The organism is Microbacterium sp. SORGH_AS_0969 (assembly GCF_030818255.1).
GTDB lineage: Bacteria > Actinomycetota > Actinomycetes > Actinomycetales > Microbacteriaceae > Microbacterium.
Window position 1 is genome coordinate 3,081,343 of record NZ_JAUTAG010000001.1, and the last position, 114,766, is coordinate 3,196,108.

Genomic DNA, 114,766 nt, shown 5'->3' on the forward strand with positions numbered 1-114,766 from the left:
TGCTGGTGCTGAGCGAGTTCGCCGGTGCCGCCGACGAGATGGGCAGCGCCCTGCTCATCAATCCGCACGACATCGACGGATTGAAGGATGCCATCGTCCGGGCGATCGACATGCCCGCTGCCGAGCAGGGTCGCCGCATGCGGGCGCTGCGCAAACGCGTGCGCGAGCATGACGTCGAGGACTGGTCGCGCGAGTTCCTCGAGGCTCTCGCGACGTTCCACGACACGGCCTCGAGCGCGGCGGCCGCCGCCGAGGTCGAGGGCGATTCCGAGGGCGAGGACGCGGAATGACTGCCGCCGACGCCACGATCGAGGCCGTCGCCACGACCGACCGCCTGCTGATCGCCGTCGACTTCGACGGCACCCTCTCTCCTCTCGTCGATGAGCCGATGTCGGCGCGCATGACCCCGGGCGCCCGGGCGGTCCTCGACGACCTGGTCACGCTTCCCCGCACGGTCGTCGCTCTCGTCTCCGGACGCTCGCTCGGCCACCTCCGCGAGATCGCGGAGCACACGGACGACTCGCTCATCTGGCTCGCGGGCTCCCACGGCGTGCAGTTCTGGGTACCCGGGGTGGGCGTCGAGGCGGCGACGGACGACGACGCGGACCTGGCCCTCCGGGACCGCCTGCAGGACGAGGTCAGTCGTCGCGCCGCCGGGACGACGGGCGTCTGGATCGAGCCGAAGGAGTACGGCTTCGGCGTGCACACCCGGACCGCGGATGCCGAGACCGCCCGCGCCGTCCGGGAGATCGCCGATGAGCTCGTCGCCGCCGAGGCGCCCGAATGGAGGCGTCGAACGGGCCACGACATCCTCGAGTTCTCGTTCCGCCACGAGGGGAAGGACTCCGCCGTCGCGCACCTGCGCGAGCGGGTCGAAGCGACCGCTGTGCTGTTCGCGGGCGACGACGTCACCGATGAGGACGCGCTGCGCTCCCTCGGCCCCGGAGACCTCGGCATCCGTGTCGGCGGGGGAGAGACCGCGGCCACACTGCGCGTCGACGACATCGACGCATTCGTGACCGTCCTGGAGGACGTCGCGCGTCTTCGCCGCGCGCACACGGATTGATCAGCGATTCGACACTCGTGGCGCATCGGCGCGCTACGCGCGCGCAATAGACTGCGAGGATGCCCGCACCGCAGAATCCGAACACCGGCGAGTTCGACATCAAGCCCCGCAGTCGCGTCGTCACCGACGGCATCGAAGCCACGACCTCCCGCGGAATGCTCCGCGCGGTCGGCATGGGCGACGAGGACTGGGACAAGCCCCAGATCGGCATCGCGTCGAGCTGGAACGAGATCACCCCCTGCAACCTGAGCCTCGACCGCCTCGCGCAGGGCGCCAAAGAGGGCGTCCATGCCGGCGGCGGGTACCCGCTGCAGTTCGGCACCATTTCCGTCTCCGACGGCATCTCGATGGGCCACGAGGGAATGCACTTCTCGCTCGTCTCGCGCGAGGTCATCGCCGACAGCGTCGAGACCGTGATGATGGCCGAGCGCCTCGACGGGTCCGTCCTGCTCGCGGGTTGCGACAAGTCGATCCCGGGCATGCTCATGGCATCCGCTCGTCTCGACCTGTCGAGCGTCTTCCTCTACGCGGGCTCGATCGCCCCCGGCTGGGTCAAGCTCAGCGACGGCACCGAGAAGGACGTCACGATCATCGACTCGTTCGAGGCCGTGGGCGCGTGCCTCGCGGGCAAGATGAGCGAGGCCGACCTCAAGCGCATCGAGTGCGCGATCGCCCCGGGTGAGGGTGCGTGCGGCGGTATGTACACCGCCAACACGATGGCCTCGGTCGCCGAAGCCCTCGGTCTGAGCCTTCCCGGCTCCGCCGCCCCGCCGTCGGCCGACCGTCGTCGCGACTACTTCGCCCACCGTTCGGGCGAGGCCGTGGTCAACCTGCTGCGCCAGGGCATCACCACGCGCGACATCCTCACCAAAGAGGCGTTCGAGAACGCCATCGCCCTCGCCATGGCGCTCGGCGGCTCGACCAACGTCGTGCTCCACCTCCTCGCGATCGCCAACGAGGCCGAGGTCGAGCTGAACCTGCACGACTTCAACCGCATCGGCGACCGCACCCCGCACGTCGCCGACATGAAGCCGTTCGGTCAGTACGTCATGAACGACGTCGACCGTCACGGTGGCATCCCCGTCATCATGAAGGCGATGCTCGACGAGGGTCTGCTGCACGGCGACGCGCTGACCGTCACCGGAAAGACGCTCGCCGAGAACCTCGCCGACCTGAACCCCGACCCCGTCGACGGAAAGGTGATCCACCGCTTCGACGACCCGATCCACGCCACGGGCGGCATCACGATCCTCCACGGCTCGATGGCTCCCGAGGGTGCCGTCGTGAAGTCGGCCGGCTTCGACGGCAACGTCTTCGAGGGCCCCGCCCGCGTGTTCGAGCGCGAGCGCGCCGCCATGGACGCGCTCGAGGCGGGCGACATCGCCGCGGGCGATGTCGTGGTCATCCGCTACGAGGGCCCCAAGGGCGGCCCCGGCATGCGCGAGATGCTGGCGATCACCGCAGCCATCAAGGGCGCGGGGCTCGGAAAAGATGTACTACTCTTGACGGACGGTCGATTCTCAGGCGGCACAACCGGCCTCTGCATCGGCCACATAGCTCCCGAAGCGGTGGACGCAGGTCCGATCGCCTTCGTGCGCGATGGTGATCTGATACGGGTCGATATCGCCGCTCGCACTCTCGACTTGATCGTCGATGAGGCCGAGCTGAGTTCCCGCCGCGAAGGCTGGGAACCGCTTCCCCCGCGCTATACCCGTGGCGTTCTGGCCAAGTACTCCAAGCTCGTGCACTCCGCCGCGGAGGGCGCGGTCACGGGCTGACGGCCGTCCCCCTTTTCTCACCTTCTTCCGGTTCTCGAGGTACTCCCATGTCCATCGATTCCCCTACGGCGGCCGTGCCCCGGCCTCCCGCTCGCACCGCCCCGGCGCCCGTGATGACGGGTGCGCAGGCGGTCGTCCGCTCGCTCGACCTGCTCGGTGTCACCGACGTCTTCGGCCTGCCGGGCGGGGCGATCATGCCCGTTTACGACCCGCTGATGGACGACGAGCACGTCCGCCACATCCTCGTGCGCCACGAGCAGGGCGCCGGCCACGCGGCAGAGGGCTACGCCGCGGCTTCCGGCAAGGTCGGCGTCGCGATCGCGACGTCGGGTCCGGGTGCCACCAACCTCGTCACCGCGATCGCCGACGCCTACATGGACTCGGTGCCTCTCGTGTGCATCACCGGACAGGTGTTCTCGACCCTCATGGGGACGGACGCGTTCCAGGAGGCCGACATCGTCGGCATCACGATGCCCATCACCAAGCACTCGTTCCTGGTGAAGACCGCCGAGGAGATCCCCGGCGCCCTCGCCGCGGCCTTCGAGATCGCCTCGACGGGTCGTCCCGGTCCCGTGCTGGTGGACATCACGAAGGATGCGCAGCAGGCCGAGGTGCCCTTCGTCTGGCCGCCCAAGATCGACCTGCCCGGCTATCGTCCGGTGACGAAGGCTCACGGCAAGCAGATCCAGGCCGCGGCGCAGCTGCTCGCCACCGCGCAGAAGCCCGTCCTGTACGTGGGCGGCGGAACGATCCGCGCGAACGCCGCTGCCGAGCTGAAGGTCCTGGCCGAGGCGACCGGTGCGCCCGTCGTGACCACGCTCATGGCGCGGGGCGCATTCCCCGACTCGCACGAGCAGCACCTGGGGATGCCCGGCATGCACGGCACCGTTCCCGCGGTGCTCGCCCTTCAGGAGAGCGACCTCATCGTCTCCCTCGGCGCGCGCTTCGATGACCGCGTGACGGGCAAGGCGTCGCTGTTCGCACCGCACGCGCAGGTGGTGCACGTCGACATCGACCCCGCCGAGATCTCCAAGATCCGCACCGCTGACGTGCCGATCGTGGGCGACCTCAAAGAGGTGCTCGTCGACCTGGATGCCGCCTTCCGCGCCGCCGACGCCGAGCACCCGCACGATTACTCGGAGTGGTGGACGTACCTGAACGGCCTCCGCGAGGAGTTCCCGCTCGGCTACACGCCCACCAGTGACGGTCTGCTCTCGCCGCAGCACGTGATCCAGCGCATCGGCGAGTTGACCGGTCCCGAGGGCGTCTACGCCTCCGGTGTGGGTCAGCACCAGATGTGGGCGGCGCAGTTCATCAAGTACGAGCGCCCCAACGCCTGGCTGAACTCCGGCGGCGCCGGCACCATGGGCTACGCGGTTCCGGCCGCGATGGGCGCCAAGGTCGCTCAGCCCGAGCGTGCCGTGTGGGCGATCGACGGCGACGGCTGCTTCCAGATGACCAATCAGGAGCTCGCGACCTGCGTCATCAACGACATCCCCATCAAGGTCGCGATCATCAACAACTCCTCACTCGGCATGGTGCGCCAGTGGCAGACGCTGTTCTTCGACGGACGCCACTCCAACACCGACCTGAACACGGGACACGGCACGCGCCGCATCCCCGACTTCGTCAAGCTCGCCGAAGCGTACGGGTGCCTCGCGATCCGCGTCGAGAAGGAAGACGAGATCGACGCCGCCATCCAGCTCGCGCTGGACACGAACGACCGTCCGGTCGTGATCGACTTCGTCGTGAGCGCCGACGCGATGGTGTGGCCGATGGTGCCGCAGGGCGTCAGCAACAGCTACGTCCAGTACGCGCGCGACCACTCGCCCGCCTTCAACGAACAGGAGGACTGAGATGTCTCGTCACGTTCTGAGCCTCCTCGTCGAGGACAAGCCCGGTCTGCTCACGCGCGTCGCCGGCCTCTTCGCCCGCCGCGGGTTCAACATCGAGTCCCTCGCCGTGGGCGTCACCGAGGTGCCGGGTCTCTCCCGCATCACGGTCGTCGTCGACGTCGAAGGTCTGCCGCTGGAGCAGGTCACGAAGCAGCTCAACAAGCTGATCAACGTGATCAAGATCGTCGAGCTCGACCCCGCGGCATCCGTCCAGCGCGAGCACGTGCTGGTCAAGGTGCGGGCCGACAACGCGACCCGCTCGAACGTGCTCGAGGTCGTCAACCTCTTCCGCGCGTCGGTGGTCGACTACGCACCCGATGCGATCGTGATCGAGATCACGGGCGACTCGGGCAAGGTCGGTGCGTTCCTGAAGGCCATCGAGCCGTTCGGAGTGAAAGAGCTCGCGCAGTCGGGCCTTCTCGCCGTCGGTCGCGGAGGCAAGAGCATCACCGAGCGCGTCCTCCGCAGCTGAACCCCGTCGGTCCCTGAGCGCGTCGACGGGCCCGACACCCCGAACCCGTCGGTCCCTGAGCCTGTCGAAGGGTCCGACTGCCCAACTTCACACGTCCCACAACCCGGTCCCTTCGACAAGCTCAGGGACCTGAAACCAAGGAGAAAATTCCATGGCAGAGATCTTCTACGACGACGACGCCGACCTCTCGATCATCCAGGGCAAGAAGGTCGCGATCGTCGGCTACGGCTCGCAGGGCCACGCGCACGCGCAGAACCTGCGCGACTCGGGTGTCGAGGTCGTCATCGCGCTCAAGGACGGCTCCAAGTCGGCCCCCAAGGCGCAGGAAGACGGCTTCGAGGTCAAGAACGTCTCGGATGCCGCCGAGTGGGCCGACCTCATCATGATCCTCGCGCCCGACCAGCACCAGCGCTCGATCTACGCCGACTCGATCAAGGACAAGCTGACCGAGGGCAAGACGCTCGCCTTCGCGCACGGCTTCAACATCCGCTTCGGCTACATCGACGCTCCCGAGGGCGTCGACGTGATCCTCGTCGCGCCCAAGGCTCCCGGTCACACCGTGCGTCGCGAGTACGTCGCGGGCCGCGGTATCCCCGACATCATCGCCGTCGAGCGCGACGCCTCGGGTTCGGCCTGGGACACCGCTCTCTCGTACGCGAAGGCCATCGGCGGCACCCGCGCCGGCGTCATCAAGACGACCTTCACCGAAGAGACCGAGACCGACTTGTTCGGCGAGCAGTCCGTGCTCTGCGGCGGCATGAGCCACCTCGTCCAGTACGGCTTCGAGACGCTGACCGAGGCTGGCTACCAGCCCGAGATCGCGTACTTCGAGGTGCTGCACGAGCTCAAGCTCATCGTCGACCTCATGTGGGAGGGCGGCATCGCCAAGCAGCGCTGGTCGATCTCCGACACGGCCGAGTACGGCGACTACGTCTCCGGCCCCCGCGTCATCGACCCGTCGGTGAAGGAGAACATGAAGGCCGTCCTCGCCGACATCCAGTCCGGCGCGTTCGCGAAGCGCTTCATCGACGACCAGGACAACGGCGCGACCGAGTTCCTCGCCCTCCGTGAGAAGGAGCAGGGTCACCCGATCGAGGCGACCGGCAAGGAGCTCCGCGGTCTGTTCGCGTGGAAGCAGCAGGACAGCGACTACGTCGAGGGCTCGGCCGCCCGCTGATCCGTCCGTCGAACGCCCCGGGGCCTTGGCGGTTTCTAGAGGTCGTCGCAACACCAACTGAACTAAACGAGTTCTAGCAGACGCTGGGCTGGGGTGTCCCAGCCCAGCGTTTTGCGTGGGCGGCCGTTGAGTTTCTGGGCGACGTGCTCGAGGTCTTCCGGACCGTAGACGGACAGGTCGGTGCCTTTCGGGAAGTACTGCCGGAGCAGGCCGTTGGTGTTCTCGTTCGATCCGCGCTGCCAGGGGCTGGCGGGGTCGCAGAAGTAGACGGGGACGTCGGTGGCGACCGTGAACGCCTTGTGCGCGGCCATCTCCGTCCCTTGGTCCCAGGTGAGCGACCCCCGCAGGTGCGCCGGGAGGCTGCCGATCAGGCCCACCAGGACGTCGCGGACGGTTTCGGCGGTGTGATCACGGGCGGGCAGATGCCCGAGCATGACGTAGCGGGTGGCGCGTTCGACGAGGGTGACGATCGCGGACTGATTACCAGCTCCCATGATCAGATCCCCCTCCCAATGCCCGGGGACGGCGCGATCTGCGACCTCCGGCGGTCGCTCACTGATCATCACCATCGGATCAACGAAACGGCTCGTGCGATGCTCGGGCGTGCGGTGCGGTTTGCGGCGGGCGCGCCCGGTGCGCAGCGCATCGGCGACCTCGCGTTTCAAACCGCCGCGAGCCTGGACGTAAATCGCCTGGTAAATCGTCTCCGCGCTCACCTGCATACTCTCGTCGCCCGCGTGATCTCGCGACAGGACGCCGCTGATCTGTCCCGGAGACCATTGTTCCTTCAGCCGGTCCGAGACGTACTCCCGCAACCGTCCGGGCTGGGCCAGCTTCGCGGGCTTCGGCCGGACCCTCTTCGCCGCGGCATCGCGGTGAGCGGCGTGCGGCAGGTAACGCCCGTTCGCATCCCTGCGCGCGTCGAGTTCGCGCTTGATCGTCGACGCTGCCCGGTCCAGCTCCCGGCCAATCGACCGCAACGTCCACCCGAGCCGCCGTAAATCGGCGATCTTCTCCCGCTCCTGCAGAGACAGCAGCCGAGAACCGATCTGCGCCGGAACCCGGGGCGGTGGGGTCGTCATGGACTCCATCGTGGTGCGCCCAGTCGAGTAGTCAACGCGTCGCCCGTCCGGGTAGAACCGCGAGTTCCGCGAATGCCGGACCCCGTGATCCCAATCCCGTGCGGTGCGCTCGTGGATGCCGACCTGCGCTGCGGCGTCCCGCCGCGACACACCTTCCCCGCGCAGCCGGGCATACTCGCCCCGACGCGGATGCGGCCGCGCCGGGAACTTCCCCTCGGAACGGAACCCCGCCTTCCTGGCCCAGGTGAAACCCGTATTCCGATTCATCCCGAGCTCTCGCGCAGCCAACGTCACACTGCCGAGTTCCTTCAACAGCGTCAGGAACTCATCCCGACGACGATCCTTCTCCTCCGAAAACGACACGGTGGTCGCAACCTCCCAAAATCTGGGGTGTTGCGACCACCGTTAGAACCCGCGCTTACGGTTCCGGGGCGTTCGCCGTTGCATCGGGTGTTCTGGCCCCGGATGCCATGGACGCGGCGCCCGGCGGGGCGTGGCCCGGTCGCGGGGGAGCGCCGCTACCGTGGGATCGTGAGCACACCGCGCGATGACGACGCCCTCTCGTGGGGCGGTGACGACGATCCGACTCTCGACGTCGGCGACAAGCGCACGCCCGACCCGGTGGGGGAGCCGGTCGCGGGACCGGAACCGCTCGTGCCTCAGCCCCCTGTTTCGGATGCGCCGCCGACACGCGAGGCGCCGCGCGCGCCCGAGGCCGCGGCATCCGTCGATTCCCCTTCGGACGCGACTCCGGATGCCGCGCATTCCGCGCCGCTCGGAAACGTCGGCCTCGTGGGCATCGGCATGGTGGCGGCGACGTTCCTGCTCTTCGCGCTCGGCTGGCTGCTTTCGGGACGCCAGCTCCAGAGCCTCGGCATCCCCATCCCGGATGTGACCGTCGTCGCGATGACGATCGGGGCCACCCTCGCCCCGATCGTGTGGTTCGTGACGGTCCTCGTGCTCACGCGGTCGTGGCGCACGTGGCAGCGATTCCCGCTGCTGATCCTGGGCATCGTCCTGCTCGTGCCGTGGCCGTTCCTGTCGATGGGATCTCTCGCATGAGCGCCGTCGCCCGCACCCGTCACCTGCCGACGTGGCTCGTCGTCACGATCGCGGGAATCTTCGGACTGTTCTACGCGTACGTCGTGTGGAGTTCGGTGGCCCTGCTCATCCTGCAGGTCAACGGGCCGCTGGGTCTCAACGGCCTCGGCTGGTTCGTCTACTGCCTGCCGATCGTCTTCCCGCTCATCGCGTTCGGCGTCGCTTTCGCGATCGGCGCGCGGCGGAAGGCGGGGGAGTTCGCCCTCGTGCTGCTGGCCGGCCTGACGCTGTCGGCGGCCTTCTGGCTCGCGATCGTGGGGTACGGGACGACGTCGTACGGGTTGTACGGGTCGTAAGCGCGGCTCCGCGCACGTCGTCGTAGGCGACCCTCCGGCGTCACACGGTCCGGCATCCGTGCGCCTCCGCGCTAGGCTGGCAGACGGCCCGCACGGGTCGCGCGCCCGGTTCGCGCCGGCGGTGCGCGACGGTGCGCGTCAGACCCCCAGCACCGTTTCGAAGGACGCATCCGTGACGAAGCCCGTCGTGCTCATCGCCGAAGAACTCTCTCCCGCCACGATCGACGCGCTCGGCCCCGACTTCGACGTGCGCAACGTCGACGGGACCGACCGCCCCGCGCTGCTCTCGGCCCTCGCCGACGCGCACGCGGTGCTCGTGCGCTCGGCCACCCAGATCGACGCCGAGGCTCTCGCCGCAGCGCCGTCGCTCAAGGTCGTCGCCCGTGCCGGTGTCGGCCTCGACAACGTCGACATCAAGTCGGCCACCGCGGCCGGAGTCATGGTCGTCAATGCGCCGACCTCCAACATCATCTCGGCCGCCGAGCTCACCGTCGGGCACGTGCTGTCTCTCGCCCGCCGCATCCCGGCTGCCCACTCCTCGCTCGCGCAGGGCCTGTGGAAGCGCAGCTTGTTCACCGGTACCGAGCTGTTCGAGAAGACGATCGGCATCATCGGTCTCGGACGCATCGGTGCGCTGATCGCCGCCCGGTTGCAGGCGTTCGACATGCGCGTGATCGCGTACGACCCCTACGTCACCGCGGCTCGTGCTCAGCAGCTCGGTGTGCAGCTCGTTTCGCTCGACGAGCTCCTCGAGCAGAGCGACTTCGTCACCATCCACATGCCCAAGACGCCCGAGACGACGGGAATGATCGGCGCCGAGCAGCTGCGCCGCATGAAGAAGACGGCGTACGTCATCAACGTCGCGCGAGGTGGCCTCATCGACGAGGAGGCGCTGTTCGACGCCCTCACCGCCGGCGAGATCGCCGGTGCCGGCCTCGACGTGTTCTCGACCGAGCCTCCCGCCGAGGGCGGCCCGGCGCGCAAGCTCCTCGACCTGCCGAACGTCGTGGTCACCCCGCACCTCGGCGCCAGCACCGAGGAAGCGCAGGAGAAGGCGGGTGTCTCCGTCGCCCGCTCCGTGAAGCTCGCCCTCGAGGGCGACCTCGTTCCGGATGCCGTGAACGTCGCCGGCGGCGCGATCGACCCGTTCGTGCGTCCCGGTATCGCGCTCGTCGAGATGCTCGGCCAGTTCTTCAGCGGCCTCGCCGACAGCGCCCTCACCAGCCTCGACATCGAGGTGCGCGGCGAGCTCGCCGCCTACGACGTGAGCGTCTACCGCCTCGCCGCGCTGAAGGGATACTTCAGCCGGATCGTCAGCGAGAGCGTGTCGTACGTCAACGCGCCGCTCTTCGCCGAACAGCGCGGGGTCGAGGCGCGGCTCGTCGTCGAAGCCGAGAGCCCGCTGTACCGCAACATCACGATCCTGCGCGGCACGCTCGCCGACGGCTCGACCCTGACGGTTGCGGGTACGCTCGCCGGAACCCGCATGGTGCCGAAGGTCGTCGCCATCAACGGCTACGACATCGAGGTGCCGATCGAGAAGCACCACCTCGTGATGCGCTACGCCGACCGCCCCGGCATCGTCGCGATCTACGGCCAGAAGCTGGGCGAGGCGGGCATCAACATCGCCGGTCTCCAGGTGGCGGCTCCGGATGCTACGGGCCGTGCGCTCTCGGTCCTCACCGTCGATTCGCCCGTGCCCGACGAGATCCTCGGCGCCATGCGCGAGGCCGTCGGCGCCGACCTGTTCCGGCAGATCGACATCGTCCGAAGACTGACGCGACAGCGTTCGGGGGAGGGGGTCGCGGGAGCGGCCCCCTTCGTCGTTTCCGGGATGGTTCTGTACGGGGTGTTCATGGCGTGACGGCCTGGGCGACGATGCGAGCAGCCCGCGAGGGGTCAGGACGGTGGCCTCTTCGGCGCGCGGCTCGCTGGCCGCATCCTGGATGGATGCGCCGGTCACCCGTCGTTCAGGTGGTCGCCGCGACGACCGCGGCGATGAGCTTGTCGAGGTCAGCACCCTCGACCCGCGGGCTCGGGACGGCGTTGAGGTCGAGAACGGCGTTGAAGTAGAGGCCGTCGCTGACGAGCAGCACGATCTGCAGTGCGGTCTCGTCGCGGGTGTGGCCCCGCAGGCTATCTTCCCAGAGCTCGCGCACGCGTCGGAGTGATGCGGTGGCGGCGTCGTTGCCGTTCTGCGCGAGGCGGGATACCGCGAGGATCGTCACGTCGAGCGCGGAGCCGGTGTTCTGCGATGAGCGGATGTGCGCGGCGACGGCGCCCTCCGTGGACCTCTCGATCTCTTCCACGTCTTCGCGCGCGAGCTTCTCGAGGCGCTCCACGAGCGCCGCTTCGAGGGCGCTCTTGGAGCTGAAGTGGTAGAGGAGACCGCCCTTGGAGACACCGGCCGATCGCGCGGTGGCATCGACGGTCGCCGCGCGCTCTCCCTCGTCGACGAGGATGCGCGTGAACGCGTCGAGGACGGCTTCGCGGGCGAGTGGGGGGCGGCTCATGACTCCTCGATCGTACTGGCGGCGGATGCTTCTCGTCTGTTACTATACCGGCTGGACGGTTTAGAAACGGATTTGAAGAATGCTCACCTCGTCGTTGCCCACGCAAGACATCGCCGTGACCCGCGCCGGGTGGCGTGGCTGGTTCGCGCTGGCGGTGCTCATGCTGCCCGTGCTCCTGGTCTCGGTCGACAACACGGTGTTGAGCTTCGCTCTCCCCGAGATCGCACTCGACCTGCAGCCGTCGAGCATCGAGCAGCTCTGGATCATCGACGTCTACCCGTTGGTTCTGGCTGGTCTCCTCGTCACGATGGGCACCCTCGGCGACCGCTTCGGCCGCAAGCGCATGCTGCTGATCGGCGCGACGGGTTTCGCAGCCGTGTCGGCGCTGTCCGCCTTCGCCCCGACGGCGGCTGCTCTCATCGCGGGCCGCGCGTTGATGGGCGTGTTCGGCGCGATGCTCATGCCCTCCACGCTGTCCCTGCTGCGGAGCATCTTCCGCGACCGTGATCAGCGTCGCTTCGCGATCGCGATCTGGGCCTCGGGCTTCTCGGCCGGCGCTGCGCTCGGTCCGATCGTCGGCGGCTTCCTGCTCGAGCACTTCTCGTGGGGCTCGGTATTCCTCATGGCGGTACCGGTGCTCGTGCCTCTGCTCATCCTCGCCCCGATCTTCGTGCCCGAGAGTCGCGACCCCGCGCCTGGCCGCTTCGACCCGATCAGCGTCCTCCTGTCGCTCGCGACCATGGTGCCGATCGTCTATGGCATCAAGAAGCTCGCCGTCGACGGCCCGGTGTCACTCGCGCCCCTGCTCTTCGTCATCGGCGTCGTCTTCGGCTGGTTGTTCGTGCGGCGTCAGCGGCGCCTGTCCGCGCCGATGCTCGACATGACGCTGTTCCAGCGCGGCACGTTCTCGGGCGCGATCCTCGTGAACCTGCTGAGCGTGGTCGGTCTCGTCGGGTTCCTGTACTTCGTCGCCCAGCATCTGCAGCTCGTCGTCGGGCTGACGCCGATGGTCGCGGGCTTCGCCCTGCTCCCGGGGCTCGCCCTCATGATCGTGTCCGGCCTCGCGGTCGTGCCCATCGCGGCGCGTTTCGCACCGCGCGTCGTCGTGCCGATCGCGCTCGGCTTCTCGGCGGTCGCCTACGTGATGGTCGCGCTCTCGACCGCCGACCTCGTTCAGCTCGTCGTGGCATTCGGTCTGCTGGGCGTCGGTATCGGTGCGGCTGAAACGGTGTCGAACGAGCTGATCCTGTCGAGCGCGCCCTCCGCGAAGGCGGGTGCCGCGAGCGCCGTCTCCGAGACGGCGTACGAGGTGGGCGCGGTGCTCGGAACGGCTGTGCTCGGCGGCATCCTGGCGGCGTTCTACCGCGCTCAGCTGGTCCTGCCAGCGGGGCTGCCCGATGCCGCGGCCTCAGCCGCCCGAGAAACCCTCGCCGGGGCTGTCGCCGTCTCGCACATCCTCGACGACGCCACCCTGGCCGAGGCTCTGCGGACCGCCGCGGCACACGCGTTCGACTCGGGTGTGGTCATCACGGCTCTGATCGGGGCGGGCCTCATCGTCGTCGCGGGTGTGATCGCTGCCACTACCCTGGGAGGAACCCGCGGCACGTCGACGAAGTGACGTGCCCCGAGCTCTGAGGAGAGCGATGTCGCGTGTCGTGAAGCTGGCCGTCATCCCCGGTGACGGCATCGGTCCCGAGGTCGTTGCGGAGGCCGTGAAGGTCCTCGACGCGGTCACCGCCGAATCCGAAGTCGTCTTCGAGAAGACGCACTTCTCCCTCGGGGCGGGTCGCTACCTCGAGACGGGCGACACGCTCACCGATGACGACCTCGCGGCCATCGCAGCGCAGGATGCGATCCTGCTCGGCGCCGTCGGGGGAGTCCCCGGCGACCCGCGCCTGAAAGACGCGAACATCGAGCGGGGCCTTCTGCTGAAGCTTCGGTTCGAGCTCGACCACTACGTGAACCTGCGTCCGTCGAAGCTGTACCCCGGTGCGGGCGGTCCGCTCGCCGACCCGGGAGACATCGACTTCGTGGTCGTGCGCGAGGGCACCGAGGGCCCGTACGTCGGCAACGGCGGTGCGATCCGTCGCGGCACTCCGCACGAGGTCGCCAACGAGACGTCGGTGAACACCGCTTTCGGTGTCGAGCGAGTCGTCCGATACGCGTTCGCCCTCGCGGAACGTCGTCGCCATAAGCTCACGCTCGTGCACAAGACGAACGTGCTCGTGCACGCCGGCGGCATGTGGAAGCGGATCGTGGATGCCGTGGCATCCGAGTACCCCGGGGTCGACGTAGACTACCTGCACGTCGACGCGGCAACGATCTTCCTGGTCACGAACCCGGGCCGCTTCGACGTGATCGTCACCGACAACCTTTTCGGCGACATCCTGACCGACTTGGCCGGCGCCGTCACCGGAGGCATCGGCCTCGCCGCTTCGGGCAACATCAACCCCGACGGCGCGTTCCCCTCGATGTTCGAGCCCGTCCACGGATCGGCGCCCGACATCGCGGGCACCCAGAAGGCCGACCCCACGGCCGCGATCCTCTCCGTCGCCCTCCTGCTCGATCACCTCGGGCTCACCGACGAAGCCGCCCGCGTCACCCGCGCGGTCGAGGACGACATCGCGAGCCGCGACGGCGCCCGCAGCACCGCTCAGATCGGCGACGCCATCGTCGAACGCGTCCAGGCGTAACCTGGACCGATCGGCCCGCATCGCCCCCGCGCATCGAACAGTTTTGGATCACGAATGACCACCATCGACACTGACCCCGACACCGGACTCGACCCGCTCGAGTTCGCCGTCACCCGCAACCTCGCGGCGAAGAGCGCGGCGGATCGCGACGCGATCCTCGCCAACCCCGGGTTCGGGCAGAGCTTCACCGACCACATGGTCGACATCTGCTGGTCGGTCCGCGGCGGCTGGCACCGCCCGCGCGTCTCGCCCTACGGGCCGATCTCGCTCGACCCGGCCGCAGCTGTCCTGCACTACGGACAGGAGATCTTCGAGGGCATCAAGGCCTACCGTCACGCCGACGGATCCGTGCACACCTTCCGCCCCGACCAGAACGGTCGTCGTCTGCAGCGCTCGGCCCGCCGCCTGGCGCTGCCCGAGCTGCCCGTGCCGTACTTCCTGCAGTCGCTGCGCGAGCTGATCGCCGTCGACGGCGCGTGGGTGCCGTCGGGCGAGGATCAGAGCCTCTACCTGCGGCCGTTCATGTTCGCGAAGGAGGCGTTCCTCGGCGTGCGCCCCGCGCACAAGGTCGCGTACTACCTCATCGCCAGCCCCGCGGGTGCGTACTTCAAGGGCGGCGTGAAGCCGGTCTCGATCTGGCTCAGCGAGGACTACTCGCGCGCCGGCAAGGGCGGTACCGGTGCGGCGAAGACCGGTGGCAACTACGCCGCCAGCCTCCTGCCCCAGTCCGAGGCGTACGAGAACGAGTGCGACCAGGTCGTCTTCCTCGACCAGGACCGCAACGTCGAAGAGCTCGGCGGCATGAACGTCGTGTTCGTCTACAAGGACGGCACGATCGTCACCCCGCAGTCCGACTCGATCCTCGAGGGCATCACGCGCGACTCGCTGCTGCAGCTCGCTCGCGACCGTGGACACCACGTCGAGGGACGCAACGTCTCGCTCGACGAGTGGCGCCAGGGTGTGGCATCCGGAGACATCGTCGAGGTGTTCGCGTGCGGCACGGCCGCGGTCGTCACCCCGATCGGCATGCTCAAGGGCCGCGACTTCATCGACGAGCAGCCCACGGGCACCCTGGCTCTCGAACTGCGCGAAGAGCTGACGAACATCCAGTACGGCCGCGCCGCAGACAAGCACGGCTGGCTGTACCGCCTCGACGCGTAATCGCTGAGTCCATCGGAGGGGTTCCCGGATGCCGGGGGCCCCTCCGTCGTCTCCGCCGGGCATCGTCCGCCATAAACGCGATCCGCTCACGCAAACGCGGTGTGCACGTGTTTCTGCGCGTGGATCGCGTTTATGGGTGCGATGGGTGCGGCTTTCGGTTGGGTCGGAAGCGGGTTCGTCGGTGTCGGCATCGGTGATGCGGCGCAGCCCGCCCCCGTCCATAAACGCGATCCGCTCACGGAAACGCGGTGTGCACGTGTTTCTGCGCGTGGATCGCGTTTATGGGTGCGGAATCCTGGGCGCGCTGATGCGGTTTCGCTCGACCCGGTCTCGCGCGCTCCGCGCGGGTCGGGAGACGGATGCCATGTCCGACCCCGCGGATAGGCTGAAGCGGTGAAGATCGCTCGATTCAGCCACCAGGATGCCATTCGCTACGGGATCGTCGACGACGGCGAGCTCGTGGTCCTCGCCGGAGACCCGATGTTCGCGGGATTCGACACGACGGGGGAGCGCGTGCCCCTGTCCGATGTCGCGCTTCTCGCGCCGGTCATCCCGCGGTCGAAGGTGGTCTGCATCGGCAAGAACTACCACGACCACGCCGCCGAGATGGGCGGCGAGGCGCCGGCCGAGCCCCTGATGTTCCTCAAGCCCAACACCTCGGTGATCGGCCCGGGGGACGTGATCGTTCGGCCTACGAGTCTGAGCTCGCACACCGACTACGAGGGCGAGCTCGCCGTCGTCATCGGCCGTATCGCCAAGAACGTCCCCGCCGAAAAGGCGAGCGACTACATCTTCGGTTACACCGTGGCCAACGACGTCACCGCTCGAGACCTTCAGCGCAGTGACGGGCAGTGGTCGCGCGCGAAGGGGTTCGACACGTTCTGCCCCGTCGGACCCGTCATCGAGACCGAGCTCGACCTCGAGACCGCCGCGATCACCACGCGCGTCAACGGAGAGGTCCGTCAGCAGGGCCCGGTGTCCGACATGATCCACGGCGTCGGCGCCCTGGTCGCGTACGCATCCGCGGTCTTCACGCTCCTGCCCGGCGACCTGATCCTCACCGGCACCCCCGCCGGCGTCGGTCCCTTCGTCGCCGGTGATGCCGTCGAGGTCGAGGTCAGCGGTATCGGGGTTCTGCGCAACACCGCGCGCGATGCCTGACGCGACCGCGCCGGTGGGCATCGACCTCGCCGCCACCCAGCGCCGTACGGTGCGGGTCCTGGCGGCGGGGCAGGTGCTCACCGGAGTGGCTTTCGGGGCCACCCTGTCGCTCGGAGCTCTCCTCGCGGCCGATCTGTCGGGCCAGGAGGCGCTGTCGGGCTTCGCGACCGCCGCGGTCACCCTCGGCGCTGCCTTGACCGCCATTCCGCTCGCCCGACTGGCTGCCCGTCGCGGCCGGCGATTCGCGCTGACGACGGGGAACCTCGCGGCACTCAGCGGGATCATCGTCGTCATCGCGGCGGCCGCCACCCGCACCTTCCCCCTGCTGCTGGTGGGCATCGCGCTCATCGGGGCGGGGAACGCCGGCACGCTCCAATCGCGTTTCGCCGCGACCGACCTCGCGACGACCGCTCGTCGCGGTCGCGACCTCGCGACGGTGGTCTGGGCGACCACCGTCGGAGGCGTGGTGGGTCCTCTGCTCCTCGCACCCGGTGAGCTCGTCGGGGCGAGCATCGGGATGCCGCGGCTGACGGGCGCCTATCTCTTCTCGTTCGCCGCGCAGGTGTGCGCTTTCGCTCTGTACCTGCTCGTTCTGCGGCCCGACCCCCTTTTGCTCGCGCAGCGCCTCGACCGTGAGAAGGCGGCTTCCGTGGTCGCGGCCGCCGAGGTCGATCGTCCCGGTCTCGCTCGCTTCGCAATGCTTGCGGTCGCCGCCTCGCACGTCACCATGGCGTCGGTGATGGCGATGACTCCTGTGCACCTGTCGCACATCGTCGCTCCGGATGCCGTCACGCTCGCCGTCGGCGTCACGATCGCGCTGCATGTGTTCGGCATGTACGGCCTGTCCCCGGTGTTCGGCGTCCTCGCCGACCGCGTCGGCCGTCTCGCCGTGATTCTGCTCGGTCAGGCGCTGCTCGCGGCGTCGCTGGTCATCGCATCGCTCTTCGCGGCCTCTCAGGGCGGGGTGCTGATTTCTCTCGTTCTGCTCGGCCTCGGCTGGAGTGCGGCGACGGTGGCGGGGTCCGCGTTGCTGACCGAGGCGACCCCGCTCTCTCTGCGCCCGCGACGACAAGGGCGCAGCGACACCCTCATGACCGCCTGCGCCGCCGTCGGATCGGTCCTCGCGGGCGTGATCCTCGGGCTCGTCGGATACGGGGGTCTCGCCCTGTGGGCCTTCGTGCCGGTCGCGCTCGTGTGCGTGGGTGCGTTGGTCGTCCGAGCGCGCGTGTCGTGAGCGTCGGGGCGACGTGCCCCCGGCGCGCACGAGAGCCCGCTCACCTACCGGCGTGCGCGTACGAAACTCCTGAGAAATCGGGGCCGTGCACCGCGCGGCCGTCGAGAACCACGCGGCGAGCCCAGAAAGTCAGGAGTTCCGCACGCACCCGGGCCGCGGCCGCGCGCGCGTCGGCCGATCAGATCGAGTAGCTGAGAGCTACCGGCCGGGCGGCGGGCACGGCGGTGGTCCCCAGCGCGCGGAGCGCGCGGTCCACGTCGCCGTCGTCGTTGAAGACGTGGAACGCGACGCGCGCGCGGCCCGCGCGTCCCGACGCCGTGATGCCGCGAGCTGACAGCCGCGAGAGGGCTTCGCCGTCGGCATCCGGCCACGTGACGATCGCCGAGGGGCGTGCAGGCTGGGGGAGTCGGAGTCCTTCGCGGAATCGCGCCGCCAACCCCGTCGTGTGGGCGTAGACCTCCGTGATGTCGGCGTCGGCGAACATCTCGATCGCGGGAGCGGCCCCGACGAAGGCCTGCCAGGCGGGCGAGACGTCGAACCGGCGCGCGTCCGGCGCGAGGGTGCCGCCGGTTCCGTAGCACGACGCCCACGGATCGTCTCCCGAGTACCAGCCCGCCTGCACAGGCCGGAGCGACCGTGCAAAGTCGGGCCGCACGGTGAGGAAGCCCACGCCACGCGGGCAGCAGAGCCACTTGTACGCGTGACAGACTGTCGCGTCGAAGAGGGTGGCGTCGACCGGATGCCAGCCCGCGGCCTGCGTGAGATCGCACAGCGTGCGCGCCCCGACGCGGGCGGCCGCAGCGACGATCCCGGCGGCATCCGCGACTTCTCCCGTCGCCGACTGCACGAGGGAGAACGCCACCAGGGCGGTCTCGGCTCGCACGGCGTCGGCGAGATCGTCGAGCGGCACCGTGCGCAGACGAATACCTCGGCCCGCGTGCGCGAAGGGGGCGACGAGCGAGGCGAAGTCGCCCTCGGGGCACAGGACCTCGGCGCCGGCCGGCAGCGACGCGGCGATGAGGGACACCATCACCGAGGTCTGCGAGGCGATCGCGATGTCGCTCACGGGGGCGCGCACGAGGCGCGCGTACGCGGCGCGCGCATCCTCGACCGCGCGCGATGCGGCGGCGACATCGGGGCGACCGGATGCCGCGGCGTCGAGGTCCGCGCGCACGGCGCGCACGGTGGCGCGCGACGGGAGACCGACGGTGCAGGCGGCGAGATAGTCGCGGCCGCCGGCGAAGCGGGAGGCGAGGCTGCTCATGGATCCAGGTTCCCGCGGGGCGCGACATTGCACTAGAGCAGGTATTGCATGAGAAACATGCATTCTGCTTATGTGTGATGATGACCGACCAGGACGACGACCTCGACGCGCACTCGCTCCGCGTGGTGAAGGCCATCGCCGATACGGGCTCGATCACCGCGGCCGCCCATGCGCTGGGCTACAGCCAGCCGGCGGTGAGCCAACAACTGCGACGGCTCGAGCGGCGCGCGGGCACGCCCATCGTCGAGCGCGTCGGGCGCGGTGTGCGCCTGACGGAGGCCGGCCGTGTCCTCGCCCGGCACGCCGCCGTGGTGACGACGGCGCTCGAGGCCGCCGCCGGCGATCTCGCCGAGCTGCGTGGCCTGCGGGCCGGGCGCGTGCGCATCGCCGCGTTCCCGTCCGCCTCATCGACCGTCGTTCCCCGCGTCATCGCGTCGGTGACCGCGCGTCGCCCCGGCGTGTCGATCAGCTTCGTCGAAGCCGAGCCGCCCGAAGCGATCGTCGCTGTGCGCGAGGATCGCGCCGACATCGCCCTCACCTACAGCTATCCGGGGGATCGTCGAGAGCTCGACCTCGCCGCCAACGGCCTCTCGGTGCGCGCAGTCGGCGGAGACGACACGGTGCTCGTCCTGCCCGTCGACCACCCGGCTGCCGCCGGCCCCATCGACCTCTCGCGTCTCTCGGGCGAGCGGTGGATCGCGGGGTGCCCCCAGTGTCGCGGGCACCTGCTCGAAGCCTGTGCGCGAGCGGGCTTTGTCCCCGACATCGCCTTCGAGACCGACAACTACATCGCGGTCGAGAACCTCGTCGCACAGGGCGTGGGGGTCGCGATTCTGCCGCGCATGGCCGTGGCATCCTTCCCTCTGCTCGCAGGAATCGCCGCTCCCCGGCTACCGGATGCCGAGGCCCGCACGCTGCACGTGGTGACCGCCCGTGGGGCGGAACGCGTGCCGGCGGTCGGCGTGGCGCTCGACGTCATCGCCGAGGTGCTCGCCGAGTATCCCTTGCCCTCGGGGCCGTGAGCCACGCCGCCGGTAGGATCGAGGGGATGTCTGCCTCTCCCGATCCCCGCACCACGACCGCCTCCGGCGCCGACGTCCGCGTCCGGTTCTGCCCGTCTCCGACGGGTCTGCCGCACGTCGGTCTGATCCGCACCGTGCTGTTCAACTGGGCCTACGCCCGGCACAACGGTGGAAAGCTCGTCTTCCGTATCGAAGACACCGATGCCGCGCGCGACAGCGAGGAGAGCTACCAGCAGCTCCTCGATGCCCTGCGGTGGATGAACATCGATTGGGACGAGGGCGTCGAGGTCGGCGGTCCTCACGCCCCCTACCGGCAGTCCCAGCGTCACGAGATCTACCGCGAGGTGCTCGACAAGCTCGTCGCGGCGGGCGCGGTGTACGAGAGCTACTCGACGGCGGAGGAGATCGACGCCCGCAACGAGGCCAACGGCCGCGCGAAGCAGCTCGGGTACGACAACTTCGACCGTGACCTCACCGAGGAGCAGAAGGCGGCGTTCCGCGCCGAGGGACGCCAGCCCGCGTGGCGTCTGCGCGTGCCCGACCATGACCTCACCTACGTCGACCTGATCCGCGGCGAGGTGACGTTCCCGGCGGGCTCGTTCCCCGACTTCGTGCTCGTGCGCGCCGGGGGAGTGCCGCTCTATCCGTTCGTGAACCCGGTCGACGACGCCCTCATGGGGATCACCCACGTCATCCGCGGCGAAGACCTCATGCCCTCCACCGCCCGTCAGCTCGCGCTGTACTCGGCGCTGGTGGATGCCGGCGTCACGACGTTCATCCCGCGCTTCGGCCACATGCCGCTGGTGCTGGGCGAGACCGGCAACAAGAAGCTGTCGAAGCGCGACCCGCAGGCCGACCTCTTCCTGCAACGTGAGAAGGGCTTCATCCACGAGGGCCTGCTCAACTACCTGTCGCTGCTCGGCTGGTCGCTCTCGCACGACCGCGACGTGTTCTCGCTCGACGAGATGATCGCGGCTTTCGACATCGCCGACGTCAACCCGAACCCCGCGCGCTTCGACCAGAAGAAGGCCGAGGCGATCAACGGCGACCACATCCGGATGCTGGATGCCGACGACTTCGCCGCGCGGATCGTGCCCTACCTCGCGGGGGCCGGGTTCATCGCCGAGGATCCGTCGCCGGAGCACCGGGCGATCATCGCCGCCGCCGCGCCCCTCGTTCAAGAGCGTGTGCAGCTGCTCGGCGAGGTGCCGGGCATGCTCGGCTTCCTCTTCGTCTCCGAAGTGGAGTACGCCGAGGATGCGCTGAAGGTGCTGCCGGCCAACGCGGCCGAGGTGCTCGTGGCATCGGTCGGAGCCCTCGAGCTCGTGCCGGAAACGGAGTTCACCGCCGCGGCCGTGCAGGAGGCGCTGTCGACGGCGCTCGTCGAGGAGCTCGGGCTGAAGCCGCGCGTCGCGTATGGGCCTCCCCGCGTGGCGCTGACCGGTCGCCGCGTCTCGCCGCCTCTCTTCGAGTCGATGGAACTGCTCGGCAAGGCGGAGACTCTGCGCCGCCTCGACGCGCTCGTCCGTCACCTCGGCTGAGCGTCCGCCGCTTCTCGCCCCGCCCGCGAGACTTTCAGAACCTCGCAGAATCCCCGTGGGATTCTGCGAGGTTCTCGCATTCTGCGCGCACTCCGCGCCGGCGGGATTGCGGAGTGCGACGCGCGCGGGCCGACGCCGGTTTGGCGCTGGGCCGCGCGTCACGTAAGCTTGATCCTCGGCACGAGTTCCGGCTCAGCGCCTTGGGGTATGGTGTAATTGGCAACACGGCGGTTTCTGGTTCCGTTGTTCTTGGTTCGAGTCCAGGTACCCCAGCAAGACGAAAAGCCCCGGTCAACGCGAAATGCGCGGAGATCCGGGGCTTTTGCTTTTTTCCGAGGGCCTCGCGTGCTCGCGGTCATCGTGATAGGCAGGATGTATGACCACGACCGCCTCTCCACCGCGACGCCCGTCGCCGACGGAGCGTCGCGCCCGTCGGGAGCGACTGTCGACGTGGATCACGATCGGTGTCGTGCTCGTCGTCTGCGCCGTCGCGGCGTTCGGGGCGTACGGCATGGCGAACTCGTGGTGGGTCGAAGACGCTCCGACCGCCTCCGCCGATCAGCAACTCCCGGATGGGCAGTCGCGGTTCGATCAGGCCGGCCTCGACTTCCTGAACCGGCGGGGACTCGCCACCGTCGATGTCGTCGACGGTGCCTCCGCGAGTGAACTCGGTCTCCCCGCGAACGGCGACACACCGGTCGAGACGCTCGTTCCGCTGACCCTCGATGTCCGCGGGAGCGGGGGAGCGGTCTCGTTCCCCGGGGTCTCCTGGTTCGCCCTCGCGACGGAACGAGACAGGCTGACCACTCTGACGGTCACTCCCGCCTCGAGCACCACCTGGCTCGCAATCCGCTCGGATCTGGAGCAGCGCGCGGTTCAGTGGGGATGGTCGGAGAGTGATCTGCGGGATCTGCAGCAGAAGGTCGGCGACGCGGGCCGCGAGGAGGGTGTCGCTCAGACGTTCCGTCTGCCGGCGACGCCCGTCGACCGGATGACCGTCACTGCCGAGGTCTCGGTGGATGAGGGCGGGCGCATCTCTCTGCGGTACGTCTTCGCACGCTGATCCCGCCGATCCCCTCGCGATGCGTCGCGAGCACAATGGGGTCATGGGAATTTTCGCGCAGCGTCCGGAGGAACCGACCGAGTGGGCGGGGCTGCCCGGTGAGCCACGGCGCCCTCGAAGTCGTGCGGAGATGCTTCCGGAGGACGAGGTGATGAGCGCCTCGCCAGCGGACCTGCTCGGGGTGGGGGAGGCGCATCTCTCGTCGATCTCGATCCCCCTCGAAGTCGAGGGACCCTCTACTGATGACGGGGGAGAGACCGCGTCCACGTGATCGCTACGAGCGCCGCAACATGACGATCATGTGACGGTCTGTGGCGCTAGCAAAAAATATCTGAAAAATTCCTTCACATCGTGCTTCACTGTACGCACATCATCCGTACACCCCCTGAGGCACCTATGAAGAAACCCTGGATCGCCGCCGGTGCGGCCCTCGTCGCCGTCCTCGTCGTCGGTGGCACCGCCGGCACCGTCGCCGTCGCGCAGAGCGGCATCCCCGCCACGTCCACCCTGTCCGACTCGAGCGTCGGGGCCGTGGCATCCGCCATCGATCTCGACCGGGCCGGGTCATTCGTCCTCGCCGAATCGGAGGACACGGCGTCGATCGAGGGGAGCCGCCTGGTCGCTTCGGCACCCGAGACGAGCACGGTGCTCCCCGTCAGCCTCGACGTGACGAGCATCGAGCAGTACTGGCTCTGGGCGAGCGGGGTGGAAGTCACCGCGCACGGTCTCACCCCCGGTGCCGATGTCGAGATCGGCATCGTCTTCTCATCCGGCGTCACGAAGCACTGGGCTCCCGTGCGCGCCGACGAGAACGGAACGCTCGTCACGCGGGTCCGGACGCTCGATGTCGACCCCGAGAACACGCGGCCCGAAGCCGGCCTCGCTCAGATCACAGTCCGCTCCTCGGCCGGGGAGGCCGGTTCGGCGCTGCTCGACGTCACGGCGACGACAGACGTCATCACGGTCTCGAGCGACCCGGCGACGATCAGCCAGGACGAGTTCCTCGACAAACCTGTCACGATCCACGCCAGCGGATTCGCACCGATGACGAAGATGTTCTTCAACCTCGGCATGCCGGACACCACGATGTTCGCGGTGGGTGAGAACGAAGGCCTGCACTCGGACGAGAACGGGGATTTCTCCTACCAGCTGCAGATGAACTCGGTCAACTCACAGGTGGGGACCTGGCTCATGAGCTTCGTCTCCGACGACCGCAGCGGTTCCGCCACCTTCCAGGTGACGGCGGGAGCCGCGCGCACCCCCGACAAGAAGGTGACGCCCGCACGCAGCGAGATCTCTGTCGCCGACTTCGTCGCCGAGCCCGGCATGCGCTTCGCCCTCGAGGGGTTCCTCCCCTTCGACACGTACGAGCTGCTGTTGACCACCTCGCGGGGGTACACCGCATCGCTCGGCATCTCGCGCACCAATGGTGAAGGTCGACACAGCAATGCGATCACCAGTCCCAAGGGAATACCAGAGGGGGAGTACACCGTGACCGCCCGGTCGACCACGACGGGCGACTACGCGATCGGCACTTTCCGCGTCACCGGAAATCCGGATGCTCCTGCGTCCGAGGTCTCGCTGTCGGCGGGTTCCGTGACCGCCGGTTCGCTCGCGGATTCGACGAAGGGCGTCTTCCTCTCCGGGCGTGACGTCACGCCGGGGACGAGCTTCCGTGTCTCGCTTCGCAACGGCGCCTGGGAGCGGCAACCGCTGCTCGTCGGCGCGGACGCGTACGCCACGGTCGGCGACGATGGAAGACTCGCACTCCAACTCGTCACTCTGCAGCGTCTCGCGCCCGGAACGTACACGGTGTGGGCGGAGGGCGGCGGCGGGGCCGCGGCCTACAACGTGCAGCTGCCGCTCGAGGTGACCGCCGACGCCACGTCGACGACCCCGTCGGTCGCTCCGGAGACGCGTCTTGCTCCCGTCGAGGAAGCGCCCGCTCTGCCGCAGCCCACTCCCGACACGTCGGAGAGCCCTGCTCCCGCACCGGCACCAAGTGTGTCGCCGACCCCGATCCCCGATGCGATCGAGAACCACGTGCCGAATCCGGCGCTTCCCGTTCCGACCGTTCCCGCCCGCTGACTTCAGGAAACTTCATGATTACTCCCCGTTCGGCGCGTTCGCGCGCCTGCGCTCTGGTCGGGGCCGGCCTGCTCGCGACCACACTGTCGCTCGGTGCCGCCCTGCCCGCCGGTGCCGCCCCCGGCACTCTCGATGAGATCGCTCTCGCCCCCGCAGGCCCGGGCACGGGCACGCCCCTGCCCGATTCCGTGGTCTCCGCGGACGGACCGGTCGACGTGTTCGTCCAGACGCGCGGCGACAGCGCCCTCGGCGTGCACAGCGCCTGGCAGGCGCGAGGAGCGTCGGAGGACGCGGCGTCGGCCGCCGCCGCCGATACGGCCACCGACAACGCCGCGGTCGCCGATCGCGTGTCGGAGGCGCTCGAGCAGATCGATCCGGATGCCAAAGTGCTCTACACCTCGACGTACTCCGTCCCGGGCATCGCGGTCAACGCGGATGCGGACACGCTGCGCAAGCTGGCCGAGCGGTCGGACGTCGAGAAGGTGTCCCGCATCGTCACGCAGTCGATCGAGCTGCCCGCCGCCACCGATGCGTCGCCGTCGAACTCCGCGTCGGACGCTTTGACGCGTGCGGTCAACGCCTGGCAGCAAGCGGGACGCACCGGCAAGGACGTGACCGTCGCCGTGGTGGACACCGGCGTTGACTACACCCACGCCGACTTCGGCGGTCCGGGAACGAAAGAGGCGTACAAGCAGGCGCTCGCCTCGACCGACGCGCCTGCCGCCGGCTGGTTCGACCCGGCCAAGTACCTCGGTGGGTGGGACTTCGCCGGCCCGACGTACAACGGGGCCAACGGTACGCCCTCGTACGACCCGATCCCGCGTCCCGACGCCAACCCGATCGACGGGCCTGGAGGCAACCATGGCACGCACGTCGCGGGAACCGCCGTCGGCCTGGGCGTCGACAAGGACCAGAAGACGTTCCGCGGCGATTACGAGGCACTCTCGGCGGAGAGTGTGCGGTCGACGTTCTCGATCGGCCCGGGCTCCGCTCCGGAGGCAGGACTCATCGCTCTGAAGGTGTTCGGCGACAACGGTGGCAGCACAGCTCTCACCGGAGCCGCTCTGGAGTGGATCGCTCAGAAGGTGGCATCCGGAACCTCGATCGACGTCGTCAACCTCTCGCTGGGCACGAACTACGGCGCGATCGACGACCCCGACAACGCCAAGCTCCAGGTGCTGGTCGACGCCGGCATCCTTCCCGTGGTGGCCGCGGGCAACTCGGGCGACGTCACCGACGTCGGAGGGAGCCCCGGCACCACGATGGGTGCTCTCACGGTTGCCGCGTCATCGAGCGGGCACGGCCTCGCCGATGCGGCCAAGGCCACCGTCGGCGACCCGGCGCAGAACGCTCCCGAGAAGATCAAGGTGCAGTACTCGCAGGAGTTCGGCTGGGACTTCGAGGTCGCGGCGAACGTCGTCGCCCTGTCGGAGAAAGCCAATGCGGATGGATGCAAGCCTTTCGACGCCGCCGACCGCCCTCGAGTACCGGGCAAGATCGTGTGGCTCGAGTGGGACGACGCGGATGTGGCGTGCGGTTCCGCCAAGCGATTCGACAACGCGCATGAAGCGGGAGCGGTCGGCGTCGTGCTCACCGGCCAGGCGGACTCGTTCGAGAACGGGATCGCGGGAAACGCCGCCATTCCCGGCGCACAGCTCACGGGCGACTCGACCAACGCTCTTCGCCCGGCGATGGAAGAGGGGCGGCTCATGATCGAGCTGCGCTCGGATCTCCGCCGCACGATCGAGGTGTTCGACTCGTCGCGCGTCGACACCGCGGCATCCTTCACCTCGCGTGGCACCCACGGCTCGATCGACGACGTGCTCAAGCCCGACGTGTCGGCCCCCGGCGTCTCGGTGATCTCGGCCGGTAACGGCTCGGGAACGGGTCTCGAGGTGCTCAGCGGCACGTCGATGGCCGCACCGCACGCCGCGGGCGTCGCCGCACTGGTCGTCGAAGCCCACCCCGAGTGGTCAGCGGAACAGGTCAAGCAGAAGGTGATGAACACCGCGGCGCACGACATCGTGACCGCCGGTGCCGATCCTCGCGCCTATGGCCCCGCTCGCGTCGGCGTGGGGCGAATCGACGCCTTGGCCGCTGTCGAGGGAGACATCACCCTCCGCTCGGTCGAGAACGGCGACCTGCTCAGCGCCTCGTTCGGCGTGATCGACGCCGGCACCGAGCCGATCGTGCAGACGAGAACCATCGCTGTCGGCAACGACGGGACGGATGCCACCACCCTCGACCTGCGATACTCCCCGCGTACCGAGACCCCGGGCGTGGCCTATGATGTGAGCCCGTCCACGGTCACGGTTCCGGCGGGAGGCCGTGTCGATGTGACGCTGACCCTGCGCATCGACGACCCCGCCGCTCTGCGCCGCACCCTCGACCCGACGATGCAGGCCGAGACCGGGGGAGCGCCCCGCCAGTACCTCGCGGACGCCTCGGGCGTCATCGAGGCGACCGGACCCACGGGAACCTACCCCGTGCGCCTCGCGGTGTACGCCGCGCCGCGTCCCTATTCGGAGACGCACACGGAGGGGATCGCATTCGACGGCACGTCGGGCACCCTGACGGTCGCGGGTCGAGGGCTCGACCAGGGTGAGGGCCGCGAACGCTACCGTTCGATGATGGTGCCCCTGATCCTCGGCACCACCGACCCGGACGACACGTTCCCCGACACATCAGCCCAGCGCACGCTGGAGAGCGCTGACATCCTCGCCGTGGGAGCGTCGTCGACAGCGCCGCTGCTCGCGGATCCGACGCAGGGCGTGCTCACCTTCGGTCTGCAGATGGACGGCGAATGGGCGCGGATGTCGCCCCTGACCTGGCCGTCGGTGCAGCTCGACGTGAACGGTGACACCCGTGCGGACTTCATCGTGCAGGTGCAGCCCGGCGACGCCGGTGATGTGCCGGTGGCGATGACGATCGATGCCGTGACGGGCGACACGATCGAGGAACGTCCGGTCAACGGTGTGTTCGGTGATCAGGGGACGAATGTCTTCGACAACACCGTTCTCACGATGTCGACCTCGCTGAAGGCGCTCGGATACACGCCGGGCACCACGCAGACGACGATCCGCTACCTCGCGCAGACGCGGTCGTACTACAACCCCGCTTTCGACGGTGGCTATCAGAGCGCGCTGGTCGATCAGACGGCTGCGGCCACGATCGACGCCTACACGCCCGCCCTGGCGTTCGGGGACTCCGGGTCGACGTTGTTCGCTGACGCTGCGGGATCGGTTGCGGTGAACCGGGCGGGGAAGGAGACGCCTCAGGTGCTCGTCCTCCACCTGCACGGCGATGGCGATGCGCGCGCGGAGATCGTCACCCCGACGGTCGTCCCTGAGCCCACGCCCACGCCGACGGACCCGGTCCCGAGCCCGACCGCATCCACCCCCGACGGTGGGGCGACGACTCCGCCCTCGCGCGGCGGCCTCGCCTCGACCGGTGTCGATGGCGTCGCGCTCATGTGGCTCGGTGCCGGTGCGGGTGCCGCGCTGGTCGCCGGATCGGCGATCGCGTGGCGACGCCGCCGACGCTCCTGAGTCCTGCCTCGGCGGGCGTCGCGCATCTCTCGGGATGCGCGGCGCCCACCGAGGCGGCACACTGGGGGGACATGTCCGATCAGACGCTCGTCATCTCCGACCCTCGCGCGGTCCGCGCCATGGCGAATCCTCTGCGCATGGTCGTGGTCGACGAGCTGTATCGACGTCAGGGTCCGGCGACCGCCACCGAACTCGCCGAGCTCGTCGGGCTCAGCCCGAGCGCGATGAGCTACCACCTCCGGGCGGCCGAATCCACAGGACTCATCCGGCGCGGTGAGTCGACGGACGGACGCGAACGGCCCTGGCTCCCCGCGGCGCCGAGCTACTCGCTCGTGGCGAGTGCGGAGTCGGATGCCGTTCAGCGGATGGTCCTAATCGATTCACGCCTGACCCCCATGCGTCAGCGCATGGAGGAACTGCTGGCGGTGCGGTCTGTCCGCCCTCCGGATGCCGACATCACCTACATGGTCCTGCGGACGGGGCAGCTGCTGTTGAGCGCCGACGAGGTGGGCCGGCTCCAGGACCGCGTCATGGAGGTCTTCGACGAGTTCGAGGCCCTGAGCGCCGGTCGCTCCGAGGAGGGCGAACTGCGGCGCGCGCGGTATATGTGGTCGATCGTCCCGGAGCAGATTCAGCCCGAGGATTGAATCCGAGAGCCGAGGCCGCGCACGGGTCGCCTGCGGTGATTCCGACGGGGCCGGGGTAGCATCCGGGAGCGCAGTGTGGAGAATCGCCCCGACGGAAGAGGTCTGATGTGAAGCGTTCGTCGTTCTTGGTCGCGGGAGCTGTGATCACCGGAGCCCTCTTGGCGGGATGTGCGCCCGCGGCTGATCCGACGCCGAATTCGGACGTGAGTGCGTCCGTGGCACCGGCGGACCCCCAACCGTCCGCGAGCTCGCAGGCTCTGCCGCCGACGGTCGTGTCGCCCGGTGACCTCGACGGACGGGACGTGTCGGTCATCGTCGGCACGGCCCTGGTCATCGCCGCGCCGGACGGCACGGACGCGGAGTGGACCGGGACGACCGCGGATCGCACCATCGCGGAGTTCTCGGCCGGCGGGGCCTCCGAAGGCGCGACGTTCCATCCTGGCTTCATCGCGCGGGGGACGGGAACGACCGACGCGACGCTCAGCGGACCGGACGGAAAAGAGATCGCCTTCCGCATCTCGGTGGTCGCCCCCTGACACTCGGCGGGCTCGTCCGACAGCAGACCCGAGTGCCATTGTCGGGCCGCCGGGGGCGAAACCTCCTGTCCGTACCGTGCTCTGCGTTCCCCTGTCAGATGTGTTGATACGTGTGGCTTCGTGTTGTATCGTGTGGGAATCCTCGAAGGAGATCCCGTGTACGCAATGGAGCGCCAGCAGCTCATCGAGCGCGAACTGCGCGAGGTCGGACGTGTCAGCGTCGTCGACCTGGCCCGTCGCTTCGATGTGACCACGGAGACCGTCCGTCGCGATCTCGACCGCCTCGAGACCACCGGGTCTCTCCGCCGCGTCCACGGCGGGGCCGTGAGCATCGATCGCGCCAGCACCGCCGAGTCGACGCTGACCGAACGTCGTGAGCGTCACGGTGACGCGAAGCGCGCGATCGCCGCGAGCGCGGCCGCTTTGCTGGGTTCCGACTTCCGAGGCTCGATCTTCGTCGACGCGGGCACGACGGCCGCCGCCGTCGCTGCGTCGCTGCCCGCCACGCTCACCGTCTCCGCCGGAGTCGAAGTCGTCACGCACTCGCTCGAAGCCGCGCACCTCCTCGCCGGTGAGGAGCGTCTGTCGCTCACCACCATCGGCGGTCGCGTGCGCGGCGTGACCGCCGCCGCCGTCGGTGCCCACACCGTCCGCGCGATCGGGCAGTTGCGGCCCGACATCGCCTTCATCGGCACCAACGGTCTGAGTGCGACGTTCGGTCTCAGCACCCCGGATCCCGAAGAAGCCGCCGTGAAGACGGCCATCATCCAGTCCGCGCGTCGGATCGTGCTCCTTGCCGACGCGGCCAAATTCGGAGAGGAACTACTCGTGAGCTTCGCTCGTCTCGACGAGATCGACGTCCTCGTCACCGACACCCCGCCGACCGGTGCCCTCTCCGAGGCCCTGGCGGACGCCGATGTGGAGGTACGCGTCGCATGATCGTCACCCTGACCGCCAACCCCTCGGCCGATCGGGCCGTCGTCCTCGCGGAGCCGCTCGCGCCGGGCGAGGTGCAGCGCGCACTGTCGTCGCGCGAGGACGCCGGGGGCAAGGGCGTCAACGTCGCCCGCGTCGTCACCGCGGCGGGCGCACCGGCGCGGGCCGTCGTTCCGGTGAACGGCCACGACCCCTACCGCCTTCTGCTCGAAGACGCCGGCATCGCGCTCGACCTCGTCGAGGTCGCGGGCCGCGCACGAGCGAACCTCACCATCACCGACCCGGCGGGCGAGACCACCAAGCTCAACCTCCCCGGGGCCGAGCTCTCCGCCGCGGAAGCCCGCGCGCTCGTGGCGGGCGTCGTCGCCGCGGCAGAGGGCGCGAGCTGGCTCGTCCTGGCCGGATCGCTGCCGCCGGGCGTGCCGCCGACGTTCTACGCCGATCTCATTGCGGCTGTCCGAGAGCGGTGGGGGAGCGCTGCTCCACGGATCGCCGTCGACGCCTCCGGCGCCGCCCTGGCCGCCGTCGTCGAGACCGCCCAGCCGGATCTCATCAAGCCCAACCACGAAGAACTCGCCGAGCTCGTCGGTGAGGATGCCGCGGACGACGCCGACGTCCTCGCCGAGGCGGCGCGTCGCGCACGCGCTCTCGTCCCCGGGCGCGTGGCATCCGCTCTGGTCACCCTCGGCGCCGACGGCGCTCTGCTCTTCTCGTCCGAGGGTGCCTGGCGCGGACGAGCCCCCAGAATCCAGGTCGCGAGCACGGTCGGCGCGGGCGACAGCTCACTCGCGGGCTATCTGCTCGCCGATCTCGAGGGAGCCGCCGCTCCCGAACGTCTCGCGCGCAGCATCGCCTACGGTGCCGCCGCCGCGACCCTGCCGGGAACGCAGGCCCCCACCCCGGCCGATCTGCCCTCCGGGGCGATCACCGTTTCCGATTTCCCCACCCCCATCGCAACATCCTGACCACGGAGGTCACTGCCCATGTCCGACATCATCACTCCGGAGCTCGTCAGCCTCGACGTGCCCCTGGGCACCGACAAGCAGTCGGTGATCCGAGCCCTCGCCGAGCGCGTCGTCGCGCAGGGTCGCGCGACCAGCGCGCAAGAGCTGTTCGACGACGCCTGGGCGCGTGAGCAGAAGGACGAGACCGGCCTGCCCGGCGGTATCGGTATTCCGCACGCGCGCAGCGCCTCGGTCACCGAGCCCACTCTCGCGTTCGCCCGCCTGACCCCCGGTGTCGACTTCGGCGCCCCCGACGGGCCCGCCGACATCGTCTTCCTCATCGCCGCGCCAGCTGGGGCCGACGAGGCGCACCTCGCGGTGCTGTCGCAGCTGGCCCGCAGCCTCATGAACGACCAGTTCATGTCGGGCCTGCGTTCGGCCTCGAGCCCCGCGGACGCGGTGCGGATCATCACGGATGCCGTGAACCCGGCCCCCGCGCCGGCGTCGGCCGAGGCCCCCGCCGCGACCCGCGCGGAAGCACGCACCGCCACGGCGACCAAGACCAAGAAGATCGTCGCCGTCACCGCGTGCGCGACCGGCATCGCCCACACCTTCATGGCCGCCGACGCGCTCACCGCTGCCGGCGCCGAGACCGAGGGCGTGGAGCTCATCGTCGAGCCGCAGGGCTCGAGTGGCTACAAGGCCCTCCCGCAGAGCGTGATCGACGACGCCGACGCCGTGATCTTCGCGGTCGACGTCGACGTGCGCGAGCCCCAGCGCTTCGCGGGCAAGCCCGTCGTCCGCGCGGGTGTCAAGCGCGGCATCGAGCAGCCGAAGCAGCTCATCGCCGAGGCCCTCGCCGCGAGCGACAACCCGAACGCCGCACGCGTGCAGGGCGGTGCCGCCTCGGCATCCGCTCCCGACGCCCCGGTCGCGCAACAGTCGGTGGGCCGTCGCATCCAGCGGTGGCTGCTCACCGGCGTCAGCTACATGATTCCGTTCGTCGCCGGTGGCGGTCTGCTCATCGCGCTCGGCTTCCTGCTCGGTGGCTACGAGGTCACCAAGGACGCCAAGGACATCATCATCCAGAACTCGCTCTGGGATCTGCCGACCGAGGGGATCACGTCGTCGTTCGGCCCGATCGGCCAGTACCTCGGCTCGGTCGCCTTCATGATCGGTGCCACCTCGATGGGCTTCATCGTCGCCGTGCTCGCGGGCTTCATTGCCTACGCGATCGCCGACCGTCCCGGTATCGCTCCGGGCTTCGTCGCCGGTGCCGTAGCGGTGCTGATGAACGCCGGCTTCATCGGCGGCATCATCGGCGGTCTGCTGGCCGGATTCATCGCCTGGTGGCTCGGGCGCTTCGACGCCCCGCGCTGGTTGCGCGGTCTCATGCCGGTCGTGATCGTTCCGTTTCTCGGCTCGATCTTCGCCTCGGGTCTGATGATCCTCTTCCTCGGTCGCCCGATCGCCTCGCTCATGGCCGCGCTCACCGATGGACTCACGTCGCTCGCGGCCAGCAGCGCGGGCGCGATCGTGCTCGGCGTGATCCTCGGCCTCATGATGTGCTTCGACCTCGGTGGCCCGGTCAACAAGGTCGCGTACGTCTTCGCCACGACCGGCCTCGCCGCCGCATCGCAGACCAACACCGCGCCCTACCTGATCATGGCCGCGGTCATGGCGGCGGGCATGGTTCCCCCGCTCGCGATGGCGCTCGCCTCGACCCTGCTCGCCCGGGGCAAGTTCACCCCCGTCGAACGTGAGAACGGTGCCGCCGCCTGGCTGCTCGGAGCCTCGTTCATCTCCGAGGGGGCGATCCCGTTCGCCGCGGCCGACCCCCTGCGCGTCATCCCCGCCTCGATGGTGGGTGGGGCGATCACGGGTGGCCTGAGCATGCTGCTGAGCGTGCAGTCGTTCGCCCCGCACGGTGGCATCTTCGTCTTCTTCGCGATCACCCCGTTCTGGGGTTTTGCCCTCGCGATCGTGGCGGGTACCGTCGTGACGGCGCTGATCGTCGTGGCCCTCAAGGGTCTCGGCCACAGCACCAAGGACGCCGCCGTCGCCGAGGCTGCGCCCGCAGCCACGGTCGCCGCCTAACACCCCGTCGAATCGAAAGGATTCACCATGGCAGAACGTCAGGCCACCATCGCCAGCGCCTCGGGCCTCCACGCCCGTCCCGCGAAGCTCTTCGTGCAGGCCGTGCAGGAGAAGAAGATCCCCGTCACGATCGCAGCGAACGGCGGCGCCGACCTCAACGCTGGCAGCATCCTCTCACTCATGGGCCTCGGCGCCGGTCACGGCACGGTAGTGACGCTCAAGGCCGAGGGTGAGGGTGCCGAGCAGGCCCTCGACGAGCTCGTCGCTCTCCTCGAGACCGACCTCGACGCGCAGTAAACACTTCACGCAGAACACCGGATGCCACGGGCCTGACGGCTCGTGGCATCCGGTGTTCTGGCGTTTCGGGGCGGCCGTGGTGTGCCGGACTCCGGACCAGCCCGGGGTCAGCGCCGCACCCGAGACGCGTTACCCGCCGAGGGCCTCACCCGTTCCGGAGTCCGGGACGACGCCGCGTCACACGTCGGTCGAGTCGCCCGGCTTCAGATCGACGAATGACCCGCCATTCTGCTCGGCGGCCCAGGTCAATCGCCCATCGCCCATCTGCTTCCCGGCGGCAGAGAGGGTCATGTCGTGCGTGGCGAAGACGCGCTCGGGCTTGACGTCGAGGACGAAGTCGATCGCGTCGCCGATCTTCAACCAGGGGGCGCCCACGGGGGCCGCGAGCAGAGCGACCTTCTTGTGCTTCGGGACGGTGTACGAATCGCCGGGGTAGTAGAGCGCATCGTTCACCAGGACGCCGACATTGTCGATGACCGGGATGGACTCGTGGATGACGGCGTGCTTCCCGCCGAAGAACTCCAGGTGGAAGGGCGCGAGGTCGAGGGTGTCGCCCGGATGCACGGCCGTGATCTCGAAGCCCACGGCGGCCTGCTTCACTCCCTCGGGGCCGTAGATCGGTGTGCCGGGGTGCGCTTCCAACAGACGCGTCAGATGCTCAGGCGTCCAGTGATCCGGGTGTTCGTGGGTGAGGACGATGCCCACGAGTCCGTCGAGGCCCTCGAGCGGCGAGGTGAAGCTCCCCGGATCGATGACGAGCGTGTGTCCCGACTCGGTGAGGACGAGGGCGGCGTGTTCGTGCTTGGTTACTCGCATGGCCGCAAGTCAACTCTTCGCACGACGGTGCGGCAACCGCTGGCGCGCACGACCGTGGCGGAGTAGATATGCCCGCCGGGGGATACTCGACGAGCTCTTCCCCCTGTCGTGCGATGGCGGTACGGTGGCCGGACACGCCCGAGATCCGTGGCGATCCCGCCCCGATTTTGCTTGCGTGTTTTTGTGGTGCATACTTGAACGGTTGCGACGCGGCCCCATCGTATAGCGGCCTAGTACGCCGCCCTCTCACGGCGGTAACGCGGGTTCGAATCCCGCTGGGGTCACCAACGACAAAAAGGCTCCGACCGAATGGTCGGGGCCTTTTTGTTGTTCGGGTGCCGCGGCTGGACGAGGAGCCGCATGAGCGGGTTGGGCCCCACCGCCCGGAGGCTCCGCGCGCCGCGTAGCGGCGGGTGGAGGGGGCGGAGGGAGAATCCCGCTGGGGTCACCAACGACAAAAAGGCTCCGACCGAATGGTCGGGGCCTTTTTGTTGTTCGGGTGCCGCGGCTGGACGAGGGCTTATAGGCAAGAACGTGTGGATGGCTCGGGCGTGTCAGCTCCGTCCTGCCCATCCGGTTCGGATCCAGAGGCCTTCCTCGGCGGTGACGGCGGTGTCGTAGAGAGCTGGCTGTCCGTCGTCGTCGGGCTCGTCGGGTGTGGCCGGCGGGGTGGGCGTGATGGCGTGCCGGTGCGCGCGCTCGAGGGGAACCTCGTGCAGCAGCAGGAACCACTCGACGGCTTTGCGGCGGTGCTCGGTGGGCATGCCCCGGTGATGGCGCAGAAGGTGGCGGATCTGACTGTTCAAACCCTCCAGGCGTGAAGTGGTGCGGGGGTTTCCGTGCTGGAGAGTGGTGAACACGTGCCCTGATTCTGCGGCGCGATGAAGGACATTCCAGGCTCGGCGGAGTTTGAAGTGGGTGAACCCGAAGTGCCCGTTCGCGTAGAGGGTGCGTTCTTTGGTGAGATGCCCGTGGGTCTGCCACCACGCTTGCAACGTGAGCCGCCAGGAGATGGCGTCATCGATGGTGTGGACCGCGGTCAACGCGAGGGAGATCTGGCGCAGGTCGCGGCCGGCGCGGGTGCGGGGATTGCGCGTCAGCTCGCGGGTGACGTTCAGTTGCAGGTGGAAGATGCAGCGTTGCACGGCGGTGTCGGGCCAGGTCGTGGCTAGGGCGGAGCGGATGCCGGAACCGCCGTCGGTGACGACGACGACCGGGGGCGGGACCTGTTCGAACAGGGCCGTCCACGCGGCGGTGGATTCTCGGGCGCACCACTGCCAGGCGAGGACGCGTCCGGTGTCGGATTGGGCGATGAGAAGGCACCAGGAGCCGATCCAGACACCGTCGACGAGGACGACATCGTGAACTTCGCCGGTGACCGGCATCACGGGCTGCAGACCCCAGCACCAGGCGGTGTCGTGACGAAATGAGCGCCCGGTTCCGCCGCCGATTTCCGCTTGCGTTGTTTTGCCCGTCAACCAGCGCAGGAACCGGCGCAGCTGCTCCCGCTCGCTCACGTCGCGTCGGGAGCGGACAGATGATGCGCCGCAGTCGGGGCAGCGCCATCGCTGTGTTCCGGCGGCGGTCTTACCGTTCTTCACCAGCCGAGCACCGCATATCACGCAGAGCGCCTGATTCGAGGGATGGTCCACGCCTAAGCGTCGCGGACCATGCACAACCCCGTTTCACCGCGTGATCGCGCGGCTAGATCACCATCCCATCCACACGTTCTTGCCTATAACCCTGGACGAGGAGCCGCATGAGCGGGTTGGGCCCCACCGCCCGGAGGCTCCGCGCGCTCGGCGGTGCGCGCCCGCCATGCGCAGAATCGGAGATGTGCATCGGATTCGGATGCCGCGAGCACTGGCATCCGAATCCGTTGGCGGCGTCCGACTCCGGCGTCACACGTCCGCGTCGGTCGACCGGCGACGCCGGGCCCGCCGGACTCCCCACACCACCGCGCCGATCACCGCGGCCACGGCGAGCCAGGGGAGAAGGAAGCCCAGCCCGATCACGACGCCGTTCAGCGCGGCGACGAGACCGTTCCACCCCGCGACGAGGCCGTCGCCGAAGCCGGCGGGATCGGCCGAGACGGTCGAGGCCTGAGGGAGCACCTGCACCGACAGGGACGACATCGCCACCTGGGACTCCAGGAGCGTCAGCTGCTGCCGGTCCGCATCCAGCTGCGCCTGGCGCTCGGCGAGAGCCGACTCGGCCGCGATGAGATCGCTCACCGAGGCGGCCTGTGCCATCAGCTCCGTCAGTCGAGCGACGGATGCCTCGGCGGCGGCGACGCGTGCCCGCAGGTCGACCGCCTGATCGGTGACATCGCTTCGGTTCACGCTCGACGCGGTCACGGTCCCGATGTCGGACAGGCCGTCCATGACGCCCGTGAGCTTGTCGGCGGGGACGCGGACGGTGACCCACGCGGTCGAGGGATCACCGCTCGCGCCCTGCGGCATATCCTGCCCCTCGAACGGCACCGCGCCGGACGCGCCGCCGACCTGCGACGATTCGACGTAGCCTCCGACGGAGGTCGCGGCATCCGAGATCCCGGTGACAGCGGCGCCGACGTCGCTCGCCTCGACCGTGGCCGATCCGTTCGCGACGATCTCGCGCGTGGGAGCGCCGGGCGCGGCCTCGGTGACCGATCCATCGAGCGAGGGGGCATCGGCGGCACTACCCGCGGCCCCGGAGTACTGCTCCGTGAGGGCGTCCCCACCCGCGGCGGACTGCTCGAACAGAGCGCGACTGCCGCCGTTCATGACGGCGGGGCCGACGATGGCCGCGATCAGGACCACGCTGGCGGCCGCGGCGGTCCACCCGCCGATCCGGGCGCGACGCCGCCGGCGATCGGTACGGACGGAGTCGCTGATGCGCGCGAAGATCACCCTCTCCATTGATTCGATCCGGTCGTCGTCGAGAGGGGGGAGCGTGGGGGTGTTCATGGGGTCTCCGTCTCCATTGCGGTGGCGCGCATCCGGGACCGGATGCGGGAGAGGCGATTGCGCACCGTGCCGTGCGTGACGCCGAGATGCTCTGCCGCAGCCTGGTAGCCGTAGCCCTCGGCGGCGCACAGACGGAAGATCTCGCGATCCACCTCGCCGAGGCCGTCGACCTCGGCGAGGATCGCACGCACCGTTTCCGCGTCGACGACCTCCTGCTCGACGTCGACGCGCGCAGGCATCTCCGGGTCGAGGGCGGCGTGCGCTCCGTGACGCGCCCGGGCACGGAGGCGGTTCGCCGCCTGGAGGCGACAGACCGTCGCAAGCCACGGCAGGAGCGACGTCCCCTCCAGCGTCATACCGGGCAGCTTCTTCCACGCGACGACGAACGTGTCCTGCACGACGTCGTCCGCATCGCTGGGATTGCCGACCAGGCCCAGTGCCGTCCAGTACACGGGGCGGACGTACGCGCGGTACAGCGATCGGAAGGCCATCTCCGACCCGCCCGCTGCGCGCGCGACGAGCGCCCTGTCGTCGATCACGTCGTCGGTCATCGGCATCCACTTCTCGTCGGGAGCGGCTCTGCGAGCACTCTCTCACTGAGAGGTGTTCGGGCGCGCGCGATCGTCTCACGGAGATACGCACGCAATGAGCACTACGTGCACAAGCCGCCCGCTGCGCAGGGGACGGCCGATAAACTAGAGCGTTTCCCCCCGAGAAAGGCCCGCGATGGAGCTGCAGCTGGACCCGCTCTTCCAGACGATCACCCTCGTGGTGCTCGTGCTGATCCTGGTCGCGGATCTGCTGATCATCCTCAAGCGCCCTCACATCCCCGCGGCGAAGGAATCGACCCTGTGGGTCGTGTTCTACGTCACGCTCGCGCTCATCTTCGCCGGAGTGCTGTGGATCGTCGCCGGGGGAGAGGTCGCGGGGCAGTTCGTCGCCGGCTGGCTGACCGAGTACAGCCTCTCGATCGACAACCTGTTCGTCTTCGTGCTGATCATGGGGCAGTTCGCGGTGCCCCGGCGCTATCAGCAGGAGGTGCTGATGGTGGGCATCATCATCGCGCTCATCCTGCGTGGGGCGTTCATCCTGGTCGGCGCGACCATCATCGAGAACTTCAGCCCGATCTTCTACCTGTTCGGCGCGTTCCTCGTGTACACCGCGATCCGCCAGGCCTTCCCGGGCGACGACCACGACGACGACACGCAGAAAGAGAATCTGATCGTGCGGACGCTCCGGCGCGTCCTGCCGATGAGCGACTCCTACGACGGCAAGAAGGTCATCACGCGCGTGAACGGCAAGAAGCTGTTCACGCCCATGATCATCGTGTTCGTCGCGATCGGCGTGACCGACCTGCTGTTCGCGATCGACTCGATCCCCGCGATCTTCGGCATCACGCAGAGCCCGTTCATCGTCTTCACCGCCAACCTCTTCGCCCTCATGGGGCTGCGTCAGCTGTACTTCCTGCTCGGCGACCTGCTCGACCGCCTCAAGTACCTCCACTACGGCATCGCGTTCATCCTGGCGTTCATCGGCGTGAAGCTCGTCTTCCACGCGATGCACGTCAACGAGCTGTCGTTCCTCAACGGCGGCGAGCCCATCGAGTGGGCTCCCGAGATCTCGACCTGGGTGTCCCTCGCCGTCATCGTCCTGTCGATGGCGGTGGCGACGATCGCGAGCCTCGTCGCCGCGCGGGGTGAGTCGTCGTCCGCCGGGGCTCAGGATGCCGCTGCGGAAGTGGCGGGTGAGAAAGGGACGCCGGCGACGGTGGAGCAGCCCGAGCGCGACGGACGGTGACCGAGGAGCCTGAGCCTGTCGAAGGGTCCGGGGGTCTGCGAGGGCCGGGGTGCAGCGCCGCGGCGTGAGGGCCCTGAGCCTGTCGAGGGGTCCGGGGCTCCGCGGGGGCCGGGGTGCAGCGCCGCGGCGTGAGGGCCCTGAGCCTGTCGAAGGGTCCGGGGGTCCGCGGGGGCCGGTGGCTTCGACAGGCTCAGCCACCTGAGGCCGCGACGGGGTGAACACCGAACTCCCGGCATCCGCCCGCTAGAACGCCCGCAGGTTCGCCTGCAGCCCGCCGTCGACGTACTCCTCGCGCAGGATTCCTCGACGGCGCAGGATCGGCACGAGATCGTCGAGAAGACGGTGGACGGTGACCGGATGAAGGTCCCCCCACAGCAGGACGCCGTCGTTGCCCCACGTGCCCAGCTCCTCGATGCGGTCGGCGAACTCCTCGGCCGTCCCCACGAACCCGGAACCGTCGTTCAGCCGGCCGAGGCGCGCGTGCGCAGCCAGGATCGTCCGCAGCGGCGCGTCGGCGTCGTGCTTCCCGACGAGTCGTTTGATGCTGCCCTCCGACACGTGCTCGCCGAAGATCGAGCGATCGAGAGGACTGTCGAGGTCGAGACCGGTGAGATCCGTCTCGAGGTCGCTGGACTGCTTGCGCGCGATCGCGATCAACGCCTCCTCGGACGGATTCGCGGATGCCGCGACCAGACGGTCGGCCTCCTCCGGCGACGACACCAGCACCGGCTGGATCGCGAAGAGGATCTTGATGTCGGCGGCGTCGCGCCCCGCTGCCTCCGCCGCGGCGTGGATGCGTCCGCGGTAGGAGCGGATGCTCGCCTCGTCCAGCGGGGCGAGCGCCAACTGCACGTCCGAGTTGTGTCCTGCGAACGCCAGCCCGCGCCCCGAGCCGCCCGGTGAGACGATCGCCGGTTCGCCATCGGTGAAGGGGATCGCGTTGAGCGGACCGTCGAAGCCGAAGTGCTGACCGCGGTGGCGCGTGGCATCCAGTTTCGTCCCGTCGGCGTAGACGCCCGACTCCTCATCGACGACGAGCGCGCCCTCGCCCCAGCTCCGCCACAGTTGACGGATGCCGTCGAGCCACTCCTCGGCCCGGTCGTAGGCCGCGTCGTGTCCGAGCTGCGGGGCCGTGGAGAAGTGGCGCGCACTGCCGGTGTCGGTGACGACGTTGAGTCCGAGACGGTGCCCGCTCAAGTGCTGGAGGGTCGCGAACTGTCGTGCCGCCGTATAGGGCAGGTATGCGGCCGGGTTGACCGTCGGCACGACCCCGAGATGCCGGGTCGCGGCGAAGAGGTACGGTGCGAGCAGCAGCGGATCGTGCTTGGGTCCACCGAAGGCGTGGCGCACCCGAAGATCGATCGTGTCGGCGCTTCCGAGCGAGGGGGCGTCCTCGATGATGAGGAGGTCGAAGCCCGCCTGCTCGAGAGTCCGCGCCGAGTCCTGGTACAGACCCGGTTCCGTCCAGCGGTGATTCCACCGGAGGTAGGGATGGCCCCAGCCGTGAGGGCCGAAGCCGCGCGCCAGGAACCACCCGAAGTGCTGCAAACGGCTCACAGGACGACCGTTTCGCGCTCGGCGACGGGCACTCCCACGAGCGCCTGCTCGAGGTCGGCGAGGATGTCGGCGATGTCCTCGATCCCGATCGACAGGCGGATCGTGCCGGGGAACACCCCCGCGCGCTCGCGCTCCTCGAGCGTGCGAGCCGAGTGCGAGGTGCTCTGCGGGTGCAGCACGAGCGAGCGCACGTCGCCGAGGTGGGTCATGTGCGTGATGAGCTTCACGGACTGCACGAGATGGCGGGCGGCTTCGAGTCCGCCGCGCAGGGTCACGGTGAAGACCGAGCCGGTGCCGCGCGTGAGGTACCGCGCACCGAGATCGTGATGCGGGTGGGAGGCGAGACCGACGTGATCGACGCGCTCGACCTCGGGGCGGTTCTCGAGCCACTGTGCGACCGCCAGAGCGTTCTGCGACTGCCTCTCGACGCGCAGGCTCAGCGTCTCGATGCCCTGCCCGATCAGGAAGGCGTTCAGTGGCGACGGCGCGGGCCCGAAGCGCGGGGCCACGCTCTCGCGGATGTACGCGCCGCGTGCACGGGCGCCGTACTTCTCGGCATAGCTCGCCCCGCCGAGGCGGTCGGCGTGGACGAGGTGCGGGAAGAGATGACCGGATGCCGCGGCGTCGAAGCGTCCGTCGTCGACGATCACGCCCCCGAGCACGGCTCCCTGTCCGGCGAGGAACTTGCTCGCGGAGTGCACGACGATCGCCGCGCCGTGCTCGATCGGACGCAGGAGGTACGGGGTCGTGAAGGTGCTGTCGACGACGAGCGGGATGCCGCGTTCCCGCCCGATCGCGGAGACCGCGGCGATGTCGAGCACGTCGTTGCGGGCGTTGGAGAGGGTCTCGGCGAAGAGTGCCTTCGTTCGCGGTGTGATGGCATCCCGCCACGCGTCGAGATCGGAGGTGTCGACGAACGTCGTCTCGATGCCGAGGCGCGCGAGGTTGTCGAGGAGCAGACCGCGAGTGCCTTCGTAGATGTGCTCGGAGACCACGATGTGATCGCCCGCCCCGGCCAGGGCGAGCAGGGCGACGGTGACGGCGGCTTGTCCGCTCGAGACGAGGACCGCCTGATCGCCGCCCTCGAGGGAGGCGAGGCGGTTCTCCACGGCCTGCACGGTGGGGTTGCCCGTGCGCGTGTACCCGAATCCCGCGCCGGTGCCGAAGTGCTCGGCGGACTCGTCGAGGTCGGTGAACGTGAAGCCGGCGGTGAGGTAGATCGGCAGAGCGCGCGGCGAGGCGGGTACGGTCGTGGCACCCACGTGCACCTGTCGGGTTGAGAATCCGGGCTCTGCGTTCGCGGCCATGCGGCACGCTCCTTCCTGCGGCGTTCCGCCAGGCTCGCACGAGGTGTTCCGCGACACCGAAATGTGCGGCGTCGTGTTACGCCCGTCCTCACGTGCGCGGCACGCCCTGAGCGGCGAGACGGGTGAAGGCCGGTGGTATCGTGACGAGGTGCGGATCGTCGGCCTCCTCCTTAGCGGCCGCGACGAGACCTTGTTCTAGGCCTTTCTCGTCGCGGAGTTCGTCGCGGGCCTCACACCCCTCCCGAGGAGAAACGCAAACCATGAGCACGATTCCCGAGAACCCTCGCACCCTGGCCGAGAAGGTCTGGGACGACCACCTCGTCGTGAAGGGCGAGAACGGTCAGCCCGACCTCATCTACATCGACCTGCACCTGGTGCACGAGGTCACGAGCCCCCAGGCGTTCGACGGCCTGCGCGCCGAGGGGCGCCCCGTCCGCCGTCTCGACCTCACGATCGCGACGGAAGACCACAACACTCCGACGCTCGACATCGACAAGCCGATCGCCGACCTCACCAGCCGCACCCAGATCGAGACGCTGCGCCGCAACGCCGACGAGTTCGGCGTCCGCATCCACTCGCTCGGCGACAAGGAGCAGGGCATCGTCCACGTCGTGGGGCCGCAGCTGGGCCTGACGATGCCGGGCATCACGGTCGTCTGCGGAGACTCGCACACCTCGACCCACGGTGCGTTCGGCGCGATGGCGTTCGGCATCGGCACCAGCGAGGTCGAGCACGTGCTCGCGACGCAGACCCTGCCGCTGAAGCCCTTCAAGACGATGGCGATCACGGTCGAGGGCGAACTGAAGCCCGGCGTGACGGCGAAGGACATCATCCTGGCGATCATCGCCAAGATCGGTGCCAACGGCGGCCAGGGCTACGTCCTCGAGTTCCGCGGCAGCGCGATCCGCTCCCTCTCGATGGAGGGGCGCATGACGATGTGCAACATGTCGATCGAAGCCGGCGCCCGCGCCGGCATGATCGCCCCCGACGAGACGACCTTCGCCTACGTGAAAGACAAGCCGCACGCCCCGCAGGGGCAGGACTGGGACGACGCCGTCGCCTACTGGCGCACGCTCCCGAGCGACGAGGGTGCCGTCTACGACGCCGAGGTCTTCCTCGACGCGAACGAGCTCGAGCCCTTCGTCACCTGGGGCACCAACCCCGGCCAGGGCGTCTCGCTGTCCGACGTCGTGCCCACTCCTGCCGACATCATCGACCCCAATGAGCGCGCCGCCGCCGAGCGGGCGCTCGAGTACATGGACCTCGAGGCCGGCACCCCGATGAAGGACATCCCCGTGGATGCCGTCTTCATGGGCTCGTGCACCAACAGCCGCATCGAAGACCTCCGTGCCTTCGCCTCCGTCATCCAGGGGCGCACCAAGGCCGAGAACGTCCGCGTCATGGTCGTCCCGGGCTCGGCGCGCGTGCGCCTGGAGGCCGAGGCCGAGGGCCTCGACAAGGTGTTCACCGACTTCGGCGCCGAGTGGCGTTTCGCCGGCTGCTCGATGTGCCTGGGCATGAACCCTGATCAGCTGGCGCCGGGGGAGCGCTGCGCTTCCACCTCGAACCGCAACTTCGAGGGGCGGCAGGGCAAGGGCGGGCGTACGCACCTCGTGTCGCCGCTGGTCGCCGCGGCCACGGCGGTGCGCGGCACGCTGTCGAGCCCCGCCGACCTGGAGCCGCTCCCCGCGGACATCGTTTCGACCGGGGCGGAGGCCTGACATGGAGAAGTTCACGACGCACACCGGTGTCGCCGCGCCTTTGAAGCGGTCCGCGGTCGACACGGATCAGATCATCCCCGCCGTCTTCCTCAAGCGGGTCACCAAGACGGGCTTCGACGACGCACTGTTCGCGAACTGGCGCCAGGATCCGGAGTTCATCCTGAATCAGGATGCCTACCGCTCGGCATCCATTCTCGTCGCAGGTCCGGACTTCGGTACCGGGTCCAGCCGCGAACACGCGGTGTGGGCGCTGCGCGACTACGGCTTCCAGGTGGTCCTGAGCCCGAAGTTCGCCGACATCTTCCGCGGCAATTCGGGCAAGCAGGGCCTGGTCACGGGCGTGATCACGGAGGACGAGGTCGAGCAGATCTGGGCCGTCCTCGAGGCGAACCCCGGCATCGAGATGACCGTCGATCTGCAGGCCAAGACCGCCACGGTCGGTGACCTCCAGGTCTCGTTCGACATCGACGATTACACTAGGTGGCGGCTTCTCGAAGGGCTCGACGACATCGGGCTCACGCTGCGTGACGAAGACAAGATCACGCAGTTCGAGGCGCGCCGCGAGGCATGGCGGCCGCGGACCCTTCCGGTCCGCTGAGCCCGATCGACCCGATCGGGTCGATTCGCCGCCCCTCGTCCACGAAGTGAGGTCCACCCCCCCTATGAGCACACTCGTCAGCGACACCGGAGAGCACCCCATCGGGCAGCCGGATTGGGAGGCGGCAGAGACCCTCACGATCCGAGGCGGTCGTCCGCTGCGGGGAACCGTCGAGGTCAAGGGGGCGAAGAACCTCGTCACCAAGGCGATGGTGGCCGCCCTCCTCGGCGACACCACCAGCACGCTCCGCGACGTCCCCATGATCAGCGATGTGAAGGTCGTGCGTTCGCTCCTCGAGGTGCACGGCGTCACCGTGACCGAGGGTGAGGAAGAGGGAACCCTCCACCTCGACCCCTCGGGCGCGGTCGCCGCGCACTTCGAGGAGATCGACGCGCATGCCGGCGCTTCGCGCATCCCGATTCTGTTCTGCGGGCCACTGCTGCACCTTCTGGGCGAGGCGCTCATCCCTGACCTGGGCGGATGCCGCATCGGCGACCGTCCGATCAACTTCCACATGGACGCGCTCCGTGCTTTCGGCGCCGTGGTCGACAAGAGCTACGAGGGCATCCGCATCACGGCCCCCAACGGCCTGCACGGCGCGAACATCACGCTCCCGTACCCGAGCGTCGGCGCGACGGAGCAGGTGCTCCTGACCGCGGTCCGCGCGAAGGGCGTGACCGAGCTGCGCAACGCCGCCATCGAGCCCGAGATCATGGATCTCATCGCGGTGCTGCAGAAGATGGGCGCGATCATCTCTTACGAGCCCAACCGCGTCATCTTCATCGAGGGCGTCGACAAGCTCGTCGGTTACGACCACCGTGCGATCTTCGACCGCAACGAAGCGGCATCGTGGGCCTGTGCGGCCCTCGCCACCGACGGCGAGATCTTCGCCAAGGGCGCTCGCCAGCAGGACATGCTCACGTTCCTCAACGTCTTCCGCAAGGCCGGCGGCTGGTTCGACGTGCGCGAAGACGGCATCCTGTTCCGTCGCGGCGAGGCGCTCAAGCCCGTCATGGTCGAGACCGACGTCCACCCCGGCTTCATGACCGACTGGCAGCAGCCCCTCATCGTGGCGCTCACCCAGGCGCCGGGCACCTCGACGGTCCACGAGACCGTGTACGAGAACCGTCTCGGCTTCACCGCGGCGCTGAACAAGATGGGTGCCGACATCGTCGTGCACCCGAAGGGCATCGCGAGCCCCGACCGTCGTGTTCCGCGCCGCGACCTCGAGCAGGCCGCCGTCATCAACGGACCGACGCCGCTGCACGGTGCCGACGTCGAGGTTCCCGATCTGCGTGGCGGCTACAGCTACGTCATCGCCGCGCTGGCGGCCGAGGGGGAGTCGACGGTGCGCAACATCGGCATCATCCGCCGCGGGTACGAGAAGTTCCTCGAGAAGCTGACCGCTCTCGACGCCGACTTCTCCGTCGTGGGCTGAGGCCGTGGCCGCCACCCCCGAGAAGAGTCGGCCGAGCGCCTTCTGGCCGCTCGCCGCGATCGTGGTCCCCGCGGTGGGGCTGTTCGCCCGTATCGAGATCCGCGGCGGCGAGAACCTCCCGCGGGAGGGAGCGTACGTCCTCGCCCCGAACCACAACTCGGAGTTCGATCCGCTCATCGTGGCGGTGGCGGTCTGGCGGCTCGGCCGCGCGCCCCGGTTCATGGCGAAGGAAAGCCTCTTCAAGGTCCCTGTTCTCGGCGCTGCGCTGCGCGCGACGGGCATGGTTCCCGTCCCGCGCGCCTCGGCGAGCGCGAACCAGTCCATGAAGGCCGCGCAGCAGATCGCGGAAGACGGGCGCGGCGTCATCGTCTACGCCGAGGGGACGCTCACGCGCGATCCCGACCTGTGGCCGATGCGCGGCAAGACGGGCGCCGTCCGGCTCGCCCTCGCCGGCGACCTTCCGCTCATCCCCATGGCGCAGTGGGGTGTTCAGCAGATCCTTCCGCGCTACGGCAAGCTCAAATTCCCTCGCCGCTCGCACGTGATCGTGGAACTCGGTCCCGCGATGGATCTGTCGGAGTACGCGGGCTCCACCTCGCCCGCCGTGCTCACGAGCGCGACCGACGCGCTCATGGGACGCATTTCGCAGATGCTCTCCGGCATCCGAGGTGTTCCGGCTCCTGCGGAGCGGTGGAACCCGTCGCAGCACGGACAGAATGAGACGGGGCGCCTTGAGTCGTAAGAACGTCTCGCCCGTCGCCGGTCCCAAGGTCGCCGTCATCGGCGCCGGAAGCTGGGGCACGACGTTCGGGAAGATCCTCGCCGACGGCGGGGCGTCCGTCGTCATGTGGGCGCGCCGTCCCGAGCTGGCGGCGGAGATCACCGAATCCAAGCGCAATAGTCGTTATCTCTCCGGCATCAACCTGCCGCGCACGATGACGGCGACCACCGACCTGGCCGAGGCGATCCGCGGTGCCGAGCAGATCTACCTCTCGGTGCCGAGCCAGTCGCTGCGCGAGAACCTCGCCGCGATCAAGCCATTCGTCGAGCACACCGACGTGCCGATCGTCTCGCTCATGAAGGGCGTCGAGAAGTCGTCCGGCCTGCGGATGAGCCAGGTCATTGAGCAGGTGCTCGGGTGCGACCCGGCGCGCATCGCCGTGGCATCCGGACCCAATCTCGCGCTCGAGATCGCGCGGGAGCAGCCGACCGCGGCCGTCATCAGCTCGCTGAGCCCCGAAACGGCCGAGGCGGTCGCTCGACGCGCACGCAACCGCTACTTCCGGTCGTTCGTGAACACCGACGTCATCGGCACCGAGTTCGGCGGTGTCCTGAAGAACCTCATCGCGGTGGCGATCGGCATCGTCGACGGCGTCGGGTACGGCGAGAACACGAAGGCCTCGATCATCACGCGCGGGCTCGTCGAGATGACCGACTTCGCGGTCGCTCAGGGCGCCCAGCCCGAGACGCTGCAAGGCCTCGCGGGCCTCGGCGACCTCATCGCGACGTGCCAGTCGCCGCTCAGCCGCAACAACACGGCGGGGCGTCTGCTCGGCCAGGGCTACGGATACAAAGAAGTGGTCGCTCAGATGCAGCAGACCGCCGAGGGTCTGGCATCCGTCGCTCCCGTTCTTCAGCTCGCGAAGCAGGTCGGTGTCGACATGCCCATCGTGCAGCAGGTGAAGATGGTGCTCGACGGCACCATGGACCCGCGGGACATCGCGCCCCACCTGACGACCGACGACGACCAGCCGCAGGGCGAGAGGACGCGAAATGACCAAACCGGTGGTGGTGGTGCTCTTCGGCGGGCGCTCCAGCGAGCATTCGATCAGTTCCGCCACGGCGGGCGGGGTGCTTCGCGCGATTGATCGTAACCGCTTCCGGGTGATCCCGGTCGGTATCACCCGCGACGGGGCCTTCGTGCTCGAAGACGACGACCCGGCGAAGTTCGCCCTCATTCCCGAGGCGCTGCCCGAGGTCATCGACAACGGCACGCGGGTGCGGCTGCCCGACTCGACGCTGTCGAGGGAGTGGACGGTGACGGATGCCGATGGCACCCGATCGCTCGGGAACGTCGACGTCGTGCTGCCGATCCTGCACGGTCGCTTCGGCGAAGACGGAACGGTGCAGGGCCTTCTCGAACTGCTCGACATCCCGTACGCGGGCGGCGGCGTGCTCATGTCGGCGATCGGCATGAACAAGCACGTGACCAAGCAGGTGCTGCGGGCCGCGCACGTGCCGGTCGTGCCCTGGGTGGCTGTGACGCGCGCCGACCTCGCTCGCGACCGGCAGATGTGGGAGCGCCGCATGCGCGCCCTCGACCTGCCCGTCTTCGTGAAGCCCAACGAGGCGGGCTCCAGCGTCGGTGTGACCAAGGTGTCGCGGTGGGAAGACCTGGATGCCGCCCTCGACACCGCCTTCGCCGAGGACGGCCTGGTGCTCGTGGAGCAGGCGATCGTCGGGCGCGAACTCGAGTGCGGCGTCCTGCCCGGGCGTGACGGGGGACCCGTGCGGGTGTCGGTGGCGGGGGAAATCGTGGTCACGGGCCGGGAGTTCTACGACTTCGAGGCGAAGTACCTCGACGCGCCGGGCGTCGATCTGGTCTGCCCCGCGGACCTGCGGGACGGCGAGCTCGCCGAGATGCAGCGCATCGCCGCACAGGCGTTCGAGGCCATCGGCGGCCAGGGCCTGGCGCGCGTCGACTTCTTCTACACCGGCACGGAGTTCTTCGTGAACGAGGTGAACACCATGCCCGGGTTCACCCCGATCTCGATGTTCCCGACGTGCTGGATCGCTTCCGGCTTGAGCTACCCCGACCTGATCAGCGACCTGCTGGACGCGGCGCTCGAGAAGGCCTGACGTCCGCGGGCGGGCGCGGGTGGCTACGGGGTCGGGGTGGGGGCGGGCGTCGCGTCGGAGAGCGACGTGCACTTCGCCCCGGTCGCGGGGAGATTGTCGCGGATGAGCGGGCCGAGGGCCTGGGCCACGTCGCCGCTGCTCGCGACGTCCTGATCCAGGAACACCTGCACCGCGGGCTCGCGGCCATACGTGGTGAGCGTGTACTTGTTCTCGGACGCCCGGGACTCGTCGACGATCCAGTCCACTCCGTCCGACGTCCGGCACGGCAGCGTCGTCGGCGCGGGGGCCTCGAGACCGCAGGTCATGAGAATGGATGCCGGATTCCCCCACGCCGCGGTCGACTGCGCGTCGGTCCATCGCCGCTCCTGTCCCGAGATCGTCTTGGGCAGACGCGCTTCGACGTTGGCACAGGCCGGGTCGTTCGCGAGCTTCGCGGGCTCCATCGCGACGTTCGTGCTGCAGGCCGCGAGCCCCGGCAGGAGCGTGAGGGCGGCGAGCAACGCGAGGGTCCGTGAAGAGCGGGGCACCCCTCCAGGCTAATAGCGTGGGGGAGTGACCGACGCCGAGACCAGCCGTAAGATCACCGTGGGAGAGCTGTCCGAGGGGCAGATCCTCCGCGGCATCCTGGATCGCCTTCCCCCGTCGACGGCACCGGTCGGGCCGGGCGATGACGCGGCGGTGCTGGCCGTCCCGGACGGTCGTGTGGTCGCGACGACCGACACGCTGGTGCACGGCCCCGACTTCCGGCTCGCGTGGTCGTCGGCGCACGATCTCGGCTTCAAAGCGGCCGCCGTGAACCTCGCCGACGTCGCCGCGATGGGTGCGCGGCCGATCGCTCTTCTCGTGGCCCTCGCGATGCCCGACGCGACTCCGGTGTCGTTCGTCCATGGCTTCGCCGAGGGGCTCGCCGACGCCTGCGCCGAGCTCGCGCCCGATTGCGCTGTCGAGGGCGGCGACCTCACGGTCTCGGACACCCTGACGATCGCGGTCACGGCACTCGGCTCGCTCGACGGACGCGTTCCCGTGCGCCGCTCGGGCGCGCGGGTCGGCGACGGCGTCTACGTCATCGGCGAACTCGGACCGGCTGCGAAGGGCATCGAACTGCTCTTCCGCCGGTTCACGGATGCCGATGGCACCCCCGTGGTCGTCACGCCCGAGGCGCGCGCGAGCCTCACGGCGGCGGACGCGCACGCGCTGTCACGCCAGCTCGCCCCCCGACCGCCGATCGCGGACGCGCTGCGCGCCGCGGACGCGGGCGCCACCGCCATGATGGACATCTCCGACGGTCTCGCCCTCGACGCGACTCGGCTGGCGGACGCGTCGGATGTGACCATCGCGTTCGACTCCGCAGCCCTGGGCGACGACCCCGCACTCGCTCTCGGCGGGGGAGAGGACCACGGGTTCCTCGTGACGTTCCCCGCGGAGACCGCTCCGCTCGGGCGCCGAGTGGGAACGGTCGAGGCACGCGGAGAACGCTCGATCACGGTGGACGGGTCGCCGTGGACAGGGCGCACGGGCTGGGACCCCTACCGCGATTGGGATGCCGGCCGCGGGTGACGGCCCGCGTCTTCAGGCGGTCGGTCGACCCCACCACATCGTCGTGTCGCCGTAGGTGCGCTCCCGCTCGGGCTCGAGCCCGGCGGCGGCCCAGTCCGGCGCGGGGGAGCGCTTCGCGCGCTCGACGATGACGGCCGCGTCCGGGCTCAGCCGTGGCGCGAGGGCGAGCAGCACGCGGGTGAGCTCCTCGTCGCTCACGTCGTACGGCGGGTCGATGAACACGAGGTCCCACTCGGCGCCGGATGCCGAGAGGTAGGTCGTGACGTTCGCGCGGTGCACCCGCACGGGGGCCTCCACGCCCGCAGTTCGCAGCCGATCCGCGTTCTTGCGGATCACGGCGGCGGCGGGAGCGGACAGCTCGACGAGATCGGCTGAGGCGGCCCCGCGGCTGAGGCTCTCGAGCCCGAGCGCTCCGGAGCCGGCGTACAGGTCGGCGACGCGTGCTTCACGGAGGAGGTCGGCGGATTCGAGGGCCGCGAAGAGCGACTCGCGCACGCGGTCGCTCGTGGGGCGCGTACCCTTCGCGGGGACCTCGAGCACGGTTCCGCCGGCACGGCCGGAGATGATGCGCGTCACCCTCCCAGCCTACGGTCGCGCGCCCGAGCCAACCGGGAGCCGCCGACGATGATGCTCCTATGGGTTGTCAAGTGGTGAGGAGCCATTGGCGGTAGGTGTGGGTGAAGTCGTCGTCGCGGCGTTTGCCGCGTTCGATGGTGGAGATTTTCATGGGCCATACGCCGAAGTGGTGTGCGGCGGTTTCGATGCTGATGCCGCGGGCTTGTCGGAGGGGGCGGAGGTCGTCGATTCGGGGGACATCGACGTTGCTGGTGAGGAGGGTGAAGATCTCACGGGCGATGGCGCGTTTGAGGCATCGGAGGGCTTCCTTGGTGGTCTTGCCGTCGCCGCGTTTCTTGGCGACGTAATCGCGGGTGCGAGGTTCGTAAGACATCCGGGACAGGGCGATGTGGTGCAGGGCGGCGTTCGCGTGTCGGTCGCCGCCGCGGTTGAGGCGGTGACGGGTGGTTTTGCCGCTGGATGCAGGGATGGGGCTGACGCCGCAGAGGGCGGCGAACGCGGCTTCACTGCGCAGACGCTCGGGATTGTCGCCCGCGGTGACGAGCAATTGACCGGCGGTGACCGGGCCGATGCCTTTGGTGGCGGCCAGGGCGGGGTTGGTGGCGGTAACGAGCTGTTCCAGCGTCTGGTCGAGGTCCGCGATCTCTCCGGTGAGGTACTGGTGGCGGCGGGCGAGGGACCGCAACGCGCGCAGGGTCGCGTCGGTGGTGGTGTCCTCGCTGCTGCGGGTGCGGGACAGGGCGCTGATCAAGGCTGTGTCTGTCAGGGTGCGGTATTTCGCGCGGACAGGGGTGGGGGCGGTGACCAGGAGTGTTTTGATCTGGACCTGCGCGGCGGTGCGGGCCTTGACCGCGCTGCGACGGGCGACCAGCAACTGCCGGATCGCTTCGACCTGCCCGTCCGCGACCTTCGGAACCGGGAGATCGGGTTCGGCCAACGCTGCCCTGGCTGCGGCGTAGGCGTCGATCGGGTCAGACTTGCCTCTGATCCGACGCAGCTGCCGGTTCGGGCGGATCACCTCCGCGACATGGATGTGGTGGGCTCGCAGAGCACGGGCAAGCCCCGCCCCGTAGGACCCGGTGCCTTCCACCCCCACGCGCAGGAGCGTCCCGAACGAGACGAGGAAACCGATCAGCGCGACGTATCCGGCCTCGGTGGTCGGGAACTGCCGGTCCGCGAGTTGCCGACCGGCCGTGTCAACGACGGCCGCGTGGTGGGTGTCCGCGTGCGTGTCGACACCCCCAACGACTTCGAGGGTCACGTTTGTCATGATGGTCTTGCCTTCCTTAGCGGGATCGCGAAGACCGGTCAGGCGGGCAGACAAGACGTTGAGGGGGCCTCTGGCCAGGCTCCTATGAGGTCATGCCTGCCTGGCCAGTCCTCTGAAGAACACCTCGCCCGAGCCGACCGATCATTACAAAGACACAAAGTCAGTCGGTGGCTGAGTCAGACCCGAACGAAGCACTATCAGTCTCAACGTCGGTGGTCATCCCTAGACTCGACGTATGCCCGGTCTGTCGCTCGCCTCCCGTCTCGACGGAGCGATCGGCGGCAAGACGGCAGCGGCGTTCGACCGCGCCTTCGGCGTGAAGACCGTCGGCGAGCTCCTCGAGCACTACCCTCGGCGGTACGCGCGGCGCGGTGAGCTGACCCCCATCTCGACCCTGCCCCTGGGCGAACCGGTCACGATCGTGGCCGAGGTGGTGAGCGCGAGCGAGCGGCGCATGCAGAATCGCCGGGGGTCGCTCCTCGAAGTGGTGATCAGCGACGGCGACGGCCGCCTGTCGCTGACGTTCTTCAACCAGCCGTGGCGGCTCAAAGACCTCACGCCGGGCCGCCGGGGGATCTTCTCGGGCAAGGTCGGCGAGTATCGTCGGCAGACGCAGTTGACGAATCCCGACTACGAGCTGTTCGACGACATCGCCGAGGCACGGGCCGAGGCCGAGGTCAGCGCGAAGCGTCCGATCCCGATCTACCCGGCCACGGCGACCGTTCCGAGTCCCCTCGTGCAGAAGACGATCTCGCTCGTCCTCGACTCGCTCGGCGACATCGACGATCCCCTCCCCGCCGACCTTCGCGCGCGGCGCGGTCTGCTCCCGGCTCGCGCCGCCCTCGAGCAGATCCACCGTCCCGAAAACGACGACGACATCCCGCCCGCCGTGGCGACGCTGCGGATGCAGGAGGCGTTCGTGCTGCAGACGGCGTTGCTGCAGCAGCGCCAGTTCGTTCGCGCGCTCTCGGCGACGAAGCGCCCCGCGCATCCCGGCGGGCTCCTCGAACGTTTCGACCGCATCCTGCCGTTCGAGCTCACCCCCGATCAGCAGAGCGTGGGTGCCCAGATCCAGTCCGACATGGTGGGCGACTGGCCCATGAACCGTCTCGTGCAGGGCGAGGTCGGCTCGGGCAAGACCCTCGTGGCCCTGCGCGCCATGTTGCAGGTCGCCGAGTCGGGCGGGCAGTCGGCCCTGATCGCCCCGACCGAAGTGCTCGCGGCACAGCACCTGCGCTCGATCGCGCGGATGCTCGGCCCCGAACTCGCCCCCGAACTCATGCCGACCCTGCTCACCGGTCAGCTTCCCGCTGCGGAGCGGCGCAAGGCCGCGCTGCGCGTCGCATCCGGTCAGGCACAGATCGTCGTCGGTACCCACGCCCTCCTGAGCTCCACGACGACGTTCGCCGACCTCGGGTTCGTCGTGGTCGACGAGCAGCACCGCTTCGGCGTCGACCAGCGAGAGGCCCTTCGCGCGAAGGGCGATTCTCCGCACACCCTGGTGCTGACGGCGACGCCGATTCCGCGCACCGTGGCGATGACGGTGTTCGGCGATCTCGACGTCTCGACGATCCGGACGATGCCGGCCGGGCGTGCCGGCATCCAATCGTTCGTCGCGCCCCTCGCTGAGAAGCCGAGCTGGTTCGCGCGCGTGTGGGATCGCGTGGCCGAGGAGGTCGCGCAGGGACGCCAGGCCTTCGTCGTCTGTGCCGCGATCGACGCCGAGCAGCTCACGGCCGACGAGAAGACCGACGAGCCGGCCGATGCGCCCGACGGTGCGCCCGACGGTGCCGCGACCGCCGCTCCGAACGAGACCAATCGAACGCGGTGGGGCGTCGTCCAGGTCGAGGCCCTGCTGTCGCGCCTGCCGGCTTTCGCCGACATCCGGGTCGAGATCCTGCACGGCAAGATGCCGTCCGATGAGAAGGATGCCGTGATGCAGGCGTTCGCGCGCGGCGACATCGACGTGCTCGTCGCCACCACGGTCATCGAGGTCGGTGTCGACGTGCCCAACGCGTCGACGATGGTCATCCTCGAGGCCGACCGTTTCGGCGTCTCGCAGCTTCACCAGCTGCGCGGTCGTGTCGGTCGTGGCGGCCTCCCGGGCCTCTGCCTGCTCGTCACCGAGGCGGCGCCGGGCACCTCGTCGCGCGCGCGGGTCGACGCGGTGGCGGCGACGCTCGACGGCTTCGCGCTGGCCGAGGTCGACCTCGAACTGCGCGGCGAGGGCGACGTGCTCGGCGGTGCCCAGTCGGGCGTGCGTTCGTCCCTCCGCCTGCTGCGTGTCGTCACCGACGCCGACCTCATCACCGAGGCGCGCGCCGAGGGCGAGCAGCTTCTCGCCGACGATCCGGCGCTGCAACGGCATCCGGGGCTGGCGGCTGCGCTCGAGCGTCGTCTCGGTGTCGAAGAACGTGCGGCGCTCGCGAAGTCCTGAACGAGCAGCCGTCGGTAGGCTGGCGGCATGGACCCCCGGATCGCCGTTGTTCCCGGCTCGTTCGACCCGCCCACGCTGGGACATCTCGACGTGATCCGCCGAGCGGCCGGTCTCTTCGACCAGCTGCACGTCCTCGTGGTGCACAATCCCGGCAAAGAAGCGATGCTGCCGATCGCCCAGCGCCAGTCGCTGCTCGAGCAGTCGATCGCCGAGGCGGGTGTCGACGGCGACGTGGTCGTTGCGGCGTGGAGCATGGGGCTCCTCGTCGACTACGCGACCGAGGTCGGCGCGAAGGTGCTGGTCAAAGGCATCCGATCGCAGGTCGACGTGGCCTACGAGACGCCGATGGCGATCGTGAACCGGGATCTCGCGCACGTCGAGACGGTCTTCCTGCTGCCCGATCCCTCGCACGCGCTCGTGTCGAGTTCTCTGGTGCGCCAGGTCGCCGGTCTTGGAGGCGACGTGTCGCCGTACGTGCCTCCCGCGGTCGCGCGGTTCCTCGACACCGGCGCTCGCGGGATCTGACCGCCGCGATTCTCGGCGGGGCGGTTTCGCGGCGCGTTCTGCCAAGCGCGTGCTCGGCGCTCGCGCATAAACGCGATTCGCTCACGGAAACACGTGCAGCACGCGTTTCTGTGAGCGGATCGCGTTTATGGGTATGCCCGCGGGCGTTTCTGCGGCTCCGCCCGCACAACCGCGGCACCGACCGCGCGGACGCGGCTCCGACCGCATGGCCGTGGCTCCGACCGCATGGCCGTGGCTCCGACCGCGCGGACGCGGCTCCGACCGCACGGCCGTTGCGCCGACCGCGTGCGCGCGGCCGCGTCGTCCGGCCCCTCCCCGGGGGCGCCCGGGTAGCATGGACCCCCGTGAGAACCCACCGCCCCGGACCTTTCCAGCTCCCCGTGCGCGACATCGAGCACAAGCCGGGCGAGATGCGCGAGCACAGCCTCGAGATCCCCGCGCCCGAGAAATGGGGCGAGGGTCTCGTCTCCGTTCCCGAGGCGGAGCCGCTCGAGCTCGAGGTGCGTCTCGAGTCGGTCCACGAGGGAATCCTCGTGTCGGGAACCGTCGACACCACCGCCACCGGGGTCTGCGGACGCTGCCTGATCGACATCGAGGAGCCTGTCGAAGTCGAGTTCCAGGAACTTTTCGCGTATCCTGGGGATGAAGCGAGTGACTTCGACGTTCAAGACGACCACGTGGATCTTGAAAATCTGGTCCGGGATGCCATTGTCCTGTCGCTTCCGTTCCAGCCGGTGTGTCAGCCGGATTGCCTCGGGCTCGACCCGGTCACGGGCGAGAAGCTGACGGAAAGCCCCGGCGACACGGAGCAGTCGTCCGTTGATCCTCGATGGGCTGCGCTCCAGCAGTACACCCCAGACGACGGCGATGCGCTCCGCGCCGCCCCCAAGACAGAGAAGAGCTAGACATGGCAGGTAACCCCCCGAAGCGGAAGGTCTCCCGCTCCAACACCCGTTCGCGTCGCGCGCAGTGGAAGGCCGAAGCCCCCGCGCTCGTCAAGACCATCGAGAACGGCAAGGTCGTCTACAGCCGCCCCCACCAGGCGAAGGTCGTCACCGACTCGCAGGGCACCGAGCTCTTCCTCGAGTACAAGGGCCGCAAGGTCGCCGACGTCTGATCGGCGATTCGTGACGCGTAACAACGTCGAGCGCTCCGCGCTCACCGAGAAGCTCGGGGTCGACATCGACCCCGAGCTTCTTTCGCTCGCGCTGACACATCGCTCGTTCGCCTACGAGAACGGCGGCATCCCGCACAACGAGCGCCTCGAGTTCCTCGGCGACTCCGTGCTCGGTCAGGCCGTGACCGTGCGCCTTTTCACACGGCATCCGGATCTCGACGAGGGTCAGCTCGCCAAGCGGCGCGCCGGCGTCGTCTCGACGATCGCCCTCGCCGAGGTCGCTCGCGGTATCGGGCTCGGGCAGCACGTCCGGCTCGGCCGGGGCGAGATCCTCACCGGCGGCAACGACAAGGACTCGATCCTCGCCGACACGATGGAAGCGCTCATCGGCGCCACGTATCTGTCGGCCGGTCCGGATGCCGCGACGGCGATGGTGCTGCGACTCGTCGAGCCCCTGATGGCCGACCCGGCCCGTTACGGCGCGGCGATGGACCCCAAGACCAGCCTGCAAGAGATCGCGGCTCGCCTCTCACTGCCCGCACCCACCTACGCCGTCGAAGCGTCCGGCCCCGATCACGATCGGCGCTTCACGGCGACCGTCACGGTCGGCGACGTGGTGACCACGGGAACCGGGTCGAGCAAGAAGCAGGCCGAGATGGCCGCGGCGCTCACGGCCTGGCGCGAGCTCGACGCGCGTGCCTGAGCTTCCCGAGGTCGAGGTCGTCCGCGCCGGTCTCGAACCCGCCGTCACCGGCGCGCTCATCGCGTCGGTCGACGTTCGCGACGAACGAGCGCTCACCCGTCACACCGGCGGAGCGGCGCACTTCGAGGCGGCGCTCACCGGGCAGCGGATCAGCGCCGCCGTCCGGCGGGGCAAGTTCCTCTGGATGCCGTTCTCCGGCGACGAGGCGATCGTCACCCACCTGGGCATGAGCGGGCAGATGCTGCTCCGGGTCCCGGGTGCCCCCGAGGAGCGCCATGAGCGTATCCGCATCGAGCTCGAGCACCCCGTCCACGGCCCGCTCTCGGTCGTGTTCGCCGATCAGCGGACGTTCGGTTCGCTGGCCGTGGACCAGCTCGTCGACACTCCCGACGGCGCGGCGGCTGGACGGGGGTCGGATCTCGCTCGCGTGCCCACGCAGGTCGCGCACATCGCGCGCGATCCGCTCGACCCCGCTTTCGACGTCGCGCGCTTCCGGGCGCGACTCGCGCGCACGTCCTCGGGGATCAAGCGCGTGCTGCTCGACCAGACCGTCGCGAGCGGCATCGGCAACATCTACGCGGACGAGTCGCTGTGGGCGGCACGCATCCACCCCGAGACCTCGGCATCCGTTCTTCCGACCCGGGCCGTGAATCGTCTGCTCGGGGAGGTCCGCGCGGTGCTCGACAAGGCACTGGCGGAGGGCGGAACGAGCTTCGACGCCCAGTACGTGAACGTGAACGGTCAGGCCGGCTACTTCGCGCACTCGCTCAACGCGTACGGGCGCACCGGTCAGCCGTGTCCCCGGTGCGCCCGTCCCATCGTCCGCGTGTCTTTCATGAACCGTTCGAGTCACTTCTGCCCGCACTGTCAGCGCGTGCGCTGATCGACCATCGTCAGTCGAGCACCTTCTTCCACGCCCCCTCGTAAGCCACGGGCACGAAGCCGATCGCCTCGTTGATTGAGAGCATGGGGCGGTTCTCTTCGGCGTTGTAGGTGAGCACGCGCGGCGAGGCGGGCGCGATGTCGCGCCACGCGAGCAGTCCTGCGCATTTCACGAGCATGCCCAGGCGGTGCCCGCGGTGCGCGCTCACGACGAGGGTGTCGTGCTGAGAGGTGGCGGCCGTGCGGTCCTTACCGATCGCGAGCTCGTTGAAGGCCACGAGGTCCCCGCTGTCGATGTGTTGCGCGGCCGTAATCAGCAGCAGACGCCCCGCATCGAGGTAGGTGCGCTCGTAGCGGCGGACGCGCTCGGCATCCCACTTCTCCTCGTCGAACTCGAGGCCCGCCGCAGGCGCGTCGGTCACCATTCGTTCTTTCATGAGGGCCATTCCGTCGACGAATTCGTCGGGGGTCGGCAGGACCCACTGCACGATCCGGTATCCGGCGGAGGCCGACTCGGCTTCGGCGAGGAGCGCGCGAAGGCGGGGCTCCGCGGTCGTCAGGTCGAGAGCGCTGTTGCGTTCGACCTGTTCCAGAGCGTGCCCGGATGCCAGGAAGTACCGCGCGATGTGATCGTGCGGCACCGAACCGAAGCCGGTGGGAGCCTCGAGGTGAGGCCCGTCGGCGGCGGGGTGTTCCGCCCAGGACTGGAGCACGGTTCGACCGTGCTCTCGAGCGGTCTGTTCCACGAGCGCGTAGCCGGCGCGACCGATGCCGCGTCCCCAGACCGATCGAAGAAGCTCGACGAGCCAGTAGCCCGAACGGGCCCCGTCTTCCTGGGGGAGGTCGAGACCGATACGACCCACCGCCTCGCCGTCGAGAAGCACGAGCCACGAGAGACGCACCTGCGCGGGGTCAGGCTGGAAGTTCGGCAGAAGCTCGTCCGCCGGCATGGAGTGATCGTCGTGACCCGAGATCTCGGCGTACACGAGGTTGCGCACGCGGGTCATTTCGCGGAAGTCCGCGGCGTCATCGTCGTCGATGGAGGCGGGGATGTGCAGGCGTCGGAACTCGACGCCGTCGGGGAGCGAAGTCATCAGGTGTCTTTCGTGAGGGGATGGGACGGTGTGCGCCGCCCGCGCGGGGCGGCGCACACCATTCAGATGGTCGGACGCATCAGTGACGCCGTCCGGTACCAGTCGCGTTCACGCTGGCTCCGTTCGGCGTACTGCACCCGAGCGCGGTGCGCGCTCGTCGTGCGCAGCTCGATGACGTGCACGCGAGCCGCGTGGCGCGTCAACAGCCACAGGCCGAGGCGCAGGGTGAGACGGTCGAGGAGACCGACAGGTCGGTCGACGATCGTGGGAAGAGAGACGGTGGGCGTGGCCGCGGTGTGCTGCGGCGCGCGCGTGGGCAGAGTGCTCATGCGGAGGCTCCGGTGAAAAGAGGTGAAGAAAGGAGACGGCGAGCGGTGCTCGCGAGGGATCGAACGATCCTTGACGCTCGGCATCCGACGGATGCGGCGCGAGAAGCGGAGACGGCAGGCGTCTCGACGCGACGGGTCAGCCCAGGAAGACGGGCATTCCGACGAAGGTGGTCACTCCGGCAAAGGATGCGGACAGCACGGGAGCGGCGGTGAAGCCGGTGGCGGTGAAGCCGGTGGTGTTGCGAATCATGGGAGGACCTCCTTTCGTCGTCGGTTGCGACCCCCGACGCTAGCGAAGGCTGTCAGCGAATGTCAAGCTCGCGCTCAGATTCCGTGGGATCCCGGGCGCGTCCTCGGGGAGCGAGCGGCTCGCCGCCCCGGAATTCCGCGGGTTCTCCGGTAGCGTGAGGCGTCGACGATCAGACGGGAGGCGCGGCGACATGCACTTGAAAAGCGTGACGCTCAAGGGCTTCAAGTCGTTCGCGCAGTCGACGACGTTCGCGCTCGAGCCCGGTGTCACCTGCATCGTCGGTCCGAACGGATCCGGCAAGTCCAATGTCGTCGACGCTCTCGCCTGGGTCATGGGGGAGCAGGGGGCGAAGACGCTCCGCGGCGGAAAGATGGAGGACGTCATCTTCGCCGGCACCTCGACACGGGGCCCGCTGGGGCGCGCCGAGGTGCAGCTGACGATCGACAACTCCGACGGCGCCCTCCCGATCGACTACAGCGAGGTGACGATCAGCCGGACGCTGTTCCGCACCGGCGCCAGCGAGTACGCGATCAACGGTCAGACGAGTCGCCTCCTCGACGTCCAGGAGCTGCTGAGCGACTCGGGTCTCGGCCGCGAGATGCACGTGATCATCGGTCAGGGGCGCCTCGACACGGTTCTGCAAGCCACTGCCGAGGATCGTCGGGGCTTCATCGAGGAGGCGGCGGGGATCCTCAAGCATCGCCGCCGCAAAGAGAAGACCGTCCGCAAGCTCGAGGCGATGGAGACGAACCTCACGCGTCTCAGCGATCTCGCCGGGGAGCTCCGCCGGCAGTTGAAGCCGCTCGGGAAACAGGCCGAGATCGCCCGAGAGGCGGCCACGATCGCCGCCGTCGTGCGAGACGCGAAGGCCCGCCTGTTCGCGGACGACCTGGTGCGCCTTCGCAGTCAGCTCGCGGATGCCGCGCGGGCCGAGACCGAACGGCACACCGAGCGTCTGGTCCTGCAGGAGCAGGCGGAGGGCTTGCGTCATCGCGTCGAACGGCTGGAAGAAGAGCAGCGTTCCGAGGCGGTCGACCAGGCCCGTCGCGTGGCGTTCGCGCTCGAGCAGGTGCAGGAGCGTCTCCGTGGGTTGTACACGCTCGCGGGCCAACGCCTCGCCCTGCTCTCCGACGACGACCGCGACGCGGGTGCGTTCTCGCCCACCGTGTCGCAGTCGACGATCGATGACGTCCGGAGCGAGATCGACGACATCTCCGCCGGCCTGGGGGACGCGCAAGATGCTGCCGCGGATGCCGCCCGAGCGGTGGCGCGGGCCCGAGCTGATCTCGACGCCCTCGACGTCGACATCGCCGCACAGAGCGCGCTCGTCTCGGAGCACGACATGAGGCTCACGGCGCTGCGGGGGGCGGCAGCCTCCGCCGCATCGACGAGGGACGCCGTGCTTGCGGGCGTCGAGCGCCAACAGCGTGCCCTGGACGCCGCGCTGGTCCGCCGGGCGGAGGCCGAGGAGGCCCTCGCCGCTCTGGATCCGACGATCGCGCCCGAAGCGGATTCCGCGGAGCACGCGGCGGCCTACGAGCGTGCTCAGCGCGATGCGAACGACGCGGAGGCGGCAGTGGCGCAGTTGCGCGAGCGCCTACACGCCGCGGAACGCGAGCGTGACGCCCTGTCCGCGCAGACCACCGCGCTGGGTCGCGCGCTGGACGTGCGCAATGCCGCCGCCGACCTCGTCGCCTCGGGTCAGCCGGGGGTACGTGGACTGGTGGGCGACAGCGTCAAGGTGACGTCGGGTTACGAGGCGGCCGTGGCGGCCGCCTTGGGCTCGCTCGCCGAGGGTGTGCTCGTCGACGATTCCGCCGCGGCGTTCGCGACGGCCCGCGTCGCCGCCGAGGACGACCTCGGCGTGGTCGAGATCGCCCTCGCCGACGCATCGGTCGACACCCCCGCGGTGAGCGTTCCGGCGGGGGGCGTTCGAGCGGTGGACGTGGTGACCGCACCGCCGGGGATCCTCGGCATCCTGGCCCGGGTCGTCGTCATCGACGACCTGGATGCCGCGCGGGCGGCCCTTGCGTCCCTCGACGACCGCACGACCCTCGTCACGCGTGCCGGCGAGGTCCTGACCGTTCACACGCTGCGAGCGGGCTCGGGCGCCGGACGTTCGCGGCTGGAACTCGCCGCGGAGCGCGATGCCGCTGCCGAACGACTCGCCGAGATCGTCGTCGTCGCGGATTCGCTGCGCGAAGCGCTGAGCGACGCTCAACGGGCGCTCTCCGACGCGCGACAGCGAACGAAAGACTCGCTCGCCACGCTCCGCGCGCACGACGCCGCGCTGGCGGCGCAGGCCGAGAAGGTGAATCGCGTCACCGTGCGGCACGAGGCGGCGGTCGCGGAGTGCGAGCGCCTGGAGGCGGGCCTCGCGCAGGCCTCCGCCGCGGTCGCGGAGGCCGAGGATGCGGCCGCCGCAGCCGAAGCCGCTCTGGCCCGAGCCCTCGAGGCCCCGCGACCGATCCTGGACGCATCCGCGCGAGACGGAATGGTCGCCGAGCTCGAGGCGGCGCGAGAGACGGAGATGCGCGCGCGCCTCGACATCGAGACGCTGAAGGAGCGGGTGCGTGCGGGTGAGGCGCGCATCGTCCAGCTCGAGAACCAGCGGGAGCGCGAGCGCGCGGCCGCCGAGGAGGCCGCGCGCCGCGCGGTGATCCGTCGCGCGCAGCGCGAGATCGCGGCCGAGGTCGCGGCTCAGCTCCCCGCGCTCCTCGACTCGGTCGACCGTTCCGTGAGCCACGCCCGTGTGGAACTCGCCGCGGCAGAGGCGACCCGCACCGCGGTCTCGGCGGATCTGGCCCGCGCGCGCGCCGAAGAGGCGGACGTGCGCGAGCGGCTCGCGCGTCTCACGGAGAGCGTTCACGGGCTCGAACTCCAGATGCACGAGAAGCGACTGCACGTCACGAGTCTGCTGGAGCGCGTCCAGTCCGAGCTCGCCCTCGACGAAGACATTCTCGTTTCGGAATATGGTCCCGACCAGCTGGTTCCGGGGGACTCTGACGGCGAGGGCGTTGCTTTCGACCGGGCCGGGCAGAAGCGCCGGCTGCAGGAGGCGGAGCGGAAGCTCGGCCAACTCGGCCGCGTCAATCCGCTCGCCCTCGAGGAGTTCGCCGCTCTCGAGCAACGCCACGCATTCCTCACCGAGCAGCTCGCCGATCTGCAGCAGACGCGCGCGGACCTTCAGACGATCATCGCCGAGCTCGACGAGCGGATGCAGACGATCTTCGTCGCCGCGTTCGAAGACACCCGCGCCGCGTTCACCGAGATCTTCCCCATCCTGTTCCCGGGCGGATCGGGGAGCATCTCGCTCACCGATCCGGAGCACCCGCTGACGACGGGGATCGAGGTCTCCGTCCGCCCGGTGGGGAAGAAGATCGAACGGCTCTCGCTCCTGTCGGGCGGGGAGCGCTCGCTCGCGGCCGTCGCCTTCCTGACGTCGATCTTCACAGCCCGGCCGAGCCCGTTCTACATCCTGGACGAGGTCGAGGCAGCCCTCGACGACGCCAACCTCGGACGGCTCCTCGGGGTCTTCGAGAAGCTGCGCTCGAGCAGTCAGTTGATCGTCATCACACATCAGAAGCGCACGATGGAGATCGCTGACGCGCTCTACGGCGTGTCGATGCGACAGGACGGGGTCTCGGCGGTCGTCGGTCAGCGCATCGGCGATCGGGCAGCGGCCGCACGCGAAGCCGCCCCCGTAAGCTGAAGCAATGGCTGAGAACTCCTGGTCGCTCGGGCGCGCGCTGCGCGGCCTGTTCGTCAAACCCACGATCGACGAGACGACGTGGGAAGACCTCGAGACGGCCCTCCTGACGGCCGACTTCGGACCCGACGTGACCGAGCGCCTCGTCGACGAGCTGCGCGAGAAGGTCGAGCGCTTCCGCACGACCGACCCGCGCGACCTGCAGCGCATGCTGAAGGAGACGCTGGAGGAGCATTTCGCGAAGTTCGACACGACCCTGCGGCTCACCGAGCGTCCGGCCGTCGTCCTCGTCGTCGGCGTGAACGGTGTGGGCAAGACGACGACCATCGGTAAGTTCGCGAAGTTCCTGCAGCGGTACGGTCGCAGCGTCGTCGTCGGAGCGGCCGACACCTTCCGTGCCGCGGCGGTCGACCAGCTCGCGACCTGGGCGGAGCGCGGGGGAGCCGCGATCGTGCGTCCGCAGCACGAGGGTCAGGATCCGGCATCCGTCGCTTTCCAGACGGTCGCGCACGCGAAAGAGACGGGGACTGAGATCGTCCTCGTCGACACCGCCGGCCGTCTGCACACCAAGGGCGGGCTCATGGACGAGCTCGGCAAGATCAAGCGGGTGATCGAGAAGCAGGCGCCGATCGCCGAGGTGCTCCTCGTGCTCGATGCCACCACCGGCCAGAACGGGCTCATGCAGGCCCAGGCGTTCCTCGACAGCGCCGGGGTCACCGGTCTCGTGCTGACCAAGCTCGACGGCTCGGCGAAGGGCGGGTTCGTGCTGGCCGTGCAGGAACGCACGGGCATTCCGGTCAAGCTGCTCGGCCAGGGTGAGGGCATCAACGACCTCACCGGTTTCACGCCGCACGTTTTCGCCGCATCGCTCGTCGACTGACCCGGGCGGGTCGCCTTCCCGAAGCGCGTGCCGCCTGGTTTCATGGGGGTATGGCGATCGAGCACGATTTCTTCGGACTCCTCGAGTCCGGGCCCGACGGGTCGATCTTCTGGTCGGAGAACGTCGAGTTCGGCGATCAGAGTGTGACCGTCGATCTCACGGCCCCCGACCAGGATGACGTGTCCGTCGAGGCCCTCGATGTCGCGGCCGCCATGATCTCGGCGCTCGAAGCCATCGACCTGGCTGCGCGCAACGCCATGGTGGGTGAGCTGGACTCCCGCACCAGCGAGGTCACCGAGTACATCCTCCAGCAGCAGGCGACGCTCGGCGAGGAGATCGACGATCTGCTCATCGACCCGTCCGGCGATACGCACATCGATGTGATCAAGTCGATGCAGTTGATGAGCGTGACGATCCTCGCGGATGAGCACGGTGGGACCGATCCGTTCGCGGTTCTCGAGTACGCCCTCGATCCGGATGCCACGGACGACGTGCTGCTGGTGAACCTCGCGTCCGACGGCTCGGTGCAGTCGGTTACGAGCGCTGACTGACCTCGTGCAGACGTTCCTCCCGTATGCATCTTTCGTCGAGTCGGCCCTCGTCCTCGACACGAAGCGTCTGGGTAAGCAGCGCGTCGAAACCTTCCAGCTGCTGCGGGCTCTGACCGTCCCCGGCCACGGGTTCCGCAACCACCCGGCCGCCAGAATGTGGGCTGAACACCTGCCGGCACTGGTGTCCTATGGCCTCGTCATGACCGACGAATGGATCGGACGAGGGCATTCGGACACCGTGCGCGAGAAGATCCTCGCCTTCGCTCCGGAGGTCGACGGCGCGCGACAAGCTGACCTCGACCTCCCGCCGTGGCTCGCCGACGAGTCGTTCCACCTCGCGCACCGCTCGAACCTGGTGCGCAAGGACGCGGCGTTCTACGTGCCCCGCTTCGGCGACGTCCCCGACGACCTGCCCTACATCTGGCCGGTCTGATCGACGCTCAAGATCCGTGGAACGCGGGGATCACGAGGTAGACCCCGTAGATCACCGCCGCCGCGACTCCGGCGAAGCAGGCGAGGCCCGCGACGGTGGCGGGCAGGGGACGCCGGCGCTCACGCGGGAACGCGACAGCGGTCGGGCCCTCCGGATCCTCTCCGGCCGCCACCCTCAGGTCGGGCGCACCCACCGCCAGCAACCGGATGCCGAGGGCGAAAAGCCCGACGATCAGGAGTGTGACACCTAGTCCGACGAGGAAGACGAGGAGGATGGCTCCTCCCTCGTCGCTGAGCCATTCGTTCATGCTCGTTCTCCTTCGGGCTGACGCCGGCCGAGCGCGTCGGCGCTCACGGACTCATCGTTGACGTTGTTCGCGGACACGGGACGTCGACGCGCGAGCACGAACAGGCCCGCGCACGCCGCGAGGCCGAGGATCAGCACGATCATCAGTCCGGCAAGGCCCGTGGATGCCGCCCACGCGGCGCCCCCGCCCACGATGGCGGCGGCGGGCAGCGTCACCACCCAGGCGAAAGCGATGCGCGTCACAACGTTCCAGTGCACGGAGGCGAGGCGCTTGCCGAGGCCCGAGCCGATCACGGCTCCCGAGGTCACCTGCGTGGTCGACAGCGGGAAGCCGAGGGTCGAGGAGATGAGGATCGTCGAGGCCGCGCTCGTTTCCGCCGCGAAGCCCTGGGGTGGCTTCACGTCGGTGATCCGCTTCCCGACCGTCCGCATGATGCGCCATCCGCCGAGGTAGGTGCCGAGCGCGATGGCGCCGCCCGCGCTGAGGATCACCCACAGCTGCGGACCGGTGCCGGCCTCCTGCGCTCCGGCGACGATCAGGGTGAGCGTGATCACGCCCATCGTCTTCTGGGCATCGTTCGTGCCGTGGGCGAGTGAGACGAGGGAGGCGGAGATGGTCTGGCCGTGGCGGAATGCGGTCGTGGATCCGGCCACTGTCGCCATTCTCGTGATGCGGTAGACGAGGTAGGTCGCAGCGAGCGCCACCGTGCCGGCGATGAACGGTGACAGCAGGGCGGGCAGCACGATCTTGGACAGCACTCCGCCCCACTCCACCGCTTGGAAGCCGGCGCCGATCACGGCGGCGCCGATGAGGCCCCCGAAGAGCGCGTGCGTCGAGCTGGACGGGAGGCCGAGCCACCAGGTGAGCAGGTTCCAGACAACGGCGCCCATGAGGCCGGCGAAGATCATCGGAACCGTGATCTGCGAAAGACCCCGGTCGTCCTGGGCGAGGATGCCCTCCGACACCGTCTTCGCGACAGCCGTCGACAGGAACGCGCCGACGAGGTTCAGGACAGCGGAGATGAGGACGGCGACTCTGGGCTGCAAAGCGCCTGTGGCGACCGAGGTGGCCATGGCGTTGGCGGTGTCATGGAAGCCGTTGGTGAAGTCGAAGAAGATCGCCAGGGCGATGACGAGAAGGACGGGCAGGACGACGGCGAGATCCACCGCAGCTCCGTTCGCAAGGGTGATGTCGAGGTGGGTCGGTCGACCCGGCGACACGGTAGACCCCGCGGGTGACCACGGGGTTCCCTTCCCTCACGGCGCGAGAAGGCGTAGCCTCCGCACCGCACGTCACACTGCTTGAGCGAAGTCCACGCCGTCTGCCGCGATGTCCTTCGCGAGGTGAGCGAGGTGCGGCGGAATCTCGCGCCCCTTCGACACCATGGACTGCGCCCACAGCCGCCCGGCGCGGTAGGACGAACGCACGAGGGGCCCCGCGAGAACGCCGAGGAAACCGATGCGTTCCGCCTCCTCCTTGAAGGCGACGAACTCGGCGGGCTTGACCCACCGCTGCACGGGGAGGTGGCGCGGGGTCGGGCGCAGGTACTGGGTGATGGTGATGATGTCGGTCCCGGCCTCGTGCAGGTCGTTCAGTGCCTGCACCACCTCTTCGGGCTCCTCGCCCATCCCGAGGATCAGGTTCGACTTCGTGATGAGCCCGGCGTCGCGCGCCGCGGTCAGCACGCCCAGGGAGCGCTCGTAGCGGAAGGCGGGACGGATGCGCTTGAAGATGCGCGGCACCGTCTCGACGTTGTGTGCGAAGACCTCGGGCCGTGAGGAGAAGACCTCCTCGAGGAGTGCGGGGTTCCCCGAGAAGTCCGTCGCGAGGATCTCGACGCCGGTGCCGGGGTTCTCGGCGTGGATGCGCCGCACCGTCTCGGCGTGGAGCCACGCGCCCTCATCCGGTAGGTCGTCGCGGGCGACGCCCGTGACCGTGGCGTACCGCAGTTGCATCCGGGTCACGCTCTCGGCCACGCGACGCGGCTCGTCGGTGTCGTAATCCGCGGGTTTGCCGGTGTCGATCTGGCAGAAGTCGCACCGACGGGTGCACTGCGAGCCCCCGATGAGGAAGGTGGCCTCGCGGTCCTCCCAGCACTCGAAGATGTTGGGGCATCCGGCCTCCTGGCAGACGGTGTGAAGCTCCTCGGTCTTCACGAGGTTCTGCAGCGCCGTGTATTCGGGCCCCATCTTGGCCTTGGTCTTGATCCACTCGGGCTTGCGCTCGATCGGCGTCTCGGCGTTGCGCACTTCGAGGCGCAGCAGCTTCCGTCCGTTCGGAGCGGTGGATGCCGGGACTCCGGCCGTTCCGGTGCCACAGGTGCTCATGCCGCCACCCCCGCGTACTCGGAGTGGAAGACGTCGACGATGCGGGGCACGAGGTCGCCGGGGGAGACGTCTGCTCCGATCACCTCGCTCACTGTCGTCACGCCGGCATCCGAGATCCCGCACGGGACGATCCGCCGGAAGGCGGCCAACGAGTTGTCGCAGTTGACGGCGAAGCCGTGCATGGTCACTCCTCTTTCGACGCGGACTCCGATCGCCGCGACCTTGTCGAGGCCGAGCGGGCGCTGCACCCAGACGCCGCTGCGGCCCTCCACGCGGATGCCGTCGACGCCGATCGGGGCGAGAGCGGCGATGATCAGCGACTCGAGGCGGCGCACGTGCGCGACGACGTCCACCGGCTCGGGCAGACGCACGATCGGGTAGCCGACGAGTTGGCCCGGACCGTGCCAGGTGATCTTTCCCCCGCGGTCGACGTCGATGACCGGCGTCCCGTCGTCGGGCCGTTCGTGATCCTCGGTGCGCTTGCCCGCGGTGTACACGGCTTCGTGTTCGAGGAGGAGCAGCGTGTCGGGGCGACGCCCGGCGACCACGTCCGCGTGGACGCGCCGTTGCTGCGCCCAGCCGTCGAGGTAGGGCACGTAGTCGGGGGCGAACCCCACGTGGTCGATGTCGAGCATCTCGGCTCCCGCCGTTGTTGGATTGCGTCTAACAATACACGCGGCCCCGTCTTCTAGGCTGGCGGCATGACCTCGCCGAGCCGCAGTGGACGCCCTCGCGCCTCGTCACGCGAGGTCCTCGCCGAGGCGGCGTGCGAGCTGTTCCTCGAGCGCGGATACGAGGCGACATCGGTATCCGACATCACGCGCCGCGCCGGCGTGAGCCGTTCCAGCTTCTTCAACTACTTCTCGGCCAAGAGCGACGTGCTGTGGTCGGGGTTCGACGAGCAGTCGGCGCGTGGCGTCGCCCTCTTGCGCGACGGCGTCGGCACGAGCGAGGCGCTCACGTCGATCGGCGAGGGATTGACCCCCGATGCGCTCGCCCTCGCGATCACGAACGCGGATGCCATGGGGATCGCCGCCGAACTCGACCGCGACCGCGCGGTGCGCCAGTTCCAGCTGCAGCGCGAGATAGCGGCGCGCCTGGTCCGCGACGGCGCGGCGCCGCTCGTCGCTCAGGTGAAGGCGGGAGCGCTGTCGGCGGCGGTCCTGGCTTCTGTCTGGGCCTGGGCCGACCGCACCGCGGCGGGTCGGTCGCTTCCCGACACGCTCGCCGAAGCCCTCGCCGAGGCCTGACCGCCTCGCCGGAGCGGCACGGTTCCCGCGCCCCGCGTAAACTCGACTCATCATGGCGACTTTCGGCACCCTCTCCGACCGGCTCACAGAGACCTTCCGCAATCTCCGGAAGAAGGGCCAGCTCACGCCCGCAGACGTCGACGGGACGGTGCGCGAGATCCGCCGTGCCCTCCTCGACGCCGACGTCGCGCTGCCCGTGGTCAAGGAGTTCACCGCGGCCGTCCGCGAGCGCGCCCTCGGCGACGAGGTCAACCGTGCGCTGAACCCCGCGCAGCAGGTCGTGCAGATCGTCAACGACGAGCTCATCGGCATCCTGGGCGGCCAGCAGCGCCGTCTGCAGTTCGCGAAGAACCCGCCCACGGTCATCATGCTCGCGGGGCTCCAGGGTTCGGGTAAGACGACCTTCGCCGGCAAGCTCGCGAAGATGCTCGAGAAGGACGGCCACACGCCGCTCCTCGTCGCCTGCGACCTCCAGCGACCGAACGCCGTGAACCAGCTGCAGGTCGTCGCGGAGCGCGCGGGGGCCGCGATCTACGCTCCGGAGCCCGGCAACGGCGTCGGCGACCCGGTGAAGGTCGCGCGCGACGGCGTCGCCTACGCCACGCGCCAGCAACACGACATCGTCATCATCGACACGGCCGGCCGGCTCGGCGTCGACGCCGAGCTGATGAAGCAGGCGTCCGACATCCGCAAGGCGACCGAGCCCGATGAGGTGCTCTTCGTCATCGACGCGATGATCGGTCAGGATGCCGTGAACACGGCCAAGGCCTTCCAGGACGGCGTCGATTTCACCGGCGTCGTGCTCTCCAAGCTCGATGGCGATGCCCGCGGTGGTGCCGCGCTGTCGGTCGCGTCCGTTACCGGTCGCCCCATCATCTTCGCCTCGACGGGTGAAGGACTCGACGATGTCGAGCCGTTCCACCCCGACCGCATGGCATCCCGCATCCTCGACCTCGGTGACATCCTCACCCTGATCGAGCAGGCGCAGAACGCGTTCGACGAGGCCGAGGCGATGAAGGTCGCCGAGAAGCTCGCGACCGAGACGTTCACGCTCGAGGACTTCCTCGAGCAGATGCAGCAGATGAAGAAGATGGGCTCCATGAAGAAGATGCTCGGGATGCTCCCGGGCATGGGAAACATGAAGCAGCAGCTCGAGGACTTCGACGAGCGCGAGATCGACCGCACCGAGGCCATCATCCGCTCGATGACCCCGGGCGAGCGTCGCAACCCGAAGGTCCTCAACGGCTCGCGCCGTCTGCGCATCGCGCGCGGTTCCGGCATGACCGTCACCGACGTCAACCAGCTCGTCCAGCGCTTCGAGCAGGCCGCCAAGATGATGAAGACCGTCGCTCGCGGTGGAGTGCCCAACATCCCCGGCATGGGCCCCGTCGGCGGCAAGCCCGGCGCCTCGTCGAAGCGCGGCAAGCAGCAGAAGGCGAAGGGGTCGCGCTCGGGCAACCCGGCCAAGCGCGCGGCCGAGAACGCCGGGATCGCGGCATCCACGGCTCCGACCGGCTCGGGCTTCGGGCTGGGCGGTCAGAAGGCGCCGACGGAGGCGGACCTCGCCGAACTGCAGAAGATGCTCGGCCGCGGCTGACGTCGACGGAGCGTCTCGGTCGGCCTCAGGGCAGGACGTCCGCGTCCTGCAGGGCCGACACGATCGTCTGCTCGATCGCCTTCTGGCCGCGAGCCGTCGGGTGCACGTCGTCGTCCTGCAGCCACTCGGGGTGTCCGAGCAGGGGCTGGCCGATGTCGATGTACGTTCCGCCGACCGCGTCGATCGCATCGTGGAGCGCGTCGGACGTGACCGCGTTGTCGTCCGGGATGTCGGACTCGTCGTTCCAGATCGTGCTCAAACCGACGATGCGTGCGGTGGGCACGGCTTGGTGGAGCTCGTCCACCGTGGCGGTCGTGTCCGCGCGGATCTCGTCGGGGTCCTGCCAGAAGTCGTTACTCGACGACTCCACGATGAGCAGATCCGGCTGCAGGGCAGCGACGGCGGGCGCGAAGCCCGCATAGGCGGTTCCGCACTCACCCTCGACGACGAATCCCATCCCTCCGCAGGCGAGGTTCGTCAGCGCGAGGTGGGCTCGGGATGCCATGAGATCGGGCCATGCCTCACCGATGGCCAATCCCGCACCCGACATGAGCGAGTCGCCCACCGTGACCACGCGCAGGCGCGGGGGAGTGGTGGTGGCCGGAGCGGCAGCAGGAGACTCGACGCCGAAGGTCAGTTCGGGCTGCGGCGCGGCCGGTTCGGGCGCGCACGCGGTCAAGGTCGCGACCAGACCCGCGAGGAGCACGGCCACGGAGCGAGCCGAGCGGGAACGAACGGGGGTCATGGCGCGATCCTAGAGGCGCGGCCATGAGAATCCGCCGAGCGCCCGATCGCCGGATCGGTCACGCGCGGAGCGCCGCCAGATGCTCTCGCAGCGTCGGGCCCGCGCGGAACTCCCGGATGAGATGCTGCACGACCTCGCGCAGATCGCCGTCGGCGGCTTCGGCCACGGCGAGCTGCCGCGCGGAACTGCCGCCGGTCGCGAGGATCGTCTCGAGGCCCGCGAATTCCCGCGCGCACTTCAGCTCGACGGCGATGTCGGCGAGCTCCTCCAACGTCTCCCGCAAGTGCTCCACCACCGGTCGTTGCGTGCCGTCCCGGTCGACGATGACCCGCGCGTCGAGCCCGTATCGCGCGGAACGCCACTTGTTCTCGCGGGCGAACCACGGGGAGATCCCGGGGAGCTTCTTGCCCTCGTCGATGAGTCGGGAGAAGTGTTCCACGAGGGTCTGGGCGAGAGCGGCCACCGCGGCCAGCTCGGGAAGAGTGGACATGCCGTCGCACGCGCGGATCTCAACGGTGCCCCAGCGCGGGGCCGGACGGATGTCCCACCGCACCTCGGTGGCATCCGCCATCACGCCCGTGCGGACCATGTCGTCGAGATAGGCCTCGAACTGGTCCCACGTCTCCAGCTGCCAGGGGAGCCCCGCCGTCGGCAGTTGCTGGAAGACGAGGGAGCGGTTGGAGACGTATCCGGTCCGCTCACCGGCCCAGAAGGGACTGGATGCCGAGAGCGCCTGCAGGTGAGGCAGATAGACGGTCAGGGCGTTCACGATCGGTAGCACCTTGTCCACGCTGTCGACGCCGACGTGGACGTGCACGCCCCAGATCATCATGTTGCGGCCCCACCACTGGGTCCGCTCGATGAGGGTGTGGTACCTCGTCTTGTCGGTGACCTGCTGGTCGTACCACTGAGCGAAGGGGTGGCTGCCGGCGCAGAGCAGCTCGATGCCACGCGGCTCTGTCTCTTCGCGCAGCGCACAGATGGCGTCGCCGATGTCGTCGACGGCGGCGGCGACCGTGTCCCCGACGCCACTCGTCACCTCGACGGTGTTGGTGAGCAGTTCGCCCGTCACCGTGAAGCGTTCGAGCGCGGTGCGCTCCTCGACGAGCTCCAGGATCTCGGGGGCTCGGGGAACGAGATCGCCCGTGTCGCGGTCGGCGAGCATCAGCTCCCACTCCAGCCCCACGGACGAGCGCGTCGAGGAAGCGAACTGCAGCGTCATTCGGTCAGTCTGACACGGGACACGCGCGACGTTCTGTTTCGCGCCTCGCCGTGTCATCTGGCAGAATAGAGGGTCGGACCAGGCACTCGACCCTCTATCCAGTGTCGGCCCGCCTTTTTGAGCTTCCGCCGGGTGTGCACCCCACGCTCCAGGCGATCGGTTCGTTCGCTTTTCACCATCCAGGAGAAAATTCGTGGCTGTCAAGATCCGTCTCAAGCGTCTCGGTAAGATCCGTGCGCCCTACTACCGCATCGTCGTCGCCGACTCGCGCACCAAGCGCGACGGCCGCGTGATCGAGGAGATCGGTAAGTACCACCCCACCGAGGAGCCCTCGTTCATCGAGGTCGACTCGGACCGCGCGCAGTACTGGCTCTCGGTCGGCGCTCAGCCCACCGAGCAGGTTGCTGCGATCCTCAAGCTCACGGGCGACTGGGGCAAGTTCAAGGGCGACAAGGACGCCGTGTCCACCGTCAAGGTGCGCGAGCCCAAGGCCGCTTTCGAGGCTGAGGCCGGCAAGAAGTCGGTCGTCAAGCCCAAGGCCGAGAAGAAGGCCGAGGCTCCCGCAGCCGACGCTCCGGCCGACGACACCGCCGAGACCTCGGCCGAGTAAGTCCCGTGCTGTCTGCCGCGCTCGAACACGTCGTCAAGGGGATCGTCGATCACCCCGACGACGTGACCATCCGTTCCAGCACCTCGCCCCGCGGCGACGTACTGGAGGTTCGCGTGCACCCCGATGATCGGGGTCGCGTGATCGGGCGCGGCGGACGCACCGCCAAGGCTCTGCGTACGGTCGTGTCCGCCCTCGCCGACGGGCGCCGCGTGCGCGTCGACGTGGCCGACGACTGATGGCGGCCGGCGAACCCGCGGGCGGTCAGCCCGCCAAGACTCAGCTCCGCGTGGGGCGGCTCGTCAAGGCCCACGGCCTCAAGGGCGCCTTCAAGCTCGAGCTCTACACCGATGACCCCGAGGGGCGCTTCGTCCCGGGTAACACGTTCACGCTGCAGGTGCCGGAGTCGTCGCCGTGGCACGGTCGTCCGTTGACGGTCCGCGAGTTCCGGTGGATGAACTCGCACCCGGTCGCGTTCTTCGAGGGCGTGGACGACCGCACGGCCGCCGAAGAGCTCGTCAAGGCGATCCTGTGGATCGACCAGGACACCGCCGACGCTCCCGCCGAAGACGACGCGTGGTACGACCACCAGCTCGTCGGGCTCGATGTCGTGCGTGATGGCGAGACCGTCGGACGTGTCGTCCGGGTCGACCACTTCCCCGCGCAGGACCTGCTGATCGTGCGCCCCTCCGGCGAGGACCGCGAGGTTCTCGTCCCGTTCGTGAGCGCCATCGTGCCCGAGGTCGACATCGCGGGGGGGCGCGTGGTCGTCACGCCCCCGGCCGGTCTCTTCGAGGACCTTCCGAGCGACGAGGGCGACGAGCACGAGCCGACCGATGCCGAAGGTCCCGAGTCCGAGGACGCCCCGAGCGAGGACGCCGCGAGCGCCGACGAACCCCGCCGCGAGGACTGACGTGCGTATCGACGTCGTCTCGATCTTCCCGACGATCTTCGACGCCCTCGAGGTGTCGCTGCTCGGGAAAGCCCGGACGACGGGCCTTCTCGACGTCCGCGTGCACGACCTGCGCGACTACACGCACGACCGCCATCGCACGGTCGACGACACCCCCTACGGCGGGGGAGCGGGCATGGTCATGAAGCCCGAACCGTGGGGCGAAGCCCTCGACGACGTCACACGTGACGCCGAGTCCCGACCCGTCATCATCTTCCCGTCGCCCGCCGGTGAGCGGTTCACCCAGGCGACCGCGCGCGAGCTTTCCACGGCGTCGCACCTCGTTTTCGGTTGCGGTCGCTACGAGGGGATCGACGAGCGCGTCTTCGACTACGCCGCGGAGCTCGGCGATGTGCGACTCCTCTCGCTGGGCGACTACGTGCTGAACGGCGGCGAGGTCGCCGTCATGGCGATGGTCGAGGCCATCGGCCGTCTCATCCCCGGCGTCGTCGGCAATCCCGAGAGCCTCGTCGAGGAGTCGCACGAAGACGGGCTCCTGGAGTACCCCTCGTTCACCAAGCCGGCCGTGTGGCGCGAGCGCGAGGTGCCGCCGGTGCTTCTCAGCGGAAATCACGGTGCCGTGGCGACCTGGCGGCGTGAGCAGCAGCTCGAACGCACGCGGGAACGTCGGCCCGACCTGCTCGCCGACTGAGATCTCGCACGAATGACGGATGCCGCGGCCTCGAGGCCGCGGCATCCGTCATTCGTCTGTCAGTCGACGCCGAGGAACGACCGGTCGGTGAGCACGATCGGTCCGTCTGCGGTGATCGCGACGGTGTGCTCCGAGTGCGCGCCGCGGGAACCGTCGGCGCTGCGGAGGGTCCAGCCGTCCGGATCCGTCACGAGCTCGTCGGTCGTCTGGAGGAACCACGGCTCGAGCGCGACGACCAGGCCGGCGCGCAGGGGGTAACCCCGCCCGGCCTTGCCGTCGTTGGCGACGTGCGGGTCGCCGTGCATCGTGCGGCCGACGCCGTGACCGCCGAAGTCGGTGTTGATGCTGAGCCCCTCGGCGTGGGCGACGGCAGCGATCGCCGCGGAGATGTCGCCGATCTTGTGGCCGACGGTCGCCGCGTCGATCGCGGCGACCAGGGCGCGCTCGGTGGTGTCGATGAGAGCGAGGTCCTCGTCGCGGGGAGTGCCGACCACGAACGAGACGGCCGAGTCGGCGACCCATCCGTCGACGGATGCCGCGAAGTCGAGCGACACGAGGTCACCGTCGCGCAGCACGTAGTCGTGGGGGAGGCCGTGGAGCACCGCATCGTTGATCGAGGTGCACAGCACCTTTCCGAACGGGCTCGCCCCGAAGGACGGGTGGTAGTCGATGTAGCAGGACTCCGCTCCGGCGGTGCGGATCATGTCGTGCGCGCGGCGATCGAGGTGGAGGAGATTGGTGCCCACCTTGGTCTCGTCGCGCAACGTCGCCAGCACCTCGGCGACGAATCGGCCGGCCGGGCGCATCGCCTCGATCTCGGCAGGGGTGCGCAGTTCGATCATCGGTGGTTCCCTTCGTCACCGACCATTCTCCCCGATCCCGCCCGTCCGCCCGTCGCACGCCTTCCTCACTCATAGGCGCTGCACAGTGTGGGTGCGTAGCCTCGCTCCATGGTGCTTCGCCGAGTGTTCCTCCGATGGCTGTTCCCTGCCGCCTTCGTTCTGCCGCTGTGGCTTTTCGTCGGGTGGATCGTGTTCGCCGGCGGAAGCGGGTGGGCGTTGCTCTGGCTGCTGATCGCGGCCCCGACCGTGTTCGTCTCGGAGATCCTCCTCACGCTGCTGGTCCGCGCGCGGGCCAGCGTGAGGCTGACCGGCGCCGCCGGCTGGCGCGACATCGCCGGGCTCGGTCTCTGGCACCTCGTCATCGTCGCGTTGGGCTTCTACGACGCGCGGCTGTTCTTCGCTCTGCTGGCCCTCAGCGTGGTCGGTGCGCTCGTGCTCTTCTGGTCGTCGCTGTCGCAGCTGTGGAACGAAGCGCGCGGTTCGGTGACCGTTCTGCACGCGCAGGACGGCACCGCGTACATTCCCCCGACGCCCGACCCGCCGCACCCGCGGACCGCCGCCGACGTGATCGTGGTGCCGGAGAACCGACCGGGGCACTGAGCCGGTTTGGCGCGGCTCGCGGGGCATGGCAGAATAGGTGTTTGTGCCCTGACCGGCTCTGCCTCAGGGGAGTCCCGCCGCATCCGCGGCCTCGGGCACGCCTCACCTTTTCCCTCTTTATCGTGCGATCGACCTGTGGCGGTCGCAGGAAGTGATGATCATGCAGATCCTCGACTCCGTCGACGCGGCTTCGCTCCGCTCCGACATCCCCGCCTTCGCCCCCGGCGACACCGTCAAGGTGCACGTCAACATCACCGAAGGCAGCCGCTCGCGTATCCAGGTGTTCCAGGGCGTCGTCATCGGCCGCTCGGGCGACGGCGTGCGCGAGACCTTCTGCGTCCGCAAGGTCAGCTTCCAGGTCGGCGTCGAGCGCACTTTCCCGGTCCACAGCCCCGTGATCGACCACATCGAGGTCGTCACGCGCGGCGACGTGCGCCGCGCCAAGCTGTACTACCTGCGGAACCTCCGCGGCAAGAAGGCCAAGATCAAGGAGAAGCGCGACCGCTGAGTCGACTCTCTCGAACGCCCCGTGGCTCCGTCACGGGGCGTTCGGCGTTTTCATGGCCACGCCGTCCGGCGCAGGGCGTGCGATGTGCGACCCTTGTTGCTGCGGGTTCTCCGGTGTGCGGCGAGCCCGGTGAAGGATCTTGCATGAGCGACCAGACCGCGTCGACCCCGGATGCCACGGCATCCGCTTCTCCGGACCGTCGACGACGGGGATGGGGCGCCTTCCTGCGCGACATCGTCGTGATCATCCTGATCGCCCTGGTCGTCTCGTTCCTCGTCAAGACGTTCGTGGTGCGCTCGTTCTACATTCCCTCCGCGTCGATGAACAACACGCTGATCGAGCAGGACCGGATCCTCGTCGACGAGCTCACGCCGCGTTTCGGGCAGTACTCGCGAGGCGACGTGGTGGTCTTCCGCGATCCGGGTGGCTGGCTGCCCGTGAACACCGAACCCGCGCGTCCACCGCTGGAAGAGGGCGCGGATTGGGTGCTGTCGCTGTTCGGCCTCTCGGCGCCCGACAGCGATGACCACCTCATCAAGCGGGTGATCGGAACGCCCGGCGACCATGTCGTCTGCTGCAACGCCCTGGGGCAGACCTCGGTCAACGGCGTCCCCCTCGACGAGCCGTACGTGAAGCTCGCGCCCGGGGCTACGGCCCCCAATCCCGTTCCGTACGACATCACCGTTCCCCCCGGTTCGCTGTGGGTGCTCGGCGACAACCGGAACAGCTCGAAGGACTCCCGCTTCAACCAGGATCAGCCCGGACAGGGGTTCGTGCCGATCGACAACGTGGTCGGACGTGCCTTCCTGATCACGTGGCCGTTCTCGCGCTTCGGGCTCATCGACTTCCACCACAACGTCTTCGCGGGGGTGCCCGCCCCGGAGGCCACCCCGTGATCGAACCCACGCTGACGCTCGAACGGCGCCTGCTCAAAGAGCACGCGCTGATCATCGCGTGCGACGAGGTCGGACGCGGAGCGCTCGCGGGGCCGGTGGCTGTGGGCGCCGCCGTGATCGATCCCGCGCGATCGCGCAAGCGCGTTCCGGCCGGGCTGCGCGATTCGAAGCTCGTCCCGGAGGCGCGCCGGCCCGAGGTGGCAGCCCGCGCGGCGGCCTTCGTCCAGCACAGTGCCGTCGGGTGGGCGAGCTCTGACGAGATCGATGAGATCGGCATCATCCGCGCCCTCGGGCTCGCCGCCGTCCGGGCGATAGCGGACCTTCGCGCGCACGGTGTCGTCCCCGAAGACGCGCTGGTGATCCTCGACGGCAACCACGACTACATCACCCCGGCGGGGGAGCGCGGCCTGCGCGTTCAGCCCATCGTCAAGGCCGACCGTGACTGCGCGAGCGCCGCGGCGGCATCCGTCATCGCCAAGGTCGCCCGTGACACCGTCATGACCTATCTGCACGACGACCTGCCCGCGTACGGCTGGGCGCGCAACAAGGGCTACGCGAGCCTCGATCACCGCGAGGCGATCTCGGCGCACGGCATGAGCGTGCACCACCGGCACTCCTGGGCGATCGCCGCAGCCCCCACGCTGTTCTGACTGCTCCGCCTCGCGGACGAGACGAGGCTGGACGTCGGCTGCGGGCCAGGACGCGCCCGGGCCGTCGACGCCGTGCGACCTGCGCGACCATGCGCGCCTAGGATGGAGAGACCATGGATGACGACGTCTTCGAGGATTACGACCGCGAACTCGAACTGGCCCTGTACCGCGAGTATCGCGACGTCGTGCAGCAGTTCCAGTACGTGATCGAGACTGAACGCCGGTTCTATCTGGCCAACGATGTCAACGTCGTCCGCCGCGACACCGAGCACGACTTCTACTTCGAGATCTCGATGTCGGACGTCTGGGTGTGGGACATCTACCGGGCCGATAGGTTCGTGAAGTCCGTGCGGGTGCTGACGTTCAAGGACGTGAACGTCGAAGAGCTCTCGCGTCGCGACTTCCAGCTGCCCGAAGAGCTCTCGCTCGACAACTGAGGATCGCGGCGGGGCTCTCCTCCCCAATACGGTGAATCGCTGACTCCTCCACCGAAAGCGCCTTCCACCCTCACGGCGACCGGCCGCGGCTGTCACGCTCTCGGGCATGGCAGCGAAAGACGAACTCGGACGAGCCGGTGAGAACCGCGCCGTCGCGCACCTCAGCAGTAGCGGCTATCTCATCCTCGATCGCAATTGGCGATGTCCGCAGGGCGAAATCGACATCGTCGCGGATCACCACGGGGCGCTCGTGGTCATCGAGGTCAAGACACGGACGAGTGAGGCGTTCGGTCACCCTTTCGACGCCATCGACGCGCGCAAGGCCGCTCGACTCTGGCGCCTCGCGATGGCGTGGATGGCGGAGCACCCCGAGGAGGCACGCGGTCGTCGATTGCGGCTCGACGCGATCGCGGTGACGGGGCCGGATCCGTCGACCGCGCGGCTCGAGCATCTCGAGGATGCCCTGTGACCGTCGCCCGCACCTGGGCGGTCGCCCTGTCAGGCCTACGGGGCGACCTCGTCGAGGTCGAAGCCGACCTGTCACAGCAGACCCCGGAGTTCTCGATCATCGGTCTCCCCGACAAGGCGCTGGGCGAAGCCGGTCGCCGGGTCCGCAACGCGTGTGCGAACCGCGGACTCGACCTTCCCAAGCGTCGGATCACCGTCAACCTCTCCCCGGCCAGCCTGCCCAAGCGCGGCTCGGGTTTCGATGTCGCCATCGCGGTGGCCGCGCTCGCGACGACGGGATCGATGGATGCCGCCCGCGTCTCCGCGACCGTGCACATCGGCGAGCTGGGGCTCGACGGGCGTCTTCGCCCGGTGCCCGGCGTGCTTCCCTCGGTGATGGCCGCCCGCAGGGCCGGTCATCGGCGCGTGGTGGTCCCCGCCGCGAACGCGGGCGAGGCGGACCTCGTCGAGGGAATGGAGGTCTGTGCCGCCGGCTGTCTCGCCGAGGTCGTGCGGTGGCACGGCGGCTCGTGCGACGCCGCGGACCTCGAGCCGGTCCTTCCTACGGTGCCGCCGGCCCGCGACGCTCCGGCGCTCGAACTCGCCGACGTCGTCGGACAAACCGACGCGGTGGACGCGCTGGTGGTCGCTGCCGCCGGCGGGCACCACATGTTGATGAGCGGTCCACCGGGGGCAGGCAAGACGATGTTGGCGCGCAGACTCCCCGGCATCCTTCCCGACCTGGACGACCAGGCAGCGCTATCGGTGGCCTCCGTTCGCTCGCTCTCGGGTGAGACCGTCGTACGCCTGTCTCGGACCCCGCCGTTCGAGAGCCCCCACCATGGCGCGAGCGCTGCGGCACTGATCGGGGGCGGGTCCGGCATCGTGCGGCCGGGGGCCATCGCCCGTGCGAGCGAGGGCGTGCTGTTTCTCGATGAGGGCGGAGAGTTCCCCGCCTCGGTCCTCGATGCCCTGCGCCAGCCGCTCGAGAGTGGGGAGATCCACCTTCATCGCTCGGGTGTGGCGGCGACCTACCCCGCGCGATTCCAACTCGTGGTCGCGACCAACCCCTGCCCGTGCGGGCAGTACGGCGTTCCCGGCGGTTCCTGCGAATGCCCGCCCCAGGCGATCCGTCGGTACACGCGCCGCCTTTCCGGCCCTCTGCTCGATCGGATCGACATCGATCTGCGCCTCCAACGGGTGTCCGCCGCGAGGCGCGGCACCGAGACCGCGACCATCACGACTCGTGAGGCGAGGGCCATCGTCGCCGACGCGCGGGAGCGCGCTGCCCGACGCTGGGCGGACACCCCCTGGTCGCGGAATGCGGACGCTCCCGGGACGTGGCTGAGAGGACCCGCGTCTCCATCCGTCGACGTGCTCCGCCCGCTCGATACCGCGCTGCGGCGCGGCGCACTGACCCTGCGCGGGTACGACCGCCTGCTCCGCGTCGCGTGGACCGTCGCCGACATCGCTGGTCACGACGCAATCACGGTGGACGACATCGGGCGGGCGCTGTACCTCCGGCGGGGGATGAGCGCGTGAGCCTGCCCGATCTGTCTCCCGAGGCAGCTCGTGCTGCGCTCACCGGCATCTCGGGTGTGGTGGCCGGGATGGAATGCGAGGCATATGCACGCACGATCTGGAACGTCATCGCCGAGCCGGGGGACGGCGCAGCGGGGGCGCTGATCACCGCCGTCGGCGCCGTGGAGGCTCTGCGGACGGCCGCGACGCCGACGGACGACGAGTGGGCGGCGGCCCGCGCGCGGTGGTCGCCGAGGTTGCGCCCCGCGGCCGTCCGATCCGCTCTCGACGGCGCTCGACGAGCGGGGGCCCGCCTGGTGGTGCCCGGCGATCCCGACTGGCCGTCGCGTGTCGACGACCTCGGCTTCCACGCTCCCGTCGCACTGTGGGTGCGGGGGAGCGTCGGAGACCCCCTCGCACCGGCCGTATCGATCGTGGGTGCGCGCGCGGCGACGCCGTACGGCGAGGGCGTGACCGCAGATCTCGCCGCCGAACTCGGCGCATCCGGGGTCGCGATCGTCTCCGGGGCGGCCTATGGGATCGATGGGGCCGCTCATCGGGCGGCGCTGTCGACGGGCGCGACGACGGTCGCCTTCCTCGCGGGGGGAGTTGATCGGGCGTACCCGCGCGGGCACGAAGGGCTGCTCGAACGGATCGCCGTATCCGGCGCGGTCTGGAGCGAGACCCCGTGCGGATCGAGCCCCACGAAATGGAGGTTCCTCGCACGAAATCGCCTCATCGCCGCGATGGCGGACGCCGTGGTCGTGGTGGAGGCCGGGTGGAGGAGCGGCTCACTGAACACCGCGGCGCACGCGGCGACTCTGGGCCGAGCGTTGGGGGCGGTTCCGGGGCCCGTCACCTCGGCGGCGTCAGCGGGGTGCCATCGCATCCTGCGGGAGTACGGCGGCGTGTGCGTGACCTCGGCTGAGGACGTTCGCGAGATGCTCGGCGACGTGTCGATGACACAGGTTCCCGGGGGGTCTCCGGACGAGGGGCGGACGGACGAGACAACTCGCATCTTCGACGCTCTCTCCCCGCGCGTCGGGCGGCGGACGGACGACATCGCGCGCCGCAGCGGACTTTCGGTGGCAGAGGCGCAGACTCACCTCGGACTCGCCGAGCTCGAGGGGCGGGTGGTGCGGGACGACGACGGAGGCTGGCGTGCGGTGCGCGAGTGACGCGAGTCCGTGCGGCGTCGGTGTGCACTTGCCCACGACGCGGGCCGCCGGGAATCACCGTTCGACGAGGAGTCCGCGCGCGCCCTGTCACCCCTCGGCAGCGATCGGGGGCAATCTGGAGTCATGCGCTCTTCCGCCGCCGCAGAGGCGTTCCTGTCGCACCTTGCGACCGTGCGCCGACTCTCACCGGCCACCGTTCGCGCGTACCGATCCGACCTCGCAGACCTGGTGCGCTCGACGCGCGACCCTGAGCTGGCCGACCTCGACATCGAGATGCTCCGCGAATGGCAGTGGGAGGCGACGACCACCGGCCTGTCCAAAGCAACCGCCGCTCGACGGACGTCGTCCGTCCGTGCCTTCTTCTCGTGGGCGCGAGACGAGGGCCTCATCGACTTCGACCCGTCGGCTCGCCTCGTCGCCCCGAAACGGGGGCGGACCCTGCCCGTCGTCGCGACGAGTTCGGCTCTCGACGAGGTTCTCGCGAGCGCCGCAACCCGCGCCGAGACCGGCGATCCTCTCGAGCTTCGCGATCACGCCGTCCTGGAGATGCTGTACGGGTCTGGCGCGCGCGTGTCGGAGCTGTGCGGACTCGACCTCGACGACGTGGACCGTGACAATCGCACCCTGCGCCTGCGCGGCAAAGGAGACAAAGAGCGAGTCGTTCCGTACGGCCTCCCCGCCGCGCGCGCACTGGATGCCTACCTCGTGCGCGGTCGGCCCGTGTTGAGCGCGCGCGACGATGGCGGGGCCGGACGCGCCGTGTTCATCGGTGCGAGGGGCGCGCGGCTCGGCCCGCGTGCCGTCCATGCGCTCGTGTCACGGGTCGTCGGCCCTGCAGTGGGAGCCGAGGCGCTCGGTCCGCACGCCTTGAGACATTCCGCGGCCACCCACCTTCTCGACGGCGGCGCAGATCTGCGGACCGTCCAGGAGATCCTCGGGCACGCGAGTCTCGGGACGACGCAGATCTACACCCACGTCTCGGGTGAGCGACTACGCGAGGCCTACCGGCTCGCGCACCCGCGCGCCTGACCTCTCGACGAGACGTCGCCGCTCGTTGTCCGCCGTTCGCCGCGCGCGGACTCGCGTCCTGCATGCGCCCAGGACCTCCCGATCGAGAGACACCCGCGCGTCAGCTGCCACGGCCACGACCGCTGTCGAATCCGGTGAAGGCGAACAGCTAGCGCCCCTCCCTCCGCGAGCCCTACCGTGGAAGGGTGAATCGGCGAGGACGTAGGCGAAGTGTCGCTCTGGCGGCAGGGGTTCTCGTCGCGCTGCTGACGGGCTGCGCGCTCGCGCCACAGCCGACCGTCACTCGCCTGCCCCCGGGGATGGGGGCAGGCGCGACACACCCCGCGGGGACCGTTCCGTCCCCGTCGGTGGTCCCCGCGAGCCCGTCGTTCACTGCGTCGACCCCGGTGCCCGCGGAATCCGCGTCCTCGAACAACGGGACCGGTAACGGCGACACGGGCAATGGCGGCACGACGGACGGTGACGGGGTGACCTGCGCCGACGGAGAGTCCGCATCGATTTCGGGGAGCGAGAAGACCGTGCGTGTCGAGGGGGCGTGCGCCGCGCTATCGGTCTCGGGAAGCGCGCTGACCGTCGATGCGACGGCTGCGCGTATCGGCTCCCTCATGATCGCGGGGGACCGCGTCCGGGTGGACGCCGCCGAGATCGGCGCGGTCTCGGTGCAGGGCAACGACGGTGCGATCAGTTCAGCGGGGGCGATCGGCAGCGTCGATTTGAGCGGTGACAGAACCCGGGTCACCGCGGGGGGCGCGATTTCGTCCGTCGCGGTCCGCGGTCAGAACAATACCGTGACCGCCGGCGGGGGCGTCGGCGACCGCGTGGTCGAGGGTCGCGACAACCAGATCGGTTGAGACGAGCTCCGCGTCGGGCTTCAGCAGCACGGCAGGAGCACCGCTCGCGGGACGCCACCCAAGAGGCGCAGGGGATTGATGTACTGCCCATGGAGCCGTACGCCGAAGTGCACGATCCCCGGCGCGGTGTGGCCACCCGCCACGACGGCACCCACCGGCGATCCCCGCGAAACGGCGTCTCCGGCAGCCAGCTCCGTCGTGACCGGTTCGAGAGTCGTCACCAGACCGTCGCCGTGGTCGATCGTGACGACGGGTCGGCCCGCGACCATTCCGGCGAACGCGATGCGGCCGGCCGCCGGTGCTCGAACGGACGAGCCCGCCGCAAGGTCCACACCGCGATGACCCGGTCCGTACGCGTGGGCGGGTGCCTCGTAACGACGGACGAGCTGCACCTCGTCGACCGGCCACACCCAGCCGCGCTGCGCGAGATCATCCGTCGCCGAGACCGCAGCCGCCGGACAGATCACGGACACGACGATCGCGATCGCCGCGAAGACCGAGCGGAGAGGTGAACGCCACATGGGGTCAGTGTCGCCGGGGCGGCGGTCGTCGATGGCGCGGAGGCCGCGGAATGGGGACGAATCGGCGAAACACGCCGTGGGGGAGGAGCTGCCAGGGCGAGCGGTCCCCGATGCCCGTCCTGTACACTGGCAGACGCATCTCGTGTATTCGGGATGACTCCGCGTGCCCAGAGCGCAGCGCGCCGTCCTTCGGGACAGCGCATCGCGTGGCATCCACACCCCATGGTCCTCCGCTCCGGCGGTTGGCGGGTGTGCGCCGGGCACCAGGCTCGTCGGACGACTCGTCCGGCGCGATCAACCACAACCACGGCGCGCGAGCGCCCAGAAACAGGAGTACGACCATGGCCGTCGTCACCATCCGCCAGCTGCTCGACAGCGGCGTTCACTTCGGACACCAGACCCGCCGGTGGAACCCGAAGGTGAAGCGCTTCATCCTGACCGAGCGTTCCGGCATCCACATCATCGACCTGCAGCAGTCGCTCGGCTACATCGACAAGGCGTACGAGTTCGTCAAGGAGACGGTCGCGCACGGCGGCACCATCCTCTTCGTCGGCACCAAGAAGCAGGCGCAGGAAGTCCTCGCCGAGCAGGCGACCCGCGTGGGCCAGCCCTACGTGAACCAGCGCTGGCTCGGTGGCCTCCTCACCAACTTCCAGACGGTGTCGAAGCGCCTCGCCCGCATGAAGGAGCTCGAGGAGCTCGACTACGAGACCCCGGCGGAGAGCGGCTTCACCAAGAAGGAGCTCCTCCTCAAGAAGCGCGAGCTCGACAAGCTGCACAAGTCGCTCGGTGGTATCCGCAACCTGCAGAAGACCCCCTCGGCCATCTGGGTCGTCGACGCCAAGCGCGAGCACCTCGCGGTCGACGAGGCCAAGAAGCTCGGCATCCCCGTCATCGGCATCCTCGACACGAACGCCGACCCCGACGAGTTCCAGTACCCGATCCCCGGCAACGACGACGCGATCCGTTCGGTCAGCCTGCTGACGCGCATCATCGCCGACGCCGCCGCCGAGGGCCTCATCCAGCGTCACCAGCCCGCCGGTGAAGACGAGGCCGCCGAGCCCCTCGCCGAGTGGGAGCGCGAGCTCCTCGAGACCAACGCCGAGACCACCGAGGCCGCGACCGAGTCGGCTGCCGACGAGGCCGGTGCCGAGGCTCACGACGAGACCGTCGCCGCCGAGGCGGGCGAGTCCGCCGCCGAGGTCGCCGACGCCGAGGCCGCCGACAGCAAGTAAGCAGCGCGACGTTCGCGTCACCGCGACGTCACCCGCACAGGCTACGATCCGGCGGGGTCGTGACCGTACCTCCTGTGGAGGTGCGGCGCCACGGCCCCGCCGAGCTCTTATCAAGAACGCATACGACAAGGAGACGCCACACCATGGCAAACTTCACGATCGCCGACATCAAGGCGCTGCGCGAGCAGCTCGGCACCGGCATGGTCGACACCAAGAAGGCTCTCGAAGAGGCCGACGGCGACGTCGAGAAGGCCGTCGAGATCCTGCGCCTCAAGGGTGCGAAGGGCAACGCCAAGCGCGCTGACCGCTCCACGAGCGAGGGCCTCGTCGTCGCTCGCGAGAACAACGGTTCCGTGACGCTGCTCGAGCTCGCCTGCGAGACCGACTTCGTCGCCAAGAACGAGCGCTTCATCGCTCTCGCCGACAAGGTCGTCGACGCGGCCGCCGCCGCGGGCGCCGACTCGGTCGAGGCCGCCCTCGCCGCCGACGCCGACGGCCAGACCGTCGAGCAGCTGATCTCCGACGAGGCCGCGATCATCGGCGAGAAGGTCGAACTGCGTCGCGTCCGCACCATCTCGGGCGACAAGTTCGAGGTCTACCTGCACAAGACCAGCAAGGACCTTCCCCCGCAGGTCGGCGTGGTGCTCGCCTACACCGGTGACGACGCCGAAACGGCTCGCTCCATCGCGCAGCACATCTCGTTCGCCAACCCCTCGTACCTCACTCGCGATGCCGTGCCCGAGGCCGACGTCGAGAAGGAGCGCGAGATCGTCACCGAGATCTCCCGCAACGAGGGCAAGCCCGAGGCCGCCCTGCCGAAGATCGTCGAAGGCCGTGTCAACGCCTTCTTCAAGCAGGTCGCCCTGCTCGACCAGGACTACGCGAAGGACAACAAGCTGTCCGTCGCCAAGGTCGCGTCCGACGCCGGTCTGACCCTGACCGACTTCGCCCGCTTCAAGGTCGGCGCGTAACACCTCGACAGGCTGACGGCGCGTCACAAGGCCCGGGATGCCATGGCATCCCGGGCCTTTTTCCTGCGCGCGCGACGTTTCGAGTCCGCCCGCCAGGCAGATAGTTTGGATGGAACGAGAGGACATGACACGTGATCGATGAAGCGACCAAGCGCCGCCGGGTGCTCCTGAAGCTGTCGGGTGAGGCATTCGGCGGAGGCCAGCTCGGGGTCAACCCCGACGTGGTCAGCCAGATCGCACGAGAGATCGCCGAGGCGGTCGATCGTGTCGAGATCGCGATCGTCGTGGGCGGGGGGAACTTCTTCCGCGGCGCCGAGCTCAGCCAGCGCGGAATGGACCGCGGCCGTGCCGACTACATGGGCATGCTCGGGACCGTGATGAACGCCCTCGCCCTCCAGGACTTCCTCGAGCAGGCCGGCGCCGCCACACGCGTGCAGTCCGCCATCTCGATGACACAGGTCGCGGAGCCCTACATCCCGCGTCGCGCCGTGCGCCACCTCGAGAAGGGTCGCGTCGTCATCTTCGGCGCCGGTGCGGGCCTGCCGTACTTCTCCACCGACACGGTCGCGGCGCAGCGCGCGCTCGAGATCGGGGCCGTCGAGGTCCTGGTGGCCAAGAACGGCGTCGACGGCGTCTACACGGCCGATCCTCGCCTCGATCCGTCCGCGACGAAGCTCGACCACCTGACGTACAACGACGCGCTGCAGAAGGGGCTGAAGGTCGTGGACTCGACCGCCTTCAGCCTGTGCATGGACAACGGCATCGACATGCGCGTGTTCGGGATGGAACCCGAGGGCAACGTCACGCGCGCGCTCCTCGGCGAGACGATGGGGACGCTCGTCACCGCGTGACCCGCCGCGTGGGCCCGGGGTGCCGGGCCCACGCGCGACTAGACTGAGACGTCAGTCCCAACGAATGGAGTCACCGTGATCGCCGATGTGCTCGCCGATGCCGGAACGCGCATGGATCGCGCCGTGGAGGCCGCCAAGGAGGACTTCGCGACCGTCCGCACCGGGCGCGCGAACCCCCAGATGTTCCAGAAGGTCCTGGTCGACTACTACGGCTCGCCGACGCCGCTCGCCCAGCTCGCCTCGCTGAACAACCCCGAGGCGCGCACGCTCGTCATCAACCCGTACGACAAGTCGGCGCTGAAGGCGATCGAGCAGGCCATCCGCGACATGCCGAACCTGGGCGTGAACCCCACGAACGACGGCAACATCGTGCGCATCACGATGCCCGAGCTCACCGAGGAGCGCCGTAAAGAGTACGTCAAGCTCGTCCGCGGCAAGGGCGAAGACGCGAAGGTCCAGATCCGCAACCTGCGCCGCAAGGCGAAGGACGACCTCGATGCCCTGAAGAGCGACGTCGGTGAGGACGAGCTGGTCCGCGCCGAGAAAGAGCTCGACGGCGTGACGCGCGGGCACGTCGACCAGATCGACGAGGCCCTCAAGCGCAAAGAGGCCGAACTCCTCGAGGTCTGACGTCGATGACCGATGAGTCCGAACGCGACGACGCGGAGCCGCACACCGGTGCGGCCGGTCGTCGTCGTGCCGACGGACCGCGCCGATTGCCCGCCACCGGCGAAGGCGTGACGGCGATCGAATCGCAGTTGCGCGCGATGCGATCGGATGCCGAGCAGCACATCGCGCAGGCCCGCGCCGAGTTCGATCAGGCCAACGAGCGGATCAAGCAGCGCACGGGCCGCGACCTGATCCTCGCAACCCTCATCGGCGTTTTGATCGGGGCGGTCGTCATCGCGTCGCTGATCTTCTTCAAGTGGCTGTTCGTCCTCTTCGCGGCGGCGGCCGTGGGGCTGGCGATCTTCGAGTTCTCGCGCGCCCTCCAGGCATCCGGCCGACGCGTCGACATCGGCCCGCAGCTCGGACTCGGTCTCCTGCTCCTGCTGAGCGGATTCTTCGCCGGACTGTGGGTGCACTGGGTCGCTGCGCTGGCTGCGGTCGTCATCGTCATCGTCTGGCGTCTGGTCGGCCAGATGTTCGCTCGCGACGGGCGCACGCGCGCCGCCGTGCTCGGCGATGTCCTCGTGGCGGGATTCATCCAGCTCTACCTCCCGTTCCTCGGCAGTTTCGCGACGATCCTGCTCTCGGAGGATCGGGGCGAGTGGTGGGTGCTCGCCTTCCTCATCGTGGCGGTCGTCTCCGACACCGGTGCCTATGTCTCGGGCTTGACCTTCGGACGCGGCGGACGCCATCCGATGGCACCGCGCATCAGCCCCAAGAAGACCTGGGAAGGCTTCGCGGGGGCGTGCGTCGCCGCTCTGGTCGCCGGTGTGCTCCTCGCGGCGTTCATGCTCCACATCCCGTGGTGGGCCGGGCTGATCTTCGGTGCCGTCGTGCTGGCGACCGCGACGGTCGGCGACCTCGGCGAGTCGATGGTCAAGCGCGACCTCGGCATCAAGGACATGAGCTCGTGGCTTCCGGGCCACGGGGGAGTCCTCGACCGCCTCGACTCGATCCTCCCGTCGGCGATCGCCGCCCTCGCGATGTTCTATCTGCTCGCCCCGCTGGGAGTGTCATGACCGAAACGACGACCGAAGACCGCCGCACGAGCGAGCCGTTCCCGGACGCTCCCGGCCGGACGAAGGGATACGAGAAGCGCGCCGTCGACCAGTTCCTCGCCCGCGCGCGAGAGGCCTTCGAGTCCGACGCAGACGGCACACTGCGCTCGACAGAGGTTCGAGCGATGGCGTTCCCGCTCGTCCGCGGCGGGTACGCCATCGGACCGGTCGATGCCGCGCTCGGACGGGTCGAAGACGCCTTCGCCGCGCGCGAGCGCGAACATGCGCTGTCTCGTCTGGGCGCGCGGGCGTGGGTGGCGGAGACCCGCGACACGGCTCAGGTCGTCCTCGACCGGCTTCAGCGGCCGCGCGGGCACCGGTTCGATCGCGTCGGCTTCATGCGTTACGGCTACCGCGTCGAAGAGGTCGACGTCGCCGCCGACCGCATCGCGCGATACCTCGCCACGGGTGACCCGATCACCGCGGAGCAGGTGCGTTCGGTGGCGTTCCGCATGGAACGCGGCGGTTATCGGGAGCAGCAGGTGGATGCCGTTCTCGACGCGGTCGTCGAAGTGATGCTCGCGATCGGTTGATGCGCACGTCGCCGCCCTTGCGCGGCATCGGTAGACTCGAGGAACTGTGACTTCCGGATCCGACCTCACACGTGCGTCTTCGCGCCACGTCTCGCGCCGTGGCGCGAACTCGGCCGACGTCATTCCCCCCGCCCTCCCTCGCCGCGGCGCGCCTCGGTGGTCTCGCCGCCGTGGTGTGGTCGGTGTCTTCGCCGGCTGCGCCGCCCTTCTCTTCGCGGCGGCCTACGTCGGACCCATGGGGGCCGTGATATCGAGCGCGAAGGCCGAGGAGCCAAAGGCGGTGACGCTCTTCGCCGAGGGGCTGAACGACACGCAGGTCGTCGCCACGTCGGGCGAGCGTGAATCGCCGCAGCTCGACCGTGCGAGCTACAACGTCTACGTCAAGCCGAAGCCGACGCCGACTCCCACTCCCTCCCCGGCAGACCAGGGGTCTTCGGGAGGCGGGGGTGGCCCGCTGTTCTACACGGGCGGCGGTGCGCCCGCCGAGTGGATGGCGGCCGCCGGCATCGCCGAGTCCGACATGGGCTACGTCGATTACATCGTGAGCCGCGAGAGCGGCTGGAACCCGAACGCGACGAACCGCTCCTCGGGGGCGTGTGGGCTCGTGCAAGCGCTGCCGTGCAGCAAGGTTCCCGGTAACGGGTACGACCCGGTCGACAACCTGCGGTGGGCGACCGGGTACGCGACGGGCCGCTACGGCAGCTGGGCCGGTGCGTACGCGTTCTGGACCAGCAACCACTGGTGGTGAGTGGCATCCATGCCCCGCTCACGCAAGCGCCGGCCGGATCCCCGTCGCGGCGATGACTCGCTCGACCGGTTGATCGCCGGCTGGAAGCGCAGCGAGATCAAGCGCGGTATCGAATGGACCGTTCAGCCCATCTCGGCCCCTCAGGCGCAGAAGGAGTATCGCTGCCCGGGATGCGGTCGGGCTGTCGAGCCGGGCGTGGCGCACGTGGTGGTGTGGCGCGCGGACGGTGTTCTCGGCGACGCGGCCGACCTGGCCGCGCGTCGCCACTGGCACACACCCTGTTGGAGGATTGCGTGATGGAGATTCGCGGACCCGTCCTGCTCCCGGCACGACGAGAAGACATCGATCTGCAGACCGTCGACGGTCTCACCCTGGTGGGTGAGCTCGCCCTCCCGGCCGAGCGCGAGCCCGTCGCGACGCTCGTCACCCTGCACCCCCTGCCCACCGCCGGCGGGTTCATGGATTCGCACATCCTGCGTAAGGCGGCCGGCCGCCTCCCGGCGCTGGCGGACCTGGCCGTCCTGCGATTCAACACACGGGGGACGACCTCTCCTCGCGGTACGAGTGAGGGCTCGTTCGACGGGGGAGCGGCCGAGGCTTTCGACGTCGCCGCGGCCATGGACGTCGTCCGAGAGCGCGGGCTGCCGCGCCCCTGGCTCGTCGGTTGGTCGTTCGGCACGGAGCTCGCGTTGAAGTACGGACGCGACCACGACATCGAAGGCGTCATCCTGCTCTCTCCGCCCCTACATCGCGCGACCGCCGAGGAGGTCGCCGCGTGGGGTGACGATGACCGTCGTGTGGTGGTGCTCGTGCCGGAGTTCGACGATTACCTGCGCCCTGACGAGGCTCGCGAGCGATTCGCGTCGATCCCGCACGCGACGCTCATCGCGGTGGACGGCGGCAAGCACCTCTGGGTCGGCGAGACGCAGACCCGCCGTGTCCTGACCGAGATCGTCGCCGCGGTGAACCCCGACGCGTTGCCGCTCGCCGTCGAATGGGACGACGACGTCACGGAGTGACCGTCGTCAGCGCTCGTTCTGGCGCGGGATGATGACCTCGCGATAGATGATCAGGATGCTGGCCGCCACAGGGATGGCGATCAGCGCGCCGAGCAGGTTCAGCAGCGCCCCGCCCGCGAGCGCCGCGATGACGACGACCGCTCCCGGGACCGACACCGCGCGGTTCATGATGCGCGGTGAGATGACGTAGGCCTCGATCTGCATGTACACGAGGTAGTAGATGAGGGCGATGAGGGCCATCGTCGGCGAGCCGAGACCGGGGATCAGACACGTGAGGACGATGATCGTCGATCCGGTCAGGGTTCCCACGAGCGGGATGAGCGAGAAGAAGAAGGCCACGACCGCGAGGACCGCCGGGAAGGGCGCGTTGATGATGCTCAGGAAGATCGCGCTCAGGATGCCGTTGATCACGCCCAGACTGACCTGGCCCATCACGTAGTACCCCACCGAATCCGTGATCTTCTCGGCCAGTTCGATGAAGCGGGCGCGCTTCGAGGCGGGAACCAGCTGGTAGACCGCCGACTTGAGCGACGGCGTGGATGCCGTGAAGTAGATCGTCAGGATCAGCACGATGAAGGCGCCACCGAGGCCCGCCGCGACCGCCCCGCCGATCGTCAAGAGGCTGTTGCCGACCATGGTCGAGATCGAGCCGACGTCGAGCGTCGAGAACCAGTGCTGGATGCCGGCCCACACCTGATCGAGCGGGAGCCATGGAAGCGTCGACGAGGCCCACTCCTGCGCGCCGGAGACGATCTCATTCCACCGACCGGGTCGGAGGAGCTCCTCGATCTGCGCGACGAGCTGCGCGATCTGGCTCACGATGATCGGGACGACCATCAGGATGATGCCCGCGAAGATGCCGAGAACACCGAGGATCGTCGCGAGAACGGCAGCCCAGCGCGGGAGCCCCCGTCGTTCGAGGAAGGAGACCACCGGGTCGAGACCGAGCGAGAGGAACAGCGCGGTCCCCACGTAGAGGAGGATCGTCGACAGATTCTCGACACTGCCGATGAGCAGCAGCCCGACGCCGACACCGAGGGTCGCGAGCAGCGCCACCCGGAAGGGGTTGTGGATCTTCATGCCGGGGACTCCCGTCTCCTGCGGCCGTGGCCGCGTCCATTCCGCAAGAATACTGAGCGCGCCGGCGGTGCGGCCCGCACGGTCCTCGCCGCGAACTTTCAGGAGTCCTCCGATAGTCTGAAACGTCGATTCTTCGGCGACCACCCGAGTCGCCGATTGAGGATGGTGCATAGCGTGAGATTCGTCTGGGCCGTGGTGGCGTTCATCATCGCCGCCGTCATGATCGGTGCGGGCATTGCCCAGCGCACCGTGTTCCAAGGGCCGGCGGAGACATCGCAGACGATCCAGACGGATCAGTCGACCGCCTACACGATGATCGACGGCGCGGTCCTCGGCAGCCTTCCGGGGGCTCAGACGCTGCGCGTCGACGGGGACTCGAATGTCTTCGTGTCCTACGGCCGCACCGAGGACATGCGAGCGTGGCTCTCGGACGCCGAGTACACGTCGGTCACGATGGGCGACCAGAACACCGTCGAGACCTCCGTCGTCGAACCGACCGTGGAGTCCACGCCCGCGGATTCGACGACCGCGACGGATGCGACCGGGGGCACGGATGCCACGGGAACGGCCGACACCACGACCGGAACGCAGACGGCCGGTGCGCGTTCACCGGTCGGTTCCGACCTCTGGCTCGACGAGTTCGAGCAGACCGGCACCCTCACCCAGACTCTGCAGCTTCCCGCCGATATGAGTGTCCTCGTCGCCTCGGACGGGCAGGCCCCCGCCCCCTCCACGATCACGGTGACGTGGCCGGTCGACAACTCCACTCCGTGGGCGGGCCCGCTCATCGTGGGTGGGGGAGTCGTGCTGCTGATCGGGCTCGTGCTCTACGTCCTCGGCATCCGTCATGTCCGTCGCTCGCGGCGGCCCCGTCGCAAGGGGCTTCCGCTGCCGGTGACGGAACCCATTTCGATCGCCGACGCCGACGACAAAGGGGTGATCAGCGAGTCGACCCGCCGTCGGGGGAACGGCCGGACGCGCGGTGTGCTCGGGTCGGGTCGTCGCGCGCTCGTCGCTCTTCCCGCCCTCGGGGTGTCCGCCGCCCTCTTCGCGGGCTGCTCCGCCGACGCTTGGCCGCAGATCGCCGCGTCGGATTCGCCGAGCCCGTCCGCAACGGTCATCGTGCCCGAGGGGCAGTTCCCCCCGGCGGTGACCGAGGCGCAGGCGCAGCGCATCGTCTCGCGGATCTCGCAGACGGTCGCTCAGGCCGATGCGGCGATGGACGCCACCGCCGCGGAGACGCGCCTGACGGGTCCGGCGCTCGCCGAGCGCAAGACCAACTACACACTTCGTGCGGCCATCCCCGATCGTCCGGCGCTGCCCGCCATCCCCGCCGAGCCGGTGCAGATCACGCTTCCCCAGACCACGAACGCGTGGCCGCGTACCGTGATGACCGTCGTCGAGTCCGCGGACGCGAGCGCCCCCACGACGACCATCATGATGATGACGCAGGACAACCCCTGGTCGGAGTACCGGGCGTCCTACGTCGGCAACCTCGAGGCATCCACCAACCTGCCCGAACTCGCCGCACCGTACGTCGGCGCGACCCAGGTGCCGCCGGACTCCTCGTTCCTGGTGATGCCGCCGAACGAGCTCGCCACCGCTTACGCGGACCTCATCAACAACGGCCAGAACAGCGCGTCGTGGTCGAAGTTCGACACGGCCAACGACCTGCTCCTGCCGGCGATCGAGGACAACAAGAAGAAGCGCACCGACGAGCTCAACCAGACCGGAGCGGGCACGGCGGAGATCAGCTTCACGGCGTCGGCCGGTCCCACGGATCCGATCGCGCTCGCCACTCTCGACACCGGCGCGATCGTCGCTGTGAACGTCTACGAGAGCGACACGGCGAAGCCGACCAACGCGGACGCCGTCATCAAGCTCGACAACAACCCCGCGGTCAAGGCTCTCACCGGCGTCGACCAGTCGGCGACGGGCTTCACCACGACCTACTCCGACCAGATCTTCTTCTACGTCCCCAGCCAGGGGTCGGACGATCCGATCCGTCTCCTCGGCTACCGATCCAGCCTCCTCGAAGCGAAGGTGTCCCCGTGAGCACTCCCGCCCCCGGTTCCGTCATGCGCGGTGCGGTCGATCTGTCGTCGCTGCGCAACCGTCCCACGCCGCCCGCGTCGGGTGGCGCTCCCGCGCAGGCCGCGGATGCCACGACGGCGAAGCTGATCTTCGACGTCACCGATGCGACCTTCGGCGACGTGCTCGAGCTGTCGCGCACGGTTCCCGTTGTCGTCGACCTGTGGGCGGAGTGGTGCGGGCCCTGCAAGCAGCTCAGCCCCGTGCTCGAGAAGGTCGTGACCGAACTCGGCGGACGGGTCGTGCTCGCGAAAGTCGACGTCGATGCCAATCCTCAGCTCGCACAGGGCTTCCGCGCGCAATCGATCCCGATGGTGGTCGCCCTCGTCGCGGGCCAGCCGGTTCCCCTCTTCAACGGTGCGGTTCCCGAGCAGCAGGTGCGCGACGTCTTCGCGCAGCTCCTGCAGCTGGCGGCGCAGCACGGCGTGACCGGAACGGTGCCGACGGCGGACGGAGCCGCGGATGCCGACGAGCCCGCCGAGGCTCCGCTGCCGCCGCTGCACGCCGAGGCCTTCGCAGCGATCGAAGAAGGCGACTATCCGCGCGCCATCTCGGCGTACGAGCGCGCTCTCGCGGAGAACCCGCGCGACGCCGAGGCTGCCGCCGGTCTCGGGCAGGTTCGTCTTCTGAACCGGGTCCAGGGCGCAGACCTGCAGCAGGCACGCGCGGCTGCTGCTGCCGCTCCCACCGACGTCGAGGCGCAGTTCCTCGTCGCCGATCTCGATCTCGCCGGCGGCCACGTCGACGACGCGTTCGGACGCCTGCTCGACCTGTTCGCAACCCTTCCGGCGGAGGAGCGCGCTCCGGTGCGTGCGCGTCTCCTGGAGCTGTTCGGCATCGTCGGCGACGATGACGCGCGCGTCCTCCGCGCGCGCGGGCGCTTGGCATCCCTGCTCTTCTGACGCTCACGACGAAGGCCCCGTCCGCGGACGGGGCCTTCGTCGTTGTCGTGCCCGGTCAGGCGCCGGCCGAGTGCTGGAGCCAGAGGACCCCGAGGGGCGGCAGAGTGAGAACGGCGCTTCCGCGCGCGTCCGTCGTCACGGCGCCGAAGTTGCCCTGACCCGAGCCGCCGAAGGCTTCGGCGTCGCTGTTGAGGACCTCGGTCCACGTCCCCGCCTCGGGGAGGTCGATCGGGAAGTCGCCGAGGGGCACGCCCGAGAAGTTGCACAGCACGGCGATCGTGTTGCCGTGGTGATCGCGACGGGCGAAAGCCAGCACGTTCGGGTTCCAGGCAGGTGCGCCCAGGCGCGAGAACGCCGCTCCGTCGTGATCGCGAGACCACAGCGGAGCGTGCTCCTTGTAGACGCGGTTGAGCTCGGCCACGAAGTCGTGCAACTGCGCGTGAGACGGCTGGTCGAGCATCCACCAGTCCAAGCCGCGGCCCTCGGACCACTCGGACATCTGGCCGAACTCCTGGCCCATGAACAGCAGCTGCTTGCCGGGGTGGCCCCACATGTACGCCAGGAACGCGCGCATGTTCGCGAGCTTCTGCCAGTGGTCTCCCGGCATCCGTCCGAAGAGGCTGCCCTTGCCGTGCACAACCTCGTCGTGGCTGATCGGAAGGATGAAGTTCTCACTGAACGCGTACACGAACGAGAACGACAGCTCTCCCTCGTGGTGCGAGCGGTACATCGGGTCACGCGCGATGTACTGCAGGGAGTCGTTCATCCACCCCATGTTCCACTTGAAGCCGAAACCGAGGCCGGCGTGGGACGTGGGCGCGGTGACACCCGGGAAGCTCGTGGACTCCTCGGCGATCATCGCGATACCGGGGTAGCGCTTGTACGAGGTCGCGTTGACCTCCTGCAGGAAGCGGATCGCCTCGAGGTTCTCGCGCCCGCCGAACTGGTTGGGGGCCCACTCGCCGTCGTTGCGGGAGTAGTCGAGATAGAGCATGGAGGCGACGGCATCCACTCTCAAACCATCGACGTGGAACTCTTCGAACCAGTAGAGCGCGTTCGCGACGAGGAAGTTGCGCACCTCGTTGCGGCCGTAGTCGAAGATGAGCGTTCCCCAGTCCTTGTGCTCACCGCGGCGGGGGTCGGGGTGCTCGTAGAGCGCCTCCCCGTCGAAGCGCGCGAGCGCGAACTCATCCTTGGGGAAGTGACCGGGGACCCAGTCCATGATCACGCCGATGCCCGCCTGGTGCAGGCGGTCGATCAGGTAGCGCAGGTCGTCGGGGTCGCCGAAGCGGCTCGTCGGGGCGTAGTAGCCCGAGACCTGGTAGCCCCAGGAGCCGCCGAACGGGTGTTCGGCGAGCGGCAGGAACTCGACGTGTGTGAAGCCCTGAGCACCCACGTAGGCGATGATCTCGTCCGCGGCGTCGCGATACGACAGCCCCTGCTTCCATGAGCCGAGGTGGAGCTCGTAGACCGACATCGGACGGTCGATGGGAGCGCTGTTCGAGCGCTCCGCGATCCAGCTGTCGTCCGACCAGGTGTAGGCCGAATCCGTGACGACCGAAGCAGTCGCCGGCGGAACTTCGGCGAGGCGCGCCATCGGGTCGGCTTTCTGCACCCACGCGCCACTGCGAGCGAGGATCTCGAACTTGTAGCGTGCGCCGACGCCCACGCCCGGCACGAAGAGCTCCCAGATCCCGCTGGACCCCATGGAGCGCATCGCGCTGCCCTGTCCGTCCCAGCCGTTGAAGTCGCCGATCACGCGCTGCGCCCGTGCATTGGGAGCCCAGACGGTGAAGGCGGTGCCGGAGATTCCGTCGATCTCGCGCACGTGCGCTCCGAGGACGCGCCACAGTTCCTCGTGTCGGCCCTCGGCGATGAGGTGCAGGTCGAGCTCGCCGACCGATGGTGGGAAGCGGTACGGATCGTCGGCGACGTGACCGACGCCGTCGTCATAGGTCGAGCGGACGCGGTAGGCACCGGGGTGACCTGGGACGGATCCCTCCCAGATGCCGCCGCGCACGTGCGACAGAACGGCCGTCGTGCCGTCGTCGAGTTCGGCGACCACGTCCTTGGCGAGGGGGCGACGAACGCGGATCACCCACCCCTCCGCGGTCTCGTGCGCACCGAGGACGCTGTGCGGATCGTGATGCGTGCCGTAGGCGACGGCATCCAGGAGCTCGGCGGGAAGCGTGCTCATCGGACCTCCTTCACGTGCAGGATGTGCACGGGTTCGTCGAACGCGTCCAAGCGCACGAAGTTGTGATCGGCCCAGGTCCACACCTGACCGGTCACGAGGTCTTCGACCTCGTAAGGGGTGCCGGGCTCGACGCCCCACACCGTGGTGTCGAGGTGCACCGTGCTCTGCCGCGCCGAGTGCGGGTCGACATTGGCGACCACGATGATCGTGTCGCTCTCACCGGTGGGGGAGAGCGCCGCGTCGAGGTGCTTCGAATAGACCAGGATCGCGTCGTCGTCGCTCCAGTGCACGTCGAGATTGCGAAGCTGGCGCAGAGCGGGGTGGTCGCGGCGCGCCTGGTTCAGCATGCGCAGGTAGGGAGCGAGGGAATCGCCCGCCGCCTCGGCACCCGCCCAATCGCGGAACTTGTACTCGTACTTCTCGTTGTCGATGTTCTCTTCCGACCCCGGACGAGCCACGTTCTCATAGAGCTCGTAACCGGCGTAGACGCCATAGGTCGGCGCGGCCGTCGCCGCCAGCGCCGCGCGGATCTTGTAGGCCGGACGGCCGCCGAACTGCAGGTACTCGGTGAGGATGTCGGGGGTGTTGACGAAGAGATTGGGGCGCAGGAAGTCGGAGGTCTCGTGCGCGAGGCCCGAGAAGAACTCCTCGAGCTCCTCCTTCTTGTTCCGCCACGTGAAGTAGGTGTAGCTCTGCTGGAACCCGGCCATGGCGAGTCCCTGCAGCGGGGCGGGGCGCGTGAACGCCTCGGCGAGGAAGACGACGTCGGGCTCTTCGGCGCTGACGGTCGCGATCAGCCACTCCCAGAACTGCAGGGGCTTGGTGTGCGGGTTGTCGACGCGGAAGATGCGGACGCCCTGGGCGATCCAGTGCCGCACGATCCGCAAGACCTCGGCGCGGATGCCGTCGGGGTCGTTGTCGAAGTTGACCGGGTAGATGTCCTGGTACTTCTTCGGCGGATTCTCCGCATAGGCGATCGAGCCGTCGGGCAGCGTCGTGAACCACTCGGGATGCTCCGTCACCCACGGGTGGTCGGGCGAGGCCTGGAGGGCCAGGTCGAGGGCGACCTCGATGCCCTGGGCGCGTGCGGCCGAGACGAAGTCGCGGAAGTCGTCGAGAGTCCCGAGGTCGGGGTGCACGGCGTCGTGTCCGCCCGCCGGACCGCCGATGGCCCACGGCGAGCCGGGGTCGCCGGGCGACGTGACGAGGGTGTTGTTCGGGCCCTTGCGATTGCTCTCGCCGATGGGGTGGATCGGCGGCAGGTACAGCACGTCGAAGCCCATGCCGGCGACCCCCGGTAGACGGTCCGTCGCGGTGCGGAAGGTTCCGCTCACGACGGTTCCGTCTTCGGCGCGCGTCGCGCCCTCGGATCGGGGGAAGAACTCGTACCACGCGCCGACGCCGGCGCGCTCACGCTCGACGAGCAGCTCCGTCTCACGCCCCACCGAGACCAAGCCCATCACGGGCCTGGCCGCGAAGATGGCGGCGATCTCTGGGCTGCGGACGATCTCGAGGGCGACGTCATCGTGCGTGTCCGGGTCGCGCAGCGCGCGCGCTGCCTCGTACAGCACGTCCTTGTCGCTGCCGGGGCGCTTCTTCTCTCCGCGCGCGCGGTCGAACAGCCGGGCACCGATCTCGCGCATGAGAGCGGAGTCGACCCCCGCGGCGATCTTGACGTCGGCCGCGTGCTCCCACGTCGCGAACTCGTCGGCGAAAGCTTCGAAACGGAATCGCCAAATGCCCTGCTCGAGCGGAGCGACGAGCGTGGACCACCGGTCGAACCCGTCGTTCAGGGGGCTGAGCCGGTGCAGCGACTCGTCGCCGGAGGGCGAGAACAACCTCACGTGCACGCCGATGCGGTCATGCCCTTCGCGGAATGCGGTCACCGTGAAGGGGACGGCTTCGCCGACGTACGCCGACGGGCGGAATCGTCCGCCCGGCACGCTGGGGTGGGGGAGCGCGAGCGGGATACGCGGCGTCACCACGCCCTTCGCGGTCGGCGTCGGTTTGACCGGGCGCTCGGGAATCGAGGCGCCGCTGCGCCAGGGACGTACGGGCGTAGGAGTCGTCGTGGTGGCCACGATCCGAACCTATCGCGGCCCGCCGACCTCACGGCATCCATTCTGCCGGCCTTGACACGGCGGCACGGTTACTCGACGCGGAACAGTCTCATCGAGGTTCCCGCAACGGCGAGCACATCTCCCGGGGCGAAGCGTTCGCCGTGCTCGGTCGGGGCCTCTTCCTCGCTCGACCAGAGCGAGACGAACGAGACGCCCGGCTCCAGCGTCGGCAGCGTCACGTCGATCGCGCGCTCGTTGCCGTGCACGATGAGCAGGATGCGATTGAGTTGCTCTTCCTCGGGCGTCGAGGTCGCCAGGTACTGCAGAGTCCGGTGCGACGGGTCCGTCCACCGCTCGCCCGACATGGTCTCGCCCCGCTCGTCGAACCACTCCATCACCGAGGCCGAAGGGATGCTCTCTCCCGCCCGGGCGAAACGCTTCGGGCGCAGCGCCGGGTTCTCGCGCCGCAGCTGCAGGAGGCGCTGCGTGTGCGCGAACAGGTCGCGTTGCCAGGGCGCGAGGTCCCACGACAGCCACGTGAGGGTCGAGTCGTGACAGTAGGCGTTGTTGTTGCCGCGTTGGGTGCGACCCATCTCGTCGCCCGCGGTGATCATCGGGACGCCCGCAGACAGCAGGAGGGTGCCCATGAGGTTGCGCATCGCTTTGCGGCGCGTGGCGAGCACCTGTTCGTCGTCGGTGCGACCCTCGGCACCGTGGTTGAACGAGCGGTTCGTGTCGGCGCCGTCGCGGTTCTGCTCGCCGTTGCCGAGATTGTGCTTGACGTCGTACGAGACCAAGTCGCGGAGCGTGAATCCGTCGTGGGCGGTCACGAAGTTGATGCTCGCGAGAGGTCCGCGCTCTTCGCTGAACGTGTTGGACGAACCGGCGAGTCGCGTCGCGAAACCCCCGATGCCGACCGGGGCGGTGTCGGCCCGGCGGGCGTAGTCGATGTCGCTCAGCCAGAAGTTGCGCACTCGATCGCGGTAGCGGTCGTTCCACTCGTGCCAGCCCTCACCGAAGGCGCCCGTCTGCCACCCGCCCATGCCCACGTCCCACGGCTCGGCGATGAGCTTGGTCCCGGCCAGGTGCTCGTCGTCGCGGATAGCCTGCAGCAGCGGATGGTCGGGCGTGAAGGAATGGTTCGCGTCGCGCCCGAGCGTCACCGCGAGGTCGAAGCGGAAGCCGTCGATCTGCACCTCGTTCGTCCAGTACCGCAACGAGTCCAGGACGAGGCGCGCAGCGGCATCCGTCGACGTGTTCACCGCATTGCCGCATCCGGTCTCGTCGATGTAGACGCCGTCGTCGGTCTGTCGGTAATAGGAGCGGTTGTCGATGCCGCGCAGGCTCGTCCGTGGACCGCCGATACTCTCTTCCGCCGTGTGGTTGTAGACCACGTCGAGGATCACCTCGAGGCCGGCCTCGTGCAGGAGCTTGACCATTCCCTTGAACTCGCGCAGGACGGCCTCGGGCCCCTCGGCGCGGCTTGCGGCCGTGGCGTACGCGGCGTGCGGGGTGAAGAAGTTCAGCGAGTTGTAGCCCCAGTAATTGGTGAGGCCGAGCTGGAGCAGGCGCGGCTCGGTCGCGAAAGCGTGCACGGGAAGCAGTTCGACGCTCGTGATACCGAGCGACTGGAAGTGCTCGATCATCGCGGGGTGCGCGAGGCCGGCGTACGTGCCGTGCAGGGCGGGCGGGATGAACGGATGCCGCTTCGTCAGGCCTTTGACATGGCCCTCGTAGATGACGGTGCGGTCCATCGGCACCTGCGGCTTGGTGGACGCGCCCCAGTCGAAGGCGCCGTCGACGACGACGGAGCGCCAGTCGCCGAAGGATCCGGAGACGAGTCCGCGCGAGTAGGGCTCGATGAGGAGCGTCTGCGGGTTGAAGGTGTTGCCCGGGCCGTGCGGCCCCCCGACGCGGATCGCGTAGCGCGCACCCGGGCGCAGCAGGGGAGTCGTGACCTCGAACCCCCCGCCACCCGTCGGCGCCATCGTGAGCGTCTCGGTCGCCCAGTCGAGATCGACGTCGTCGAACACGAGGAGCTGCATCGCATCGGCGTGAGCCGACCACACGCGCAGGGTGCCTCCGTCGGGACCGAGCGTCACGCCGAGGTTGTCGAAAGCGTCGTCGAGCAGGCCGGCGTGCGGGGAAAGGACAGGCTCGGGTCGGACCATGAGATCTAGGGTAGTGAAGGCGGCGCGCGTCGTCGGGAGGGAAAGCGGGATGCAGGTCTACCTCGATCACGCAGCGACCACTCCACTGCGCGCAGAAGCCCGTGATGCCTGGCTGGCCGCCCACGAGGTGCTGGGCAACCCGTCCTCGATCCACGGTGCCGGCCAAGCTGCGCGGCGCCTGCTCGAGGACGCCCGCGACGAGCTCGCGCGCGTCCTGCGGTGCCAACCGATCGAGATCGTCTTCACCTCCGGAGGTACCGAGGCGGCGAACCTCGCCCTGAAGGGACTGTGGTGGGCGCGTCCTCACGGAGCCGACACCGTGGTCCTCCCCGACGGAGAGCACCACGCCACGCTCGACGTCATCGGCTGGCTCGCGTCCGCTGAGGGCGCCGACGTCCGGGCGGTAGCTCTGGACCATGCGGGACGCATCGGCACCGACGCCTTCGCCGCCGCCCTCCCCGGCGCGGCGCTCGCGACGGCCCTCGTGGCGAACAACGAGGTCGGGACGGTGCAGGATGCCGCAAACCTGGCGTCCGTGGCATCCGCGGCCGGAGTGCCCCTCCATCTCGACGCGGTCTCGGCCCTCGGACAGGTCCCGATCGATTTCGCCGGCTGGCGGGGGGCGGGCACGGCGAGCGGCGGCCTGGCCGCGCTGTCGGTGTCGGCGCACAAGGTCGGTGGTCCCGTCGGCGTCGGAGCGGCCGTGGTGTCGCGCCACGCGACCCTGACGCCTCTGGTGCACGGCGGGGGACAACAGCGGGGGCTCCGCGCCGGTACCCAGGACGTCGCCGGGGCGGCCGCCTTCGCGGCGGCGGCCACCGCCGCCGAGGCCGAACGTGAGAGCGAGACGCGGCGACTGAGCGCCCTGCGCGATCGGCTGATCGACGGCATCAGTCGTTCGATTCCCGAGGCTCGGCTGCTGGGCGACCCCGTCAACCGGCTTCCCGGGAATGCGCACGTCCTGTTTCCGGATGCCGCGGGCGAGACGCTGCTGTTCCTCCTCGACATGGCGGGGGTCGCGGTTTCCACCGGGTCGGCGTGCCAGGCCGGAGTCGCCGAGCGGTCTCACGTCGTCCTGGCGCTGGGGCTGGGGGAGCGCGCGGCGCGTTCGGTGCTTCGTTTCACCCTTGGACGCACCTCCACCGCGGCGGACGTCGATGCGGTCCTCACCCTGCTTCCGGACGCCTACGCCCGGGCTGTGGCATCCGGAGCCCGTTCAGGTCAGGCTTCGTAGACTGGGACGATGCGAGTTCTGGCGGCGATGAGCGGTGGCGTCGATTCCGCGGTGGCGGCGGCGCGTGCCGTCGACGCGGGCCACGACGTCGTCGGCGTGCACCTGGCGCTCTCGCGCGCGGGCGGCACGCTCCGTGCGGGGAGCCGCGGATGCTGCACGATCGAGGACGCGATGGACGCGCGACGCGCGGCAGACAGGCTCGGGATGCCGTTCTACGTCTGGGACTTCTCCGAGCGGTTCCGCGACGACGTGATCGACGATTTCGTCGCGGAGTACCGTGCGGGTCGGACACCCAACCCCTGCATGCGATGCAACGAGAAGATCAAGTTCGCCGCGCTCCTCGAGCGCGCGATCGAGCTCGGGTTCGACGCCGTCTGCACCGGGCACTACGCCACCCTCGTCGACACGCCGGAAGGACGCGAGCTGCACCGGGCATCGGACAACGCCAAGGACCAGTCGTACGTCCTGGGCGTGCTGACGGCCGAACAGCTCGCTCACACCTACTTCCCGCTGGGCTCGACCCCGTCGAAGGCGCTCGTGCGCGCCGAGGCGGAGGAGCGCGGCCTGACGGTGGCGCAGAAGCCCGACAGCCACGACATCTGCTTCATCCCCGACGGTGACACCCGCGGCTGGCTCGCTGACAAGGTCGGCGCCGAGAAGGGCGAGATCCTCGACCGTTCGGGAGCCGTGGTGGGCACTCACGACGGAGCTCACGCGTTCACCGTCGGCCAGCGCCGAGGGCTGCAGCTGGGCGTTCCCGCCGCCGACGGCAAGCCGAGGTTCGTGCTCGAGGTGCGTCCGGTGAACAACACCGTGGTGGTCGGCCCGAAGGAGGCGCTGGCCTGCGCCGAGATCGCGGGGGAGCGTTTCACGTGGGCGGGGCGCGCGCCGTCGGCGACGTCGTTCTCGTGCGACGTGCAGATCCGCGCCCACGCCGATCCGGTTCCCGCTCTCGCGTCGCTGGAGGACGGGATGCTGACGGTGCGGCCCGCGGTTCCGTTCGACGGGGTGGCGCCGGGTCAGACGGCGGTGCTCTACGACGGCACGCGCGTGATCGGGCAGTTCACGATCGACCGGACCGTGTCGGCGGTGCCGGTCGAGGTCTGAGCGCTGTCGCGAAGGCGCGGCGTCGGGACAGGCGGAGGGCGCTGCGCGCGGGTGGCGTGACGGGCGGAGGACGAGGGACGAGCGGAGGATTGCCGCGTCGGAATCTCCCTCCCGTCGTCCCTCATCCTCCGCTTGACACGCTCCCGCAAGGCCCGCGCTCGATGTCGGAGCCTCTCCCTAAGCTGGATCCGTGACCGAGCACGATCAACTTCCCGACCTCACCCTCGACGACGCGCGCACGGAGGCGGCCGACCTGACCCAGCGCATCGTCGACGCCCGGGAGGCGTACTACGGTCGCGATGCTGAGCTGGTCGACGACGCGACGTACGACGGCTGGATGCATCGGCTCGAGGCGCTCGAGCGGCTTCACCCCGAGCTGCAGGGGCAGGACAGCCCGACGCTGTCGGTCGGTGCGGCCGGCGCCACGGATCTCGCGACGATCGAGCACGCCGAGCGCATGCTCAGTCTCGACAACGTGTTCTCGCCCGACGAGCTGCGCGATTGGGCGGTCAAGACCGAAGCCGCCGCGGGGCGAAAGGTGCACTGGCTCAGCGAGCTCAAGATCGACGGCCTGGCGATCAGCCTGAGGTACGAGAACGGCGTGCTGACCTCGGCGGCGACGCGCGGCGACGGGCGCGTGGGCGAGATCGTCACCGAGAACGCGCTGCGCCTCGCGGGTGTGCCGCGCGAGCTCTCGGGAGAGGGCCATCCGGCCCTCGTGGAGGTGCGCGGAGAGGTCTTCATCCCCGTCGCGAAGTTCGAGAACCTCAACCGCCTCCAGGGGGAGTTCCGGGAGCGCGCCGTCGCTGAGGCGCGAGAGCGTGCCGCCGGTCGACGTGGTGCGCGCGCGTTCGACGAAGAGAAGGCGGAGCAGGCCGCGGCGCGCCGGTTCCCCGCCTTCGCCAACCCGCGGAACGCGGCCAGCGGAGGTCTCCGTCAACAGATCGAGAAGAAGAGCGGTCTCGAACTCGAAGCGGGTCTTGCGCGGATCGAGTCCCTGTCGCTGTACGTGCACGGGATCGGCGCGTGGCCGGATCCGCCCGTTGCAGCGCAGAGCGAGATCTACGAACTCCTCGCGTCGTGGGGACTCCCCACGTCGCCCTACAGCCGCGTCGAGTCGAGCATCGACGGCGTGCTGTCGTTCGTCGCGCACTACGGCGAACACCGACACGACGTCGAGCACGAGATCGACGGCGTGGTGGTCAAGGTCGACGAGCTCGCCTTGCACGACGAGCTCGGCGCGACCAGCCGTGCCCCGCGGTGGGCGATCGCATACAAGTACCCGCCCGAGCAGGTGAACACGAAGCTGCTCGACATCGTCGTCTCGGTCGGTCGCACCGGCCGCGCGACGCCGTTCGCGGTGATGGAACCGGCGAAGGTCGCAGGCAGCGTGGTGCGCCAGGCGACCCTGCACAATCAAGACGTGGTCAAGGTCAAGGGTGTCCTCATCGGCGACACCGTGGTCTTGCGAAAGGCCGGCGACGTCATCCCCGAGGTGCTCGGCCCCGTGGTCGAGCTGCGCGACGGGACCGAGAGAGCCTTCGTGATGCCGGCGGATTGTCCCGAGTGCGGCACGCCTCTTCGGCCCGCGAAAGAGGGCGACATCGACCTGCGGTGTCCCAATGCGCGCTCGTGCCCCGCGCAGGTGCGAGGCCGCGTCGAGCACATCGGCTCGCGCGGTGCTCTCGACATCGAGGCTCTCGGTGAGGTCACGGCGGCCGCGCTCACGCAGCCGGACGTGCCCGAGCGTCCGCCGCTCGACACCGAGGCCGGGTTGTTCGACCTGACCGTCGAAGAGCTGGTTCCGATCGAGGTCGTCGTCCGCGATTCCGAAACGGGTGAGCGCAAGGTCGACCCGGACACCGGAGAACTCGTGCGTCGCGCGCCGTTTCAGAAGCTTGGTCCCGCTTCGTACCCACCCGGGGCGGAAGACCTCGATCCGGCCGAGCGTCGGCGCCGCGGTATCCGTAAGGACTACCGCGAGGTCCTGCCCTCCGAGCAGGCGGTCAAGCTGGTCGCCGAACTCGAGAAAGCCAAGACGAAAGACCTGTGGCGTCTGCTCGTCTCGCTGAACATCCGCCATGTCGGCCCCGTCGCCGCGCGGGCACTCGCGCAGTGGTTCGGATCTCTGGATGCCATCCGCGCAGCGTCGCGCGAAGAGCTCGCCGCGGTCGAGGGGGTCGGCGGCATCATCGCCGACGCCGTGATCGACTGGTTCGAGGTCGACTGGCATCGAGAGATCGTCGATCGGTGGGCGGCTGCCGGGGTGCGGTTCTCGGTGCCGGGGCACCCCGGGCCCGGGGCCGCCGCCGCGGCGGGTGGGGTTCTCGCCGGCCTCACCGTGGTCGCGACGGGCTCGCTCGACGGCTATACGCGTGAAGGCGCGCAAGAAGCGATCCTCGCCGCAGGCGGGAAGGCCGCCTCGAGCGTGTCGAAGAAGACCGACTTCGTCGCGGCGGGGCCGGGTGCTGGATCCAAGCTCGCGAAGGCCGAGGAGCTCGGGCTGCGCATCCTGGATGCCGCGCAGTTCCGCATCCTGGTCGAGCAGGGACCGGCAGCGCTCGATGGCGGTGCGGCCGAAGACTCGGACGCGGTCGCCGACGAGCATTAGGCCGCACGGAGGTGCGATCGGCGAGTCGGCACCGGCGACCCGCGGCAGGCGACGACGTCATCGCTCAGGCGACGATCACTCCTTCGGGAGGAGCTGCTCCCGTACCTGGCGGCGCAGCACCTTGCCGATGAGTGACTTCGGCAGTTCGTCGACGACGACGATGCGACGCGGAACCTTGTACGGCGTCAGGATGCCGCGCGCGAACGCCCGCACCGCCTCAGCGTCGAACGCGCCGGGCGTCGTCGGGACCACCGCGGCGACGACCTCCTCACCGGAGTGCTCATTCGGCAGGCCGACGACGGCGACGTCAGCCACGTCGGGGTGCTGGCGCAGCACGTTCTCGACCTCGGTCGGTGCGACGTTGAAACCGCCCGTGATGATCAGTTCTTTGATCCGGTCGACGATGCGGACGAACCCGGCGTCATCGATCGTGACGATGTCCCCCGTGCGGAACCACCCGTCGACGAAGACTTCGTCGGTCGCTTCGGGCTTGCCGTAGTAGCCGGAGAACACCTGCGGTCCTCGAACCAGCAGTTCGCCGCGTTCGACGTCGCGGCGCGGGTCGTCGGGGTCGACGACACGACACTCGGTGCCGGGGAGCGGAAGACCGACCGTCCCGGCGACGCGGTTGTCGGCGACGGGGTTCGCCATGAGGACGGGGGAGCATTCGCTCAGACCGTATCCCTCGACCAGATACCCACCCGTGGCCTTCTCGAAGGGGACGACCAGATCGTGCGGCAAGGCCATGGCGCCGGAGATCGCCACGTCGGTGCCCTGGAGCGAGATGCCATTCGCCTGCGCCGCGGCGAGGAGCCGTTCCGCGATCGGCGGTACCAGAGGAAGGAACGTCGCGGGGTGCTTCTTCGTCACGGCCAGAACCAGGTCGGGATCGAACTTGGGGAACAGCACCAGTCGCGCGCCCATCGACATGGCGAACGTCAGGCACAGAGTGAGCCCGTAGGCGTGGAACATCGGCAGAACGGCATAGACGATGCATCCTTCACCACGCACAATCTGCGGCACCCACGCGCGCGCTTGCGCGGCGTTGGCGAGGAGATTCGCGTGCGTCAGCATGGCGCCCTTGGGGGTTCCGGTGGTGCCGCTCGTGTACTGGATGATCGCCAGGTCGGCCGACGAGGGACGCGGGTGCGTCTCGGGCAGCGGCGCGTGACGCGAGAGCTCGGCCCAGGGGGTGGCATCCCGCGTCTTCTCGGTGAGCGCCGCCCGCGACTCTCGAGCCTTCGCGATCGGCAGGCGAAGCGCGAGGCGCATGCGGAACGGCATCGCTTCGGTTACGTCGACCGACACGAGGGTCGTCAGCCGCAGGTCGGCGGGGAAGTCCTGCACCGTGCGCACGACCTTGCTCAAGACGATGGCGTGCTTCGCGCCGTGGTCTTCGAACTGCTTCCGCAGCTCGCGAGCGGTGTAAAGCGGATTGTGTTCGACGACGACGGCGCCGAGTCGCAGGACGGCGTAGAACGCCACGATGTGCTGCGGGCAGTTCGGGAGCACGATCGCAACCGGGTCGCCGGCGCGCACGCCGTGAGCGGCCAGCGCGCCTGCGACGCGCGCGATCTCGGTGGACATCTCGGCGTACGTCGTCTCCCGTCCGAAGAACTGGAGCGCCGGAGCGTCGGGATAGTCGCGGGCCGAGGCATCGACGATGTCGACGAGTGACCCGGTCTGGGGCTCGAGGTCCTCGGAGACGCCGGCGGCATAGCTGTGGGTCCAGGGACGGGGCGGATCGAAGCTGGTCACCGGGCCAGCCTAGGGCGAGGTACGTCTCGAGGGGGCGTCGTGCACAACCACGACTCGTGTCCACAGGTCTCGGAGGTGAGTCGACCGTTCCTCCACAGCCGCGGCCCCCTCGCGACGATCCCGACCACGTCGGACGCGAGCTCGGGGCGAAGGCAACGCGAACTAGGATCGGAGGGTGTCTGAAATCACTCCTGATCTCGTGCGCCATCTCGGTGTGCTCGCCCGGATCCAGTTGAGCGACGAGGAGGTCCAGAGCCTCACCGGCCAGCTGGACGCCATCGTCGACAACATCGCGAAGGTGTCCGAGGTGGCGACCCCCGAGGTCGTCGCGACGAGCCACCCGATCCCGCTCGAGAACGTCTTCCGCCCCGACGCCGTGCAGCCGCAGCTGACGCGCGAGCAGGTGCTGCAGAACGCCCCCGACCAGGCAGACGGGCGATTCCGCGTGACCGCGATCCTGGGAGAAGAGCAGTGACCGATCTCACCCGCCTGACCGCGGCCGACTTGGCCGCGAAGATCTCGTCGTCCGAGGTGTCCAGCGTCGAAGCCACGCAGGCGCACCTCGACCGCATCGCCGCCGTCGACGGCGACGTCCACGCGTTCCTGCACGTCAGCGACCACGCCCTCGACGTCGCGGCTGACATCGACCGCCGTCGCGCCGCAGGTGAGCAGCTGCACGAGCTGGCCGGAGTGCCGCTCGCGGTGAAGGACGTGCTCGTCACGACCGACATGCCCTCCACCAGCGGTTCCAAGATCCTCGAGGGCTACATGTCGCCCTACGACGCCACGGTCGTCGCTCGTTCCCGTGCCGCTGGTCTCGTGCCGCTCGGGAAGACCAACATGGACGAGTTCGCGATGGGCTCGTCCACCGAGTTCTCCGCCTACGGTCCCACCCGTAACCCCTGGGATCTCGACCGCATTCCGGGTGGTTCCGGCGGTGGCTCGGCGGCAGCCGTCGCCGCCTTCGAGGCACCCCTGGCCCTCGGCTCCGACACCGGCGGGTCGATCCGTCAGCCCGCCCACGTCACCGGCACGGTCGGCGTCAAGCCCACCTACGGCGGGGTCAGCCGCTACGGCGCGATCGCCCTGGCCTCGAGCCTCGACCAGGTCGGTCCGGTCACCCGCACCGTGCTCGACGCGGGCCTGCTGCACGACGTGATCGGCGGGCATGACGCGAACGATTCCACTTCGCTGTCGGACGCGTGGCCCTCATTCGCCGCGGCCGCCCGAGAGGGGGGCGACCGGTGAGGTCCTGAAGGGCCTGAGAGTGGGCGTCATCCGCGAGCTCGACGACCGCGGCTTCCAGAAGGGCGTGTCGGACTCGTTCCGCGCCTCGCTCGCCGCCATGGAGGCGCAGGGCGCCGAGATCATCGAGATCAGCGCTCCGCACTTCGAGTACGGCGTCGCCGCGTACTACCTGATCCTCCCCGCCGAGGCATCGAGCAACCTGGCGAAGTTCGATTCGGTGCGCTTCGGCCTCCGTGTCACCCCGCAGGGTGCACCGACGGTGGAGAACGTCATGGCCGCCACGCGCGACGCCGGCTTCGGTCCCGAGGTCAAGCGCCGCATCATCCTCGGAACGTACGCGCTCTCGGCCGGCTACTACGACGCCTACTACGGCAGCGCGCAGAAAGTCCGCACGCTCATCCAGCAGGACTTCGACGCCGCTTTCGCGCAGGTCGACGTCATCGCGACGCCCTCGGCGCCGACCACGGCGTTCCGACTGGGTGAGAAGATCGACGACCCCCTGCAGATGTACCTCAACGACATCACCACGATCCCCGCCAACCTCGCGGGCGTCCCGGGTATCTCGATCCCCAGCGGACTGGCCGAAGAAGACGGGCTGCCCGTCGGCATCCAGTTCCTCGCCCCGGCGCGGGAAGACGCGCGCCTGTACCGCGTCGGCGCGGCGCTCGAGGCGCTGCTCGTCGACCAGTGGGGCGCACCGCTCCTCGACAAGGCCCCCTCTCTCACCCTTCGACAGGCTCAGGGACCGAAAGCAGGAATGATCTGATGGCGAAAGATGCCCTGATGGACTTCGACGAGGCGCTCGAGATGTTCGAGCCCGTCCTCGGTTTCGAGGTGCACGTCGAGCTGAACACCGCGACCAAGATGTTCTCGTCCGCGCCGAACCCGGCGAACGAGGCGAACCACGGCGCCGAGCCGAACACGCTCGTCGCGCCGGTCGACATGGGGCTCCCCGGTGCCCTGCCGGTCGTCAACGCCGAAGCGATCCGTTCGTCGATCAGCCTGGGCCTCGCCCTCGGCTGCTCGATCGCACCCTCGAGCCGCTTCGCGCGAAAGAACTACTTCTACCCCGACCTCGGCAAGAACTATCAGATCTCGCAGTACGACGAGCCGATCGCGTTCGAGGGATCGGTCGAGGTCGAGCTCGAAGACGGCACGATCGTCACCGTGCCGATCGAGCGCGCGCACATGGAGGAAGACGCGGGCAAACTCACCCACATGGGCGGCGCGACCGGTCGCATCCAGGGCGCCGAGTACTCGCTCGTCGACTACAACCGCGCCGGTGTGCCGCTCGTCGAGATCGTCACCAAGCCGATCTTCGGTGCGGAGCACTCCGCCCCCGCCCTCGCCAAGGCGTACGTCGCGACGATTCGCGACATCGTTCGCGGTCTCGGCATCTCGGAGGCGCGTCTGGAGCGCGGAAACCTCCGCTGCGATGCGAACGTGTCGCTGCGGCCGCGCGGCCAGGAAAAGCTCGGCACCCGCACCGAGACGAAGAACGTGAACTCGATGCGCTCTGTCGAGCGCGCCGTGCGGTACGAGATCCAGCGCCAGGCCGCGATCCTCGCCAAGGGTGGCACCATCACGCAAGAGACGCGGCACTGGCATGAAGACACCGGACGTACCTCTCCCGGTCGACCGAAGTCGGATGCCGACGACTACCGCTACTTCCCGGAGCCCGACCTGCTCCCCGTGGTGCCTGCGCCCGAACTGATCGAGGAGCTTCGAGCGGCGCTCCCCGAGCCTCCCGCCGCGCGTCGGCGTCGGCTCAAGGCCGAGTGGGGCTTCACCGACCTGGAGTTCCAGGACGTCGCCAACGGCGGGCTCCTCGACGCGGTGGCCGACACGATCGCCGCAGGGGCCGCCCCCGCGGCCGCGCGCAAGTGGTGGACGGGCGAGATCACCCGCGTCGCCAACGCGCAGGAGCGCGATGCGGCCGACCTCGTCTCGCCGGCGAACGTCGCGGCCCTTCAAAAGCTCGTGGATGCGGGGACGCTCACTGACAAGCTCGCCCGTCAGGTGCTCGAAGGCGTCATCGCCGGTGAGGGGACACCCGAAGAGGTCGTCGATGCGCGCGGGCTCGCCGTGGTCTCCGATGACGGTGCGTTGATCGCGGCGATCGACGATGCGCTTGCGGCACAGCCCGATGTCCTCGCGAAGATCCGTGATGGCAAGGTGCAGGCCGCCGGCGCTGTCATCGGTGCGGTCATGAAGGCGATGAAGGGGCAGGCCGACGCCGCCCGCGTGCGAGAGCTCGTGCTAGAGCGCGCGGCCGCGCAGTAGGACCCCTCGCAGGACCCCGGATGCCACGATCCCGGCCGCGCACGCGCGGCGGGCCGTGGCATCCGTCGTTCTCCCGGTGTTGAGGCATCGCCAGCGTGACCGTCTCGATGTCGGAGGCCCGGGAGAGAATGGACGTATGGGACGCGGGGACGGCACGGGGCGCATCGTCTCGCCCCCCGACGCGGATGACACCGGCACCGGCATCCTGCACGTCGACATGGATGCGTTCTTCGCCTCGGTCGCTGTGCTCGACGACCCGTCCCTCGCCGGAAAGCCGCTCATCATCGGCGGATCCGAGGGTCGCGGCGTGGTGTCGAGCGCGTCCTACGAGGCTCGCCGCTATGGGGTGAAGTCGGCCATGCCGGTCGCTGTCGCGCTGAGACTGTGCCCGACCGCGATCGTCGTCAATCCTCCGTATCACCGGTACACCGAGATGTCGCGGCAGGTCATGGCGATCTTCCACGACGTCACGCCCCTCGTCGAGCCCCTCTCGATCGACGAGGCCTTCCTCGACGTGCGAGGAGCTCGACGCCTATGGGGGAGTCCGGGGCGGATCGCGCGCGATCTCCGCGCTCGGGTCCAGGCCGAGACCGGACTCACGTGCAGCATCGGCGTCGCCGCGACGAAGCACGTGGCGAAGATGGCGTCGACGATCTCCAAACCCGACGGGCTGCTCGTCGTCGCGGCGAGTCAGACCGAGGCCTTCCTGCGGCCGCGGTCCGTGCGCGCCCTCTGGGGAGTGGGCCCCAAGGCGGCCGAGTCTCTCGAGGCGCGCGGCATCCGTCTCGTCTCCGACATCCTGGACGCGCCACGGGCCGTGCTCGAGCAGGCACTGGGATCGGCGATGGCAGAGCGGGTCTGGCACCTCTCGCGCGGAATCGACGCCCGCGCGGTGCACACGGGGCGCACGGAGAAGAGCATCGGTCACGAAGAGACGTTCCACGCCGACATCTCCGACACCCGCACGCTCCACGTCGAGCTGCGCCGTCTCGCGGATCGGGTCGGCGCACGTCTGCGCGCGCAGCAGTACGAGGCGGGCACCGTGGCCATCAAGGTGCGCTTCAGCGACTTCACCACGGTGAGTCGCTCGCGCACCCTGTCCGAAGCGACCTCCGTCGGTCAACGCATCGGCGATGCGGCGATCGAGCTGTTCGACGCGATCGACCGTCGACAAGCGGTGCGACTCGTGGGCGTGCGCGGCGAGAAGCTCGCGCCGGCGACCATGGCCGCGACCCTGTGGGACGACGACGCCGAATGGCGCCGTGTCGAGGGCACGCTCGACAGCGCCGTCGCCCGTTTCGGTCGCGGCGCCGTGACCCGCGGCTCGTTGCTCGGCCCCACCCGCGGCGGCGGGGCACTCCCGACCAACCCCCGCCCGACGTACGACCACTGACACGGTCCGCGCGACGGCGCAACACCCCTGGGCTCCGATGGACGTCGCGGGTACGGTGGGGACATGCCCAACATCGCATTGGAACTCGGCAAGCAGTCCACCAACTTCGGCGTCACGGCCGCGTACGGCGAGCAGCAGGACGTCGACGGCGTCCGTATCGTCCCGGTCGCGCTCACGTGGGCCGGTTTCGGCGGCGGATCCGATGAGCAGGGCAACGGCGGCGGTGGCGGTGGCGGCTACACCCTGCCGCTCGGCGCGTACATCCGTCGCGGCGACGACCTCCGCTTCGACCCGAACATCGTGTCGCTGCTCGCCGTCGCCGTTCCGTTCGTGTGGGTCGCGGGTCGCGCGCTCAGCCGTGTCATCCGCGCCCTCAAGAAGTAACGCGGACGACGTCGACGAGGCTCTCGCCGCGGCCACGTCCGCGGTGTTCGAGCGCGTGCGCGCGGTCGCCGCAACCAACCCGGTGATCGTCATCGATGGGCGCAGCGGAGCAGGGAAGAGCTCTCTCGCACGCCGTCTCGTCTCGGCCTGGCCGCTGAGAGGACGCGTGCAGCTCGTCGCGCTCGACGATGTCTATCCCGGTTGGGACGGTCTCGCCGCCGGCTCGACGTACGCGTGCGAGATGATCTTGACCCCGCACGCGAAAGGCGCTGTGGGGGTGTGGCAACGCTGGAACTGGGATGCCGGCGAGCGTGCGGAAGCCTACGCCGTCGATCCGTCCCTCCCGCTCGTCGTCGAAGGAGCGGGCGCTTTGACGCCGGAGACCGCGCGATTGGCGGACGTCGCCGTGTGGGTCGATGCGCCGTCGCCCTCGCGTAAACATCGAGCTCTCGAGCGAGACGGCGATACGTATCGTCCGCACTGGGAGCGTTGGGCGGCGCAAGAGGACCGGCACATCGAGCAGAACGGCCCGGTGTCGCTCGCGACCCTGTTCGTGCGGGTGCCGTAAACCGGACGCGCTGACCCCGACGTTTGCAAGCGCTTGGACAGTGGCGCGTCCGGTGGCTTCGACGAGCTCAGCCACCTCGGTAATGTCGCGTCCGGAAGCTTCGACGAACTCAGCCACCCGGGCTGACGCCCCGGTGTCTGAGTCGTCAGGTCCCTGAGCTCGTCGGAGGGACCGGGTCGCGCGACGACGCTCAGCGGCGGTCGAGTGCGGTGACGAGACCGTCGAGGCGATAGCCGATCCAGTCGTAGATCCCGAAGCGCGGATCATCGGGCTGATGATCGTCTTCGCTGTGGATGCCGAGGCGTGTCGCCATCACGAGACGCACCGCCGACAGGGTCCGCATCCACGACAGGGCCTCGTCTTCGCCGAGAGCGATGGTCAGGGTGGCATCCGGGTCGCCGTGGTCATGCGCCCCGCCGTCCATGCCGAGGGTGCGGAGGACGACCTCCGCGTCGGCGGCACGTCGACCGAGCAGGTCGTCGCCGGTCAG

Annotated in this window: 106 protein-coding genes, 2 tRNA genes and 1 pseudogene (2 of these 109 running past the window's edge); 81 read left to right on the forward strand and 28 right to left on the reverse strand. The window is 69.2% G+C overall.

The genetic code is table 11. The annotated features are described in order from the left end of the window. From otsA to ilvC, 6 genes are all read left to right on the forward strand, one after another. On the forward strand, positions 1-290 hold the final stretch of the coding sequence (gene otsA / locus QE388_RS14410; protein WP_275801539.1) for an alpha,alpha-trehalose-phosphate synthase (UDP-forming). Its footprint begins 1,171 nt before the window's first position; 290 of the gene's 1,461 nt are visible here — the last part of the coding sequence; its start codon lies beyond the left edge, outside the window; the stop codon is at positions 288-290. Further along, the gene (gene otsB / locus QE388_RS14415; protein WP_307385981.1) at positions 287-1,066 is read left to right on the forward strand and encodes a trehalose-phosphatase; all 780 of its coding nucleotides are present in this window, start codon (positions 287-289) and stop codon (positions 1,064-1,066) included. The genes otsA and otsB overlap by 4 nt, the downstream gene beginning before the upstream one ends. Positions 1,067-1,125: 59 nt before the next feature. Then, the gene (ilvD, locus tag QE388_RS14420) at positions 1,126-2,844 is read left to right on the forward strand and encodes a dihydroxy-acid dehydratase (RefSeq protein ID WP_058614257.1); all 1,719 of its coding nucleotides are present in this window, start codon (positions 1,126-1,128) and stop codon (positions 2,842-2,844) included. A 47-nt stretch (positions 2,845-2,891) separates the two neighbouring features. After that, positions 2,892-4,700 carry an acetolactate synthase large subunit gene (locus QE388_RS14425; RefSeq protein ID WP_058614256.1) on the forward strand — a complete coding sequence of 603 codons (1,809 nt, stop codon included), beginning with the start codon at positions 2,892-2,894 and terminating at the stop codon, positions 4,698-4,700. A 1-nt stretch (position 4,701) separates the two neighbouring features. After that, a complete protein-coding gene (ilvN, locus tag QE388_RS14430; RefSeq protein ID WP_058595899.1) occupies positions 4,702-5,211 on the forward strand; it encodes an acetolactate synthase small subunit in 510 nt (169 codons plus the stop codon). 151 nt (positions 5,212-5,362) lie between these two features. Beyond that, positions 5,363-6,388 (forward strand): ketol-acid reductoisomerase, encoded by a 1,026-nt coding sequence (gene ilvC / locus QE388_RS14435; protein ID WP_275801542.1) that lies wholly within the window; start codon positions 5,363-5,365, stop codon positions 6,386-6,388. 62 nt (positions 6,389-6,450) lie between these two features. Here the strand turns inward: ilvC and QE388_RS14440 are convergent, their stop codons facing one another. Continuing rightward, positions 6,451-7,620, reverse strand: a complete 1,170-nt coding sequence (locus tag QE388_RS14440; protein ID WP_307382296.1) for an IS30 family transposase — start codon at positions 7,618-7,620, stop codon at positions 6,451-6,453. Positions 7,621-8,001: 381 nt separating this feature from the next. Here QE388_RS14440 and QE388_RS14445 point away from each other — a divergent pair, with 381 nt between their 5' ends. The 3 genes from QE388_RS14445 to serA all read left to right on the forward strand — a co-directional run bounded on the left by QE388_RS14445 (position 8,002) and on the right by serA (position 10,731). Then, positions 8,002-8,532: a DNA polymerase III subunit gamma/tau gene (locus tag QE388_RS14445; RefSeq protein ID WP_307385985.1), complete on the forward strand. Its 531-nt coding sequence runs from the start codon at positions 8,002-8,004 to the stop codon at positions 8,530-8,532. Next, the gene (locus tag QE388_RS14450; protein WP_058595896.1) at positions 8,529-8,867 is read left to right on the forward strand and encodes a hypothetical protein; all 339 of its coding nucleotides are present in this window, start codon (positions 8,529-8,531) and stop codon (positions 8,865-8,867) included. Before QE388_RS14445 ends, QE388_RS14450 begins: the two co-directional genes overlap by 4 nt. A 172-nt stretch (positions 8,868-9,039) precedes the next feature. After that, positions 9,040-10,731, forward strand: a complete 1,692-nt coding sequence (serA, locus tag QE388_RS14455; RefSeq protein ID WP_307385988.1) for a phosphoglycerate dehydrogenase — start codon at positions 9,040-9,042, stop codon at positions 10,729-10,731. Positions 10,732-10,837: 106 nt separating this feature from the next. Here serA and QE388_RS14460 read toward each other — a convergent pair whose 3' ends face one another. Beyond that, complete coding sequence (locus QE388_RS14460) at positions 10,838-11,380, reverse strand: TetR/AcrR family transcriptional regulator (RefSeq protein WP_307385990.1); 543 nt, start codon at positions 11,378-11,380, stop codon at positions 10,838-10,840. Between the two features lie 79 nt (positions 11,381-11,459). Here QE388_RS14460 and QE388_RS14465 point away from each other — a divergent pair, with 79 nt between their 5' ends. The 5 genes from QE388_RS14465 (at position 11,460) to QE388_RS14485 (ending at position 17,629) form a co-directional block, all read left to right on the forward strand. Beyond that, the gene (locus QE388_RS14465) at positions 11,460-12,998 is read left to right on the forward strand and encodes an MFS transporter (protein WP_307385992.1); all 1,539 of its coding nucleotides are present in this window, start codon (positions 11,460-11,462) and stop codon (positions 12,996-12,998) included. A gap of 25 nt (positions 12,999-13,023) precedes the next feature. Beyond that, positions 13,024-14,073 carry a 3-isopropylmalate dehydrogenase gene (locus QE388_RS14470; protein ID WP_058614250.1) on the forward strand — a complete coding sequence of 350 codons (1,050 nt, stop codon included), beginning with the start codon at positions 13,024-13,026 and terminating at the stop codon, positions 14,071-14,073. Positions 14,074-14,127: 54 nt separating this feature from the next. Beyond that, positions 14,128-15,234: a branched-chain amino acid aminotransferase gene (locus QE388_RS14475; protein WP_275796716.1), complete on the forward strand. Its 1,107-nt coding sequence runs from the start codon at positions 14,128-14,130 to the stop codon at positions 15,232-15,234. A 393-nt stretch (positions 15,235-15,627) separates the two neighbouring features. Beyond that, the gene (locus tag QE388_RS14480; protein ID WP_307385995.1) at positions 15,628-16,395 is read left to right on the forward strand and encodes a fumarylacetoacetate hydrolase family protein; all 768 of its coding nucleotides are present in this window, start codon (positions 15,628-15,630) and stop codon (positions 16,393-16,395) included. Continuing rightward, entirely contained in the window at positions 16,388-17,629 is a 1,242-nt protein-coding gene (locus QE388_RS14485) for an MFS transporter (protein ID WP_307385997.1), read from the forward strand. The genes QE388_RS14480 and QE388_RS14485 overlap by 8 nt, the downstream gene beginning before the upstream one ends. 178 nt (positions 17,630-17,807) lie before the next feature. On the opposite strand, the gene QE388_RS14490 is transcribed toward QE388_RS14485, so the two are convergent. Beyond that, positions 17,808-18,893, reverse strand: coding sequence for an aminotransferase class V-fold PLP-dependent enzyme (locus QE388_RS14490; RefSeq protein ID WP_307386000.1), 1,086 nt, complete (start codon positions 18,891-18,893; stop codon positions 17,808-17,810). Positions 18,894-18,973: 80 nt separating this feature from the next. On the opposite strand from QE388_RS14490, the gene QE388_RS14495 reads away from it, so the two are divergent. From QE388_RS14495 to QE388_RS14550, 12 genes are all read left to right on the forward strand, one after another. After that, positions 18,974-19,915 (forward strand): LysR family transcriptional regulator, encoded by a 942-nt coding sequence (locus QE388_RS14495; protein ID WP_307386001.1) that lies wholly within the window; start codon positions 18,974-18,976, stop codon positions 19,913-19,915. A gap of 26 nt (positions 19,916-19,941) precedes the next feature. Further along, positions 19,942-21,456: a glutamate--tRNA ligase gene (gene gltX, locus QE388_RS14500; protein ID WP_307386002.1), complete on the forward strand. Its 1,515-nt coding sequence runs from the start codon at positions 19,942-19,944 to the stop codon at positions 21,454-21,456. A 201-nt stretch (positions 21,457-21,657) separates the two neighbouring features. Then, positions 21,658-21,729, forward strand: a tRNA-Gln gene (locus tag QE388_RS14505). A 103-nt stretch (positions 21,730-21,832) separates the two neighbouring features. Further along, positions 21,833-22,519, forward strand: a complete 687-nt coding sequence (locus QE388_RS14510) for a hypothetical protein (protein WP_307386003.1) — start codon at positions 21,833-21,835, stop codon at positions 22,517-22,519. A gap of 396 nt (positions 22,520-22,915) precedes the next feature. Beyond that, positions 22,916-24,607: a hypothetical protein gene (locus tag QE388_RS14515; protein ID WP_307386004.1), complete on the forward strand. Its 1,692-nt coding sequence runs from the start codon at positions 22,916-22,918 to the stop codon at positions 24,605-24,607. A 14-nt stretch (positions 24,608-24,621) separates the two neighbouring features. Then, complete coding sequence (locus tag QE388_RS14520; RefSeq protein WP_307386005.1) at positions 24,622-28,155, forward strand: S8 family serine peptidase; 3,534 nt, start codon at positions 24,622-24,624, stop codon at positions 28,153-28,155. 71 nt (positions 28,156-28,226) lie between these two features. Then, the gene (locus QE388_RS14525) at positions 28,227-28,802 is read left to right on the forward strand and encodes a helix-turn-helix transcriptional regulator (protein WP_275799306.1); all 576 of its coding nucleotides are present in this window, start codon (positions 28,227-28,229) and stop codon (positions 28,800-28,802) included. Positions 28,803-29,005: 203 nt separating this feature from the next. Beyond that, positions 29,006-29,338, forward strand: a complete 333-nt coding sequence (locus QE388_RS14530) for a hypothetical protein (protein WP_275799308.1) — start codon at positions 29,006-29,008, stop codon at positions 29,336-29,338. Between the two features lie 156 nt (positions 29,339-29,494). Next, complete coding sequence (locus QE388_RS14535; RefSeq protein ID WP_307386008.1) at positions 29,495-30,277, forward strand: DeoR/GlpR family DNA-binding transcription regulator; 783 nt, start codon at positions 29,495-29,497, stop codon at positions 30,275-30,277. Beyond that, positions 30,274-31,239, forward strand: a complete 966-nt coding sequence (locus QE388_RS14540; RefSeq protein WP_307386010.1) for a 1-phosphofructokinase family hexose kinase — start codon at positions 30,274-30,276, stop codon at positions 31,237-31,239. Before QE388_RS14535 ends, QE388_RS14540 begins: the two co-directional genes overlap by 4 nt. An 18-nt stretch (positions 31,240-31,257) precedes the next feature. Beyond that, on the forward strand, positions 31,258-33,315 hold the full coding sequence (locus QE388_RS14545; protein ID WP_307386012.1) for a fructose-specific PTS transporter subunit EIIC: 2,058 nt from the start codon (positions 31,258-31,260) through the stop codon (positions 33,313-33,315). Positions 33,316-33,342: 27 nt separating this feature from the next. Continuing rightward, positions 33,343-33,612 carry an HPr family phosphocarrier protein gene (locus QE388_RS14550; protein ID WP_058595874.1) on the forward strand — a complete coding sequence of 90 codons (270 nt, stop codon included), beginning with the start codon at positions 33,343-33,345 and terminating at the stop codon, positions 33,610-33,612. Positions 33,613-33,789: 177 nt separating this feature from the next. Here QE388_RS14550 and QE388_RS14555 read toward each other — a convergent pair whose 3' ends face one another. Further along, complete coding sequence (locus QE388_RS14555; RefSeq protein WP_307386014.1) at positions 33,790-34,428, reverse strand: MBL fold metallo-hydrolase; 639 nt, start codon at positions 34,426-34,428, stop codon at positions 33,790-33,792. A gap of 211 nt (positions 34,429-34,639) precedes the next feature. On the opposite strand from QE388_RS14555, the gene QE388_RS14560 reads away from it, so the two are divergent. Next, positions 34,640-34,715, forward strand: a tRNA-Glu gene (locus QE388_RS14560). 267 nt (positions 34,716-34,982) lie between these two features. On the opposite strand, the gene QE388_RS14565 is transcribed toward QE388_RS14560, so the two are convergent. The 3 genes from QE388_RS14565 to QE388_RS14575 all read right to left on the reverse strand — a co-directional run bounded on the left by QE388_RS14565 (position 34,983) and on the right by QE388_RS14575 (position 37,927). Beyond that, positions 34,983-36,104 carry an IS1249 family transposase gene (locus QE388_RS14565; RefSeq protein WP_307386016.1) on the reverse strand — a complete coding sequence of 374 codons (1,122 nt, stop codon included), beginning with the start codon at positions 36,102-36,104 and terminating at the stop codon, positions 34,983-34,985. 225 nt (positions 36,105-36,329) lie between these two features. Continuing rightward, the gene (locus QE388_RS14570) at positions 36,330-37,376 is read right to left on the reverse strand and encodes a DUF4349 domain-containing protein (protein ID WP_307386018.1); all 1,047 of its coding nucleotides are present in this window, start codon (positions 37,374-37,376) and stop codon (positions 36,330-36,332) included. Then, entirely contained in the window at positions 37,373-37,927 is a 555-nt protein-coding gene (locus QE388_RS14575; RefSeq protein ID WP_307386021.1) for an RNA polymerase sigma factor, read from the reverse strand. Before QE388_RS14575 ends, QE388_RS14570 begins: the two co-directional genes overlap by 4 nt. Before the next feature lie 175 nt (positions 37,928-38,102). On the opposite strand from QE388_RS14575, the gene QE388_RS14580 reads away from it, so the two are divergent. Beyond that, positions 38,103-39,173: a TerC family protein gene (locus QE388_RS14580; RefSeq protein ID WP_307386023.1), complete on the forward strand. Its 1,071-nt coding sequence runs from the start codon at positions 38,103-38,105 to the stop codon at positions 39,171-39,173. Between the two features lie 243 nt (positions 39,174-39,416). Here QE388_RS14580 and QE388_RS14585 read toward each other — a convergent pair whose 3' ends face one another. Both QE388_RS14585 and QE388_RS14590 read right to left on the reverse strand, forming a co-directional pair. Then, positions 39,417-40,730, reverse strand: coding sequence for an LLM class flavin-dependent oxidoreductase (locus QE388_RS14585; protein ID WP_275800761.1), 1,314 nt, complete (start codon positions 40,728-40,730; stop codon positions 39,417-39,419). Continuing rightward, positions 40,727-42,037, reverse strand: a complete 1,311-nt coding sequence (locus QE388_RS14590; RefSeq protein WP_307386025.1) for an O-acetylhomoserine aminocarboxypropyltransferase/cysteine synthase family protein — start codon at positions 42,035-42,037, stop codon at positions 40,727-40,729. The genes QE388_RS14585 and QE388_RS14590 overlap by 4 nt, the downstream gene beginning before the upstream one ends. A 260-nt stretch (positions 42,038-42,297) precedes the next feature. On the opposite strand from QE388_RS14590, the gene leuC reads away from it, so the two are divergent. The 6 genes from leuC (at position 42,298) to QE388_RS14620 (ending at position 48,653) form a co-directional block, all read left to right on the forward strand. After that, positions 42,298-43,758 carry a 3-isopropylmalate dehydratase large subunit gene (leuC, locus tag QE388_RS14595; RefSeq protein WP_307386026.1) on the forward strand — a complete coding sequence of 487 codons (1,461 nt, stop codon included), beginning with the start codon at positions 42,298-42,300 and terminating at the stop codon, positions 43,756-43,758. A 1-nt stretch (position 43,759) separates the two neighbouring features. Then, on the forward strand, positions 43,760-44,356 hold the full coding sequence (gene leuD, locus QE388_RS14600; protein ID WP_058595867.1) for a 3-isopropylmalate dehydratase small subunit: 597 nt from the start codon (positions 43,760-43,762) through the stop codon (positions 44,354-44,356). A 64-nt stretch (positions 44,357-44,420) separates the two neighbouring features. Continuing rightward, entirely contained in the window at positions 44,421-45,794 is a 1,374-nt protein-coding gene (murA, locus tag QE388_RS14605) for a UDP-N-acetylglucosamine 1-carboxyvinyltransferase (RefSeq protein ID WP_275800764.1), read from the forward strand. Between the two features lie 4 nt (positions 45,795-45,798). Then, positions 45,799-46,536: a 1-acyl-sn-glycerol-3-phosphate acyltransferase gene (locus tag QE388_RS14610; protein ID WP_307386029.1), complete on the forward strand. Its 738-nt coding sequence runs from the start codon at positions 45,799-45,801 to the stop codon at positions 46,534-46,536. Beyond that, positions 46,511-47,662 (forward strand): NAD(P)H-dependent glycerol-3-phosphate dehydrogenase, encoded by a 1,152-nt coding sequence (locus QE388_RS14615; protein WP_373426626.1) that lies wholly within the window; start codon positions 46,511-46,513, stop codon positions 47,660-47,662. The genes QE388_RS14610 and QE388_RS14615 overlap by 26 nt, the downstream gene beginning before the upstream one ends. Then, positions 47,568-48,653: a D-alanine--D-alanine ligase family protein gene (locus tag QE388_RS14620; RefSeq protein WP_307386033.1), complete on the forward strand. Its 1,086-nt coding sequence runs from the start codon at positions 47,568-47,570 to the stop codon at positions 48,651-48,653. Before QE388_RS14615 ends, QE388_RS14620 begins: the two co-directional genes overlap by 95 nt. Positions 48,654-48,676: 23 nt before the next feature. On the opposite strand, the gene QE388_RS14625 is transcribed toward QE388_RS14620, so the two are convergent. Further along, the gene (locus tag QE388_RS14625; protein WP_307386035.1) at positions 48,677-49,180 is read right to left on the reverse strand and encodes a DUF3515 family protein; all 504 of its coding nucleotides are present in this window, start codon (positions 49,178-49,180) and stop codon (positions 48,677-48,679) included. 25 nt (positions 49,181-49,205) lie between these two features. Here QE388_RS14625 and thiL point away from each other — a divergent pair, with 25 nt between their 5' ends. Further along, positions 49,206-50,210, forward strand: coding sequence for a thiamine-phosphate kinase (gene thiL / locus QE388_RS14630; RefSeq protein WP_307386037.1), 1,005 nt, complete (start codon positions 49,206-49,208; stop codon positions 50,208-50,210). A 12-nt stretch (positions 50,211-50,222) separates the two neighbouring features. Here the strand turns inward: thiL and rsmD are convergent, their stop codons facing one another. Next, a complete protein-coding gene (gene rsmD / locus QE388_RS14635; RefSeq protein WP_275800770.1) occupies positions 50,223-50,786 on the reverse strand; it encodes a 16S rRNA (guanine(966)-N(2))-methyltransferase RsmD in 564 nt (187 codons plus the stop codon). A gap of 67 nt (positions 50,787-50,853) precedes the next feature. Then, on the reverse strand, positions 50,854-52,056 hold the full coding sequence (locus QE388_RS14640; protein ID WP_307387155.1) for an IS110 family transposase: 1,203 nt from the start codon (positions 52,054-52,056) through the stop codon (positions 50,854-50,856). A 235-nt stretch (positions 52,057-52,291) separates the two neighbouring features. Here QE388_RS14640 and QE388_RS14645 point away from each other — a divergent pair, with 235 nt between their 5' ends. From QE388_RS14645 to mutM, 6 genes are all read left to right on the forward strand, one after another. Continuing rightward, positions 52,292-54,493: an ATP-dependent DNA helicase RecG gene (locus tag QE388_RS14645; protein WP_307386039.1), complete on the forward strand. Its 2,202-nt coding sequence runs from the start codon at positions 52,292-52,294 to the stop codon at positions 54,491-54,493. 27 nt (positions 54,494-54,520) lie between these two features. Then, positions 54,521-55,018 (forward strand): pantetheine-phosphate adenylyltransferase, encoded by a 498-nt coding sequence (gene coaD, locus QE388_RS14650; protein ID WP_275801507.1) that lies wholly within the window; start codon positions 54,521-54,523, stop codon positions 55,016-55,018. A gap of 410 nt (positions 55,019-55,428) precedes the next feature. After that, positions 55,429-55,923 (forward strand): DUF177 domain-containing protein, encoded by a 495-nt coding sequence (locus QE388_RS14655; protein WP_058596518.1) that lies wholly within the window; start codon positions 55,429-55,431, stop codon positions 55,921-55,923. A gap of 2 nt (positions 55,924-55,925) precedes the next feature. Beyond that, complete coding sequence (rpmF, locus tag QE388_RS14660) at positions 55,926-56,135, forward strand: 50S ribosomal protein L32 (protein WP_013586329.1); 210 nt, start codon at positions 55,926-55,928, stop codon at positions 56,133-56,135. Between the two features lie 10 nt (positions 56,136-56,145). Beyond that, positions 56,146-56,838, forward strand: a complete 693-nt coding sequence (gene rnc / locus QE388_RS14665) for a ribonuclease III (RefSeq protein ID WP_058614223.1) — start codon at positions 56,146-56,148, stop codon at positions 56,836-56,838. Then, complete coding sequence (gene mutM / locus QE388_RS14670) at positions 56,831-57,721, forward strand: bifunctional DNA-formamidopyrimidine glycosylase/DNA-(apurinic or apyrimidinic site) lyase (RefSeq protein WP_307386041.1); 891 nt, start codon at positions 56,831-56,833, stop codon at positions 57,719-57,721. The genes rnc and mutM overlap by 8 nt, the downstream gene beginning before the upstream one ends. A 10-nt stretch (positions 57,722-57,731) precedes the next feature. On the opposite strand, the gene QE388_RS14675 is transcribed toward mutM, so the two are convergent. Both QE388_RS14675 and QE388_RS14680 read right to left on the reverse strand, forming a co-directional pair. After that, entirely contained in the window at positions 57,732-58,814 is a 1,083-nt protein-coding gene (locus QE388_RS14675) for a GNAT family N-acetyltransferase (RefSeq protein WP_307386042.1), read from the reverse strand. A gap of 62 nt (positions 58,815-58,876) precedes the next feature. Continuing rightward, entirely contained in the window at positions 58,877-59,143 is a 267-nt protein-coding gene (locus QE388_RS14680; RefSeq protein WP_307386044.1) for a hypothetical protein, read from the reverse strand. A gap of 440 nt (positions 59,144-59,583) precedes the next feature. Here QE388_RS14680 and smc point away from each other — a divergent pair, with 440 nt between their 5' ends. From smc to QE388_RS14700, 4 genes are read left to right on the forward strand one after another with little or no spacing between them, the layout of a single operon-like run. Beyond that, positions 59,584-63,105 (forward strand): chromosome segregation protein SMC, encoded by a 3,522-nt coding sequence (gene smc / locus QE388_RS14685; RefSeq protein WP_307386046.1) that lies wholly within the window; start codon positions 59,584-59,586, stop codon positions 63,103-63,105. A gap of 4 nt (positions 63,106-63,109) precedes the next feature. After that, on the forward strand, positions 63,110-63,982 hold the full coding sequence (gene ftsY, locus QE388_RS14690) for a signal recognition particle-docking protein FtsY (RefSeq protein WP_275798150.1): 873 nt from the start codon (positions 63,110-63,112) through the stop codon (positions 63,980-63,982). Between the two features lie 50 nt (positions 63,983-64,032). Continuing rightward, positions 64,033-64,533 (forward strand): DUF2004 domain-containing protein, encoded by a 501-nt coding sequence (locus QE388_RS14695; RefSeq protein WP_058596508.1) that lies wholly within the window; start codon positions 64,033-64,035, stop codon positions 64,531-64,533. A gap of 4 nt (positions 64,534-64,537) precedes the next feature. Further along, on the forward strand, positions 64,538-64,966 hold the full coding sequence (locus QE388_RS14700) for an MSMEG_6728 family protein (RefSeq protein WP_275798148.1): 429 nt from the start codon (positions 64,538-64,540) through the stop codon (positions 64,964-64,966). 7 nt (positions 64,967-64,973) lie between these two features. Here QE388_RS14700 and QE388_RS14705 read toward each other — a convergent pair whose 3' ends face one another. The 4 genes from QE388_RS14705 to lipB form a co-directional block, all read right to left on the reverse strand. Then, positions 64,974-65,273, reverse strand: a complete 300-nt coding sequence (locus tag QE388_RS14705; protein WP_275798146.1) for a hypothetical protein — start codon at positions 65,271-65,273, stop codon at positions 64,974-64,976. Beyond that, positions 65,270-66,439: an inorganic phosphate transporter gene (locus QE388_RS14710; RefSeq protein ID WP_307386049.1), complete on the reverse strand. Its 1,170-nt coding sequence runs from the start codon at positions 66,437-66,439 to the stop codon at positions 65,270-65,272. The genes QE388_RS14705 and QE388_RS14710 overlap by 4 nt, the downstream gene beginning before the upstream one ends. Positions 66,440-66,565: 126 nt before the next feature. After that, positions 66,566-67,600, reverse strand: a complete 1,035-nt coding sequence (gene lipA, locus QE388_RS14715; RefSeq protein ID WP_307386051.1) for a lipoyl synthase — start codon at positions 67,598-67,600, stop codon at positions 66,566-66,568. Continuing rightward, the gene (gene lipB / locus QE388_RS14720) at positions 67,597-68,235 is read right to left on the reverse strand and encodes a lipoyl(octanoyl) transferase LipB (RefSeq protein WP_307386054.1); all 639 of its coding nucleotides are present in this window, start codon (positions 68,233-68,235) and stop codon (positions 67,597-67,599) included. The genes lipA and lipB overlap by 4 nt, the downstream gene beginning before the upstream one ends. Before the next feature lie 66 nt (positions 68,236-68,301). On the opposite strand from lipB, the gene QE388_RS14725 reads away from it, so the two are divergent. Further along, positions 68,302-68,850 carry a TetR/AcrR family transcriptional regulator gene (locus tag QE388_RS14725; protein ID WP_275798138.1) on the forward strand — a complete coding sequence of 183 codons (549 nt, stop codon included), beginning with the start codon at positions 68,302-68,304 and terminating at the stop codon, positions 68,848-68,850. A gap of 52 nt (positions 68,851-68,902) precedes the next feature. After that, positions 68,903-70,447, forward strand: coding sequence for a signal recognition particle protein (ffh, locus tag QE388_RS14730; protein WP_307386055.1), 1,545 nt, complete (start codon positions 68,903-68,905; stop codon positions 70,445-70,447). Positions 70,448-70,472: 25 nt separating this feature from the next. Here ffh and QE388_RS14735 read toward each other — a convergent pair whose 3' ends face one another. Both QE388_RS14735 and QE388_RS14740 read right to left on the reverse strand, forming a co-directional pair. Next, positions 70,473-71,192 (reverse strand): SGNH/GDSL hydrolase family protein, encoded by a 720-nt coding sequence (locus QE388_RS14735; protein WP_275798134.1) that lies wholly within the window; start codon positions 71,190-71,192, stop codon positions 70,473-70,475. A 58-nt stretch (positions 71,193-71,250) separates the two neighbouring features. Beyond that, positions 71,251-72,414: a glutamate--cysteine ligase gene (locus QE388_RS14740; RefSeq protein WP_307386057.1), complete on the reverse strand. Its 1,164-nt coding sequence runs from the start codon at positions 72,412-72,414 to the stop codon at positions 71,251-71,253. A gap of 193 nt (positions 72,415-72,607) precedes the next feature. Between QE388_RS14740 and rpsP the strand changes: the two genes are divergently transcribed. The 4 genes from rpsP to trmD are packed head-to-tail and all read left to right on the forward strand — an operon-like array spanning position 72,608 to position 74,625. Beyond that, positions 72,608-73,024, forward strand: a complete 417-nt coding sequence (rpsP, locus tag QE388_RS14745; RefSeq protein ID WP_307386059.1) for a 30S ribosomal protein S16 — start codon at positions 72,608-72,610, stop codon at positions 73,022-73,024. Between the two features lie 5 nt (positions 73,025-73,029). After that, entirely contained in the window at positions 73,030-73,260 is a 231-nt protein-coding gene (locus tag QE388_RS14750; RefSeq protein ID WP_275798129.1) for an RNA-binding protein, read from the forward strand. After that, a complete protein-coding gene (gene rimM / locus QE388_RS14755) occupies positions 73,260-73,934 on the forward strand; it encodes a ribosome maturation factor RimM (RefSeq protein ID WP_275798128.1) in 675 nt (224 codons plus the stop codon). The genes QE388_RS14750 and rimM overlap by 1 nt, the downstream gene beginning before the upstream one ends. 1 nt (position 73,935) lies before the next feature. Further along, positions 73,936-74,625: a tRNA (guanosine(37)-N1)-methyltransferase TrmD gene (trmD, locus tag QE388_RS14760; protein ID WP_275798126.1), complete on the forward strand. Its 690-nt coding sequence runs from the start codon at positions 73,936-73,938 to the stop codon at positions 74,623-74,625. Positions 74,626-74,684: 59 nt separating this feature from the next. On the opposite strand, the gene map is transcribed toward trmD, so the two are convergent. Then, complete coding sequence (map, locus tag QE388_RS14765; RefSeq protein WP_058597685.1) at positions 74,685-75,467, reverse strand: type I methionyl aminopeptidase; 783 nt, start codon at positions 75,465-75,467, stop codon at positions 74,685-74,687. 108 nt (positions 75,468-75,575) lie between these two features. Here map and QE388_RS14770 point away from each other — a divergent pair, with 108 nt between their 5' ends. The 10 genes from QE388_RS14770 to QE388_RS14815 all read left to right on the forward strand — a co-directional run bounded on the left by QE388_RS14770 (position 75,576) and on the right by QE388_RS14815 (position 83,584). Next, positions 75,576-76,067 carry an MFS transporter permease gene (locus QE388_RS14770; protein WP_307386064.1) on the forward strand — a complete coding sequence of 164 codons (492 nt, stop codon included), beginning with the start codon at positions 75,576-75,578 and terminating at the stop codon, positions 76,065-76,067. Positions 76,068-76,227: 160 nt separating this feature from the next. Beyond that, the gene (gene rplS, locus QE388_RS14775) at positions 76,228-76,575 is read left to right on the forward strand and encodes a 50S ribosomal protein L19 (protein ID WP_307386065.1); all 348 of its coding nucleotides are present in this window, start codon (positions 76,228-76,230) and stop codon (positions 76,573-76,575) included. A gap of 143 nt (positions 76,576-76,718) precedes the next feature. After that, complete coding sequence (lepB, locus tag QE388_RS14780; protein ID WP_275801333.1) at positions 76,719-77,471, forward strand: signal peptidase I; 753 nt, start codon at positions 76,719-76,721, stop codon at positions 77,469-77,471. Then, positions 77,468-78,121 (forward strand): ribonuclease HII, encoded by a 654-nt coding sequence (locus QE388_RS14785; protein WP_307386070.1) that lies wholly within the window; start codon positions 77,468-77,470, stop codon positions 78,119-78,121. The genes lepB and QE388_RS14785 overlap by 4 nt, the downstream gene beginning before the upstream one ends. 113 nt (positions 78,122-78,234) lie before the next feature. After that, a complete protein-coding gene (locus QE388_RS14790; protein ID WP_013586353.1) occupies positions 78,235-78,558 on the forward strand; it encodes a DUF2469 family protein in 324 nt (107 codons plus the stop codon). A gap of 106 nt (positions 78,559-78,664) precedes the next feature. Next, complete coding sequence (locus QE388_RS14795; protein WP_275801330.1) at positions 78,665-79,027, forward strand: YraN family protein; 363 nt, start codon at positions 78,665-78,667, stop codon at positions 79,025-79,027. Then, a complete protein-coding gene (locus QE388_RS14800) occupies positions 79,024-80,547 on the forward strand; it encodes a YifB family Mg chelatase-like AAA ATPase (protein ID WP_307386072.1) in 1,524 nt (507 codons plus the stop codon). Before QE388_RS14795 ends, QE388_RS14800 begins: the two co-directional genes overlap by 4 nt. Then, positions 80,544-81,704: a DNA-processing protein DprA gene (dprA, locus tag QE388_RS14805; protein ID WP_307386074.1), complete on the forward strand. Its 1,161-nt coding sequence runs from the start codon at positions 80,544-80,546 to the stop codon at positions 81,702-81,704. The genes QE388_RS14800 and dprA overlap by 4 nt, the downstream gene beginning before the upstream one ends. Positions 81,705-81,827: 123 nt before the next feature. After that, positions 81,828-82,733 (forward strand): tyrosine recombinase XerC, encoded by a 906-nt coding sequence (locus tag QE388_RS14810; protein WP_275801324.1) that lies wholly within the window; start codon positions 81,828-81,830, stop codon positions 82,731-82,733. 518 nt (positions 82,734-83,251) lie between these two features. Next, positions 83,252-83,584 (forward strand): hypothetical protein, encoded by a 333-nt coding sequence (locus QE388_RS14815; RefSeq protein WP_307386076.1) that lies wholly within the window; start codon positions 83,252-83,254, stop codon positions 83,582-83,584. A gap of 20 nt (positions 83,585-83,604) precedes the next feature. Here the strand turns inward: QE388_RS14815 and QE388_RS14820 are convergent, their stop codons facing one another. Further along, positions 83,605-84,105 carry a murein hydrolase activator EnvC gene (locus tag QE388_RS14820; protein ID WP_307386078.1) on the reverse strand — a complete coding sequence of 167 codons (501 nt, stop codon included), beginning with the start codon at positions 84,103-84,105 and terminating at the stop codon, positions 83,605-83,607. 341 nt (positions 84,106-84,446) lie between these two features. Here QE388_RS14820 and rpsB point away from each other — a divergent pair, with 341 nt between their 5' ends. From rpsB to QE388_RS14865, 9 genes are all read left to right on the forward strand, one after another. Next, entirely contained in the window at positions 84,447-85,340 is an 894-nt protein-coding gene (gene rpsB, locus QE388_RS14825) for a 30S ribosomal protein S2 (RefSeq protein WP_307386080.1), read from the forward strand. 143 nt (positions 85,341-85,483) lie between these two features. Further along, positions 85,484-86,311, forward strand: a complete 828-nt coding sequence (gene tsf, locus QE388_RS14830; protein ID WP_275801315.1) for a translation elongation factor Ts — start codon at positions 85,484-85,486, stop codon at positions 86,309-86,311. 131 nt (positions 86,312-86,442) lie between these two features. Further along, on the forward strand, positions 86,443-87,162 hold the full coding sequence (gene pyrH, locus QE388_RS14835) for a UMP kinase (RefSeq protein WP_275797029.1): 720 nt from the start codon (positions 86,443-86,445) through the stop codon (positions 87,160-87,162). Between the two features lie 75 nt (positions 87,163-87,237). Further along, positions 87,238-87,792: a ribosome recycling factor gene (frr, locus tag QE388_RS14840; RefSeq protein WP_307386081.1), complete on the forward strand. Its 555-nt coding sequence runs from the start codon at positions 87,238-87,240 to the stop codon at positions 87,790-87,792. Between the two features lie 5 nt (positions 87,793-87,797). Beyond that, the gene (locus QE388_RS14845) at positions 87,798-88,850 is read left to right on the forward strand and encodes a phosphatidate cytidylyltransferase (protein ID WP_307386083.1); all 1,053 of its coding nucleotides are present in this window, start codon (positions 87,798-87,800) and stop codon (positions 88,848-88,850) included. Beyond that, positions 88,847-89,422: a DivIVA domain-containing protein gene (locus tag QE388_RS14850; RefSeq protein ID WP_275801834.1), complete on the forward strand. Its 576-nt coding sequence runs from the start codon at positions 88,847-88,849 to the stop codon at positions 89,420-89,422. Before QE388_RS14845 ends, QE388_RS14850 begins: the two co-directional genes overlap by 4 nt. Before the next feature lie 46 nt (positions 89,423-89,468). After that, positions 89,469-90,170, forward strand: coding sequence for a transglycosylase SLT domain-containing protein (locus QE388_RS14855; RefSeq protein WP_307386085.1), 702 nt, complete (start codon positions 89,469-89,471; stop codon positions 90,168-90,170). A 9-nt stretch (positions 90,171-90,179) separates the two neighbouring features. Beyond that, complete coding sequence (locus QE388_RS14860) at positions 90,180-90,467, forward strand: hypothetical protein (RefSeq protein WP_275801832.1); 288 nt, start codon at positions 90,180-90,182, stop codon at positions 90,465-90,467. Further along, positions 90,467-91,189 (forward strand): alpha/beta hydrolase, encoded by a 723-nt coding sequence (locus tag QE388_RS14865; RefSeq protein ID WP_307386087.1) that lies wholly within the window; start codon positions 90,467-90,469, stop codon positions 91,187-91,189. The genes QE388_RS14860 and QE388_RS14865 overlap by 1 nt, the downstream gene beginning before the upstream one ends. Before the next feature lie 6 nt (positions 91,190-91,195). Here QE388_RS14865 and QE388_RS14870 read toward each other — a convergent pair whose 3' ends face one another. Then, positions 91,196-92,269 (reverse strand): AI-2E family transporter, encoded by a 1,074-nt coding sequence (locus QE388_RS14870; protein WP_307386089.1) that lies wholly within the window; start codon positions 92,267-92,269, stop codon positions 91,196-91,198. Between the two features lie 174 nt (positions 92,270-92,443). Between QE388_RS14870 and QE388_RS14875 the strand changes: the two genes are divergently transcribed. Together QE388_RS14875 and QE388_RS14880 are read left to right on the forward strand one after the other, a co-directional pair. Further along, entirely contained in the window at positions 92,444-94,324 is a 1,881-nt protein-coding gene (locus QE388_RS14875) for a glycosyl transferase (RefSeq protein ID WP_307386091.1), read from the forward strand. Beyond that, entirely contained in the window at positions 94,321-95,262 is a 942-nt protein-coding gene (locus QE388_RS14880) for a tetratricopeptide repeat protein (RefSeq protein ID WP_275801826.1), read from the forward strand. Before QE388_RS14875 ends, QE388_RS14880 begins: the two co-directional genes overlap by 4 nt. A 55-nt stretch (positions 95,263-95,317) precedes the next feature. On the opposite strand, the gene glgB is transcribed toward QE388_RS14880, so the two are convergent. The 3 genes from glgB to glgX form a co-directional block, all read right to left on the reverse strand. Then, positions 95,318-97,459, reverse strand: a complete 2,142-nt coding sequence (glgB, locus tag QE388_RS14885; RefSeq protein ID WP_307386093.1) for a 1,4-alpha-glucan branching protein GlgB — start codon at positions 97,457-97,459, stop codon at positions 95,318-95,320. Next, a complete protein-coding gene (locus tag QE388_RS14890) occupies positions 97,456-99,540 on the reverse strand; it encodes a maltotransferase domain-containing protein (RefSeq protein WP_307386095.1) in 2,085 nt (694 codons plus the stop codon). Before QE388_RS14890 ends, glgB begins: the two co-directional genes overlap by 4 nt. Positions 99,541-99,608: 68 nt before the next feature. Then, on the reverse strand, positions 99,609-101,690 hold the full coding sequence (gene glgX, locus QE388_RS14895) for a glycogen debranching protein GlgX (protein ID WP_307386097.1): 2,082 nt from the start codon (positions 101,688-101,690) through the stop codon (positions 99,609-99,611). 49 nt (positions 101,691-101,739) lie between these two features. Between glgX and QE388_RS14900 the strand changes: the two genes are divergently transcribed. The 3 genes from QE388_RS14900 to ligA all read left to right on the forward strand — a co-directional run bounded on the left by QE388_RS14900 (position 101,740) and on the right by ligA (position 106,642). After that, a complete protein-coding gene (locus tag QE388_RS14900; protein WP_307386099.1) occupies positions 101,740-102,924 on the forward strand; it encodes a cysteine desulfurase family protein in 1,185 nt (394 codons plus the stop codon). A gap of 9 nt (positions 102,925-102,933) precedes the next feature. Then, positions 102,934-104,031, forward strand: coding sequence for a tRNA 2-thiouridine(34) synthase MnmA (gene mnmA, locus QE388_RS14905; RefSeq protein WP_307386101.1), 1,098 nt, complete (start codon positions 102,934-102,936; stop codon positions 104,029-104,031). A 190-nt stretch (positions 104,032-104,221) separates the two neighbouring features. After that, on the forward strand, positions 104,222-106,642 hold the full coding sequence (gene ligA, locus QE388_RS14910) for an NAD-dependent DNA ligase LigA (RefSeq protein WP_307386102.1): 2,421 nt from the start codon (positions 104,222-104,224) through the stop codon (positions 106,640-106,642). Positions 106,643-106,717: 75 nt separating this feature from the next. Here ligA and QE388_RS14915 read toward each other — a convergent pair whose 3' ends face one another. Beyond that, positions 106,718-108,400, reverse strand: a complete 1,683-nt coding sequence (locus QE388_RS14915) for a long-chain-fatty-acid--CoA ligase (RefSeq protein WP_307386103.1) — start codon at positions 108,398-108,400, stop codon at positions 106,718-106,720. Positions 108,401-108,575: 175 nt separating this feature from the next. Here QE388_RS14915 and gatC point away from each other — a divergent pair, with 175 nt between their 5' ends. The 6 genes and pseudogenes from gatC (at position 108,576) to QE388_RS14945 (ending at position 114,276) form a co-directional block, all read left to right on the forward strand. Beyond that, on the forward strand, positions 108,576-108,875 hold the full coding sequence (gatC, locus tag QE388_RS14920) for an Asp-tRNA(Asn)/Glu-tRNA(Gln) amidotransferase subunit GatC (RefSeq protein ID WP_058626747.1): 300 nt from the start codon (positions 108,576-108,578) through the stop codon (positions 108,873-108,875). Next, positions 108,872-110,414, forward strand: a pseudogene (gene gatA / locus QE388_RS14925) (Asp-tRNA(Asn)/Glu-tRNA(Gln) amidotransferase subunit GatA). Before gatC ends, gatA begins: the two are co-directional and overlap by 4 nt. Then, entirely contained in the window at positions 110,414-111,931 is a 1,518-nt protein-coding gene (gene gatB, locus QE388_RS14930; RefSeq protein ID WP_275798101.1) for an Asp-tRNA(Asn)/Glu-tRNA(Gln) amidotransferase subunit GatB, read from the forward strand. Before gatA ends, gatB begins: the two are co-directional and overlap by 1 nt. A 136-nt stretch (positions 111,932-112,067) precedes the next feature. Then, entirely contained in the window at positions 112,068-113,324 is a 1,257-nt protein-coding gene (dinB, locus tag QE388_RS14935) for a DNA polymerase IV (protein WP_307386107.1), read from the forward strand. Between the two features lie 63 nt (positions 113,325-113,387). Further along, positions 113,388-113,708, forward strand: a complete 321-nt coding sequence (locus QE388_RS14940; RefSeq protein WP_058596110.1) for a hypothetical protein — start codon at positions 113,388-113,390, stop codon at positions 113,706-113,708. Beyond that, a complete protein-coding gene (locus QE388_RS14945; protein WP_275798096.1) occupies positions 113,683-114,276 on the forward strand; it encodes a hypothetical protein in 594 nt (197 codons plus the stop codon). The genes QE388_RS14940 and QE388_RS14945 overlap by 26 nt, the downstream gene beginning before the upstream one ends. 190 nt (positions 114,277-114,466) lie before the next feature. On the opposite strand, the gene QE388_RS14950 is transcribed toward QE388_RS14945, so the two are convergent. Then, positions 114,467-114,766, reverse strand: partial view of a DUF2017 family protein gene (locus tag QE388_RS14950; protein WP_307386112.1) — the 3' portion only. 180 nt of this gene lie beyond the right edge of the window; 300 of the gene's 480 nt are visible here — the last part of the coding sequence; its start codon lies off the right edge, out of view; the stop codon is at positions 114,467-114,469.

Coding starts and splice junctions, on each gene's coding strand:
- otsB (WP_307385981.1), top strand. CDS start 287: ATGACTGCCGCCGACGCCACGATCGAGGCCGTCGCCACGACCGACCGC.
- ilvD (WP_058614257.1), top strand. CDS start 1,126: ATGCCCGCACCGCAGAATCCGAACACCGGCGAGTTCGACATCAAGCCC.
- QE388_RS14425 (WP_058614256.1), top strand. CDS start 2,892: ATGTCCATCGATTCCCCTACGGCGGCCGTGCCCCGGCCTCCCGCTCGC.
- ilvN (WP_058595899.1), top strand. CDS start 4,702: ATGTCTCGTCACGTTCTGAGCCTCCTCGTCGAGGACAAGCCCGGTCTG.
- ilvC (WP_275801542.1), top strand. CDS start 5,363: ATGGCAGAGATCTTCTACGACGACGACGCCGACCTCTCGATCATCCAG.
- QE388_RS14450 (WP_058595896.1), top strand. CDS start 8,529: ATGAGCGCCGTCGCCCGCACCCGTCACCTGCCGACGTGGCTCGTCGTC.
- QE388_RS14460 (WP_307385990.1), bottom strand. CDS start 11,380: ATGAGCCGCCCCCCACTCGCCCGCGAAGCCGTCCTCGACGCGTTCACG.
- QE388_RS14465 (WP_307385992.1), top strand. CDS start 11,460: ATGCTCACCTCGTCGTTGCCCACGCAAGACATCGCCGTGACCCGCGCC.
- QE388_RS14470 (WP_058614250.1), top strand. CDS start 13,024: ATGTCGCGTGTCGTGAAGCTGGCCGTCATCCCCGGTGACGGCATCGGT.
- QE388_RS14475 (WP_275796716.1), top strand. CDS start 14,128: ATGACCACCATCGACACTGACCCCGACACCGGACTCGACCCGCTCGAG.
- QE388_RS14485 (WP_307385997.1), top strand. CDS start 16,388: ATGCCTGACGCGACCGCGCCGGTGGGCATCGACCTCGCCGCCACCCAG.
- QE388_RS14490 (WP_307386000.1), bottom strand. CDS start 18,893: ATGAGCAGCCTCGCCTCCCGCTTCGCCGGCGGCCGCGACTATCTCGCC.
- QE388_RS14495 (WP_307386001.1), top strand. CDS start 18,974: ATGACCGACCAGGACGACGACCTCGACGCGCACTCGCTCCGCGTGGTG.
- gltX (WP_307386002.1), top strand. CDS start 19,942: ATGTCTGCCTCTCCCGATCCCCGCACCACGACCGCCTCCGGCGCCGAC.
- QE388_RS14510 (WP_307386003.1), top strand. CDS start 21,833: ATGACCACGACCGCCTCTCCACCGCGACGCCCGTCGCCGACGGAGCGT.
- QE388_RS14515 (WP_307386004.1), top strand. CDS start 22,916: ATGAAGAAACCCTGGATCGCCGCCGGTGCGGCCCTCGTCGCCGTCCTC.
- QE388_RS14520 (WP_307386005.1), top strand. CDS start 24,622: ATGATTACTCCCCGTTCGGCGCGTTCGCGCGCCTGCGCTCTGGTCGGG.
- QE388_RS14525 (WP_275799306.1), top strand. CDS start 28,227: ATGTCCGATCAGACGCTCGTCATCTCCGACCCTCGCGCGGTCCGCGCC.
- QE388_RS14540 (WP_307386010.1), top strand. CDS start 30,274: ATGATCGTCACCCTGACCGCCAACCCCTCGGCCGATCGGGCCGTCGTC.
- QE388_RS14545 (WP_307386012.1), top strand. CDS start 31,258: ATGTCCGACATCATCACTCCGGAGCTCGTCAGCCTCGACGTGCCCCTG.
- QE388_RS14550 (WP_058595874.1), top strand. CDS start 33,343: ATGGCAGAACGTCAGGCCACCATCGCCAGCGCCTCGGGCCTCCACGCC.
- QE388_RS14555 (WP_307386014.1), bottom strand. CDS start 34,428: ATGCGAGTAACCAAGCACGAACACGCCGCCCTCGTCCTCACCGAGTCG.
- QE388_RS14570 (WP_307386018.1), bottom strand. CDS start 37,376: ATGAACACCCCCACGCTCCCCCCTCTCGACGACGACCGGATCGAATCA.
- QE388_RS14575 (WP_307386021.1), bottom strand. CDS start 37,927: ATGACCGACGACGTGATCGACGACAGGGCGCTCGTCGCGCGCGCAGCG.
- QE388_RS14580 (WP_307386023.1), top strand. CDS start 38,103: ATGGAGCTGCAGCTGGACCCGCTCTTCCAGACGATCACCCTCGTGGTG.
- QE388_RS14590 (WP_307386025.1), bottom strand. CDS start 42,037: ATGGCCGCGAACGCAGAGCCCGGATTCTCAACCCGACAGGTGCACGTG.
- leuC (WP_307386026.1), top strand. CDS start 42,298: ATGAGCACGATTCCCGAGAACCCTCGCACCCTGGCCGAGAAGGTCTGG.
- leuD (WP_058595867.1), top strand. CDS start 43,760: ATGGAGAAGTTCACGACGCACACCGGTGTCGCCGCGCCTTTGAAGCGG.
- murA (WP_275800764.1), top strand. CDS start 44,421: ATGAGCACACTCGTCAGCGACACCGGAGAGCACCCCATCGGGCAGCCG.
- QE388_RS14615 (WP_373426626.1), top strand. CDS start 46,511: ATGAGACGGGGCGCCTTGAGTCGTAAGAACGTCTCGCCCGTCGCCGGT.
- QE388_RS14620 (WP_307386033.1), top strand. CDS start 47,568: ATGACCAAACCGGTGGTGGTGGTGCTCTTCGGCGGGCGCTCCAGCGAG.
- QE388_RS14640 (WP_307387155.1), bottom strand. CDS start 52,056: ATGACAAACGTGACCCTCGAAGTCGTTGGGGGTGTCGACACGCACGCG.
- QE388_RS14645 (WP_307386039.1), top strand. CDS start 52,292: ATGCCCGGTCTGTCGCTCGCCTCCCGTCTCGACGGAGCGATCGGCGGC.
- coaD (WP_275801507.1), top strand. CDS start 54,521: ATGGACCCCCGGATCGCCGTTGTTCCCGGCTCGTTCGACCCGCCCACG.
- QE388_RS14655 (WP_058596518.1), top strand. CDS start 55,429: ATGCGCGAGCACAGCCTCGAGATCCCCGCGCCCGAGAAATGGGGCGAG.
- rpmF (WP_013586329.1), top strand. CDS start 55,926: ATGGCAGGTAACCCCCCGAAGCGGAAGGTCTCCCGCTCCAACACCCGT.
- QE388_RS14675 (WP_307386042.1), bottom strand. CDS start 58,814: ATGACTTCGCTCCCCGACGGCGTCGAGTTCCGACGCCTGCACATCCCC.
- QE388_RS14680 (WP_307386044.1), bottom strand. CDS start 59,143: ATGAGCACTCTGCCCACGCGCGCGCCGCAGCACACCGCGGCCACGCCC.
- smc (WP_307386046.1), top strand. CDS start 59,584: ATGCACTTGAAAAGCGTGACGCTCAAGGGCTTCAAGTCGTTCGCGCAG.
- ftsY (WP_275798150.1), top strand. CDS start 63,110: ATGGCTGAGAACTCCTGGTCGCTCGGGCGCGCGCTGCGCGGCCTGTTC.
- QE388_RS14695 (WP_058596508.1), top strand. CDS start 64,033: ATGGCGATCGAGCACGATTTCTTCGGACTCCTCGAGTCCGGGCCCGAC.
- QE388_RS14705 (WP_275798146.1), bottom strand. CDS start 65,273: ATGAACGAATGGCTCAGCGACGAGGGAGGAGCCATCCTCCTCGTCTTC.
- lipA (WP_307386051.1), bottom strand. CDS start 67,600: ATGAGCACCTGTGGCACCGGAACGGCCGGAGTCCCGGCATCCACCGCT.
- lipB (WP_307386054.1), bottom strand. CDS start 68,235: ATGCTCGACATCGACCACGTGGGGTTCGCCCCCGACTACGTGCCCTAC.
- QE388_RS14725 (WP_275798138.1), top strand. CDS start 68,302: ATGACCTCGCCGAGCCGCAGTGGACGCCCTCGCGCCTCGTCACGCGAG.
- ffh (WP_307386055.1), top strand. CDS start 68,903: ATGGCGACTTTCGGCACCCTCTCCGACCGGCTCACAGAGACCTTCCGC.
- QE388_RS14735 (WP_275798134.1), bottom strand. CDS start 71,192: ATGACCCCCGTTCGTTCCCGCTCGGCTCGCTCCGTGGCCGTGCTCCTC.
- QE388_RS14740 (WP_307386057.1), bottom strand. CDS start 72,414: ATGACGCTGCAGTTCGCTTCCTCGACGCGCTCGTCCGTGGGGCTGGAG.
- rimM (WP_275798128.1), top strand. CDS start 73,260: ATGGCGGCCGGCGAACCCGCGGGCGGTCAGCCCGCCAAGACTCAGCTC.
- map (WP_058597685.1), bottom strand. CDS start 75,467: ATGATCGAACTGCGCACCCCTGCCGAGATCGAGGCGATGCGCCCGGCC.
- QE388_RS14770 (WP_307386064.1), top strand. CDS start 75,576: ATGGTGCTTCGCCGAGTGTTCCTCCGATGGCTGTTCCCTGCCGCCTTC.
- rplS (WP_307386065.1), top strand. CDS start 76,228: ATGCAGATCCTCGACTCCGTCGACGCGGCTTCGCTCCGCTCCGACATC.
- lepB (WP_275801333.1), top strand. CDS start 76,719: ATGAGCGACCAGACCGCGTCGACCCCGGATGCCACGGCATCCGCTTCT.
- QE388_RS14790 (WP_013586353.1), top strand. CDS start 78,235: ATGGATGACGACGTCTTCGAGGATTACGACCGCGAACTCGAACTGGCC.
- QE388_RS14795 (WP_275801330.1), top strand. CDS start 78,665: ATGGCAGCGAAAGACGAACTCGGACGAGCCGGTGAGAACCGCGCCGTC.
- QE388_RS14810 (WP_275801324.1), top strand. CDS start 81,828: ATGCGCTCTTCCGCCGCCGCAGAGGCGTTCCTGTCGCACCTTGCGACC.
- QE388_RS14820 (WP_307386078.1), bottom strand. CDS start 84,105: ATGTGGCGTTCACCTCTCCGCTCGGTCTTCGCGGCGATCGCGATCGTC.
- rpsB (WP_307386080.1), top strand. CDS start 84,447: ATGGCCGTCGTCACCATCCGCCAGCTGCTCGACAGCGGCGTTCACTTC.
- tsf (WP_275801315.1), top strand. CDS start 85,484: ATGGCAAACTTCACGATCGCCGACATCAAGGCGCTGCGCGAGCAGCTC.
- QE388_RS14845 (WP_307386083.1), top strand. CDS start 87,798: ATGACCGATGAGTCCGAACGCGACGACGCGGAGCCGCACACCGGTGCG.
- QE388_RS14850 (WP_275801834.1), top strand. CDS start 88,847: ATGACCGAAACGACGACCGAAGACCGCCGCACGAGCGAGCCGTTCCCG.
- QE388_RS14860 (WP_275801832.1), top strand. CDS start 90,180: ATGCCCCGCTCACGCAAGCGCCGGCCGGATCCCCGTCGCGGCGATGAC.
- QE388_RS14865 (WP_307386087.1), top strand. CDS start 90,467: ATGGAGATTCGCGGACCCGTCCTGCTCCCGGCACGACGAGAAGACATC.
- QE388_RS14870 (WP_307386089.1), bottom strand. CDS start 92,269: ATGAAGATCCACAACCCCTTCCGGGTGGCGCTGCTCGCGACCCTCGGT.
- glgB (WP_307386093.1), bottom strand. CDS start 97,459: ATGAGCACGCTTCCCGCCGAGCTCCTGGATGCCGTCGCCTACGGCACG.
- glgX (WP_307386097.1), bottom strand. CDS start 101,690: ATGGTCCGACCCGAGCCTGTCCTTTCCCCGCACGCCGGCCTGCTCGAC.
- QE388_RS14900 (WP_307386099.1), top strand. CDS start 101,740: ATGCAGGTCTACCTCGATCACGCAGCGACCACTCCACTGCGCGCAGAA.
- mnmA (WP_307386101.1), top strand. CDS start 102,934: ATGCGAGTTCTGGCGGCGATGAGCGGTGGCGTCGATTCCGCGGTGGCG.
- gatB (WP_275798101.1), top strand. CDS start 110,414: ATGGCGAAAGATGCCCTGATGGACTTCGACGAGGCGCTCGAGATGTTC.
- dinB (WP_307386107.1), top strand. CDS start 112,068: ATGGGACGCGGGGACGGCACGGGGCGCATCGTCTCGCCCCCCGACGCG.
- QE388_RS14940 (WP_058596110.1), top strand. CDS start 113,388: ATGCCCAACATCGCATTGGAACTCGGCAAGCAGTCCACCAACTTCGGC.